This window comes from Shewanella sp. MTB7 (genome assembly GCF_027571385.1).
Classification (GTDB): domain Bacteria; phylum Pseudomonadota; class Gammaproteobacteria; order Enterobacterales; family Shewanellaceae; genus Shewanella.
On the sequence record NZ_CP085636.1, the window covers coordinates 633960 to 749302 of the forward strand.

At 47.2% G+C, this 115343-nt stretch carries 55 protein-coding genes and 4 tRNA genes (2 of these 59 cut by a window edge); 22 read left to right on the forward strand and 37 right to left on the reverse strand.

Annotated elements, in window-relative coordinates; translation table 11 throughout:
- A protein-coding gene (locus HWQ47_RS02805) for an MBL fold metallo-hydrolase (protein WP_269969683.1) crosses the window boundary here: on the reverse strand, positions 1-688 show its 5' portion. It extends 407 nt beyond the left edge of the window; the window shows 688 of its 1095 coding nt (coding positions 1-688); the start codon lies at positions 686-688; the stop codon falls past the left edge of the window.
- Positions 689-854: 166 nt separating this feature from the next.
- Between HWQ47_RS02805 and HWQ47_RS02810 the strand changes: the two genes are divergently transcribed.
- Positions 855-1460, forward strand: a complete 606-nt coding sequence (locus HWQ47_RS02810; RefSeq protein WP_269969684.1) for a TetR/AcrR family transcriptional regulator — start codon at positions 855-857, stop codon at positions 1458-1460.
- 316 nt (positions 1461-1776) lie between these two features.
- Here HWQ47_RS02810 and HWQ47_RS02815 read toward each other — a convergent pair whose 3' ends face one another.
- Positions 1777-3765: a TonB-dependent copper receptor gene (locus HWQ47_RS02815; RefSeq protein ID WP_269969685.1), complete on the reverse strand. Its 1989-nt coding sequence runs from the start codon at positions 3763-3765 to the stop codon at positions 1777-1779.
- Between the two features lie 255 nt (positions 3766-4020).
- Here HWQ47_RS02815 and HWQ47_RS02820 point away from each other — a divergent pair, with 255 nt between their 5' ends.
- The gene (locus HWQ47_RS02820; protein WP_269969686.1) at positions 4021-4674 is read left to right on the forward strand and encodes a 2OG-Fe(II) oxygenase; all 654 of its coding nucleotides are present in this window, start codon (positions 4021-4023) and stop codon (positions 4672-4674) included.
- A gap of 918 nt (positions 4675-5592) precedes the next feature.
- Here HWQ47_RS02820 and HWQ47_RS02825 read toward each other — a convergent pair.
- The 8 genes from HWQ47_RS02825 to HWQ47_RS02860 form a co-directional block, all read right to left on the reverse strand.
- Positions 5593-6948 (reverse strand): sodium-dependent transporter, encoded by a 1356-nt coding sequence (locus HWQ47_RS02825; RefSeq protein ID WP_269969687.1) that lies wholly within the window; start codon positions 6946-6948, stop codon positions 5593-5595.
- Positions 6949-7231: 283 nt separating this feature from the next.
- Complete coding sequence (locus tag HWQ47_RS02830; protein ID WP_269969688.1) at positions 7232-7708, reverse strand: Lrp/AsnC family transcriptional regulator; 477 nt, start codon at positions 7706-7708, stop codon at positions 7232-7234.
- 94 nt (positions 7709-7802) lie between these two features.
- Complete coding sequence (locus tag HWQ47_RS02835; RefSeq protein WP_269969689.1) at positions 7803-8609, reverse strand: phosphatase PAP2 family protein; 807 nt, start codon at positions 8607-8609, stop codon at positions 7803-7805.
- A 311-nt stretch (positions 8610-8920) separates the two neighbouring features.
- The gene (gene creD / locus HWQ47_RS02840; protein WP_269969690.1) at positions 8921-10267 is read right to left on the reverse strand and encodes a cell envelope integrity protein CreD; all 1347 of its coding nucleotides are present in this window, start codon (positions 10265-10267) and stop codon (positions 8921-8923) included.
- Positions 10268-10471: 204 nt separating this feature from the next.
- Entirely contained in the window at positions 10472-10738 is a 267-nt protein-coding gene (gene ubiK, locus HWQ47_RS02845; RefSeq protein ID WP_269969691.1) for a ubiquinone biosynthesis accessory factor UbiK, read from the reverse strand.
- Between the two features lie 181 nt (positions 10739-10919).
- Positions 10920-14000 carry a multidrug efflux RND transporter permease subunit gene (locus tag HWQ47_RS02850; protein ID WP_269969692.1) on the reverse strand — a complete coding sequence of 1027 codons (3081 nt, stop codon included), beginning with the start codon at positions 13998-14000 and terminating at the stop codon, positions 10920-10922.
- A 12-nt stretch (positions 14001-14012) separates the two neighbouring features.
- Positions 14013-15131 carry an efflux RND transporter periplasmic adaptor subunit gene (locus tag HWQ47_RS02855; RefSeq protein ID WP_269969693.1) on the reverse strand — a complete coding sequence of 373 codons (1119 nt, stop codon included), beginning with the start codon at positions 15129-15131 and terminating at the stop codon, positions 14013-14015.
- Positions 15132-15165: 34 nt separating this feature from the next.
- A complete protein-coding gene (locus tag HWQ47_RS02860; RefSeq protein WP_269969694.1) occupies positions 15166-15726 on the reverse strand; it encodes a TetR/AcrR family transcriptional regulator in 561 nt (186 codons plus the stop codon).
- A 211-nt stretch (positions 15727-15937) separates the two neighbouring features.
- On the opposite strand from HWQ47_RS02860, the gene rep reads away from it, so the two are divergent.
- Positions 15938-17950, forward strand: coding sequence for a DNA helicase Rep (gene rep / locus HWQ47_RS02865; protein ID WP_269969695.1), 2013 nt, complete (start codon positions 15938-15940; stop codon positions 17948-17950).
- Between the two features lie 83 nt (positions 17951-18033).
- Here rep and HWQ47_RS02870 read toward each other — a convergent pair whose 3' ends face one another.
- Complete coding sequence (locus tag HWQ47_RS02870; protein WP_269969696.1) at positions 18034-20658, reverse strand: sensor domain-containing diguanylate cyclase; 2625 nt, start codon at positions 20656-20658, stop codon at positions 18034-18036.
- A 247-nt stretch (positions 20659-20905) separates the two neighbouring features.
- On the opposite strand from HWQ47_RS02870, the gene HWQ47_RS02875 reads away from it, so the two are divergent.
- The 4 genes from HWQ47_RS02875 to HWQ47_RS02890 all read left to right on the forward strand — a co-directional run bounded on the left by HWQ47_RS02875 (position 20906) and on the right by HWQ47_RS02890 (position 21475).
- A tRNA-Arg gene (locus HWQ47_RS02875) sits at positions 20906-20982 on the forward strand.
- 59 nt (positions 20983-21041) lie between these two features.
- Positions 21042-21117, forward strand: a tRNA-His gene (locus HWQ47_RS02880).
- A 137-nt stretch (positions 21118-21254) separates the two neighbouring features.
- Positions 21255-21331: transfer RNA gene (locus HWQ47_RS02885), tRNA-Pro, on the forward strand.
- A gap of 67 nt (positions 21332-21398) precedes the next feature.
- Positions 21399-21475 (forward strand) — tRNA-Pro (locus tag HWQ47_RS02890).
- A 214-nt stretch (positions 21476-21689) separates the two neighbouring features.
- On the opposite strand, the gene HWQ47_RS02895 is transcribed toward HWQ47_RS02890, so the two are convergent.
- The 16 genes from HWQ47_RS02895 to hemC all read right to left on the reverse strand — a co-directional run bounded on the left by HWQ47_RS02895 (position 21690) and on the right by hemC (position 85860).
- Positions 21690-23612: a bifunctional diguanylate cyclase/phosphodiesterase gene (locus HWQ47_RS02895; RefSeq protein WP_269969697.1), complete on the reverse strand. Its 1923-nt coding sequence runs from the start codon at positions 23610-23612 to the stop codon at positions 21690-21692.
- A gap of 8 nt (positions 23613-23620) precedes the next feature.
- Positions 23621-24325 (reverse strand): transglutaminase-like cysteine peptidase, encoded by a 705-nt coding sequence (locus HWQ47_RS02900; protein WP_269969698.1) that lies wholly within the window; start codon positions 24323-24325, stop codon positions 23621-23623.
- Between the two features lie 18 nt (positions 24326-24343).
- Positions 24344-24949, reverse strand: a complete 606-nt coding sequence (locus HWQ47_RS02905; protein ID WP_269969699.1) for an OmpA family protein — start codon at positions 24947-24949, stop codon at positions 24344-24346.
- Positions 24949-26367, reverse strand: a complete 1419-nt coding sequence (locus HWQ47_RS02910; RefSeq protein WP_269969700.1) for a TolC family outer membrane protein — start codon at positions 26365-26367, stop codon at positions 24949-24951. The genes HWQ47_RS02905 and HWQ47_RS02910 overlap by 1 nt, the downstream gene beginning before the upstream one ends.
- Before the next feature lie 30 nt (positions 26368-26397).
- Positions 26398-27780, reverse strand: a complete 1383-nt coding sequence (locus HWQ47_RS02915) for an HlyD family type I secretion periplasmic adaptor subunit (RefSeq protein ID WP_269969701.1) — start codon at positions 27778-27780, stop codon at positions 26398-26400.
- Positions 27773-29953 carry a type I secretion system permease/ATPase gene (locus HWQ47_RS02920; protein ID WP_269969702.1) on the reverse strand — a complete coding sequence of 727 codons (2181 nt, stop codon included), beginning with the start codon at positions 29951-29953 and terminating at the stop codon, positions 27773-27775. Before HWQ47_RS02920 ends, HWQ47_RS02915 begins: the two co-directional genes overlap by 8 nt.
- A gap of 104 nt (positions 29954-30057) precedes the next feature.
- Positions 30058-41754: an Ig-like domain-containing protein gene (locus tag HWQ47_RS02925; RefSeq protein WP_269969703.1), complete on the reverse strand. Its 11697-nt coding sequence runs from the start codon at positions 41752-41754 to the stop codon at positions 30058-30060.
- On the reverse strand, positions 41670-46676 hold the full coding sequence (locus tag HWQ47_RS02930; RefSeq protein ID WP_269969704.1) for a beta strand repeat-containing protein: 5007 nt from the start codon (positions 46674-46676) through the stop codon (positions 41670-41672). The genes HWQ47_RS02925 and HWQ47_RS02930 overlap by 85 nt, the downstream gene beginning before the upstream one ends.
- Positions 46592-51754, reverse strand: coding sequence for a beta strand repeat-containing protein (locus HWQ47_RS02935; protein WP_269969705.1), 5163 nt, complete (start codon positions 51752-51754; stop codon positions 46592-46594). Before HWQ47_RS02935 ends, HWQ47_RS02930 begins: the two co-directional genes overlap by 85 nt.
- Before the next feature lie 84 nt (positions 51755-51838).
- Positions 51839-65266 carry a beta strand repeat-containing protein gene (locus tag HWQ47_RS02940; protein ID WP_269969706.1) on the reverse strand — a complete coding sequence of 4476 codons (13428 nt, stop codon included), beginning with the start codon at positions 65264-65266 and terminating at the stop codon, positions 51839-51841.
- Positions 65267-65974: 708 nt separating this feature from the next.
- Positions 65975-75421 carry a type I secretion C-terminal target domain-containing protein gene (locus tag HWQ47_RS02945; protein ID WP_333481917.1) on the reverse strand — a complete coding sequence of 3149 codons (9447 nt, stop codon included), beginning with the start codon at positions 75419-75421 and terminating at the stop codon, positions 65975-65977.
- Between the two features lie 53 nt (positions 75422-75474).
- Complete coding sequence (locus HWQ47_RS27935; RefSeq protein WP_333481914.1) at positions 75475-81276, reverse strand: Ig-like domain-containing protein; 5802 nt, start codon at positions 81274-81276, stop codon at positions 75475-75477.
- Between the two features lie 544 nt (positions 81277-81820).
- On the reverse strand, positions 81821-82990 hold the full coding sequence (locus HWQ47_RS02950; RefSeq protein WP_269969708.1) for a heme biosynthesis HemY N-terminal domain-containing protein: 1170 nt from the start codon (positions 82988-82990) through the stop codon (positions 81821-81823).
- Entirely contained in the window at positions 82987-84132 is a 1146-nt protein-coding gene (locus tag HWQ47_RS02955; protein ID WP_269969709.1) for a uroporphyrinogen-III C-methyltransferase, read from the reverse strand. Before HWQ47_RS02955 ends, HWQ47_RS02950 begins: the two co-directional genes overlap by 4 nt.
- Before the next feature lie 57 nt (positions 84133-84189).
- Positions 84190-84921: a uroporphyrinogen-III synthase gene (locus HWQ47_RS02960; RefSeq protein ID WP_269969710.1), complete on the reverse strand. Its 732-nt coding sequence runs from the start codon at positions 84919-84921 to the stop codon at positions 84190-84192.
- Positions 84922-84930: 9 nt separating this feature from the next.
- Positions 84931-85860 (reverse strand): hydroxymethylbilane synthase, encoded by a 930-nt coding sequence (gene hemC, locus HWQ47_RS02965; protein WP_269969711.1) that lies wholly within the window; start codon positions 85858-85860, stop codon positions 84931-84933.
- 317 nt (positions 85861-86177) lie between these two features.
- Here hemC and HWQ47_RS02970 point away from each other — a divergent pair, with 317 nt between their 5' ends.
- Together HWQ47_RS02970 and HWQ47_RS02975 are read left to right on the forward strand one after the other, a co-directional pair.
- Positions 86178-88601 (forward strand): class I adenylate cyclase, encoded by a 2424-nt coding sequence (locus HWQ47_RS02970; RefSeq protein WP_269969712.1) that lies wholly within the window; start codon positions 86178-86180, stop codon positions 88599-88601.
- A 237-nt stretch (positions 88602-88838) separates the two neighbouring features.
- Positions 88839-90050, forward strand: coding sequence for an MFS transporter (locus HWQ47_RS02975; RefSeq protein ID WP_269969713.1), 1212 nt, complete (start codon positions 88839-88841; stop codon positions 90048-90050).
- A gap of 151 nt (positions 90051-90201) precedes the next feature.
- On the opposite strand, the gene cyaY is transcribed toward HWQ47_RS02975, so the two are convergent.
- Positions 90202-90531, reverse strand: a complete 330-nt coding sequence (gene cyaY / locus HWQ47_RS02980) for an iron donor protein CyaY (RefSeq protein WP_269969714.1) — start codon at positions 90529-90531, stop codon at positions 90202-90204.
- Positions 90532-90809: 278 nt separating this feature from the next.
- Here cyaY and lptM point away from each other — a divergent pair, with 278 nt between their 5' ends.
- The 6 genes from lptM to HWQ47_RS03010 all read left to right on the forward strand — a co-directional run bounded on the left by lptM (position 90810) and on the right by HWQ47_RS03010 (position 95455).
- Positions 90810-90965, forward strand: coding sequence for an LPS translocon maturation chaperone LptM (gene lptM, locus HWQ47_RS02985; RefSeq protein WP_269969715.1), 156 nt, complete (start codon positions 90810-90812; stop codon positions 90963-90965).
- Between the two features lie 4 nt (positions 90966-90969).
- The gene (gene lysA, locus HWQ47_RS02990; protein WP_269969716.1) at positions 90970-92214 is read left to right on the forward strand and encodes a diaminopimelate decarboxylase; all 1245 of its coding nucleotides are present in this window, start codon (positions 90970-90972) and stop codon (positions 92212-92214) included.
- 75 nt (positions 92215-92289) lie between these two features.
- A complete protein-coding gene (gene dapF, locus HWQ47_RS02995; RefSeq protein ID WP_269969717.1) occupies positions 92290-93132 on the forward strand; it encodes a diaminopimelate epimerase in 843 nt (280 codons plus the stop codon).
- A complete protein-coding gene (locus HWQ47_RS03000) occupies positions 93129-93767 on the forward strand; it encodes a DUF484 family protein (protein WP_269969718.1) in 639 nt (212 codons plus the stop codon). Before dapF ends, HWQ47_RS03000 begins: the two co-directional genes overlap by 4 nt.
- A 72-nt stretch (positions 93768-93839) precedes the next feature.
- Positions 93840-94739, forward strand: a complete 900-nt coding sequence (xerC, locus tag HWQ47_RS03005) for a tyrosine recombinase XerC (protein ID WP_269969719.1) — start codon at positions 93840-93842, stop codon at positions 94737-94739.
- A complete protein-coding gene (locus HWQ47_RS03010; RefSeq protein WP_269971645.1) occupies positions 94739-95455 on the forward strand; it encodes an HAD-IA family hydrolase in 717 nt (238 codons plus the stop codon). The genes xerC and HWQ47_RS03010 overlap by 1 nt, the downstream gene beginning before the upstream one ends.
- A gap of 88 nt (positions 95456-95543) precedes the next feature.
- On the opposite strand, the gene HWQ47_RS03015 is transcribed toward HWQ47_RS03010, so the two are convergent.
- The 7 genes from HWQ47_RS03015 to prmA form a co-directional block, all read right to left on the reverse strand.
- Positions 95544-97385: a calcium-binding protein gene (locus HWQ47_RS03015; RefSeq protein ID WP_269969720.1), complete on the reverse strand. Its 1842-nt coding sequence runs from the start codon at positions 97383-97385 to the stop codon at positions 95544-95546.
- Positions 97358-99166 (reverse strand): retention module-containing protein, encoded by a 1809-nt coding sequence (locus HWQ47_RS03020; RefSeq protein ID WP_269969721.1) that lies wholly within the window; start codon positions 99164-99166, stop codon positions 97358-97360. The genes HWQ47_RS03015 and HWQ47_RS03020 overlap by 28 nt, the downstream gene beginning before the upstream one ends.
- A gap of 452 nt (positions 99167-99618) precedes the next feature.
- Positions 99619-100338 (reverse strand): iron-sulfur cluster repair di-iron protein, encoded by a 720-nt coding sequence (gene ric, locus HWQ47_RS03025; RefSeq protein ID WP_269969722.1) that lies wholly within the window; start codon positions 100336-100338, stop codon positions 99619-99621.
- A 105-nt stretch (positions 100339-100443) separates the two neighbouring features.
- Positions 100444-101568 carry a Kelch repeat-containing protein gene (locus HWQ47_RS03030; protein ID WP_269969723.1) on the reverse strand — a complete coding sequence of 375 codons (1125 nt, stop codon included), beginning with the start codon at positions 101566-101568 and terminating at the stop codon, positions 100444-100446.
- A gap of 710 nt (positions 101569-102278) precedes the next feature.
- Entirely contained in the window at positions 102279-102584 is a 306-nt protein-coding gene (gene fis / locus HWQ47_RS03035) for a DNA-binding transcriptional regulator Fis (RefSeq protein WP_005496187.1), read from the reverse strand.
- A gap of 18 nt (positions 102585-102602) precedes the next feature.
- Complete coding sequence (gene dusB, locus HWQ47_RS03040) at positions 102603-103571, reverse strand: tRNA dihydrouridine synthase DusB (protein ID WP_269969724.1); 969 nt, start codon at positions 103569-103571, stop codon at positions 102603-102605.
- Between the two features lie 149 nt (positions 103572-103720).
- Positions 103721-104602, reverse strand: coding sequence for a 50S ribosomal protein L11 methyltransferase (gene prmA, locus HWQ47_RS03045; protein ID WP_269971646.1), 882 nt, complete (start codon positions 104600-104602; stop codon positions 103721-103723).
- Positions 104603-104958: 356 nt separating this feature from the next.
- Between prmA and HWQ47_RS03050 the strand changes: the two genes are divergently transcribed.
- The 4 genes from HWQ47_RS03050 to HWQ47_RS03065 all read left to right on the forward strand — a co-directional run bounded on the left by HWQ47_RS03050 (position 104959) and on the right by HWQ47_RS03065 (position 109599).
- Complete coding sequence (locus HWQ47_RS03050) at positions 104959-105684, forward strand: fumarate reductase cytochrome b subunit (protein ID WP_269969725.1); 726 nt, start codon at positions 104959-104961, stop codon at positions 105682-105684.
- 148 nt (positions 105685-105832) lie between these two features.
- A complete protein-coding gene (locus HWQ47_RS03055) occupies positions 105833-107857 on the forward strand; it encodes a fumarate reductase flavoprotein subunit (RefSeq protein ID WP_269969726.1) in 2025 nt (674 codons plus the stop codon).
- Complete coding sequence (locus tag HWQ47_RS03060; protein ID WP_269969727.1) at positions 107854-108585, forward strand: fumarate reductase iron-sulfur subunit; 732 nt, start codon at positions 107854-107856, stop codon at positions 108583-108585. Before HWQ47_RS03055 ends, HWQ47_RS03060 begins: the two co-directional genes overlap by 4 nt.
- Positions 108586-108696: 111 nt before the next feature.
- Entirely contained in the window at positions 108697-109599 is a 903-nt protein-coding gene (locus HWQ47_RS03065; RefSeq protein WP_269969728.1) for a LysR family transcriptional regulator, read from the forward strand.
- Between the two features lie 125 nt (positions 109600-109724).
- Here the strand turns inward: HWQ47_RS03065 and rho are convergent, their stop codons facing one another.
- Positions 109725-110990, reverse strand: coding sequence for a transcription termination factor Rho (gene rho, locus HWQ47_RS03070; protein ID WP_269969729.1), 1266 nt, complete (start codon positions 110988-110990; stop codon positions 109725-109727).
- 259 nt (positions 110991-111249) lie between these two features.
- Positions 111250-111576 carry a thioredoxin TrxA gene (gene trxA, locus HWQ47_RS03075; protein WP_269969730.1) on the reverse strand — a complete coding sequence of 109 codons (327 nt, stop codon included), beginning with the start codon at positions 111574-111576 and terminating at the stop codon, positions 111250-111252.
- A 175-nt stretch (positions 111577-111751) separates the two neighbouring features.
- Here trxA and rhlB point away from each other — a divergent pair, with 175 nt between their 5' ends.
- From rhlB to HWQ47_RS03090, 3 genes are all read left to right on the forward strand, one after another.
- Entirely contained in the window at positions 111752-113071 is a 1320-nt protein-coding gene (rhlB, locus tag HWQ47_RS03080) for an ATP-dependent RNA helicase RhlB (RefSeq protein ID WP_269969731.1), read from the forward strand.
- Positions 113072-113081: 10 nt separating this feature from the next.
- Positions 113082-114005: a Ppx/GppA phosphatase family protein gene (locus HWQ47_RS03085; RefSeq protein WP_269969732.1), complete on the forward strand. Its 924-nt coding sequence runs from the start codon at positions 113082-113084 to the stop codon at positions 114003-114005.
- Positions 114006-114349: 344 nt separating this feature from the next.
- Positions 114350-115343 carry the beginning of a TonB-dependent receptor gene (locus HWQ47_RS03090; RefSeq protein WP_269969733.1) on the forward strand. Its footprint extends 2006 nt past the window's final position, so only the first 994 of its 3000 coding nucleotides appear in the window; it begins with the start codon at positions 114350-114352; its stop codon lies beyond the right edge, outside the window.

Below are 115343 nucleotides of genomic sequence, written 5' to 3' on the forward strand. Positions count from 1 at the left end.
TCACGTATGAGGCCCAGAGAGTGTTGTTTTTATCAAATAAACCACGACCCGAAAAGTGCTGAGTCGGGGTGGCTGTGATCTTAACGCAGCCAAGATTAAATGAGCTCCACCAATCCAGAGTCTGGATATTATCTGCCGACACGCCCCATTTCAATAGATGCTTATCAACACCCAAAGGCACAATAAATTGAGTAGATGTTGAGGCTAAATGTTTAATGGTCGCCTTATCTAAATGGTCATAGTGATCGTGGCTAATAAGAACGCCATCTATCTCAGGCAGATCTTCAAGTGAGATAGGCGTTGGATGAAAACGCTTAGGGCCAATAAAGCTAAAGGGGGAGGCGCGCTCGCTGAATACCGGATCGATAAGCCATTTTTTACCATCTAACTGCATAAAAATACTTGAGTGTCCCAGACGGATCACCAAATCTTTATCATTGGACAGGTTAGTTAACTGCTCATGTGACAGTGCCATAATAGGCTGCATTTTAGTTGGCTCAGCATCGACTCGCTTCTCGGTTACGTAACGCATCAGCAGCGGCAGCGGCAGCGGCAGCGGCAGCGGCAGGATCGCGGTGTTTTCACTGAAATCAGCAGCCGTATTAACGTAGCCACCCTTATCGTTATGATGGGTACTCCTGTCTTTTTGATGATTAAGTTCATCTGAGGGAGTGATCATAGTTAGCATAGCGCCTCCAAAAATTAGCAGTAAAGTAATAGCAATAAGTCGTTTCATTATTAATACATTTAAGAAAACTACACAGTGTAGTTTACTTAAATGTATGCAAAAGTAAACTGGTCAGTGTAAAATAAATTTGTTTAGTCAAGGTATTTAAAGCAAGAGATTGAAAATTATGGATAAAAAAATATCACGTTCTGAATTGAAGCGTGCTGCGATCATACGTGCCGCTATGTCTGAGTTTCAGGCTAAAGGGTTTAAGGCGACCAGTATGGATGATGTTGCTAAGTGTGCTGAGGTGTCTAAGCGAACGGTTTACAACCATTTTCCAAGTAAAGAGGTGCTATTTAGCGCAATAACATTGGAGATGATGGCACTGTTATGTACATTTGAGTATTTTAGCTTTTCTAATGATATCTCTGTTGAAGAACAGCTACGCAAGCTGGTGGATATAGAGATTGAACATTTAAGATCTCAGGCATTTATCGATATGGCTAGAGTGATTATTGCTGAAGCGGTGCATTCACCAGAACTTATCCAAGGTGCAATGAAGGAGTTCAGTAAGCAGGAAACACCTCTAAACACTTGGTTTCAAAGTGCCATGGATACCGGTGCACTTAACTGTAAAAATACAGAGATTATCGTGACTCAATTCGTTGGGGTTATTAAAGCTTTCTGTTTTTGGCCTCAGATGGTGCAGGGGGCTGAATTCCCCTCTGATGAGGAGATCGTCAGGATTAAGCAGACTGTGGTAAAGATGATATTGAAGCAATATACTTGAGTTCAATTATCAATAGTTTGTGAGCAATAAGCTGGGGAATTTCCCAGCTTATTGATGGTTGATGGATCTTAATTCACAAGTCTTTACTTGGCAGTGATTTAGCTTAAAAAGTGTAATCAAGTTTAATCCATGTGGTGCGGCCGGGTTCGTTAGGCTTTGATTACATGGATTCACTGCCTGTATCCCGCCGCGAGTTAGTTCAAATAGATTTAGAAAGTGTAATCTAGTTTTGTCCAAGCGGTTCGGCCGGGTTCGTTAGGCTTTGACTACCATGAGCTCGCTGCCTGTATCCCGCAGCGAGTTAGTTCAAATTGGTTTAAAAAGTGTAATCCAGTTTTATCCAAGCTGTACGGCCGGGTTCATTAACCTGAAACATGGGTTCACTGCCTGGTACATCATTGCCAGCTCCTGATCGACTGATATGCTCTGCATAGGTGATATCGAATAGGTTTTCGATACCAAGACTGACCAAAATGGCATCACCATGTTTCCAGGTACCGTTGATCGCTAACGTGCCGAAGCCACTGCTTTCCCCCAGATCCTGTCCTGAGATATTGCCCTGCCCAAGTGTGACTCTGTCTTGTGCGGCGACCATGCGCCAGAGTAAACCTGCGGTCAAATCTTGGTATTGATAGTCGAGAGAGATGCGTCCCTCCAATGGTGGGATCTGTCCAAGAGGTGTATCTTGACTGCTGTTTTCACCACGACTATAGCTGAGGGTGGTTTGCGCCGATAAGTTATCGGTAAAGGGATAGCTAATGCCGAACTCTCCGCCCCAGACTGTTGCATCGATATTGTATGCTGAAGCACTCTTGGTATTAGTGTCAATAAGAATGTAGTCATCAATCTTGCCGTAGAAGAGTGAGCTTGAAAGCTCTACATCACCTTGGTAGATCCAGCCTATATCCATCTGAGTGGTTTTTTCCGGCTTTAGCTCAAAGGCTTTTTCAGTACTATTATCAGAGCCTGATTTCATTATCTCCCAATAATCCGGGATCCTTTGAGCATGGCCAGCGCCAAGGTAGTATTGGCTGTTGCCTGTTAGGTATTCATAACGCACAAAACCACTGAATAGCTCATCGGTACGTTTGCCTTGTTGCGCCACAAAAAGCTCAGTCTGCCAATGATCGAATCTAAGGCCTGATAACAAGGTTCCTGCGCGCATCAGGTAACTTGCCTCAATAAACAGACCGCTATTTTCATAACGCATATTGTCTTTAAACGGTTTTGAGAGCAGATCATCGAGACCAAAATCGACGTCGGGGGTGATGGCGCGTCCTTTATGGGTACTCAGCATATAATCGATACCAACAGTGGCTTGCCAGTTATCACTTGGTGTTAGGTCTAACCAAAAATGACCACCAGAGGTACTACGACTAACATTACTGCCTGAATTTATCCCTTGATCGAACTGATCCATAATATGATCGTTTTCATTGGCATAAGCTTGAAATTCAAGTCCGCTAATGAGTTCAAGATCAAAGTCGAATTGAGCCAATAACGTGAGATTTTCATTGCTGATCTCGCGGGCTTTATTGGCTCGATCGGCATACTCTGCTTCACCACTGGATTCACCATAGGCGAGTTCGATAACACTGGTATCTGTCGGCGTCCATCCAAGTGCAATATTATAGTTATTTCGGTCATAACTCGACTGCACGGTATTACCGTCACCGTCTTGGTAGTGATCGCTGCTCGATTGATTAATATCGAGATCAAAGTAGTACTTCTCGTCGCCTGCCTTTAACTCAACCAGATAATCTCTGCGGTCGAAACTTCCCCCTGTGATGCTAGCTCGACCTTCTAGATCTTGTTCGGTAAAGCTGTGACGATCTTTCTCAAATAGCACGGTTCCTGCCGATCCTACGGGACCATACTTCACCGTTTGTGGCCCCTTAATAACAGTAATGCTGTCGTAGGCTTCTGGGTAGATATATGCCGTAGGCGGATCCATTCGTCCGCCACAGGTGCCATAAACATGCTGACCATCATCGACGATACTCAGACGTGATCCACCTAATCCTCGTAGGGAAGGGTCGCCGCCAGCGCCACCTTTACGTCCTATGCTAAAGCCGGGTATGGTTTTGAGAAAACCTGCGCCATCATAGGCGGGCAAAGGCAATCTGGGCTTCTTGGGATCGGTGACCACTTTAGTCGGTTCACGCATCAGCTCTCCCGTCACGACAATATGCTCATCGCACCTACCTTTGTCACACCCCTGAGCTTCTGCTGAGGTGGTGAAGGGAAGTAGCATGCAGCTTGTAGAGGATAAGATTGACGCTAATATCAGGTTGTGCCGGTTCATTGCCAGACTCGGTTCTTAAAATGTGTGCTCTTTTTCGCAGATTTTCAGCTTGTTAACAAAGGTTAAGCCACTGAGTGCGACAATGTGTCACAGCTGATAATGATGGGGCTCACAGTTTTAGAGTCTAGGTTAGAAATTGATGATCAATCTTTAATCTAAAAAGCTTGCTTAAAAATGCTAGTATCACTACTCTCCACGTCCTTTTCGAATTCGTAAGAAGACACTCCGTTTTCTTCTCTTTCATATGAGTAAAACATGGCGCTACATACAGGGCTAGAGATAGATCCTAACGTGGATCAATACACCTCGTTATTTGAATCTATTGCACAGGACATTGCTGTTAACGGTTACAGCATTAAACCTAATGCCTTACCAGTTGAGTTAGCTAGAAAGCTAAGTGCTCGAGCTCAAGCGATAACGGATACTCACTTTAAAGCGGCAGGCATAGGCCGAAGCAGTGAGCTTATGCTGAATAATGAGATCCGCACTGATGCAATCTGTTGGATTGTCGGTGATAGTGAGCTTGGTGCAAGTTGGTTTGATTGGGTAGAAGGGCTAAAGCAGTATGTAAATCGAACTCTCTTTCTTGGGCTCGAAGAATTTGAAAGTCACTTCGCCCACTATAGCGAAGGGGATTTTTATCAAAAGCATAAGGACGCGTTCCACGGTGAATCAAACCGAATTTTAACTCTGGTAGCTTATTTGAATGAGGATTGGAGCGAAGAGTGTGGCGGCGAGCTTCTTGTTTATCCCGATGACTCAGATGAAGTGTTGGTCAAAGTTACTCCACACTTCGGTACTATTGTGGTCTTCATGAGTGAAGAGTTCCCCCATGAAGTGTTACCGGCTAAGTGTGACCGCTACTCTATCGCCACCTGGTTTAGACGCAAGTCAGATAAGCTGAGTTGAGGCTAAGAAGGGCGGCACTTTGTGCCTGCGAGGCTAGGACGCTACGCTTCGAGATCGCTCGCAGGCTCACTTGCTAGGGCGACTCACTTGAGTACGGAACGCTTCGCTTACGGAATAGCCTATGGCTACAGGAACGCGTTGCTTACAGTAAAAGCAACACTGAGCATTTGCCATTGCCGTCATCCCGGGCTTGTTCCGGGATCCATTCTTTTGAACTTAAGCGATGAAGGGCGGGCAGCTATAAATTCAAGAGATAAAGGCTTTAGTTGTTGCTGTTGCACTTCTCCGTGGCCCTTCGTGTTCTCTGTGGTGAATAGATTTTTTTTGAACAAAGGGATCGCGTAGCCAATTGAGCTTAAATCGAAACGGGTAAATACAGGGCGTTAACCATGCTTGTCCTTATATATTTTTAGGTTATTTCAGCGGAAGTGGCAGCGGTCTAAGCTACCTAGACAAAGCTATTTAAGTGGGATATCTTACAGATTACTTAATAAGCAGTTGGTTGGTAAAGTAATCGCTTGAATAAGTAGTCATTCGAGTGAATAATCAATTGAATAAGTATTCACTCGAATAAAATGCCATGTTCATAAGTAGTCACTTGAGTGGGTGGGTGCTTTTTTGCTAATTAAAACAGCTTGATGCGTTTTCGTTCAGGCTTTTTGTTATCTGCAATATGGGATAGGCAAGGCGGGGGATACTGCTTTAATCGGGGAAACATGTGGGGTCAGTGTGAACATGCTTCTTTGTCCCAAATCTGGACGTCAATAAAACCATCAAAACCATCAAAACCATCCAATGAACCCACCTAAGTGATACTTAAACTTGTTCTCCGACAAGTTAGTCAGTTTTGACTTCACAGATAAAAAAATGGCCCTATATCGCTATAGGGCCATTTTTATTTAAGACTATTTAGTCTTACTAAGTAAATAGCTGAATAATGATCAGCGTGATCAATGCTGGACACACGTACTTTACATACAGTGGCCAGATGCGCCAGAACAAGCTGTTACTGTTAACGCCCTCTTGAGCTTGTATGTCCTTGAGTAAGTCATTACGTTGCCATACCCAGCCTAGATAGATAGCAATACCCAGTGCGATAAGAGGTTGAGCTCGCTCCGTGGTCAAGGTGATCATAAAGCTAAACAGCTGATCGAAATTCAATACCACAATCAGAGATAACACGATCACTAGGGCACCAATTAAGTAGGTGGCTTTGTTACGGTTTATCGACTTTCTCTCCATCAGATAACTGGTGGGGACTTCGACAATCGAGATGGCGGAAGTAAGGCCTGCTATGGTCATCAAGACGAAAAATACAAAAGCCAACAGGTATTGTAGTGTGCCGCCTAAGGTATCAAATAGTGCGGGCAGTACGGTAAACACTAAGGTATCGGAATTGAGTAAACTGCCATCCTCAGCAAAAATTTGCACACCATTGTGTTGCGCCACATACATGGCTGGAATGATCATCATGGCAGCGAGGAAAGCAACACTGGTGTCAGTTAACGTGACATAGGCAGTAAGCTTACCAAGGTTTTCGTTCTTATTTAGGTATGCCCCGTAAACCATCATGGCACCTGTGCCGATAGTTAATGAGAAGAAGGTTTGCCCTAGTGCACCAATAAGCACATCGGCATCCCAAATTCGAGAGAAGTCAGGTACTAGCAATGCCTCTAATCCAGTCATCGCCCCTGGTTGAGTTAGGATGTAGATCACGCCCATGACTAGGATAAGTAGCAATAGCGGCATTAACCTTTTTGACCACAGTTCGATACCTTTTTGTACTCCTTGGCGTATTACCCAGATCACCATCAGGATAAACAGTGTCGTGAACACTAAATTACGGGAGAGGGAGAACTCCATCAACCATGCTGATACCTCTGTAAAGCCAAACATTTCAGCTATCGGCGCTAAGGCAAAGCTGACAAACCAACCGGAAAGTATGGTGTAGAAGGTACAGATCAATGTGGCGGTAATAATTGAAATAAAACCGATGGCTTTCCCTATTTTTCTATTGACTTTTCCGGTGCCTATTTTAGCCATTGCATCGGCGGGATTGGTTTGTCCGTGGCGGCCAATCATCAGCTCGGCGACCAACATGGGATAACCCAGAATTAAGATAAGCACCAGATACACAAGCAGGAAAGCGCCGCCACCATGGGTTGCAGCTTGTGTGGGAAAACCCCAGATATTACCGACACCAACGGCTGAGCCTGCGGCTGCCATGATGAAACCTATTCTGGAACTAAAATGGGTGGACTCTGTACTGCTCATGCTTATCTCACTTACTTTCTTTCTCTCTTCAAGAGGGGGCATGATAGAGGTTTACTACGCTAGGTCAATGAGGATTTATAGCTTGAAAGTGTTTGTGCTTAGGCTTTAATCTCGTTAATTCGTGTTTTTGTGATTCATCTTTGCTTCTAGAGTGTTATTTGTGAAACATTCTTGCCTTGGTGGTGGTGTGGTGGAGAACGACGCAAGATTATCGCGTTTCAATTAATTTCATAACCGGGACGTTAACTCACACCGGCAAGCTTTTAAACTTGCCGAAGATAGATTAAGAGGGCAGTGGAATACTGGTTTTGCTCTTTACCTGTTTAAGCACGAAACTGGATTTGACCCCTGAGATATGAGGATTCGTTGTGAGTTTCTCAAGCAGGAAAAACTTAAACTCCTTCATATCGGCAATAAGGACTTTGAGTTGGTAGTCGGCATCACTTCCTGTTAATAGGCAGCACTCCTGAACTTCGTCATACCCTGCAATGGTATTTTCAAAGGATTCTAAAATAGCCTTAGAATGTCTTTCCAATCTGACTTGAACGTAGGCGGTGAGTGATAGATTAAAATGTTCAGCTGACAGTAGAGTCGCATATCCAGCGATATAGCCAGACTCCTCTAGGGCTTTTACACGTCTGGAGCAGGGTGAAGCTGATAATCCCACTCTTTCCGCCAGTTCTTGATTTGATAATTTACCTTGGCTTTGAAGTAACGTTAAAATGGCTAGATCGATTTTATCGAGTTGTAGCTCTGCCATAGCAGTAGATCTCTATTTATTTTAACCTTATACCGATAGGTATTAGTTAAGCATACCGTTAAATTTAAAATGAAGAGAGCTGGCTCTTGTCATTTTATTGAGTGTTTTCCAATTTATTTCTGCTTTTGATCAACTCTGAGTAGAAGATGCTCAAATAGGGAAAGCCTTTATGTACCACGAAGATTGAAAGTAGACCAATCCCACCGCCAAGAATTGTAGAGGCAAGCACATCTTGAGACCAATGCATGCCAAGTAGCATACGGCTAAACCCCATGCCTATGCTCCAGAGAAACAACAAACCAGGCAGAACAAGGTTACCAGCGAGTAGAAGATAGTAGCTGGCGATCATGGTTAAGGTCAGCGCAAATAGTGTGTGGCCAGAGGGGAAAGCAAAACCCACTTCATGTTTCCAATGCTGTTTAACCAAAGGAGAGAGGACATGCTCTGAATGGGCATGTTCGAGTCTATCTAGTGCGTTGCTCATCTCAGCTTTTCGTTGCAACTTAGGTAACGAGTAAAAATTGTCAATATCAAGCTGATATTGTGACGCTAACCAGGCAGCATTGGGCCTAGGTTCATTGAAGTAAGGCTTAAGAAAGCTGTTTAAGGTGAGTGTGGTACACATGCCTAATGAAATAGCGAGAAACAGGCTAATGAATTGCGGTTTAGATAACAGCTGATAGCTTAAGAGTAAGACCAGCAATACTGTGGTAACACCATAGGGGGCAGTGCCTGTTGAGGTTAGCCAAAACAGAAGGTTAGCCAGTGTCGAATTTAAGGGGATCAGCGGAAAGAGTGACGTATTAAGCATCAGTAAAATGGCCGGTATGATAGCGAGAATGGTCCAGCCAAAAATCATAGGGACAATAGGGGAACGAATGATTGCAGAAGGTGCTTTCATCAAAAAGAATGCCTTTTAGTACAGTTTATAAACGCAAGCCGCTTAGGCTAACTTGCAAAAATCATATTGCCAAGCAGATAGCTTGATAAACAAGCAAAGCGAATGAATTAACATCATGGATTTAACTGGTCATTAACACTTGTGTAAATTATTAACGTAAAAATGACTGAGAAAACCCCCTATGACCATATTACGCCATTGGGGCTTCAAAACCGTGTTTTTAAAGATGGGATGTTGCTTATGTTAGTGACTCCTTACATAAACAACATTATAACGGGTGATATTCACAAGCGACGTTGAGGATAAATCATTTACGCTTCAACACTTCGATGACGTGTAATGAACATGAGTGCTAAGAGGACTGTAAGCAGTAGGCCTGTGCCCATTAAGAGTGCGTAATCTTCAAGCTTGAGTATTGAATAAAGTACGCCATAAAGACTCACTAACATGGCGGCCATAATCCTTCCCTTCTTTACACTGGCTGTGGCACTGCCAACATAGGCTGATATTGATAAAATCGGAATGCTGGCGGCAATAGAGTAGGCATAGTTAAAAGCCAAATGCTCAGAGAGCGAGAGAAGCAGTAGATAAAATAGCGTGACAGCACAGCCTACTAAGAGGTATTGAACTAAATTAAGGCGTGTATTCTGGCTTAATTCGAAGATCAGCAGCATGATAAAAGTGAGGGCGATAAATAGCATGCCGTACTTTACAGAGCGTTTAATTTTACCATAGTGAGTGACGGGTTCAAAAAGCTGGCTGCTTGCCTGAACTTCGGTGAGGTCGATATCCTGATCACTACTAAACACTTGAGGATAGTTACGGGTCAGGTGACTGATTTGCCAGTCGGCACTGAAGCCAGTATCGGAGATCTCTCTATTGGTGGGTAAGATCCCGTTGAAACTAGGGTGGGGCCAGTCTGTGGTGATCTTTATATCGGTATGTTCACCTAAAGGTAGTGCACTAATGGACTGCGACCCACGTAGTGCTATGACAAATTCTACTTCAAACTTTTTCTGTGTTAGATCCACTGAGATAGGCTGGTGAAATCCACGCTCTAACCCTTGCAGACGATCCAGTCCTGTGCCGGGCATGATGCCATTATCGACTAGAGTTGATAGCGTCTCACCTTGTGTGTTGAGTAGGGTAAACTGTTCAATTTTTTCAATCGCCTGATTGGCTGAAATACCGAAAACAAGACGGGCATTATCAATTTTGAGTTCAACGAGATTTTCGATGTCCAGCTTAGGTATCACAAATTTAGCCTTGCCAGTGACAGCCGCACCATAAACAAGTGACTGATATATGCCTCTGGAGCGAAAATCGTGTTTAAGATCCATCGCTAAGGTTAAATGTTTAGGGAGTATAACAAGCTCACTTTGGTATTCTGACTTGAACTTTACCGGCTCCCCAGCATCATTCACTTTCTCTTTTATCACTTGATAACGATAAGGGATGACAAGCGCAGGCCCAGAGACTCGTTGTTGTGGTCCCCATGATTGGCCTATTTCATTGATGACGTCATGATAGAGGTATTGGCGGTCAGAGGTCATGTTCATCACGATCCCTAAAGGGATTGCCGATAGCAGTGATATGGCGACCAAGATGATTATTTTGTGGGTGATATTGCTGGCAGCTGTTGTGAATAAGTTGAGCATTGCTGATTACCTTTCCCTTTATTGAGTAATATTTCCTGTCGGTATTGAAACAGAATAGTGCGAGGGGAGGGGGGCAAGGCGATGATCAATAGTGGCAAAAAAGAGGCTTTGTGATGATCATAAAAACAAAAAAGAGCGCGTAAGCACTCTTTTTCTGTTGGGAGTTAGCGAATAAGTTCCCTTACTTTCTCTGAGTTGGACAGATTATTCTGCAGACTCTTCACGTTCGTTAAGCTTCTTCTCAAGCGCATTGACTTGTGCTTGCAGTGCTTCAAGTTTTTCGCGGGTTTTCAATAATACGTGTTGTTGTATTTCAAACTCTTCATGGGAAACCACATCTAACTTCATTAGCTGGTTCTGCAGGATCTGTTTGCTCTTCTCTTCGAATTCACCGGCAAACTGCTTCAAGCCATTTGGTAGGTTTTCGCTCAGTTGCTTAGCAACCTCTTCGATTTTCTTTGGATTGAACATGGTTTATTTCCGCCATTAGCTATGAATGTATATTACTTAAGAGTGTACCTGAGGGTGTCATTTTAAGAAACCTGTGAGATCAGTAACGGGTTAACCTCAATTCAGGATTATAGGTTTAGGTTAGTAACAAAAAGACCCAGTTCAATAACTGAACTGGGTCTTTTTAGATGGGCTATCACTGCTATGCCGTGACTTTTATCTCTTCATCAAACTCAGGAAGAGGCACATGTCTTTCAGCTAGATAGGTGTAGATCACTGGTAGAACAAATAAGGTAAACACTGTGCCTATTGCTAAACCAGAGACGATAACCAGACCAATATTGAATCGAGCCACTGCGCCCGCTCCAACGGCAAATAAGAGAGGGATAAGACCCGCTATCATGGCTGCTGTGGTCATCAAGATAGGACGTAAACGCACTGTGGCTGCAAGCTTAATCGCATCAATCTTACTGAGGCCGTTATGCAGTTGTTCCTCTTTGGCGACTTCACACATCAAAATCCCGTGCTTAGTGATTAACCCCACTAAGGTGATGAGACCGACTTGGGTGTAGATGTTCATCGATGAGAGTCCAAAGACGTGTGTCCAAGCAAGTGCGATTAATGCACCACTGATAGCCAGAGGCACAGAGACCAATATCACTAAGGGATCTCGAATACTCTCGAATTGACTGGCTAAGACTAAGAAGATGATTGCCAGTGCTAAACCAAAGGTGGCAAATAGCGCTGAGCCTTCGGTGACGTACTGGCGAGCTTCACCTAGGAAGTCATAGTCGTACCCTTTAGGCAGGTCGTTATCGCCTATATTCTTGAGGAAGTCGATAGCATCACCTATCGTGACGCCTGGTGTGGCAACTCCGCCTACGGTCAATGCATTCATCTGGTTAAAGTGAGGCAAAGAGCGCGGTTCTGCGACCATCTCTATGTCCACTAAGCTAGATAGCGGGATAGAGCGACCATCGGCAGCCTTAACGTAGAAGCCATTGAGCGCTTCAGGGTTATCTCGGAACTGACGCTCAACTTGTGGGATCACCTCATAAGAACGGCCGTCGAGATTGATTCGATTGACATAACCATCACTCATCATGGTGGTTAGCGTTACACCTATATCTTGCATGGTAATGCCATAACTGCCGGCAAGATCACGTTTGATATGGATTTTCATGGTGCCAGAATCGAACTTGAGGTTGATTTCTGAGTAGACAAATAACGGACTATTCTGCACTTTCTCGAGCACGTTACTGCCTATCTGGAACAGGCTTTCGAAAGAGTTAGATGTGGTGATCACAAACTGGATAGGTAGGCCACCAGATGAACCAGGAAGCTCTGGCATTTGGAAGGTGGTTACTGCTATGCCTGGGATCTGTTTGAGTTCATCACCCAGTATTTTTTGCATCTCTTTCTGGCTATGGTCACGCTCACTCCAAGGCACCAATGGCGAAATACCGAAGGCTTGGTTAGAGTTTGGTATACCCACAAAGGCGAGTGAAGCCTCGCTTTCTGGGTGTGACTTGATGATATCGGTTACTAGCATCATATTCGATTGAATGTAATCTAAGTTTGCTGTCGAGGGCGCTGTGCCCATCATCATGACCACACTCTTATCTTCATTCGGTGCCAGCTCAGAGGGGATGAAACTGAACAACACAGGCAGAGTACCAAACACGATAATAGCAAAAGCTAGCACAACAGGGCGACGTTCCATTACGGCATTGAGCATGCGTTGGTAACGGTTTGTCATCCCAGATAGGAAGTGCTCTACTCCGCGCTCAAAACGGTTAGGTGCTGAGTGAGGCTTTAAGATTTTTGAACACATCATTGGCGACAGCGTCAGCGCGACAATGCCGGAGATAAATACCGCTCCGGCCAAGGTGAGAGCAAACTCTTTAAAGAGTGAACCTGTGATCCCCCCCATCAAAGCAATGGGTGCATACACTGCCGCCAGTGTAATGGTCATGGAGATAACCGGCACCGCAATTTCACGGGTACCAATAATGGCAGCTCTAAAGGGGGTTTCACCTAACTTGATATGTCGGTCGACATTTTCCACCACCACAATGGCATCGTCCACCACTAAGCCGATGGCCAGCACCATCGCCAGTAGTGTCATTAGGTTCAATGTAAAACCGAACATCTGCATGATGACGGTCACGCCGATTAATGAGAGTGGAATCGTTACGATTGGAATAATGACCGCACGCAGTGAACCGAGGAAAAGCGTGATCACGATAATCACAATGATCGACGCTTCACCTATGGTCTTAATCACCTCTTGAATCGACTCATCGATCGCCAATGAGGAATCATAGAGGATACGGGCATTGATTGACACGGGCAGACTACGTTGGATATCAGGCATAAGTGCACGAGCATCGGCAGCCACAATCAGAGGGTTAGCGGTTGGTGTTACATCGAGTGCAACAACGACGGCCTCTTGACCGTCGGCTAGTGCGCGGTAGACATCGTGACTTTTCTCTAGACTCACCTCGGCAATATCACCTAGGCGAACAACCAAGCCATCTTTACTGGCAATAACCAGTTTTTCCAACTCTTCGACGGTGGCCACTTGGGTATCAGCCGTACCATTGAAGAGGGTAAATGTGCCATTTGCCTGACCCACTGCCGACTGGTAGTTGTTGGCTTGTAGAACTTGCATTACTTCAGTTGAAGAGAGATTGAACGCCCCCATACGAGCGGGATCGATCCATATCCTCATGGCGTATTTGATACCGCCATAGAGGTTAACTTTTGCGACACCGTTGACAGTGAAAAGCTGTGGTTTAACGACTCGCTCTAGATAATCGGTTATCTGACTCGAGTTGATTTGAACGCTGGAGAAGGAGATGTAAAGTACCGATGTTTGCGATCCCGTTGACATATCAACAGTGGAATCTTCGGCCTCTTTCGGCAGTTGAGAGCGGACGGAGTTGACCTTGGCAAGTATGTCAGCCAGAGCCCCATTAGGATCAGTATTGAGCTTCATGTAGACCGTGATCTTAGAGGTGCCCAATGAGCTGTCTGAGGTCATAAAGTCGACGTTATCAGCCTGAGCTAAGGCTTGCTCCAAGGGCTGAGTAATAAAGCCCTGAATGAGATTTGCATCGGCACCATAATAGCTGGTGGATACGGTGACCACTGTGTTGGTCATCTCTGGGTATTCACGAACCTGCATACTACTTAGGGAGTTAAAACCTAAGAGCAATAGTAGGAAGCTTATCGAGGCGGCGAGGACCGGCCTGCGAATGAAAATATCAGTAAAGCGCATTGCCAGCTCCTATTATAGTTGTGGCATAGTGGCGGGAGGAGTCAATGCATCATCCTCGGTCACTTTGACTTTGCTTTTGTTACTGAGTCGGACCTGACCTGAAGTCACAATGAGGTCATTGGCGGCGAGTGCTCCGGTGACTAAGGCGTTATTTCCGTTACGCTCCAGTATTTCAACATTGATCTGTTGTACACGCTTTACCGTATTTCCTTGCTCTTGGCTCTCATGGATCAGATAGATAGAGTTACCGTAAAGAGTGAAGTTAATTGCTGTTTGAGGCAGCACAAATTGTTGCGTCATTTCGGGTAATAAAACAGACACTCGCGCAAACATACCACTGCGTAATTTTGCATCTATATTCGGTATTGTTGCTTGTATTTGGATCAAACCACTCTGGTAGAAAACAGCAGGTTCAATGGCTGATATTTTACCTTCAAAGGGATGAGTGGGGTAAGCATCTACATAGACGTGGATCGTTTGTCCGTTAGAAATACGTGGCAGTTGAGTTTGTGGCACAGTAAAGCGGATCTGCATGGTGCTGATATCTTCTAAGCGAACGATATCGGTGCCAGCCTGAAGATATTGACCTAAGTTCACACTGCGAATACCCACTAGGCCTGCAAAGGGTGCATCGATGGATCTACGATTTATGGTGGCAGTAAGACTTTCAATGTCAGCTTTTAAAGCCAAATATTTAGACTCGCTGTTATCCAAATCTTGCTTAGACACTGAGCTGTTCTTATAAAGGCGACTGAGCCTTTGGTAGTCAGCTTCGGCGGCAGGTAACTGAACCATTTTGCTCTTTAAGTTTGCTTTTTCAACCGTTGAATCGAGCAGAATGAGGTTCTGTCCTACTTTGACTTCAGTGCCATTTTCAAAGTTAATGCTATCGATCACACCTGCAAGTTCATTGGCGATGGTCACACCTTGATTAGGCTCGACAAAACCGATTGCATCAATAGTCGGCTGCCAATTTTGTGGTATCAGTGTCATGGCTGTGACAGGGGATTGAGGCTCAGGCATATTGGCAATGGCATCGGCAATTTTGCCTTTAACCATGATGTTAAAACCAATGACCGAGCCGAATGTGAGAAGTGCAATGATGAGCATTATCAGGGTCCATTTTTTCATTTTCCTGATCGTTCCTTTTTTAAGTTTATTTTGGTTATTTGAGTAAGGTTTTCCAGCAGATATCGCAGGCAACTTCTAATTCGTTCTTATCGTATTCTATTTGGCCTCGACGTATGCTTCGACCCAGTGCCATTGACGGCTCTAGTGAAATAGCAAACATGACCTTGTTTTGTAAATTATGAAATATGCCCTCGACTCTTCCCGCTTCGAATAGCTGATGCAGTCCTTGAAAAGTGCTTTTTTCAAAAGCTTGATGTGGGTCTGAATCGATTCCTGGCAGGTGTATATATTGCTCATAGCTCAAGTTTGCTGGCGTGCGTTGTCGGCCAAAATCAACGATATTGAACCAGATCCGTTTAAATCTCTGTTCTAGGTTGCCCTCTTGGCAGTCGACTAAAATATTACTCGCCACTTCGCGGAGCACATGTTTCCTTAATTCAGAGATTAACTCCTCTTTATCTTTGAAATAACGATAAATCGTTCCAGCGGCAACACCGGCTTCATTTGCAATCTGTTGCATCGAAAGCCCCTGCAACCCCTTACTAGCGATAATTTTTTCGGTGGCTCTGAAGATAAGCTCGCGCTTATTATCCATATTATTCTCAGTATAGCGTACGGAATGAATGAATGTTCATTCACTATTCTATGTTACCTGTTTAAAGATGGCAATCATGAAATAGAGGATGTAGGGGAAATTCTGGTATGATCGGCAATCATTCAATATTGTTTATATCCAATGAATCTCCAAATGCAGGACTCTGCATATGGAAGAGGTTTGGATACAGTGTTTTGGTAAAAGTTAACAGATGAAGCTAAATCCCGGACAAAATGACGCCGTTCACTATGTTTCTGGCCCTTGCCTAGTATTGGCGGGTGCAGGTAGTGGTAAAACTCGCGTGATCATTAATAAGATTGCCTATCTGGTGCAGAAGTGTGGCTATAAAGCCAGAACGATTGCAGCGGTCACGTTTACCAATAAAGCGGCGCGTGAGATGAAAGAGCGTGTTGCTCAGTCTATGGGACGCAAAGAAGCGCGTGGTTTGTGGATCTCGACTTTCCACACCTTAGGGTTAGAAATTATTAAGCGTGAGCATAAGGTCATTGGTTTAAAGCCGGGCTTCTCCTTGTTTGACGATCAGGATTCTTTGGCGCTTTTGAAAGAGCTGACCGAAGATGAGTTCGACGGTGATAAAGATCTGTTAAAGAACCTCATGACGGCGATTTCGAACTGGAAGGGGGATCTGATTGTTCCCGAGCAAGCCGATAAGATTGCTGCAGATGAGCAATCAAAATTGTTTGCTCATCTTTATCAACGTTATGCCAAACATATGAAGGCGTACAACGCGCTGGATTTTGACGATCTCATCTTAATTCCTACTCTTTTGCTTAGGCACAATAAAGAGGTAAGGGATAAATGGCAGCAGCGTATTCAATATATGCTGGTGGATGAATATCAAGATACCAACACCAGTCAGTATGAACTTGTTAAGCTGCTTGTGGGTGAACGAGCGCGTTTTACTGTGGTAGGAGATGACGATCAATCAATCTACTCATGGCGTGGCGCTAAACCGCAAAACCTGGTGCTGCTAGGTAAAGATTTTCCTACCCTTAAATTGATCAAACTCGAGCAGAATTATCGCTCGAGTCAACGTATTCTGCGAGCGGCCAATATACTGATTGCCAATAACCCTCATGTTTATGATAAAGCGCTATTTAGTGAGCTTGCCTACGGTGAGCCATTAAGAGTCTTGATTGCGGCGAATGAGGCGCAGGAAGCTGAGCGAGTGATCGCTGAAATGATCCGCCATAAGTTTATGGGGAAAACCCAATTTGGTGATTACGCCATATTGTATCGTGGTAACCATCAGTCTCGTCTGCTCGAACGATCATTAATGACCAACAGAATTCCTTATAAATTAAGTGGTGGTACGTCATTTTTTGGTCGAGCCGAGATTAAAGACATTATGGCTTATTTAAGGCTGGTGGTTAATCCAGATGACGATAATGCATTTTTGCGCGTGGTGAACTTACCTAAACGAGGCATTGGTCCATCCACTCTCGAACGTTTAGGTAATTACGCCAACGGGCGTCATATCTCCATGTTTGAGGCGATTTTTGAGGCTGAGCTTAATCATCATCTGACCCCCGCTGCGATGGGAGCATTGTATAAGTTTGGTCAGTTTGTTATCGATACCGGTGAAAGAGCCACTCGAGGCGATCCGGTTGATGCGGTTAAACATCTTATTCGTAATATCAATTACGAAGACTATCTCTATGAGACCAGTACTAGCGCCAAAGCCGCTGAGATGAGAATGAAGAATATCTCGGAATTATATCGCTGGGTGACTGAGATGCTTCAGGGGGATGAACTAGATGAAGGGATGACCTTGTCTGAAGTGGTGACACGTTTAACGCTAAGAGACATGATGGAGCGAAACAGCGAAGATGAAGGAGGAGATCAGGTGCAATTGATGACCTTGCATGCTTCTAAAGGTCTTGAATTCCCCTATGTGTTTATGGTGGGTGTTGAAGAGAGGATCTTGCCACATCAGAGCAGTATCGATGAAGATAACGTTGAAGAGGAGCGTCGTCTTGCTTATGTTGGCATCACTCGAGCTCAGAAGGAACTTTGGTTTGTATTGTGTCGTGAGCGGCGCCAGTTTGGTGAAACCATGCGTTGTGAGCCTAGTCGTTTTTTGCTTGAGTTACCCCAAGATGATTTGATCTGGGAGAACCGTAAGCAGGTTCAGAGCGAAGATCAACGTCAACAGACGGGAAAGTCGAACATCGCCAACCTAAGAGATATGTTTAAGAAGTAACTTGAGGACTCCTCTTTTATTATAACGGAGGAGTTTATCACCAAACTATTTGAATTCTGCATCTTGACGTGGTTTGAGTATACCTAGGCACAAACGAGCTCAGATATTTCTCTCAGATGAATGACTTCTCCCAAGGCTTGTCCTTGCCCTTGCTCAAATCCTATTTTTTGCATCGCAGTTTTCTGATTTGTCGTACTAATGCCGTCAACGAAAACGTTTAACTCGAGAGCCTGCGCTGCTAAGAAGTGAGCGTTGAGTAGCTTAGTATGTTGTTCACTATCAAGGTGGTTGGCATAACTTGGATCGAGTTTCAAACCTTGAAGAGGTAAGAAGGTTAGGCTACTTAGTGCGCTATGGGCACTTCCATATCCGCTCAGCGCTAAATTAACATCTAATTTAGTGAGTTGTTCAAAAGCACATATATGGTTATCAGTATCGAAGATAAAGCCTTGCTCATCGAAAAATAACCATATTTGCTGGCGATTAAAATGGCTTTGTTTAAGTTTGTTTTTGAGCTGCCTTAAGGCGTGTTTATGCTTTAGGTGTTGTCCGGAGATGTTGAGGTGCAAAGGCAGGTGGTCTAATGTTCTTTTCCGTAACCCTGAATACTCATCATTGAGGCTTTCTAGCAGGAAGATATCAAGCTCTGTGGTTAAATTACAATGCTCGGCGATATTGAATAGTTTGGTTTGTTTAATTTTGCCTAAGCAGGGGTGATTCCAATAGAGGCGGGGTTCTAGTGCTAGTATTTCCCCAGTGGATAGCTCTTGAATTGGCAGGTAACTTATCAACAGTGAGCGGTTCGAGATAGCATTTTGAAGCTCCTGTTCTAGCTCGATATCTTTATCCAGTTGTTTATGAGACTTATCATCGAAAGTAACATAACAACCTTTGCCATTTGATTTTGCTTGATACATAGCAGCGTCAGCATCCCGTAATAGGGACTCACTGGTATCTGCCTTATTATTACTAAAAGCAATACCAATACTTGCACCAGACTTGAATTGTTGATTTGTTAATTTATAAGGCTCTGATAAACCAGTTAATACACGCTCTGCGACCTCTTCAGCATCGTGAGAGCCATTTATTCTATCGAGTAGTATGACAAATTCATCGCCGCCAATTCGACCTAAGGTATCATTATCTCGGATACACAATTTGAGCCGTCTTGAGGTTTCGACTAGAAATCGGTCGCCTTCAAGATGACCTAAGGTGTCATTGATGAGTTTGAATCTGTCTAAATCGATAAACAGGAGAGCAAATCGATCGAGTGTATGTCTACGGGTATGTTTGACTGCTTGAGCAAGTCTCTCCATAAACATAGCGCGACTGGGAAGTCCGGTTAATGAGTCATGATTTGCATCATGGGTGAGCTGTCGCTCTACCTTTCGTCTCTGGGTTATCTCTTTCTCTAAATCTTGATTAAGTAATGCCAGCGCTTGTGTTCGCTCAACGACCTTCTCTTCGAGTTGTTCATAACTTGAGATTAATGATTCGGCTGATAATTTACGTTCAATAGCATTGCCGATATGTTGAGATACGAAGGTGAGAAGATCGAGATCGTTTTCTTGATATTTTCGTGTTTTGCTCGTGCTATAAATAGTTAATGCACCACGAACTTGCTCTCGAATGAACAGAGGGATACCAATCCATTGATGGATATCTTTGGTGTTATCAATCTCTGGCATTTTTGAATATATTTCACCAGCATTGACTAAGGCTTGAATATCACTACGTTGTAGAAGTAATGGTTTACGGTGCTTAATTACGTACTCAGTTAATCCATCACTAATGTTTCTAGTGCTTGGTTCGGGGCCTTTAGCTTGGCTGACATAAAAAGGAAAGTGAATCATGGTGCATTGTTCATTGAGCAAAGCAATGTAACAGTTGCTTACGGGGATCAAATGGCTAATAACTCGGTGAAGCTCGGAATAGAAGGTATGGGTGTCAATGTTCGAGGTTGATAAGTCGGCTATCTCAAATAGCGATTTCTGTAGTTGTTCTGCACGACGTCTTTCATTTACTTCCTGTTTCAGCTTGTCGTAGGCAACACTAAGTTCTTTGGTTCTTTGTGCTATGGCCTGCTCTAGTTGTTCTTGATGTTGAAGCCTCGCCATAATATTGGATATTTGATGGCTAACAAAACTGAGTAACTCGATATCCATCTCAGTGAAACTAATATTTTTAGAATAGCTCTGAATAACGAGTACACCCACTACGCTATGATTTATCTTGATTGGCGTGCCAAGCCATTGGTGACAAGGTGCGCCAAGACTTTCTATTTCTTTATCTAAGATCAGTTGATCAAATTTATCTTGATCGCAAAGGAGGTATTTTCCCGTTTTGAGCACATAGCCAGTAAGGCCGCTAAACAATTTTTCTGAGATGCTTTCTTTGGAGAATAACTTAATGGGGTGGTCATCTTTTTCATCGAGAAAAAATGGCACTTCAAGTACGTTATTTTGTTGATTGAGCAAGGCGACAAAGAAATTATCAGCAGGGAGAAGAATGTTGAGAGATCGATGAACCTGCGAATAAAATTCGCTTGGGGAACTCACCTCCGCTGCTAAGTTGGATAACTCCAGCAACATATTTTGCGTGACTTCAGCTCGCTTATACTTAAGAGCTAGGCTCTTTAAGCGTGTGATCCTTTTTTGCATAAGCTCAAATTCACGGTGTGAATATTGAGTTGATTCATCCCTAAACATAATATCCGCCAATCGCTATTCTTATTTTATGGAGCTAGGATTTGGACTAATTTTTTATTGTGGTATAAATAGCATGAAAAAGCATCACAGCCAAGGTATTTACTCATCAAGCATTGCAGATAAAACAGGCTTAATGCGTAAAAATAAGCACAATGAGTTAAAAGTTGAGCAAACGAGCGAGCTAATTGAATAAATCTGTAGACGGCAGGCTAAATAATCCATATTATATGCCTCGCTAACAAGGCAGGCACCCATAGCTCAGCTGGATAGAGCGCACCCCTCCGGAGGGTGAGGCCGAGGGTTCGAATCCTTCTGGGTGCACCAGCACTCTGAATGTGATGAACGCTAAGTTAGTCGTAAGAATGTTATTGAAATAGTCAGTGGTGATTGTAGCTCAGTTGGTAGAGTCCCGGATTGTGATTCCGGTTGTCGTGGGTTCGAACCCCATCAGTCACCCCATTTCAATTAACATTAGTTCGACGATTTACAGAGGGTGACTTCTTAAAATATCAGTCTCGGTGATTAGCGCAGCTTGGTAGTGTATCCAGATTGTGATAAGAACGGACCAGAGGGTGACCCTCTTTAAATATCAATTTCGGTGATTAGCGCAGCCCGGTAGCGCATCTGGTTTGGGACCAGAGGGTCAGAGGTTCGAATCCTCTATCACCGACCAAATTATATATGTATTGAATTTATTTGATATAGCAAGAACAGAGGGTAACCTCTTTAAATATTAGTTTCGGTGATTAGCGCAGCCCGGTAGCGCATCTGGTTTGGGACCAGAGGGTCAGAGGTTCGAATCCTCTATCACCGACCAAATTTACTAGAAGCCCTTAGAGAAATCTAAGGGCTTTTTAGCTTTAGCTGATGGAAGTCAAAGGTTCGAATCCTGCTCTTTATTAAATCAGCCAATCAAATTCGAAAGCTTTTTGAGCCTTTGAAACCAAAGGTGGAAGCTATTTTCTCGTACATAGAAAGGCCTAGGTAGTACCTAGGCCTTATATCAATGGGAACTCATTACTCTTTAAGAGTTAATCTTCAATTTCAGTTGGCGGGAAGATATAGCCCATAAAGGCATTAGTTTTTAGTGGCGTAAATCGCTCTAATTGACGCATCTCTTCGATACCAGTCACAATGACTTTAATGTCGAGTCCTCGTGCTACATTGATAATTGCTCGACAGAGTTCACCACTGTGCTCACTGTCATCATAGTAGGCGAAAGATTGGTCTAACTTAACGTAGCTAGGTCTGAGTGATTGCAGGTAGGACATAGAGCCAAACTGACGACCGAAGTGATCGATACCAAAATGCGCCCCGTTATCCCGAATGATGCTGCAGATTGAGTGGCAGGCATCAGGATCGCTGTAGACTGCAGCCTCTGGAATATCAAAACAGATACGTTCTGGTAGAGAGGTGGATCGCAAGAAGGCATTGAGCCATTCATGGAACTTAGGATCGCTTAAACTCTGAAACGTTAGGTTTACTGCTATGGGCTCGTGATTTTTACTGAGTAGGTGCTTCTCTTGTATATCTTCGATTAAGCATCTATCGAGTAAAGAGCCTAGAGACAATAACTCCACATAGGGCATAAATTGGCCTGCATGAATTATCTTATCTCCCATATTAAGTTGACAATAAAGTTCTCTTTGTAAGATGTTGTTACTGTTATTGAGATGAACAGGTTGCCATTTAAACTTAAATTGACGTTTTTGAATCGCTGCGCTTAAGTGTTCACGCCACTGTTCTCGAGTGAATAACTGCTTTTCATTGGTTTCAAACCAGTGGAAAACTTTATCCTCTTTAATGGCTTTTTGAAGAGCGTTATCTGTTTGGGCTAAAATATCAGAAACAGACATCTGCCCAATGCGTTCGGCAACACCAATAGCAAAGTTTTCATTTGGTTTACAACCAGCCTTAGACATTTCTTGGTTTATGGTTCGAATCAAGGTCTGTAAATATTTACTGGTCTGATCATGTTCGGAACTGGTAATTAAAAAGGCAAATTCATAGGCCGCGATTCTTGCGATAACTGAACTTGCGACTTCATCTAGCTGCTCTTTCATCTTTTCTGCAAGTAGTTTGATGGTTTCATCTCTAACTTGATAACCATATTTACTATGAACTTCCTCTAGCCAATCGAATTTAGCCATGACTAAGGCACCGCCGGCTGGCTCATTTAACCAACTGTTCAATCGCCCCATCATATATTGTCGATTTGGTAGGCCGGAAGCTTGGTCAACTAAATTCTTCTTTCGAAGTTCACCCACTTCTTCATCGAGAGAGTTAAACAGTTGCTTTAATTGATCTGACATACTGTTAAAGGCTAAAACAACAGATTTAAGCTCAGCAGTTTTGGGGATCTGCATATCAGGTCCAAATTTACGTTGAGCGATCTCTTTTGCATGTTTAGCTATTTCGTTGAGCGGTTTTAATATCCAAGTAAGACCAACCCGAGCCATCACAATGGCGATGAGAAATAGGATTGAGAAGACGATAATAGCGTTCGTCAAAGTTCGCCAGAGTTCATGGTAGCCGAATCCTGGGTGGGCAGTGATCTCTAAATTTGCTAACTGGATCCAACCTGATGTTATTGTGCTTTCTTTCTTTATTGTGTGAAAAAAATCAAGATCAACAAACCACTTGGGAACTCCCTCTATGTGGATGGGGTTATTCCAGATTTGTTGTTTACCATCCACTAACCAAGTCAATTTAACTTGTTGATAGTAGCCACCTTCGAAGATGACATTGATCAGGGTTTCAGCGCCAACAATATCACCAGCCTCGAGATCAGGAACTAACATTATGCCCAGTGAATTACTGGTGTTGTTAAGATCTGATTCCATCTGCTTTGTTAAAAAGCTTTGAGTCTCAGTGAATTGTACATAGCCTAAACTCGCGACCACCAGTAAGAATAGGCCGAACAGTAGTGAGTATATCTGTCGAAACAGTGTCATCTTTCTAGCTACTCCAATCTTAATTTGGGTTTTCTGAGTCTTTCGACACCCAATCTGTGTTTGAGGTCGTTCCATTTAGCAAGCTTCTTAGATGAACCTGCAAGAACCCCTCGTCCTTTTTCTTTGTTAAGCCAAAGCTGTCGACCATTAAAACTGTATACCGGCAGCAGATCTTTTCTCTGAGTTGCAGGTTTTATCTTGCGATCTAAATTATCCAGCACTAGCGGGATAGACCCAGGAGTCTCGTAATAAGCTAACACCATATGGTATTGATTAACCGTGGTTGCTTTTACCATAGTGATCCGCAATTTATCTTCTGCTACACCAAGTTGGAGTAGAGTGAAATATTTGGCAATTGAAAAATCTTCACAATCACCACCGTTAACACCAATAAACTCCATTGGTGTGGCCCAGTAGTTGCTCTCTCCCCAAAGCTTAATATCATCAACGAAACGAAATAGATTAAAGAAGCTATTTACCTTAGTGATCTTCTCTCTTTCGTTTAGGTTTTTTGCTTCATCTAGCACTCTAAACCAAGCTCTAACTCGTTTTCCCGCTCGCTCACCGTAGCGAGACTCAAGCGTTGAGGTAATATGTTCCTTATTGAGCTTTTGTGTAGGGGAAGCATAAAGACAAGAAGTGCCTAACATCACTGCGATTAACAAGAATCGACAGACTTTGATATAAGGTAAATTATTAAGCCTGTCTTTCATGATGTTAGATTTTATTCCTTATTGCACTTCTTCATCTACCGTATAGATATTCCACTTCATATCTGCTGTTGTATCTTCACCTGTGACTTCAGCGATAACACGTCTATTTCGAGTATGGGCTGTTGCGGTCTCACTAAAATCAATTGGACGATCAAAGCTGTAGCCAATAGCAGTTAACCTGTCAGTATCTATTCCAAAGCGTTCACTTAGTGTTGTTGTGACCGCATTAGCTCTGTTTTGGGAGAGAACTAAATTATGATCGTAAGATCCCGTCTTACTAGAATGTCCTTCGATGGTCACTTTAGTATTAGGAAACTGGCGCATAAATGTTGCGATGACTTCAACTTGATCATAGTACATAGGGTCAATGTAAAAAGAGTCATTAGGGAATAAAATCTTAAGTTCCTGACGTTTGTTAATGGGTTTGATCTTTCCGCAGCCATAGTTATCAATGGTTGCGCCAACAAAAGTATCGTTGCAGCGTTCACGGGCAACGATAACACCATCGGTATCATTATCATTGAGATCGTTTACTTGGGTTGTCGCTCCATCCATAGTGACTATGTCTCTCATGGAACAACCGGCAAGTAAAATTATGCTTAATATCAGAATGAAAGCTCTCATTAGTTTACCCCTCCTTCGTAGTTGCGTTCACCTAGCCATACATCAGGGCGAGTGACTCTTAGTGATTCCAGAAGTCTTCCCGTTGCATTTAATACACGATACTCAGAGATGACTTGGTCATATTCCGTTTCTATATAATCTTTACGAGCCTCAAATAGTTCATTTTCGGTATCGAGCAGATCGAGCAATGTTCGTTGGCCTAAGTTAAATTGTTGGCTATAAGCAACTTGTGTATCTTTGGCTGCGATAACATGTTCTTGGATATACATCTTCTGGGGTTCGAGTAGCTCATAAGCGTTCCAAGAAAGAGTGACGCCTTCAACAACTTGACGATGCGCACGCTGACGGATCTCTTTGGCTTCATTTATTTTGTAGGCAGCTTCTTTCTCGCGCGCCAGATCTTTGCCACCAGAAAATAGGTTGTACTTTATTCTGACCATGGCAACGAGATCGTTACTGTAACCAGAAACATTCGAGGTTGGTATCACACTGAAACCATCTTCACCGTCTAAGTTATTGTTCCAATTACCTGCCAAATCTAAAGAGAGTTTAGGGTAATAATTTGATTGTACTGATGATTTTTCATTTTTAGCCGCTTCGATATCACTGCTAGCAGATTTTAATATCGGATGGTTTTCTTGAGCGAGGAGAATACTGGTGCTCAGGTCCTCTGGCAGCATCTCATCATCCGGCACGGGGACGATTAAATATTCAGGCTCTGATGCAACTACTTTTATAAATTGAGCCTTAGCATCAAAAAAATTGTTTTTGGCAGAGATCAGGTTAGCGTTTGCGCGAGCTAAACGACCCGTTATCTGAGATAGATCGGCGATTGAACCTAGACCGGAGTCGGTTCTTTGTTTGATCTGTTCATAGATGTCTTGATGGCTGAGCAAGTTCTTTTCAGCTAGCGTTACGACTTGATCAGTACGAATATAATTAATGTATACCTTGACTACATCGAGAGCCATATCTTCAGCAGCCGAGAAAAGTGCCCATTGATCCGCGCTGGCTTCGAAGCTGTATCTATCAACTTCGCTACTGGTATAGAAGCCATCAAAAAGCATCTGCTTAATGCTAAAGCCTGCTTCACCACGCTCTAGTCCGATGATACCGTCAGAATCAACATCAGGATTACCTTGATTGATTTTCCTACGAGACGAAGGACTATTAGTTTGCTCCCACCCATATCCGCCAGTTAGATCTATGGTTGGCATATAACCAGCGATAGCTTGGTTAACTTGCTCTTCACGGGTTTTAAATCGGTTAAACGCGATACGAATTTCAGGATTCGTATCTAAAGTATGTGCTACAGCTTGTTCCAGTGTCTGGCTATAAGCCGATACTTGAATGAACAGCGCGCTAAATGTCAGTGCTAGAGCACTGCGTTTCAACTGCCGAATTGTACTGGTATTCATTGTTAACCCCTCCAGGTTGAATTTTGAGGCTTATCGCTCTCTAAGGGCGGTATCTTTAGCTCTTAAAATTGGATTAAGTATGTATTCTAGAATGGATCTTTGCCCTGTAATCACATCAACTGAAGTCAACATCCCTGGTATAATTGGCATCTCTGTGCCATCGTCCCTCATTAAACTTGATAGTTCAGTTCGAACTCTAACAAGATAGAAGCTGTTTCCCTCCTCATCTTGTGATGTGTCAGCACTGATATGCTCGACGATCCCATTTAGCCCTCCATAGCGAGTAAAATCATAGGCTGTGACTTTAACCACAGCAGGTAGTCCTGGGTGTAAAAACGCGATATCTTTAGGTAGTATTTTTGTTTCAATCAATAATTGATCTTCAGATGGAACAATCTCAATGATATCAACACCAGGCTGAACAACGCCTCCTAAGGTGTTTATGTGAATGCTCTTAATCGTACCGTTGACCGGAGATGTTATCTCTGCTTTATTGACTTTATCTTGAGCGCCAACTTGCGCTTCACTCATCCGTGAAAGTTTAGTTTGTAAGTCGTTAAGCTCAGTTCGTGTATCGGCTGCAAAGGTAAAAACGGCTTCGCGTCTTTTTAAGATGGCTTCATCCTGTGAAGCTTTTACTTTAGGGCGTAATAATCTCATGGTGGCTAATTCACCTTGGATATCATTGACAGTACGTTCGAGTTTAAGTAGTTCAACTTCAGGAACAATGCCTTTATCTGCTAAGGGACGTGTCAGTGATAACTCTCGGGAAATTAACTGGTAGCTTCTGGTTAAGGTTTTTATTTTCGATGCTAATTCTTGTGTCTCTTGTTGTCTCTGTTGTATCTGTCGAACTAAAATTTCGAGCTGGTTACTGAGGCTGTCTAATCGACCCGAGTACTCTTCCTGTTGGCGTTTGATGAGCTCAGGTTCGAGTTCTGTGAGTTCAACTGAAAATGTCAGAGGTAACTTAGTGATTTTGACCTGTTCACGCCAATCAGATGTCATATCGGTAATGACGATGCTGTTTAATTCAGTTTCTAATCGTTTTACATTGGCTTGTAGGCTATATACTTCTTGCTCCTGCTGTGCAAAGTCAGAACGAAAGCGAGTAGCGTCAATACGAACAAGTGCTTGTCCTTTTTTGACTATCATTCCCTCTTTCACATACATGTCTTGCATTATTCCACCATCAAGACTCTGAATTACTTGTATTTGTGAAGAGGGAATTACTTTTCCCATACCTGTTGTCACTTGATCAAGTTTGGAAAAAAATGCCCAAACAAAAAAACATATAGCCAAGGAGGTAAGGGCCCAGATTATTAATCTATGACTGGTTGGTGCATCTGTCATCATGGCACCATACACATCATCGACCATCTCTAGATCTTGGGTAGTTAAATGCTTACTCATTGGTTTGTCCTCCAGCGAGTAAGCCCTTACTTAGTTTATCGAGTACCTCAGCTTTTGGCCCATCAATAATCACATGTCCTCTGTCTAACACGATAATTCTGTCCACGAGTTTTAACAGATGCATCTTGTGGGTGATCAGTAGTAGTGTTCGATCTCGAGTGACATTTTGCATAGCATGAATGAATTGCTTTTCCGCCCGAGCATCTAAACTGGCACTGGGTTCATCCATTAGCAGAACAGGAGGGTCATTTAACGTTGCTCTTGCCAGTGCTACGGTTTGTCTCTGACCGCGGGATAGGGACTGGCCACCTTCTCCAACCTGCTGATCTAAGCCTTCACTGTCAAGATCAGTAAAGTGATTTATGCCTGAAAGTTGTACAGCCCTAATTAACTGATGCTCAGTTACCTGACGGGTGCCAAAGAGAATATTGTCCCTAATTGTGCCGTGAAAAAGCGTTATATCTTGAGGTAAATAACCAAAGTTACGCCTTAGGTCTGTTGGATGGATCTGAGCAGAGTCGAGTCCATCGTATCTCAGACTTCCTTTTGTGGGCTGATAGAGTCCCACAAGCATCTTAGCCAATGTGCTCTTGCCTGAACCGTTGCGGCCTATGATGGCAATGCGTTCACCTGGCTCGATATTGAGAGACATGGGATGCAAAATAGGTTTTTCTGAACCAGGATAACTGAAGCTAATGTTATCGGCGCTAATCTTTCCCTCTAAGCGTTGTCGGCTAACCAAGTGGCCTTTATTTTCAAACTCATCTTCTTGAGTCATGATCTCGTTGAGCTGACGTAGAGCACTGGCTGTATGATTTCCTCGAGTCATCAAGCCAGCTAGTTGTGCCATAGGCGCTATTGCACGACTTGATAAAATCACCGCGGCAATAATACCGCCCATAGAAATCTCATTGTCTGCGACTCGATATACACCTAAAATCACCACACAGACCACTGAGAGTTGTACGACAAAGTTCGCGAGATTAGTCACTGCGGTGGAAATCTTTTTAGATTTTAGTTGCCAGTTGGCGGTATGACCTATCATCTGTTGCCAGCTTTTCTGCACCAAACCCTCAGCACCGCTTGATTTTATAGACTCTAATGACGCCAGAGATTCAATTAAGTGACCGTGTTTTAAACTAGAAAATTTATTACTCTCCTCAATTGCAGCTTTTAACTTTGGCTGCATGATTAGGGTGTAACCAATGATAATGATGCTTCCTATGAGGGGAATGACAGCAAGATCACCTGCTACTACATAGATAATAATCAAGAAAAATAGAGCAAAAGGTAGATCAACCAGTGTCGTTATCGTTGCTGAGGTTAAAATCTCTCTAATACTGTCAAACTCGCCCAACTGTCTAGCCATACCTCCCACACTTGGTGAGCGTTTTTCGAGTGGTATCCCTATGGCTTTAGCAAACAGTCTTGAGGAGACGATAATGTCGACTTTCTTGCCTGCCACATCGATAAGGTAGGAGCGTAGTTGTCTCAATATTAGGTCGAATATGTAAGCGACGCTGGCACCAATGGCCAGTACCCATAGTGATGAGAAAGCTAAATTTGGTACAACTTTATCATAAACATTCATGATAAAAAGCGGGGAGACCAAGGCAAATAGGTTGACCAAAACTGAAGCCAGTAGTGCATCTCGATAGATAGGGGCTGAATCTTTAAGGGTTTGTAGCAACCAATGAGTTTTATTGTCATGGAGATGAACGTCGAAGCCCATGTCTCCACGGTACTGCTGTTTAACAAGAAATAGATAACCAACATAGATGGCTTCTAAATCCTCAAGTGTTAATACCTGTTCCCCACCGGTCTCAGGTAGTTGGATAACCACTCTATCTTTTTCGACATCTAACTCACGAAGAAGACAGGCTTTTTTATCCTTAAGGAGTAATACACAGGGCAAAAAAATAGGTGAAATCTGGTTTAGACCTTTTTGAGTTAGTTTAGCCGCTAACCCCGCACGAGCAGCGGCCTGAGGCACTAAATCGGGTGTCAGTACACTGCCGGACAAAGGCAGCCCTGCTGCCATAGATTCGCTAGAGCAGGGGCTACCGAAATATTCGGTTAATAGTACTAAACTGTCTAGTAAGGGATCGACAGTTACTCGTTGAGAGGCTGACACCGTCCACTGTTCAGTATTTTTAGGGGCTGTTACGGACACCTAAAAGCTTATCCTTAAAGTTATATCAATATGATTTCATTATATTACACGGATCTTAACAAAAACGCTCATATTTGACGTAAATCATTATTTTGATTTACTTATTAAGGGATCAAATGAGTCACTTGATTCTCCTCTAAAGTCGGATCTGAACCCGGTCCAGTTGGTGATGGGGACGAAGCATCACCGATTGTATTGATAATTAACGGACCATCCCCATTCGCGCCTAGCAGACCATTGATTATCTCACTTTCGGTATCACCGAAGGCATCACTGAGGTCCACCCCATCAAGAACAATATGTTGTTCAAAAGTGCCATTATGGTCTGCATCAATATCTATTGTGGTGGTGTTAGTTGCATCATTGATAGTGAAATGAAGATACAAGAAAAGGTTGTCGGCCGTTTCACTTTGTAATAGATCACTGAGATCTAATTTATCATTTGCAAGGTCGAAATCGACAATATGGTCTGTTCCAGTTTCGTCTTTATTCCAAACAAAGGTATCACTGCCAGAGTCGCCTCTTAATACATCATCACCCTGTCCGCCGATAATAGTGTCATCTCCTGCACCACCTCGGATGGCGTCATTATGTTTGCCTCCATCGAGTGTATCGTTTCCGGTATGACCATAAATAATATCGCTACCAGTCTGTCCATAGACCATGTCGTTACCACTACCTGCATTGATGACATCCGCACTCTCGCTGGTGACATCAGCAGATAACAGCAGACCATCACTGTCTATGATGCTGTCCGAGCCTGTCAATGTTCCGGTCATAATGTGATGACTGAGCAAAGTTGAAGTGCTCAACTCTATATCGTCGTCAGTATTGCCACTTGTAGAATCCCCCGTTGATCCTGCATAAACTATATCGTTGCCACTGCCTGATTCAATGTGATCTTGACCTGCACCTGAACTGACATTTTGACCTGAATGGGTACTGTAGGCTGTGCCGGATGTAACGAGCACATCACTACCAGATTGATTGGTTATCGTACCCTGTAATCCACCACCGAAATTAACATTCATCTGTTCAGGGTTGGCAGCATTCTCGCCATCCACAACAATAATAGAGTCATTGCCGTCGTTACCATCTACGTTGAGATCAATATCAACAGGTACACCATTAAAGTCTGTTGGCGTTACACCAATAATCAGTTTTGTCGTCGACAGATCTCCATCTGCATCCCTGATGGTATAGACAAAGGTATCAGTCGCATTATCAGGTATGACATTGGTTCCTGCGGTCAATTGATATTCATATACTCCATTTGCATTGAGGACTAAATTACCGTAAGTACCTTGGATAATACTGCCCACACCAGTGAAGATGTCAGTACCGTCATCATTAGTAAAGGCGACACCAACAACTGTTAGGCCATCAGAGCCCAAATCATTGTTGAGTACATTACCCTCCTTATTTGGTAGGTGGTAGCCCACTCCTTCAACGACTTTAGCGATTAATTGATAAGTATTACTCTGGCCTTCAAAAGTTCTAACTGTTGTGACTAGATCTCCATTTTCATCAATAAAACCAAGTACTTTAATCGTGTAGAACTCACCTTCATACTCGAAGGTGACTTCAGGTTGACCGATATTGATAATATCTCTATTAAATTCGGCATCACCGTTATTCGGCGTCTCGTTATGGTCAAAGTTAATATCTATCTGTATGTTAGTTACTACACCAAAGGAGTCGGTGATGGTAAAGTTAACCGTCAATGTCGCTTGCGTAATAGATGAATACACAGGGAAGTTAAAGTGAGTAAAGTCACCTAACACTATATCTTGGTTGAGCTCAAGTACTCCATCAAGGCCTGTATCATTATCGATAAAACTGTAGCCGGAAGCAGCATTAACATCCGCAACTCCCCAGCGCATCTGGTCGAGACCTGTATCGTTATCATTTGAATCAAAACGAGTGAGGTGCGGACCACCACCCGTCCAACTACTCCACTCGCCAACAATACCGGAAGCAACAAACCCATCTGTTAGAACATCAACACCATTAGTGTCTAAAGTTGCACTAGCATGATCATCCAGAATTCCAATTTCTAGGGTTGTAGAACTGGTATCGTTGTCAGTGTCGTAAGCGGTAACACCAAAATTATCACTGAGTTCATCATCCGTTAAGCTATGTGTTTGTGCTGTATTGAGTGTATAGCTGTATGTCACTGTGCCGGTGCTGGCATCATAATCAGTGATTCTTAATGTTCCGTGCTCTCCCTCGATGACAATTGCCGCCGCTGGAGTTGCTGCAAGTAGCATGACTAAGGTTACTGTCGTCGTTACACTGCCATTAGTCAGCTCAAGTTTATTTAATCCATCAGGTGCAGAAACAGTAAACTGTTGTGTTTGTACTACAGGGTCAACCTCAGTTCCTGTTCCACCTGATAACTCACTCTCATCCAAGGTTATTTTAGCCGGTGTTGTGATAGATACAGGATCATCTGTGGCCGTTACATTTATGGTTAGCGTTGAATTATCAGTGCTCGAACCATCGGTTAATATATAGGAGAAGATTGGAGCGGTACCACTGAAGTTAAGTACCGGTGTAAAGGTGTAATTACCATTAGCATTGATAACTATGCTGCCTACGCCATTGATGTTTACAATCTGTCCTGCATTGTAAACAGTGCCATCACCTGCAATTGTAAAGCTTTGTACTGTAACTGGTCCATCAACACTGGTTGTGCCGCCGATAACATTTCCGGAAGTTGGGCCGGTATCCTCAACAATAGTGACGACTTCATTTGGATCGGTGAAGTCATCATTGATGGCATTAACAGTGATATTGACTGTACCCGTATCGGTATCTCCATCTATATCAGTCGCTATATAGTTGAAGCTGACGCTACCGTTATAATTGGCTGTGGGGATAAAGGTCATGGTGCTATTGGCGGCAATAACGACAGTACCGTTACTTACCGTAATGTTTTGAGCGCCGCCAGTTAGCGTGATGCCGTTAATGCTAACCAGTGCGAGTCCACCATCATTGGCAACATCATTTCCAAGCAAATTAATTGCAATAGAGTCATCTTCGTTGACCGTGTAACTGTCATCGTTAGCCACAACTGGGTCATCGACGCTGTTGACTGTGATCGTGACGCTACCAGTGTCAGTGTCGCCATCGGCATCAGTCGCCACATAATCAAAGTTAATGGTGCCGTTGAAGTTTGCATTTGGAATAAAGGTCATGGTGCCATTGGCAGCAATAACCACAGTACCGTTGCTCACGGTAATATTTTGCGCGCCGCCAGTTAGGGTGACCGCGTTAATGCTTTGAATTGCTAGACCACCATCATTAGCAACATCGTTGCCAAGCAAGTTAATCGCTATAGAGCCATCTTCGTTGACTGTGTAACTGTCATCGTTAGCCACAACTGGGTCATCGATGCTGTTCACTGTGATAGTGACGCTACCTGTGTCAGTGTCGCCATCTACATCTGTCGCCACATAATCAAAGTTAATGGTACCGTTGAAGTTTGCGTTCGGAACAAAGGTCATGGTGCCATTGGCTGCAATCACCACAGTGCCGTTACTCACGGTAATATTTTGAGCACCGCCAGTCAGTGTGACACCATTAATACTCTGAATTGCTAAGCCACCGTCATTGGCCATATCGTTGCCAAGTAAGTTAATTGCAATAGAGCTATCTTCGTTGACCGTATAGCTGTCATCGTTAGCGATAATTGGGTCATTGACGCTGTTCACTGTGATAGTCACTGAGCCAGTGTCAGTATCTCCATCTGCATCGGTCGCGATATAATCAAAGTTGATATTACCGTTGAAGTTTGTATCTGGCTCAAAGGTCATGGTGCCATTAGCGGCAATAACCACCGTACCGTTGTCTACGGTAATGTTTTGAGCCCCACCAGTTAGGGTGACTCCGTTAATGCTTTGAATTGCTAGGCCACCATCATTAGCGACATCGTTACCCAGCAGATTAATCGCAATTGAGCCATCTTCATTGAGCGTGTAACTGTCATCGTTAGCAACAACGGGGTCATCTACAGGAGTCACTGTTAGAGTTAGAGTCGCTGTGTCACCAGTATTGGTGGTGTAGGTGATTATAGGAGCGATGCCGTTCCAGTTATCATCTGGGATAAAGGTATAAGAACCTGTAGCGTTGATCACAATTGTACCTACGCTTGCAATCGTGGCGGTCTGTCCCGCTGTGAAATTATCCTGATCGCCATCATTATCAATATCTACGCTGAAACTGACGACTGATGTATTACCAGATTCATCATTGGTTAGAACATTTCCAGTTGCAGTAGTGTCTTCAGTAATCGTTTTCGCGTCATTGACAGCATCAAGGTTATCTTCGGTAACCGTAATGGTGAGGGTTGCAGTATCACCAGTGTTAGTTGTGTACGTGATAACAGGTGCTAGGCCATTCCAATTACTGGCAGGTGTAAATGTGTAGGTACCATTACTATTGATTAAAATAGTACCAACTCCAGTAATGGAAGCTGTTTGGCCAGCGGTAAAGCTGTCTTGATCTCCATCCCCATCTATATCGACAGTGAAATTGATTACCGATGTGCTGGTGGATTCATCATTGTCCAGCACGTTTCCTGTAGCTTGAGTATCCTCGGCTATGGCCTGGGCATCATTATCAGTATCAGAATCAACTACAACATCCTGAGTCGCTGTTGAAGTGTTACCGGCCACATCAGTTACGGTGGCTGTGATGGTATAAGTTGCATCTGGCAAGATAGTGCCAGTGAGATCTAACGTCCAGTTGCCGTTGGCGTCAATGGTAAGCACAGTGTCAGCCACAGTGTAGGTTGTGCCATTAAATGCAACTGATAGGGTGTTGTTATCATCCAAGTCTACGGTACCTGAGATGCTCAAGGTGTTGTCACTGGTGATGTAATCGCTGCTTGAGCTACCTGTATCATCGGTGATGCTTTCAATGGTGACGGTATTACTGTCACCATCGTTGTCTGCGGTAGTATCAACCACGACATCTTGTGTTGCAGTTGCAGTATTACCAGCTACATCGGTTACGGTGGCTGTGATGGTATAGGTTGCATCTGGCAAGATGGTACCAGTGAGATCTAACGTCCAGTTGCCGTTGGCGTCGACGGTGAGTTCAGTGTCAGCCAAAGCGTAGGTCGTGCCATTAAATGTAACTGATAGGACGTTGTTATCATCCAAGTCCACGGTACCTGAGATGATCAGGCTGTTGTCACTGGTGATGTAATCGCTGCTTGAGCTCCCCGTGTCATCGGTGATGCTTTCGATAGTGACGGTATTACTGTCACCATCATTGTCTGCGCTGGTATCAACCACTACATCTTGTGTCGCAGTTGCGGTATTACCTGCTACATCGGTTACGGTGGCAGTGATGGTATAGGTTGCATCTGGTAAGGTGGTGTCAGTGAGGTCTAACGTCCAGTTGCCGTTGGTGTCGACGGTGAGTTCAGTATCAGCCAAAGCGTAAGTCGTGCCATTAAATGTAACTGATAGGGTGTTGTTATCATCCAAGTCCACAGTACCTGAAATGCTTAAGGTATTGTCACTGGTGATGTAATCACTGCTTGAGCTCCCTGTATCATTGGTGATGCTTTCGATGGTGACGGTATTACCGTCGCCATCATTGTCTGTAGTCGTGTCGAGCACGGTGGTGTCAGTGACGTTGCCGGTGTTGCCCGCTAAATCAGTGACGTTCATGGTGACGGTCAAGGTGCCATCGGCCAGACTCGATAAATCTTGTCCAGTGACGCTTACCGTGCCGTTAGCAGCTACCGAAATGTCGGCTGCAGCAACAGTGATCGTCGTGGTGCCATCTGAGATGGTGATGTTGTTAACGGTGCTGCCCACGGCCACTTGGCCTGAGAGCGGTACGTTAGTTGATTCTGTATCGCTGACCAGCTCATCGCCGCCATCGAGGAAATTAATTTGGTTTTCACCATCACCCGTGCCTGGTGCCGTCGTGTCGAGCACGGTGGTATCAGTGACATCGCCGGTGTTACCTGCTAAATCAGTCACGTTCATGGTGACGGTCAAGGTGCCATCAGCAAGACCTGATAGATCTTGGCCTGTGACGGTGACTGTGCCATTAGCGGCGACGGTGATGTCGGCTGCAGCCACGGTAATGGTCGTGGTGCCATCAGAAATGGTGATGCTGTTAACTGTGCTGCCGACAGCCACTTGACCAGAGAGCGGGATGTTAGTTGATTCAGCGTCGCTGACCAGCTCATCGCCGCCATCGAGGAAGTTAATCTGGTTCTCACCATCACCAGTACCTGGCGCAGTGGTATCGAGCACTGTGCTATCAACCACATCGCCAGTGTTACCGGCTTCATCGGTCACGTTCATGGTGACGGTCAAGGTGCCATCAGCCAGACTCGACAAATCTTGTCCTGTAACGGTGACCGTGCCGTCGGCAGCAACCGTGATGTCGGCTACAGCAACGGTGATCGTCGTGGTGCCATCTGAGATGGTGATGCTGTTGACGGTGCTGCCCACGGCCACTTGACCTGAGAGTGGCACGCTGGTTGATTCAGCATCGCTGACCAGCTCATCGCCGCCATCGAGGAAGTTAATTGTGTTCTCGCCATCGCCAGTACCTGGCGCGGTGGTATCTAGCACGGTGGTGTCAGTGACATTGCCGGTGTTACCCGCCAAGTCGGTGATGTTCATGGTGACAGTCAAGGTGCCATCAGCAAGACCAGACAAATCTTGTCCTGCAACGGTGACAGAGCCGTCGGCAGCAGCTGCAATGTCGGCAGCTGCAACGGTGATCGTCGTGGTGCCATCTGAGATGGTGATGCTGTTAACGGTGCTGCCCACGGCCACTTGGCCAGAGAGCGGCACGCTACCCGATTCTGCATCGCTGACCAGCTCATCACCGCCATCGAGGAAGTTAATAGTGTTCTCACCATCGCCCGTGCCTGGTGCCGTCGTGTCCAGTACGGTGGTGTCAGTGACATTACCGGTGTTACCTGCTAAATCTGTCACGTTCATGGTGACGGTTAAAGTGCCATCAGCAAGACCAGATAGGTCTTGTCCTGCAACGGTGACCGTGCCATCAGCGGCAACCGAAATGTCGGCAGCGTTAACGGTGATCGTGGTGGTGCCATCGCTGATGGTGATGCTGTTGACGGTACTGCCCACAGCAACTTGACCAGAGAGCTGAACGTTGGTTGATTCTGCATCGCTGACCAGCTCATCGCCGCCATCGAGGAAGTTAATCTGGTTTTCACCATCACCAGTATCTGGCGCAGTGGTATCGAGCACGGTGGTGTCAGTGACATCGCCGGTGTTACCTGCTAAATCAGTCACGTTCATGGTAACGGTTAAAGTACCATCAGCTAGACCAGAAAGGTCTTGGTCCGTCACGGTCACAATGCCATCAGCGGCGACCGTGATGTCGGCTACAGCAACGGTGATCGTCGTGGTGCCATCTGAGATGGTGATGTTGTTAACGGTGCTGCCCACGGCCACTTGACCTGAGAGTGGCACGCTGGTTGATTCTGCATCGCTGACCAGCTCATCACCGCCATCGAGGAAGTTAATAGTGTTCTCACCATCGCCCGTGCCTGGTGCCGTTGTGTCCAGTACGGTGGTGTCAACGACATCGCCGGTGTTGCCCGCTAAATCGGTGACGTTCATGGTGACGGTTAAAGTGCCATCCGCCAGACCAGACAAGTCTTGGCCGGTAACGGTCACAGTGCCATCAGCGGCGACCGTGATGTCGGCTACAGCAACGGTGATCGTCGTGGTGCCATCTGAGATGGTGATGTTGTTAACGGTGCTGCTCACGGCCACTTGACCTGAGAGTGGCACGCTGGTTGATTCTGCATCGCTGACCAGCTCATCACCGCCATCGAGGAAGTTAATAGTGTTCTCACCATCGCCCGTGCCTGGTGCCGTTGTGTCCAGTACGGTGGTGTCAACGACATCGCCGGTGTTGCCCGCTAAATCGGTGACGTTCATGGTGACGGTTAAAGTGCCATCCGCCAGACCAGACAAGTCTTGGCCCACCACGGTCACAGTGCCGTCTGCAGCCACCGTGATGTCGGCAGCGTTGACGGTGATCGTCGTGGTGCCGTCAGAAATGGTGATGCTGTTGACGGTGCTGCCCACAGCGACTTGGCCGGAGAGTGGGACGTTAGTTGATTCAGCATCGCTGACCAATTCATCGCCGCCATCAAGGAAGTTAATTTGGTTCTCACCATCACCGGTGCCCGGTGCAGTCGTGTCGATTATGGCGCTATCACTTCCTTGGTTGATGTTGCCTGCTACATCAGTAACAACTGCAGTAATGACTAGATTAGTACCTTCTGCTGGTGCATCCATGACCAAGCTTAGGTCATTATCAAGCATGGCTTGGGTGACAGGGCCAGTGAAAATAACATTATTGCCTTGGTCGGTGACGACTAAGGTGTCACCGACAGCGGTGCCTTCACCGAGTTTAATCGTGATGTTGATTTGGCCGTCTAGTTCGGCGTCATTAATGAAACCATCATCATTGGTGTCTTCATCGATGGTGACAGTGGGTGACGCGGGGGCGCCGCTGCCAATGCCATAATCGAGTGTTGCAGCATCAGAGCCGGTGGCGGTGTTGCCCGCCGGGTCGGTGACGGTGGCGGTGATCACCAAATTAGTGCCAGTGACGGGGGCATCGATGGCCAAGCTTAAGCCGCTGTCGAGCATGGCTTGAGTCACTGGGCCATTAAACAGCTCGTTGCCTGCTTGGTCGGTGACGACTAAGGTATCGCCGATGGCGGTGCCTGCTTGTAAGGTGACAGTAATATCGACTTGCCCAGAGAGCTCAACATCATTGATGAAGCCATCATCGTTACTGTCTTCAGTGATGTCCACGGCAGGAGAGAGCGGTGCACCGGTGCCCGTGCCGTAGTCGAGCAGTGCATTGTCAGAGGCAGTGGCGGTGTTGCCCGCCGGGTCGGTGACGGTGGCGGTAACCACGACATTAGTGCCGGTAGCGGGGGCATCAAAGCTGACATTAATGCCGTTATCGAGCATGTCTTGGGTGACGGTTTCGTTATGCAGTTCATTTCCGTCTTGGTCGATGATGAGGATGGTATCACCGAGTGCAGTGCCTGGCATTAAGGTGATGGTGGCATTGATTTGGCCATCAAGCTCAGCGTCATTAATGAAGCCGTCATCGTTGAGGTCTTCGGTTATTTCAACCTGAGGCGCAGCAGGTGCGCCCGAGCCCGTGCCGTAATCGAGTGTCGCAGCATCTGCGCCCGTGGCGGTGTTACCGGCGACGTCAGTGACGTTGGCGGTGACCACTAAGTTGGTCCCCGTGGTCGGTGCATCGATGGCCAGAGCGAGGTCATTGTCAATCATCTCTTGGGTGACGGGGCCACTGAAGATGACGTTATTGTCTTGGTCGGTGACGATTAAGGTATCGCCTACGGCAGTACCTGCGCCGAGTGTGACGGTGATGTTGATTTGGCCATCAAGCTCTGCACTGTTGATGAAGCCATCATCGTTGGCATCTTCAGTGATGTCTACCGTTGGGCTAGCGGGTGCGCCCGTGCCTGTGCCGTAATCCAAGGTTGCGCTGTCATTGCCTGCTGCACTGTCACCATTGGCGTTAGTGATGGTAGCTGTAATGGTGATGTCCGTGCCCGTGGCCGGTGGATTTATATTGAGCAGAAGATCGTTATCGAGCATCGCCTGAGTGACGACATCATTAAATATCTCAACCCCACTTTGGTCTGTGACGACTAAGGTGTCGCCAACCGCTGTACTGGCATCAAGCGTGATGGTGATGTTGACTTGACCATCGAGCTCATCACTGTTGATGTAGCCGTCGTCATTAATGTCTTCAGTAATGTCCACACCCGGTGCGATAGGGGCTGGCGCCTCGACGTAATTGAGGGTTGCTGCATCACTGCCGGTGGCGGTGTTGCCCGCGACATCGGTGACCGTGGCGGTGATAACGATATCGGTACCACTTGGTGGGGTATTCATCACCACCGCAAGGTCATTGTCGAGCATGGCTTGGGTGACCACGCCGCTGAACAGCTCGACATTGTTTTGGTCGGTGACGACCAAGGTGTCGCCGACTACTGTGCCTGCGCCAAGCGTGACGGTGATGTCAATTTGACCATCAAGCTCAGTGTCATTGATGGTGCCGTCATCGTTAATGTCTTCCACGATTTCAACGGTCGGGGTGGCGGGAGCGCCGGTGCCCGTGCCGTAATCCAATGTGGCACTGTCGCTACCAGTACTGGTGTTGCCCGCTGGGTCGGTGACCGTGGCGGTAATAACCAAATTGGTGCCAGTTACCGGTGGGTCAATAGTGACATTGATTCCATCGTCTATCATTTCCTGAGTGACAGGGCCACTGAAGATGACGATATTATCTTGGTCGGTGATGGTGACGGTGTCACCCACTGCCGTGCCTGCGCCTAAAGTGACGGTGGCATCGATTTGGCCGTTAAGCTCGGCATCGTTGATGTAACCATCGTCATTGGCGTCTTCGGTTATTTCAACCAGAGGCGCCGCTGGCGCGCCGGTGCCTGTGCCGTAATCAAGCGTGGCATTATCAGATGCGCTGGCGCTGTTACCCGCGGCGTCAGTGACGGTGGCGGTCACCACTAAATTCGTTCCGGTTGCCGGTGCGTCAAACGCAATCGCAAGACCATCGTCTATCATGGTTTGCGTGACAGTGCCGCTAAACAGCTCAACCCCATTTTGGTCAGTGACGACTAAGGTGTCGCCCACGGCGGTGCCTGCAGTTAACGTGACCGTGATGTCGATTTGACCATCAAGCTCAGCATCATTAATAAAGCCGTCGTCATTACTGTCTTCATCAATCTTAATCATCGGCGCAGCAGGCGCGCCTGTGCCGTAATCGAGTGTCGCTGCATCGGTGCCGGTCGCGCTGTTGCCAGCAGGGTCAGTGACCGTGGCGGTCACCACTAAATTAGTGCCGGTAGCCGGTGCATCTATCGCGATATCAAGGCCGTTATCAAGCATCGCTTGGGTGACCACACCACTAAAGAGTTCGTTGTTGTCTTGGTCAGTGACGATTAAGGTGTCACCGACTGCCGTGCCGGCGCTGAGGGTAACGGTGATGTTGATTTGTCCATCAAGCTCAGCATCGTTGATGTAACCATCGCCGTTGCTGTCTTCAGTGATGTCCACCACTGGCGCGGCGGGTGCGCCAGTGCCTGAGCCATAGTCGAGCAGGGCGTTATCTGAGCCTGCGGCTTCATTGCCCAAGGTGTCGGTGACGGTGGCAGTGATAACCAGATTGGTGCCCGTGGCTGGCGGATCCATCATGAGTGCCAGATCGTCATCGATCATGGCTTGAGTGACGACGCCGTTAAACAGTTCGTTACCAGCTTGGTCAGTGACGATTAGGGTGTCGCCGACGACGGTGTTGGCCCCAAGCGCGACGGTGATGTTGATTTGACCGGACAGCTCCGTGTCGTTGATGAAGCCATCATCGTTGGTGTCTTCCACAATCTCCACGGTTGGCGCAGCAGGAACGGTGACACTGTCATCGTAATCTAGTATTGCACTGTCTGAGCCTGTGGCGGTGTTACCGGCAGGGTCTGTGACGGTGGCGGTGATAACGAGGTTGGTGCCATTAGCTGGCGCATCAATCACAAGTGCAATGTCATTATCAATCATGGCTTGTGTGACAGGGCCAGTGTAGAGCACGTTGTTGTCTTGGTCGGTAATGGTGACAGTGTCACCGATTTCAGTGCCTGAACCTAAAGTGACAGCGATGTTGATTTGGCCATCAAGCTCTGCATCGGTGATGGTGCCATCATCGTTGGTGTCTTCAGTAATATCCACCACTGGCGCCGTGGGAGCCCCGTGCCGTAATCCAAGGTGGCATTATCAGAAGCGGTGGCGGTGTTGCCAGCAGGGTCGGTGACCGTGGCGGTGACGATGACATTGGTGCCCGTTGCAGGGGCATCAAAACTGACGTTGATGCCGTTATCGAGCATGTCTTGGGTGACGGTTTCGTTAACGAGCTCGTTACCGTCTTGGTCGGTGATGAGGATGGTATCGCCGAGTGCAGTGCCGGGGGTTAAGGTGATGGTGGCATTGATTTGGCCATCAAGCTCCGCCTCATTAATAAAGCCGTCATCGTTAACATCTTCAGTGAGCTCAACCAGTGGGGCACCGGGGGCATCAGTGCCGTAATCGAGCATGACACTGTCATCGCCTGTGGCGGTGTTGCCTGCTGGGTCGGTGACGGTGGCAGTGATAACCACAGTGGTGCCCGTTGCGGGCGCATCGATAGCTAAGCTTAAGCCACTGTCGATCATCGCTTGGGTGACAAGGCCAGTGAAAATCACATTATTGCCTTGGTCGGTGACGACTAAGGTGTCGCCGACGGCCGTGCCCGCACCGAGCGTGACAGTGATGTCAATCTGACCGTCGAGCTCGGCATCGTTGATGGTGCCATCTAGGTTAGTGTCTTCGGTAATGTCGACAGTCGGTGCTGCTGGAGCGCCCGTGCCCACACCGTAATCAAGGGTTGCAGCATCATTGCCCGTGGCGGTGTTGCCAGCAGGGTCAGTGACGGTGGCAGTCACGACAATGTTTGTGCCGGTGGCTGGTGCATCCATGAGCACAGCTTGACCGCTGTCTATCATGGTCTGGGTGACGGTGCCAGTGAAGAGCACGTTACTGTTTTGGTCGGTGACGATTAAGGTGTCGCCGACAGCAGTGCCAGCGCCGAGGGTGACGGTGATGTTGATTTGGCCATCGAGCTCAGCGCTGTTGATGTAACCATCATCATTAGTGTCTTCATCGATTTCAACGGTTGGGCCGGCAGGTGCGCCGGTGCCGACGCCGTAATCCAGCGTGGCACTGTCGGTGCCTGCGGCGCTGTTGCCAGCGGGATCGGTGACGGTGGCAGTGATGACGAGGTTGGTGCCTGTGGCTGGCGGATCGATGGCCAGTTGAAGGTCGCTGTCGATCATATCTTGGGTCACGGGGCCGCTGAAGATAACATTATTGTCTTGGTCGGTGACGACGATGGTGTCGCCGAGCTCAGTGCCTTCGCCGAGTTTAACGATGATATTGATTTGACCGTCAAGCTCCGCATCGTTGATGAAGCCATCGCCGTTGGCATCTTCCGTGATGTCAACGGTCGGTGCTAATGGCACACTGCTGCCGTAATCCAAGGTTGCATTGTCGTTGTCGGTGGCAGTGTTGCCAGCTGGGTCGGTGACGGTGGCGGTAATGACGAGGTTGGTGCCGGTTGCTGGCGCGTCCATGACCAAGCTTAGGTCATTATCAAGCATGGCTTGGGTGACAGGGCCAGTGAAAATAACATTATTGCCTTGGTCGGTGACGACTAAGGTGTCACCGACAGCGGTGCCTTCACCGAGTTTAATCGTGATGTTGATTTGGCCGTCTAGTTCGGCGTCATTAATGAAACCATCATCATTGGTGTCTTCATCGATGGTGACAGTGGGTGACGCGGGGGCGCCGCTGCCAATGCCATAATCGAGTGTTGCAGCATCAGAGCCGGTGGCGGTGTTGCCCGCCGGGTCGGTGACGGTGGCGGTGATCACCAAATTAGTGCCAGTGACGGGGGCATCGATGGCCAAGCTTAAGCCGCTGTCGAGCATGGCTTGAGTCACTGGGCCATTAAACAGCTCGTTGCCTGCTTGGTCGGTGACGACTAAGGTATCGCCGATGGCGGTGCCTGCTTGTAAGGTGACAGTAATATCGACTTGCCCAGAGAGCTCAACATCATTGATGAAGCCATCATCGTTACTGTCTTCAGTGATGTCCACGGCAGGAGAGAGCGGTGCACCGGTGCCCGTGCCGTAGTCGAGCAGTGCATTGTCAGAGGCAGTGGCGGTGTTGCCCGCCGGGTCGGTGACGGTGGCGGTAACCACGACATTAGTGCCGGTAGCGGGGGCATCAAAGCTGACATTAATGCCGTTATCGAGCATGTCTTGGGTGACGGTTTCGTTATGCAGTTCATTTCCGTCTTGGTCGATGATGAGGATGGTATCACCGAGTGCAGTGCCTGGCATTAAGGTGATGGTGGCATTGATTTGGCCATCAAGCTCAGCGTCATTAATGAAGCCGTCATCGTTGAGGTCTTCGGTTATTTCAACCTGAGGCGCAGCAGGTGCGCCCGAGCCCGTGCCGTAATCGAGTGTCGCAGCATCTGCGCCCGTGGCGGTGTTACCGGCGACGTCAGTGACGTTGGCGGTGACCACTAAGTTGGTCCCCGTGGTCGGTGCATCGATGGCCAGAGCGAGGTCATTGTCAATCATCTCTTGGGTGACGGGGCCACTGAAGATGACGTTATTGTCTTGGTCGGTGACGATTAAGGTATCGCCTACGGCAGTACCTGCGCCGAGTGTGACGGTGATGTTGATTTGGCCATCAAGCTCTGCACTGTTGATGAAGCCATCATCGTTGGCATCTTCAGTGATGTCTACCGTTGGGCTAGCGGGTGCGCCCGTGCCTGTGCCGTAATCCAAGGTTGCGCTGTCATTGCCTGCTGCACTGTCACCATTGGCGTTAGTGATGGTAGCTGTAATGGTGATGTCCGTGCCCGTGGCCGGTGGATTTATATTGAGCAGAAGATCGTTATCGAGCATCGCCTGAGTGACGACATCATTAAATATCTCAACCCCACTTTGGTCTGTGACGACTAAGGTGTCGCCAACCGCTGTACTGGCATCAAGCGTGATGGTGATGTTGACTTGACCATCGAGCTCATCACTGTTGATGTAGCCGTCGTCATTAATGTCTTCAGTAATGTCCACACCCGGTGCGATAGGGGCTGGCGCCTCGACGTAATCGAGGGTTGCTGCATCACTGCCGGTGGCGGTGTTGCCCGCGACATCGGTGACCGTGGCGGTGATAACGATATCGGTACCACTTGGTGGGGTATTCATCACCACCGCAAGGTCATTGTCGAGCATGGCTTGGGTGACCACGCCGCTGAACAGCTCGACATTGTTTTGGTCGGTGACGACCAAGGTGTCGCCGACTACTGTGCCTGCGCCAAGCGTGACGGTGATGTCAATTTGACCATCAAGCTCAGTGTCATTGATGGTGCCGTCATCGTTAATGTCTTCCACGATTTCAACGGTCGGGGTGGCGGGAGCGCCGGTGCCCGTGCCGTAATCCAATGTGGCACTGTCGCTACCAGTACTGGTGTTGCCCGCTGGGTCGGTGACCGTGGCGGTAATAACCAAATTGGTGCCAGTTACCGGTGGGTCAATAGTGACATTGATTCCATCGTCTATCATTTCCTGAGTGACAGGGCCACTGAAGATGACGATATTATCTTGGTCGGTGATGGTGACGGTGTCACCCACTGCCGTGCCTGCGCCTAAAGTGACGGTGGCATCGATTTGGCCGTTAAGCTCGGCATCGTTGATGTAACCATCGTCATTGGCGTCTTCGGTTATTTCAACCAGAGGCGCCGCTGGCGCGCCGGTGCCTGTGCCGTAATCAAGCGTGGCATTATCAGATGCGCTGGCGCTGTTACCCGCGGCGTCAGTGACGGTGGCGGTCACCACTAAATTCGTTCCGGTTGCCGGTGCGTCAAACGCAATCGCAAGACCATCGTCTATCATGGTTTGCGTGACAGTGCCGCTAAACAGCTCAACCCCATTTTGGTCAGTGACGACTAAGGTGTCGCCCACGGCGGTGCCTGCAGTTAACGTGACCGTGATGTCGATTTGACCATCAAGCTCAGCATCATTAATAAAGCCGTCGTCATTACTGTCTTCATCAATCTTAATCATCGGCGCAGCAGGCGCGCCTGTGCCGTAATCGAGTGTCGCTGCATCGGTGCCGGTCGCGCTGTTGCCAGCAGGGTCAGTGACCGTGGCGGTCACCACTAAATTAGTGCCGGTAGCCGGTGCATCTATCGCGATATCAAGGCCGTTATCAAGCATCGCTTGGGTGACCACACCACTAAAGAGTTCGTTGTTGTCTTGGTCAGTGACGATTAAGGTGTCACCGACTGCCGTGCCGGCGCTGAGGGTAACGGTGATGTTGATTTGTCCATCAAGCTCAGCATCGTTGATGTAACCATCGCCGTTGCTGTCTTCAGTGATGTCCACCACTGGCGCGGCGGGTGCGCCAGTGCCTGAGCCATAGTCGAGCAGGGCGTTATCTGAGCCTGCGGCTTCATTGCCCAAGGTGTCGGTGACGGTGGCAGTGATAACCAGATTGGTGCCCGTGGCTGGCGGATCCATCATGAGTGCCAGATCGTCATCGATCATGGCTTGAGTGACGACGCCGTTAAACAGTTCGTTACCAGCTTGGTCAGTGACGATTAGGGTGTCGCCGACGACGGTGTTGGCCCCAAGCGCGACGGTGATGTTGATTTGACCGGACAGCTCCGTGTCGTTGATGAAGCCATCATCGTTGGTGTCTTCCACAATCTCCACGGTTGGCGCAGCAGGAACGGTGACACTGTCATCGTAATCTAGTATTGCACTGTCTGAGCCTGTGGCGGTGTTACCGGCAGGGTCTGTGACGGTGGCGGTGATAACGAGGTTGGTGCCATTAGCTGGCGCATCAATCACAAGTGCAATGTCATTATCAATCATGGCTTGTGTGACAGGGCCAGTGTAGAGCACGTTGTTGTCTTGGTCGGTAATGGTGACAGTGTCACCGATTTCAGTGCCTGAACCTAAAGTGACAGCGATGTTGATTTGGCCATCAAGCTCTGCATCGGTGATGGTGCCATCATCGTTGGTGTCTTCAGTAATATCCACCACTGGCGCCGTGGGAGCCCCGTGCCGTAATCCAAGGTGGCATTATCAGAAGCGGTGGCGGTGTTGCCAGCAGGGTCGGTGACCGTGGCGGTGACGATGACATTGGTGCCCGTTGCAGGGGCATCAAAACTGACGTTGATGCCGTTATCGAGCATGTCTTGGGTGACGGTTTCGTTAACGAGCTCGTTACCGTCTTGGTCGGTGATGAGGATGGTATCGCCGAGTGCAGTGCCGGGGGTTAAGGTGATGGTGGCATTGATTTGGCCATCAAGCTCCGCCTCATTAATAAAGCCGTCATCGTTAACATCTTCAGTGAGCTCAACCAGTGGGGCACCGGGGGCATCAGTGCCGTAATCGAGCATGACACTGTCATCGCCTGTGGCGGTGTTGCCTGCTGGGTCGGTGACGGTGGCAGTGATAACCACAGTGGTGCCCGTTGCGGGCGCATCGATAGCTAAGCTTAAGCCACTGTCGATCATCGCTTGGGTGACAAGGCCAGTGAAAATCACATTATTGCCTTGGTCGGTGACGACTAAGGTGTCGCCGACGGCCGTGCCCGCACCGAGCGTGACAGTGATGTCAATCTGACCGTCGAGCTCGGCATCGTTGATGGTGCCATCTAGGTTAGTGTCTTCGGTAATGTCGACAGTCGGTGCTGCTGGAGCGCCCGTGCCCACACCGTAATCAAGGGTTGCAGCATCATTGCCCGTGGCGGTGTTGCCAGCAGGGTCAGTGACGGTGGCAGTCACGACAATGTTTGTGCCGGTGGCTGGTGCATCCATGAGCACAGCTTGACCGCTGTCTATCATGGTCTGGGTGACGGTGCCAGTGAAGAGCACGTTACTGTTTTGGTCGGTGACGATTAAGGTGTCGCCGACAGCAGTGCCAGCGCCGAGGGTGACGGTGATGTTGATTTGGCCATCGAGCTCAGCGCTGTTGATGTAACCATCATCATTAGTGTCTTCATCGATTTCAACGGTTGGGCCGGCAGGTGCGCCGGTGCCGACGCCGTAATCCAGCGTGGCACTGTCAGTGCCTGCGGCGCTGTTGCCAGCGGGATCGGTGACGGTGGCAGTGATGACGAGGTTGGTGCCTGTGGCTGGCGGATCGATGGCCAGTTGAAGGTCGCTGTCGATCATATCTTGGGTCACGGGGCCGCTGAAGATAACATTATTGTCTTGGTCGGTGACGACGATGGTGTCGCCGAGCTCAGTGCCTTCGCCGAGTTTAACGATGATATTGATTTGACCGTCAAGCTCCGCATCGTTGATGAAGCCATCGCCGTTGGCATCTTCCGTGATGTCAACGGTCGGTGCTAATGGCACACTGCTGCCGTAATCCAAGGTTGCACTGTCGTTGTCGGTGGCAGTGTTGCCAGCTGGGTCGGTGACGGTGGCGGTAATGACGAGGTTGGTGCCGGTTGCTGGCGCGTCCATGACTAAGCTGAGGTCGTCATCAAGCATGGCTTGGGTGACAGGGCCAGTGAAAATAACATTATTGCCTTGGTCGGTGACGACTAAGGTGTCACCGACAGCGGTGCCTTCACCGAGTTTAATCGTGATGTTGATTTGGCCGTCTAGTTCGGCGTCATTAATGAAACCATCATCATTGGTGTCTTCATCGATGGTGACAGTGGGTGACGCGGGGGCGCCGCTGCCAATGCCATAATCGAGTGTTGCAGCATCAGAGCCCGTGACAGTATTGCCGGCAGGGTCTGTGACGGTGGCGGTGATCACCAAATTAGTGCCAGTGACGGGGGCATCGATGGCCAAGCTTAAGCCGCTGTCGAGCATGGCTTGAGTCACTGGGCCATTAAACAGCTCGTTGCCTGCTTGGTCGGTGACGACTAAGGTATCGCCGATGGCGGTGCCTGCTTGTAAGGTGACAGTAATATCGACTTGCCCAGAGAGCTCAACATCATTGATGAAGCCATCATCGTTACTGTCTTCAGTGATGTCCACGACAGGAGAGAGCGGTGCACCGGTGCCCGTGCCGTAGTCGAGCAGTGCATTGTCAGAGGCAGTGGCGGTGTTGCCCGCCGGGTCGGTGACGGTGGCGGTAACCACGACATTAGTGCCGGTAGCGGGGGCATCAAAGCTGACATTAATGCCGTTATCGAGCATGTCTTGGGTGACGGTTTCGTTATGCAGTTCATTTCCGTCTTGGTCGATGATGAGGATGGTATCACCGAGTGCAGTGCCTGGCATTAAGGTGATGGTGGCATTGATTTGGCCATCAAGCTCAGCGTCATTAATGAAGCCGTCATCGTTGAGGTCTTCGGTTATTTCAACCTGAGGCGCAGCAGGTGCGCCCGAGCCCGTGCCGTAATCGAGTGTCGCAGCATCTGCGCCCGTGGCGGTGTTACCGGCGACGTCAGTGACGTTGGCGGTGACCACTAAGTTGGTCCCCGTGGTCGGTGCATCGATGGCCAGAGCGAGGTCATTGTCAATCATCTCTTGGGTGACGGGGCCACTGAAGATGACGTTATTGTCTTGATCTGTGACGATTAAGGTATCGCCTACGGCAGTACCTGCGCCGAGTGTGACGGTGATGTTGATTTGGCCATCAAGCTCTGCACTGTTGATGAAGCCATCATCGTTGGCATCTTCAGTGATGTCTACCGTTGGGCTAGCGGGTGCGCCCGTGCCTGTGCCGTAATCCAAGGTTGCGCTGTCATTGCCTGCTGCACTGTCACCATTGGCGTTAGTGATGGTAGCTGTAATGGTGATGTCCGTGCCCGTGGCCGGTGGATTTATATTGAGCAGAAGATCGTTATCGAGCATCGCCTGAGTGACGACATCATTAAATATCTCAACCCCACTTTGGTCTGTGACGACTAAGGTGTCGCCAACCGCTGTACTGGCATCAAGCGTGATGGTGATGTTGACTTGACCATCGAGCTCATCACTGTTGATGTAGCCGTCGTCATTAATGTCTTCAGTAATGTCCACACCCGGTGCGATAGGGGCTGGCGCCTCGACGTAATCGAGGGTTGCTGCATCACTGCCGGTGGCGGTGTTGCCCGCGACATCGGTGACCGTGGCGGTGATAACGATATCGGTACCACTTGGTGGGGTATTCATCACCACCGCAAGGTCATTGTCGAGCATGGCTTGGGTGACCACGCCGCTGAACAGCTCGACATTGTTTTGGTCGGTGACGACCAAGGTGTCGCCGACTACTGTGCCTGCGCCAAGCGTGACGGTGATGTCAATTTGACCATCAAGCTCAGTGTCATTGATGGTGCCGTCATCGTTAATGTCTTCCACGATTTCAACGGTCGGGGTGGCGGGAGCGCCGGTGCCCGTGCCGTAATCCAATGTGGCACTGTCGCTACCAGTACTGGTGTTGCCCGCTGGGTCGGTGACCGTGGCGGTAATAACCAAATTGGTGCCAGTTACCGGTGGGTCAATAGTGACATTGATTCCATCGTCTATCATTTCCTGAGTGACAGGGCCACTGAAGATGACGATATTATCTTGGTCGGTGATGGTGACGGTGTCACCCACTGCCGTGCCTGCGCCTAAAGTGACGGTGGCATCGATTTGGCCGTTAAGCTCGGCATCGTTGATGTAACCATCGTCATTGGCGTCTTCGGTTATTTCAACCAGAGGCGCCGCTGGCGCGCCGGTGCCTGTGCCGTAATCAAGCGTGGCATTATCAGATGCGCTGGCGCTGTTACCCGCGGCGTCAGTGACGGTGGCGGTCACCACTAAATTCGTTCCGGTTGCCGGTGCGTCAAACGCAATCGCAAGACCATCGTCTATCATGGTTTGCGTGACAGTGCCGCTAAACAGCTCAACCCCATTTTGGTCAGTGACGACTAAGGTGTCGCCCACGGCGGTGCCTGCAGTTAACGTGACCGTGATGTCGATTTGACCATCAAGCTCAGCATCATTAATAAAGCCGTCGTCATTACTGTCTTCATCAATCTTAATCATCGGCGCAGCAGGCGCGCCTGTGCCGTAATCGAGTGTCGCTGCATCGGTGCCGGTCGCGCTGTTGCCAGCAGGGTCAGTGACCGTGGCGGTCACCACTAAATTAGTGCCGGTAGCCGGTGCATCTATCGCGATATCAAGGCCGTTATCAAGCATCGCTTGGGTGACCACACCACTAAAGAGTTCGTTGTTGTCTTGGTCAGTGACGATTAAGGTGTCACCGACTGCCGTGCCGGCGCTGAGGGTAACGGTGATGTTGATTTGTCCATCAAGCTCAGCATCGTTGATGTAACCATCGCCGTTGCTGTCTTCAGTGATGTCCACCACTGGCGCGGCGGGTGCGCCAGTGCCTGAGCCATAGTCGAGCAGGGCGTTATCTGAGCCTGCGGCTTCATTGCCCAAGGTGTCGGTGACGGTGGCAGTGATAACCAGATTGGTGCCCGTGGCTGGCGGATCCATCATGAGTGCCAGATCGTCATCGATCATGGCTTGAGTGACGACGCCGTTAAACAGTTCGTTACCAGCTTGGTCAGTGACGATTAGGGTGTCGCCGACGACGGTGTTGGCCCCAAGCGCGACGGTGATGTTGATTTGACCGGACAGCTCCGTGTCGTTGATGAAGCCATCATCGTTGGTGTCTTCCACAATCTCCACGGTTGGCGCAGCAGGAACGGTGACACTGTCATCGTAATCTAGTATTGCACTGTCTGAGCCTGTGGCGGTGTTACCGGCAGGGTCTGTGACGGTGGCGGTGATAACGAGGTTGGTGCCATTAGCTGGCGCATCAATCACAAGTGCAATGTCATTATCAATCATGGCTTGTGTGACAGGGCCAGTGTAGAGCACGTTGTTGTCTTGGTCGGTAATGGTGACAGTGTCACCGATTTCAGTGCCTGAACCTAAAGTGACAGCGATGTTGATTTGGCCATCAAGCTCTGCATCGGTGATGGTGCCATCATCGTTGGTGTCTTCAGTAATATCTACCACTGGCGCCGTGGGAGCCCCCGTGCCGTAATCCAAGGTGGCATTATCAGAAGCGGTGGCGGTGTTGCCAGCAGGGTCGGTGACCGTGGCGGTGACGATGACATTGGTGCCCGTTGCAGGGGCATCAAAACTGACGTTGATGCCGTTATCGAGCATGTCTTGGGTGACGGTTTCGTTAACGAGCTCGTTACCGTCTTGGTCGGTGATGAGGATGGTATCGCCGAGTGCAGTGCCGGGGGGTTAAGGTGATGGTGGCATTGATTTGGCCATCAAGCTCCGCCTCATTAATAGAGCCGTCATCGTTAACATCTTCAGTGAGCTCAACCAGTGGGGCACCGGGGCATCAGTGCCGTAATCGAGCATGACACTGTCATCGCCTGTGGCGGTGTTGCCTGCTGGGTCGGTGACGGTGGCAGTGATAACCACAGTGGTGCCCGTTGCGGGCGCATCGATAGCTAAGCTTAAGCCACTGTCGATCATCGCTTGGGTGACAAGGCCAGTGAAAATCACATTATTGCCTTGGTCGGTGACGACTAAGGTGTCGCCGACGGCCGTGCCCGCACCGAGCGTGACAGTGATGTCAATCTGACCGTCGAGCTCGGCATCGTTGATGGTGCCATCTAGGTTAGTGTCTTCGGTAATGTCGACAGTCGGTGCTGCTGGAGCGCCCGTGCCCACACCGTAATCAAGGGTTGCAGCATCATTGCCCGTGGCGGTGTTGCCAGCAGGGTCAGTGACGGTGGCAGTCACGACAATGTTTGTGCCGGTGGCTGGTGCATCCATGAGCACAGCTTGACCGCTGTCTATCATGGTCTGGGTGACGGTGCCAGTGAAGAGCACGTTACTGTTTTGGTCGGTGACGATTAAGGTGTCGCCGACAGCAGTGCCAGCGCCGAGGGTGACGGTGATGTTGATTTGGCCATCGAGCTCAGCGCTGTTGATGTAACCATCATCATTAGTGTCTTCATCGATTTCAACGGTTGGGCCGGCAGGTGCGCCGGTGCCGACGCCGTAATCCAGCGTGGCACTGTCAGTGCCTGCGGCGCTGTTGCCAGCGGGATCGGTGACGGTGGCAGTGATGACGAGGTTGGTGCCTGTGGCTGGCGGATCGATGGCCAGTTGAAGGTTGCTGTCGATCATATCTTGGGTCACGGGGCCGCTGAAGATAACATTATTGTCTTGGTCGGTGACGACGATGGTGTCGCCGAGCTCAGTGCCTTCGCCGAGTTTAACGATGATATTGATTTGACCGTCAAGCTCCGCATCGTTGATGAAGCCATCGCCGTTGGCATCTTCCGTGATGTCAACGGTCGGTGCTAATGGCACACTGCTGCCGTAATCCAAGGTTGCACTGTCGTTGTCGGTGGCAGTGTTGCCAGCTGGGTCGGTGACGGTGGCGGTAATGACGAGGTTGGTGCCGGTTGCTGGCGCGTCCATGACTAAGCTGAGGTCGTCATCAAGCATGGCTTGGGTGACAGGGCCAGTGAAAATAACATTATTGCCTTGGTCGGTGACGACTAAGGTGTCACCGACAGCGGTGCCTTCACCGAGTTTAATCGTGATGTTGATTTGGCCGTCTAGTTCGGCGTCATTAATGAAACCATCATCATTGGTGTCTTCATCGATGGTGACGGTGGGTGACGCGGGGGCGCCGCTGCCAATGCCATAATCGAGTGTTGCAGCATCAGAGCCCGTGGCGGTGTTGCCCGCCGGGTCGGTGACGGTGGCGGTGATCACCAGATTAGTGCCAGTGGCGGGGGCATCGATGGCCAAGGTTAAGCCACTGTCGAGCATGGCTTGGGTCACTGGGCCGCTGAACAAGGTATTGCCTGCTTGGTCAGTGACGATGAGCGTGTCGCCGACGGCGGTGCCTGCGCCTAAGCTGACGGTGATGTCGATTTGGCCGGATAGCTCAGTGTCGTTGATGAAGCCATCGTTGTTGGTGTCTTCAGTGATGATGACGGTTGGAGCAGCGGGTGCGCCGGTGCCAGTGCCGTAATCCAAGGTGGCATTGTCTTCGCCCGTGGCGGTGTTGCCTGCTGGGTCAGTGACGGTGGCGGTAACCACGACATTGGTGCCGGTAGCGGGGGCATCAAAGCTGACATTAATGCCGTTATCGAGCATGTCTTGGGTGACGGTTTCGTTATGCAGTTCATTTCCGTCTTGGTCGATGATGAGGATGGTATCACCGAGTGCAGTGCCTGGCATTAAGGTGATGGTGGCATTGATTTGGCCATCAAGCTCAGCATCATTAATGAAGCCGTCATCGTTGAGGTCTTCGGTTATTTCAACCTGAGGCGCAGCCGGTGCGCCCGAGCCCGTGCCGTAATCGAGTGTCGCAGCATCTGCGCCCGTGGCGGTGTTACCGGCGACGTCAGTGACGTTGGCGGTGACCACTAAGTTGGTCCCCGTGGTCGGTGCATCGATGGCCAGAGCGAGGTCATTGTCAATCATCTCTTGGGTGACGGGGCCACTGAAGATGACGTTATTGTCTTGGTCGGTGACGATTAAGGTATCGCCTACGGCAGTACCTGCGCCGAGTGTGACGGTGATGTTGATTTGGCCATCAAGCTCTGCACTGTTGATGAAGCCATCATCGTTGGCATCTTCAGTGATGTCTACCGTTGGGCTAGCGGGTGCGCCCGTGCCTGTGCCGTAATCCAAGGTTGCGCTGTCATTGCCTGCTGCACTGTCACCATTGGCGTTAGTGATGGTAGCTGTAATGGTGATGTCCGTGCCCGTGGCCGGTGGATTTATATTGAGCAGAAGATCGTTATCGAGCATCGCCTGAGTGACGACATCATTAAATATCTCAACCCCATTTTGGTCTGTGACGACTAAGGTGTCGCCAACCGCTGTACTGGCATCAAGCGTGATGGTGATGTTGACTTGACCATCGAGCTCATCACTGTTGATGTAGCCGTCGTCATTAATGTCTTCAGTAATGTCCACACCCGGTGCGATAGGGGCTGGCGCCTCGACGTAATCGAGGGTTGCTGCATCACTGCCGGTGGCGGTGTTGCCCGCGACATCGGTGACCGTGGCGGTGATAACGATATCGGTACCACTTGGTGGGGTATTCATCACCACCGCAAGGTCATTGTCGAGCATGGCTTGGGTGACCACGCCGCTGAACAGCTCGACATTGTTTTGGTCGGTGACGACCAAGGTGTCGCCGACTACTGTGCCTGCGCCAAGCGTGACGGTGATGTCAATTTGACCATCAAGCTCAGTGTCATTGATGGTGCCGTCATCGTTAATGTCTTCCACGATTTCAACGGTCGGGGTGGCGGGAGCGCCGGTGCCCGTGCCGTAATCCAATGTGGCACTGTCGCTACCAGTACTGGTGTTGCCCGCTGGGTCGGTGACCGTGGCGGTAATAACCAAATTGGTGCCAGTTACCGGTGGGTCAATAGTGACATTGATTCCATCGTCTATCATTTCCTGAGTGACAGGGCCACTGAAGATGACGATATTATCTTGGTCGGTGATGGTGACGGTGTCACCCACTGCCGTGCCTGCGCCTAAAGTGACGGTGGCATCGATTTGGCCGTTAAGCTCGGCATCGTTGATGTAACCATCGTCATTGGCGTCTTCGGTTATTTCAACCAGAGGCGCCGCTGGCGCGCCGGTGCCTGTGCCGTAATCAAGCGTGGCATTATCAGATGCGCTGGCGCTGTTACCCGCGGCGTCAGTGACGGTGGCGGTCACCACTAAATTCGTTCCGGTTGCCGGTGCGTCAAACGCAATCGCAAGACCATCGTCTATCATGGTTTGCGTGACAGTGCCGCTAAACAGCTCAACCCCATTTTGGTCAGTGACGACTAAGGTGTCGCCCACGGCGGTGCCTGCAGTTAACGTGACCGTGATGTCGATTTGACCATCAAGCTCAGCATCATTAATAAAGCCGTCGTCATTACTGTCTTCATCAATCTTAATCATCGGCGCAGCAGGCGCGCCTGTGCCGTAATCGAGTGTCGCTGCATCGGTGCCGGTCGCGCTGTTGCCAGCAGGGTCAGTGACCGTGGCGGTCACCACTAAATTAGTGCCGGTAGCCGGTGCATCTATCGCGATATCAAGGCCGTTATCAAGCATCGCTTGGGTGACCACACCACTAAAGAGTTCGTTGTTGTCTTGGTCAGTGACGATTAAGGTGTCACCGACTGCCGTGCCGGCGCTGAGGGTAACGGTGATGTTGATTTGTCCATCAAGCTCAGCATCGTTGATGTAACCATCGCCGTTGCTGTCTTCAGTGATGTCCACCACTGGCGCGGCGGGTGCGCCAGTGCCTGAGCCATAGTCGAGCAGGGCGTTATCTGAGCCTGCGGCTTCATTGCCCAAGGTGTCGGTGACGGTGGCAGTGATAACCAGATTGGTGCCCGTGGCTGGCGGATCCATCATGAGTGCCAGATCGTCATCGATCATGGCTTGAGTGACGACGCCGTTAAACAGTTCGTTACCAGCTTGGTCAGTGACGATTAGGGTGTCGCCGACGACGGTGTTGGCCCCAAGCGCGACGGTGATGTTGATTTGACCGGACAGCTCCGTGTCGTTGATGAAGCCATCATCGTTGGTGTCTTCCACAATCTCCACGGTTGGCGCAGCAGGAACGGTGACACTGTCATCGTAATCTAGTATTGCACTGTCTGAGCCTGTGGCGGTGTTACCGGCAGGGTCTGTGACGGTGGCGGTGATAACGAGGTTGGTGCCATTAGCTGGCGCATCAATCACAAGTGCAATGTCATTATCAATCATGGCTTGTGTGACAGGGCCAGTGTAGAGCACGTTGTTGTCTTGGTCGGTAATGGTGACAGTGTCACCGATTTCAGTGCCTGAACCTAAAGTGACAGCGATGTTGATTTGGCCATCAAGCTCTGCATCGGTGATGGTGCCATCATCGTTGGTGTCTTCAGTAATATCCACCACTGGCGCCGTGGGAGCCCCCGTGCCGTAATCCAAGGTGGCATTATCAGAAGCGGTGGCGGTGTTGCCAGCAGGGTCGGTGACCGTGGCGGTGACGATGACATTGGTGCCCGTTGCAGGGGCATCAAAACTGACGTTGATGCCGTTATCGAGCATGTCTTGGGTGACGGTTTCGTTAACGAGCTCGTTACCGTCTTGGTCGGTGATGAGGATGGTATCGCCGAGTGCAGTGCCGGGGGTTAAGGTGATGGTGGCATTGATTTGGCCATCAAGCTCCGCCTCATTAATAAAGCCGTCATCGTTAACATCTTCAGTGAGCTCAACCAGTGGGGCACCGGGGGCATCAGTGCCGTAATCGAGCATGACACTGTCATCGCCTGTGGCGGTGTTGCCTGCTGGGTCGGTGACGGTGGCAGTGATAACCACAGTGGTGCCCGTTGCGGGTGCATCGATAGCTAAGCTTAAGCCACTGTCGATCATCGCTTGGGTGACAAGGCCAGTGAAAATCACATTATTGCCTTGGTCGGTGACGACTAAGGTGTCGCCGACGGCCGTGCCCGCACCGAGCGTGACAGTGATGTCAATCTGACCGTCGAGCTCGGCATCGTTGATGGTGCCATCTAGGTTAGTGTCTTCGGTAATGTCGACAGTCGGTGCTGCTGGAGCGCCCGTGCCCACACCGTAATCAAGGGTTGCAGCATCATTGCCCGTGGCGGTGTTGCCAGCAGGGTCAGTGACGGTGGCAGTCACGACAATGTTTGTGCCGGTGGCTGGTGCATCCATGAGCACAGCTTGACCGCTGTCTATCATGGTCTGGGTGACGGTGCCAGTGAAGAGCACGTTACTGTTTTGGTCGGTGACGATTAAGGTGTCGCCGACAGCAGTGCCAGCGCCGAGGGTGACGGTGATGTTGATTTGGCCATCGAGCTCAGCGCTGTTGATGTAACCATCATCATTAGTGTCTTCATCGATTTCAACGGTTGGGCCGGCAGGTGCGCCGGTGCCGACGCCGTAATCCAGCGTGGCACTGTCAGTGCCTGCGGCGCTGTTGCCAGCGGGATCGGTGACGGTGGCAGTGATGACGAGGTTGGTGCCTGTGGCTGGCGGATCGATGGCCAGTTGAAGGTTGCTGTCGATCATATCTTGGGTCACGGGGCCGCTGAAGATAACATTATTGTCTTGGTCGGTGACGACGATGGTGTCGCCGAGCTCAGTGCCTTCGCCGAGTTTAACGATGATATTGATTTGACCGTCAAGCTCCGCATCGTTGATGAAGCCATCGCCGTTGGCATCTTCCGTGATGTCAACGGTCGGTGCTAATGGCACACTGCTGCCGTAATCCAAGGTTGCACTGTCGTTGTCGGTGGCAGTGTTGCCAGCTGGGTCGGTGACGGTGGCGGTAATGACGAGGTTGGTGCCGGTTGCTGGCGCGTCCATGACTAAGCTGAGGTCGTCATCAAGCATGGCTTGGGTGACAGGGCCAGTGAAAATAACGTTATTGCCTTGGTCGGTGACGACTAAGGTGTCACCGACAGCGGTGCCTTCACCGAGTTTAATCGTGATGTTGATTTGGCCGTCTAGTTCGGCGTCATTAATGAAACCATCATCATTGGTGTCTTCATCGATGGTGACAGTGGGTGACGCGGGGGCGCCGCTGCCAATGCCATAATCGAGTGTTGCAGCATCAGAGCCCGTGACAGTATTGCCGGCAGGGTCTGTGACGGTGGCGGTGATCACCAGATTAGTGCCAGTGGCGGGGGCATCGATGGCCAAGGTTAAGCCACTGTCGAGCATGGCTTGGGTCACTGGGCCGCTGAACAAGGTATTGCCTGCTTGGTCAGTGACGATGAGCGTGTCGCCGACGGCGGTGCCTGCGCCTAAGCTGACGGTGATGTCGATTTGGCCGGATAGCTCAGTGTCGTTGATGAAGCCATCGTTGTTGGTGTCTTCAGTGATGATGACGGTTGGAGCAGCGGGTGCGCCGGTGCCAGTGCCGTAATCCAAGGTGGCATTGTCTTCGCCCGTGGCGGTGTTGCCTGCTGGGTCAGTGACGGTTGCGGTAACAGAGACGGTGGTGCCGGTGGCCGGTGCATCGAAACTGACATTAATGCCGTTATCGAGCATGGCCTGGGTGACAGGGCCGCTGAACAATTCGTTACCATCTTGGTCGGTGATAGTGACAGTGTCACCTATCGCGGTGCCAGCGCTGAGCGTGACGGTGGCATTGATTTGACCGTCGAGCTCCGCTTCATTGATGAAGCCGTCGTTGTTAGTGTCTTCGGTGATTTCAACACTTGGCGCGGCGGGTGCGCCGGTGCCACTGCCGTAATCAAGTGTTGCACTGTCGTTGCCCGTGGCGGTGTTGCCAGCAGGGTCAGTGACGTTAGCGGTGACGACTAAGTTGGTGCCAGAGACTGGTGCATCAATGGCCAAAGCGAGGTCATTGTCGAGCATGTCCTGGGTAACTGGGCCGCTGAAGATAACGTTATTGTCTTGGTCGGTGACGACTAAGGTGTCGCCCAACTCAGTACCTGCGCCGAGTGTGACGGTGATGTTGATTTGACCATCAAGCTCTGCACTGTTGATGAAGCCATCATCGTTGGCATCTTCAGTGATGTCTACCGTTGGGCTAGCGGGTGCGCCCGTGCCGTAATCAAGGAGTGCGTTGTCGCTACCTGTTACAATGGCTCCCATGAAATTAGTTAAGGTGGCGGTGACGGTAACATTTGTACCTGTAGCAGGTGCGTCCATGGTAACGGCGAGGCCATTATCAAGCATATCTTGGGTGACAGTGCCGTTAAACAGCTCGTTACCAGCCTGATCGGTGACGACTAAGGTTTCGCCGACAGTTGTGACTGGATCCAGCGTGATGGTGATGTTGATTTGACCGTCAAGCTCAACACTGTTGATGTAACCGTCGTCGTTAACATCTTCGTTGATCTCTACTATCGGTGCGACAGGAGGAGTTATTTCCCAATTATGATCCATTGTTGCGGCATCACTGCCTGTGGCGGTGTTACCAGCCAGATCGGTAACCGTGGCAGTGACGGCTATTTCGGTGCCGGTAACAGGTATATTCATCACCACGGCAAGGCCATTATCGAGCATCGCTTGGGTGACTACACCACTGAACAGCTCGATACCATCTTGATCGGTGACGACAAGTGTGTCGCCGACTACTGTGCCCGCGCCAAGGGTGACAGTGATGTCGATTTGGTCAATAAGTTCAAAGTCTGTGATAAAGCCGTCGTTATCAGCATCTTCATCAATGACTACAGTTGGAGCCGCGGGACCACCGCTGCCAGTGCCGTAATCGAGCTGAGCATTGTCACTACCAGAGGCGGTGTTACCCGCTGGATCGGTGATAGTCGCGGTGACAATTAGGTTGGTGCCCGTCGCTGGAGGGTCGATAGTGACCGCTAGACCATTGTCTATCATGTCTTGGGTGACGGGACTGCTGAAGATAACGTTGCCGTCTTGGTCAGTGATGGTGACGGTGTCGCCCACGACCGTGCCTGCGCCTAAGGTGATGGTGGCATCGATTTGGCCGTTAAGCTCCGCATCGTTAATGAAGCCATCATTGTTGCTGTCTTCTGTGATTTGTACGGTTGGCGCCGCCGGTGCGCCAGTGCCATAATCCAGCGTCGCTGCATCACTGCCTGTGGCGGTGTTGCCGGCCACATCAGTGACGGTGGCGGTGACCACCAAATCAGTACCCGTGGCTGGTGCGTCCATGGTGACAGAGACGCCGTTGGTGAGCATGGCTTGGGTGACCACGCCGCTGAGCAACTCATTACCCGCTTGATCGGTGACGACTAAGGTGTCGCCGACTTCAGTGCCAGCACCTAAAGTGACGGTGATATTGATTTGACCATCGAGCTCTGTGTCGTTGATATAGCCATCGTCGTTACTGTCTTCATCAATCTTAATCATCGGCGCAGCAGGCGCGCCTGTGCCAGTGCCGTAATCCAGTGTCGCTGCATCTGTGCCCGTGGCACTGTTGCCTGCAGGATCAGTGATCGTGGCTGTGATAATAAGGTTAGTACCCGTAGATGGGGCATCAATGCCTAGTTGCAGACCGTTGTCTAGCATAGCTTGGGTCACTGGTCCGTTGAACAGTTCGTTGCCGTCTTGGTCGGTAATTGTGACGGTATCGCCCACGACAGTGCCTGTGCCTAAGGTGACGGTGATGTTGATTTGACCATCAAGCTCGGCATCGTTGATATAGCCATCACCGTTACTGTCTTCAGTTATATTAACCACCGGCGCGGCTGGGGCGCCTGTGCCTGAGCCATAGTCGAGTAGGGCATTATCTGAGCCCGAGGCCTCATTGCCCAAGGTATCGGTGATGGTGGCGGTGATGACTAAATTAGTACCAGTCGCTGGAGGATCTAGAGTTAGTGCCAAGTCGTCGTCAAGCATCGCTTGAGTGACTATGCCGTTAAACAGCTCGTTGCCTGCATTGTCGGTGACAACCAAGGTGTCGCCGACTAGCGTGTTAGCCCCTAGTTCGACGGTAATATTGATCTGACCGCTGAGTTCTGCGTCGTTGATAAAGCCGTCGCTGTTGGTGTCTTCAACGAGCGTGACAGTCGGTGCAGCTGGTACGGTGACACTGTCATCGTAATCCATGGTAGCGCTATCGTTGCCAGTGGCAGAGTTGCCAGCTTGGTCGGTGATAGTGGCCGTAATGACTAGGTTAGTGCCATCGGCTGGTGCATCGATGACCACGTCGATACCATTATCGAGCATTTCCTGGGTGACGGGGCCTATGTAGAGCACATTATCATCTTGGTCGGTGATGGTGACAGTGTCACCGACTTCAGTGCCTGAACCTAAAGTGACAGCGATGTTGATTTGACCATCAAGCTCTGCATCGGTGATGGTACCATCGCCGTTGGTGTCCTCAACAATATCCACTGTCGGCGCAGTAGGTGCATCAGTACCATAATCGAGTGTAGCAGCATCACTGCTTATTGCTGTGTTACCTGCTGGATCGGTTACAGTGGCCGTGACAATTATATCAGTGCCCGTTGTTGGAGCATCCATCACAACGGCTTGGCCGTTATCAAGCATCTCTTGTGTCACTGTACCGGTGAAGAGCACATTATTATCTTGATCTGTGACGACTAAGGTGTCGCCGATTTCAGTGCCAGTACCTAATTCAACAGTGATGTTGATTTGACCATCGAGTTCTGCACTATTGATAAAGCCGTCGTTATTGATGTCTTCATCAATACTCAAACTTGGGCTTGCAGGAGCTGAACTGCTGCCATAGTCAAGAGTTGCACTGCCATTGCCAGTGGCTGTATTACCTGCAGGATCAGTGATGTCGGCGGTGATAACTAGATTAGTTCCTGTTGCCGGAGGATCAATCGCTAATGTTAGGCCGTTATCGATAATCTCTTGAGTCACTGGGCCACTGAATAGGGTGTTGCCAGCTTGGTCGGTGATGACTAAAGTGTCGCCTACTTCAGTACCTGTACCTAATTCCACGGTGATATTTATTTGACCATCAAGCTCTGCACCGTTGATGGTACCATCTTGATTAGCATCTTCGTCGATAGTGACAGTAGGGCTAGATGGTGCATCAGTACCAACACCGTAATCGAGGGTCGCAGCGCCATTGCCACTCGCAGTGTTGCCAGCAGGATCTGTGACGGTTGCAGTAACCACAATGTCAGTGCCAGTGACGGGGGCATCCATGAGCACTGCTTGGCCACTATCAAGCATCTCTTGGGTGACGGTGCCAGTGAAGAGCACGTTATCATCTTGGTCTGTGACGATGAGCGTGTCGCCCACCACAGTACCAGCGCCAAGTGTAACGGTGATATTGATTTGCCCATTCAGTTCAGTGTCGTTGATATACCCATCTTCGTTAGTATCTTCATCGATCGTGACACTTGGACCAGCTGGTGCACCAGTGCCTACGCCGTAATCAAGTGTCGAGCTATCACTGCCAGAAACGGTGTTGCCGGATGGATCTGAAGTGGTGGCAGTGACAACCAAATTTGTACCTGTGGCAGGTGGGTCGATGGCTAGTTGCATGCCATTATCAATCATATCTTGGGTCACAGGGCCACTGAATAAAACAGTGCCATCTTGGTCGGTGACGGTGAAAGTATCACCCAACTCAGTACCAACACCTAGAGTGATGGAGACATTTATTTGTCCATCTAATTCAGTGTCGTTGAGAAAACCATCGTTATTACTATCTTCGGTAATGACGACTAATGGTGTGCCAATAGTGATATCTATTTCACCGGTATCGCTTGTAGTACCAGTATTTCCAGCGGGATCTGTAACGGTAGCAACAACGGTGATAGAGCCTTCAGCGATAGGGTCGGTGACATTAAGAGTGTAGGTGCCATCAGGATCGACTGTAGTGGTCACCGTTTGCTCTGTGCCTGTGCTGTCAGTGATGACAACAGTGATGGTGTTACCTGGTTCTGCATCAGTAGTACCAGTGATTGTAGGCGTGGTGTCATTGGTGGTGTCTGGTACATCGACAGTAATTGTAGGGGCTGTGGTATCTATATCACTGGTATCGGTTGCGGTACCTGTGTTGCCCGCTGGATCGGTGACCGAGACTACAACCGTGATAGGGCCTTCAGCAACTGGATCGGTGACATCAACTGTGTAAGTACCATCTGGATTTACTGTTGTGGTAACTGTTTGATCAGTACCAGTGCTATCAGTGATGACAACAGTGATGGTGCTACCAGGCTCGGCATCTGTGGTACCAGTGATTGTAGGTGTGGTGTCATTGGTGGTGTCTGGTACATCGACAGTAATTGTAGGGGCTGTGGTATCTATGTCACCAGTGTCAGTTGCCGTGCCTGTATTACCCGCGGGATCGGTGACCGAGACTACAACCGTGATAGGACCTTCTGCGACAGGATCGGTGACGTCAACAGTGTAAGTACCATCTGGATTAACTGTAGTGGTAACCGTTTGTTCTGTGCCTGTGCTGTCAGTGATGACAACAGTGATGGTGCTACCGGGCTCAGCATCAGTAGTACCAGTGATTGTAGGCGTGGTGTCATTGGTGGTGTCTGGTACATCGACAGTAATTGTTGGCGTTGTAGTATCTATATCACCAGTGTCAGTTGCCGTGCCTGTATTACCAGCGGGATCGGTGACCGAGACTACAACCGTGATAGGACCTTCTGCGACAGGATCGGTAACATCAACTGTGTAAGTACCATCTGGGTTAACCGTTGTGGTAACCGTTTGCTCTGTGCCTGTGCTGTCGGTGATGACAACAGTGATGGTGCTACCAGGCTCAGCATCTGTGGTGCCAGTGATTGTAGGCGTGGTGTCATTGGTGGTGTCAGGTACATCAACAGTAATAGTTGGGGCTGTGGTATCTATATCACTGGTATCGGTTGCGGTACCTGTGTTGCCCGCAGGATCAGTGACCGAGACTACAACCGTGATAGGGCCTTCTGCGATAGGATCGGTAACATCAACAGTGTAAGTACCATCTGGGTTTACTGTTGTGGTAATTGTTTGATCAGTACCAGTGCTATCAGTGATGACAATAGTAATGGTACTACCGGGCTCAGCATCAGTAGTACCAGTGATTGTAGGCGTGGTGTCATTGGTGGTGTCAGGTACATCAACAGTAATAGTTGGGGCTGTGGTATCTATCGTCGCTGAATCTGTTCCTTCGGGAGAGACATTTCCCGCCGAGTCTGTCACTGTCGCTACAACGGTTATTGTCTCGCCTTCGGCTGGTGCCGGTAGGTTTACATTAATTGAACCCGTTGAAATATCGTCAGCCGTTAATACTATCTCAACACCGTTGACGATTAAAACGTCACCTACCATGGCTCCAGTACCTTCAAGACTGATGGTGACACTGATTTCTGTATTGCCATTTAACTCATCGTTACTGATTAATCCATCATTATTGGTGTCAAGATTAATCGTGACCTGAGGAGCGCCATCGGCAACTGGAGTTACCTCTATGGTTAGTGTTGCGGTCGCTCCGGTGTTGGTGGTGTAAGTGATAACAGGGACTGTGCCGTTCCAGTTTTCATTAGGTGTAAAAGTATAGCTACCATCTTGATTGATAACTAAGGTTCCGCCTTCAAGTTCAACGGTCGTACCTGCAGTATAAGTGGTCCCATCGACTTCGAAACTCACTACGGCCAGTACATCATCTACATCAGAGTCATTATCCAGTACATTGCCAACTGCGGTCCCATCTTCATTAATATTTACAAGGTCATTGAGTAAGTTGGATTGGTTTTCTGCTGTAGTTTCATTAAGGATGTTGGTAACAGCAAACTCACTTTGAGGAATTGAATTAGTATTGAAGCCCGTTGATGCTACGGTTTCATTAGCCGTTCTGGCTAAAGATACAAAATCAGAACCTCCTTCATTCCCTGAACTCCCTCCCGCAGCCGTCTCTGGTAGATCTATAGTGGGATCTTCACCGCTAGCAATGGCATCCTGAATGGCTTTAACTTCCTGTGCATCGGCACTATTTGGGTCTGTAACAACAGCCTCTTCTTCTGCTTCTTCTTTGGAGATTTGGTTAGTCGATGCTAGATGTTCAAAGTGAGTGCCATCAGAATATAAAATATTAATTCTAGCACTATCTTCAATAGCTAAAGTCGAACCAACTGGCAGAAGTTGGCCTTGAGAGACACCTTTCGTACTGTTCTCAAGTTCTAGCTTAATATCTCCTTCGGCAAGAAGAATGGTTCCAGGCTGAGTTGTTACTATAGTTTTCATTCAATACTCCGTAAAAATAGCCTGACATTATCTGCCAATGTGAAATTATCTAGCGCCAAATGTTGCTTGTACTATGGTTGTGTAGAGATATATGTTACCCGCAACGCACTTTGGGGTCAATTTTGTTGTCGATATATAAACTGGTAAGACCTTAAAAGTAAGGAATAAGTGCCAATTTTATTCTATTCGTTGGTTTATATAACTTATTATAGGGTTTTGGTAGAGGATTGGTACTTTTTGTAGTAATGAATTTGTTGTAATAGTTGTTATCTATGTGAGTCTATTTTGTCAGATTGTAATAACAAGAGTTCAATAACAAAAAATGTACTATGCATCTGATACAAATATAGCTTAAAGCTAGTTAAGTGCTGTTATTAAAATGGGTTGGCGTCATTAAATAAGGCATGTATTTATTATTGCATGGAGTGATTCGACTGACTTCTATACGCAAGTCTAATCATCTATCAAGAACAAGAGCATGGTTAATTTTGTTCTTGCCTCTGATTATTAGGTAGTAACTGACGACCTTCATCACCGATTTAAGCTCGCTGGATAATAGTCTATCTTTCTCGATATCAATCACGTTGTAGTTTGAGGAACTAGAGATAGTGTTAGTATTACCTGATAAAGATAGTCTTGCTCCTGTCTCCATTGATTCACTAGAGCTGGAACTATCTTTATATTGGGTTATATAAAGTACTAAACTTTCTAAGGTATCAAGTGAGTGACTTGATTTTCCTCTAATGTTGGATTCGAACCTGATCCTGTCGGCGATGGGGATGACACATCACCTATAGTATTGATAATTAATGGGCCATCTCCATTAGTACCTAATAAACCATTGATAATGTCGCTTTCAGTGTCACCGAAGGCATCACTAAGGTCTACACCATCCAAAACAATATGTTGTTCAAATGTGCCGTTATGATCTGCATCAATGTCTATGATGGTTGTATTTGTTGTATCATTAATAGTGAAGTGAAGGTACTGATCCAGATTCTTAGCTGTCTCACCTTGTAATAGATCACTTAGGTCGAGCTTGTCGAGGTTTATATCAAAGTCGACTATATGATCCGTTCCAGCCCCTCCTTTACTCCAGACAAAGGTATCCACTTCCTCGGTCGATTCATGGCTACTGTCAATATTGCTTATTGAGTCATTAGGTGCAGACTTAACATTGATGATGTTATTAGGGCTAATTGAAACCTCGTTTACGTCATTGGTATCAATGTGATAGAGATCAGCATAGTCAATGTTTCCTCCAGCACTGAAGTTGCCGATAATCTCGATTTCATCTCCTAGATTTACATCAAAATCATTTGAGAAAGCCCAATAACTGGTACCACCTGGCATGCCACCTGTGTAGTCTTCCATGATGCGGATTTGATAAATCTTTCCCTCCTCACCTGTGGTGAGGTTGCGCACAAGTTGGAAGGCACGGGAGTGGATATAGGCGCCTGCAGCTAAGCCATCAAAGGAATTTTGTAATGTTTGGAAGCTGCCATCGCGAGATTGACTTCCTTCAACCGGGATGGAGCCATTGTTGTCTTCAAGCAGGCCATCATTATCTTGAACAGTTAAGGTCATGGCACTGTTGTCGAGTGTGAATTTATGACCAATGGGACTACCGTTTTGACCGATACCTGTCACCGAGGTGCTGAATACTTGGTTGATTGAATGGGAGATTATCTGCTCACCATCTTGAGTGAGTATCACCAATGAAAGGGTATCAGAGGCACTTGCTGTATTATTGTTGGATTGTTCGTTGGCTATCGCTGAAATACTTAGTTCAAGGGTGCCATAAACATCATTATCGAGCCTGAGTACCGCACTGGCTAACTGCTGTTGTGTGAGTTCAACACTATTGTCAGAAATCGCCACAGATTGGTTCTCAACTAAAATTGTTGCCCCATCTGGTAGACCTCCAATTTTGAAGGTGAGTACTTCAGAACCATCCGTATCGCTGAGGGAGCCTTGAATATAATCACTCAGTGTGATGTCCGTCTTACTCCCATTTTGCGCATTCCCGGCAATAACACCGTTGTGCTCTTCAAGAATGACATTATCAATGAAAGGCCCTTTTCCGCCAGGGCTAGCTGTACCAGTGTTTTTAATAACAATATTCTGAGAGCTGCCATCACCCACAAACGAAAACTGAACGGTGCGGTATCCTGCGCTATCACTTGTTTCCCATAATCCTATGGAAACGCCGTCAACAAAGACTTCAAACGTGTTGTGTTCGATGCCGTAGCCACCTCTGGGCATGACATCAAGCTTGAGAGTGTATAGTTGATCCGCTTCCGTTGTGATGTCTCTTTGAATACCTGAGTTACTTCCAGAATTAAGCTCAATCATTTGGTTGCCATCAGAGGCTGGGATGACTGCATATCTAACCTCGATTTGCTGTCCATCTACAGCGGGTGTCCAACCTTCCATTTCATCGGTATAGAAAACGATACCTTGTACGGGGGTATCACCAGGTAGTACCTCACGCTCAAAACTGCTCTCTAGTTTCCAATCCGCTTCTTGAACAGTGATGTTTGGTGCGTCAGCTATTGCATTAACATTGATATCTAGTTTGGTTGTTAGCCCAATATTCGTAGTGTAAGTGATATCGGGTATGCTACCGCTCCAATCGGCATCTGGTGTAAAGCTATAACTGCCATCAGCGTAAATGATAAGGCTGCCGCCAGCAACATCAACTGTGATACCGTCAGCATCAGGTTGATACTCTGCGCTATTGCCCGCCAAGGTGAACTTGATGATACTTGTACCGTTACTGCCATCAATCTCAAGCAGTTGACCGTTAATTATTGTGTCCTCATCCCCTGATACCGGCATACTGTTGGGGGTTACAGAAGGTAGCAATGTCGCACTGGTATTACCATCACCGTCGACTAGCCAATAGTTACCATCCGGGGTTTGTACGATAACTGGTGGCGTGTAGTCATTTTCTATTTCTGGGATATGTAACCACTCAGTGAGGTCACCATTGTTGTTCAAAGTAAAGAGGGTGACGCCACCTGATTCTTGAGGGGCTGCGATAACAGGGGTACCGTTTACATAGCCTGCTGATGAGAAGTAGAAGTTCACATCACTCAGACCATCGGTACGTACCAGAGAGCCATTTTCTACGCGGTAAATATCAGCCTGATGGGTACCTTGACTGGAGAAAATGGCATAAACACTTCCATCAGCTGTTGTATAGGTTTCAACCGCATTATTTGAGCTTCCTGCGCCAGGCACCGTCACGCTTTGTTGTAAGGTAAGATCACCAGTTGATGAGTTGATGCTGTAAAGTGATAATCCATTTAAGCTGGATGACAATAGGTAATCTATACCATCAACAGAGACAATATTCACGGAGCTGACTAAGTCGCCTGCTGGAGTCGACGCTGCAGGCTGCTCAGTCAGTTCTCCCGTTACAGAGTCGTAGATAAGGCGGGTGATCATGTCATCTGCCGGACGGGCGACATAGACATATTCAGTACCGTCAGTGGTTTCATAAACTGCATTCTCTCGGATAAAGTGTTGAGAGTTGTCTATATGTTCACCCCCTTGGAAAGTGACAGTACCATTTGAGCCCAAGTGCCAGACGGTAATTGCCGCAGAGTTTTGCGAGGTAACAAATAGGGTTGGCACACCATCAATATAGCTTAGGTTGGATTGTGTTAGTCCGTTACCCAAATCCCCTGCGGACAAACCAGCGGCAGTAAGCTGGGCCGTAATATCGCCATCACTGGTGGTGATAACGGTACCATTCGCACTATTATAGGTAATTCGATCCACTTCAGTTAGTGAGCCATCGTTGTTCAAACGTGAAATAGTGGTTAGCCCATTTACGCCCCAAGCTGTTGCAATGATATACGGGACACCATTTATACTGACAGTCGTCGTGGTCCAGGTCGGAGTATTTTCGCCCTGTACTGTGTGCTGAAGTGTTGTGGTGTCAGTGACATCGCCAGTGTTGCCCGCTAAGTCAGTAACGTTCATGGTAACTGTCAGTACTCCATCATCTAACCCTGATAAGTTTTGAGTATTTATCGTGACAGTCCCATCGGGGGCGACATTTATATTACTGGATGGAATGGTAATGCTGTTGCCATTTACATCAGTAACCATAATAGTATTAATGGTAGAATCGGCCTCTACTGAAGTGGTGAAGTCTACGTTCGTGGATTCTACTCCTAACAATAGCTCATCCCCTCCATCGAGAAAGCTAATGGTGTTCTCACCATCGCCAGTGCTCGGCGCAGTAGTGTCGAGCACGGTGGTATCAACGACACTTCCCGTATTACCGGCTGCATCGGTGACGTTCATGGTGACGGTTAAGGTGCCGTCGATTAAGCCTGATAAGTTCTGTCCCATGACCGTAACAGCACCTGTCACTAAATTGATTGTGATGTTTGCCGCGGGAATGGTGATACTACCACCGGCGCTGTCACTGATGGTGATGCTGTTAACCGTGCTGCCCACGGCCACTTGGCCAGAGAGTGGCACGCTACCTGATTCGGCATCGCTGACCAGCTCATCGCCGCCATCAAGGAAGTTAATTTGGTTCTCACCATCACCCGTGCCTGGCGCGCTGGTATCCAGTACGGTGGTGTCAGTGACATCGCCGGTGTTGCCCGCCAAATCGGTCACGTTCATGGTGACGGTCAAGGTGCCATCAGCAAGACCAGATAAATCTTGTCCTGCAACGGTGACCGTGCCATCTGCGGCGACGCTGATGTCGGCTGCAGTAACGGTGATCGTAGTGGTGCCGTCAGAAATAGTGATGCTGTTAACCGTGCTGCCCACGGCCACTTGGCCAGAGAGTGGCACGCTACCTGATTCGGCGTCACTGACCAGCTCATCGCCGCCATCAAGGAAGTTAATTTGGTTCTCGCCATCACCCGTGCCTGGCGCGCTGGTATCGAGCACTGTGGTGTCAGTGACATCGCCGGTGTTGCCCGCCAAGTCGGTGACGTTCATGGTGACGGTTAAAGTGCCATCAGCCAGACTCGACAAATCTTGACCTGCAACGGTGACCGAGCCATCGGCGGCAACCGTAATATCGGCTGCAGCCACGGTGATCGTAGTGATGCCGTCAGAAATGGTGATGCTGTTAACCGTGCTGCCCACGGCCACTTGGCCAGAGAGTGGCACGCTACCTGATTCGGCATCGCTGACCAGCTCATCGCCGCCATCGAGGAAGTTAATTTGGTTCTCACCATCGCCCGTGCCTGGCGCGCTGGTATCGAGCACGGTGGTGTCAGTGACATCGCCGGTGTTACCTGCTAAATCGGTGACGTTCATGGTGACGGTCAAAGTGCCATCAGCCAGATTCGACAAATCTTGACCTGCAACGGTCACAGTGCCATCTGCGGCGACGCTGATGTCGGCTGCAGTAACGGTGATCGTAGTGGTGCCGTCAGAAATGGTGATGCTGTTAACCGTGCTGCCCACGGCCACTTGGCCAGAGAGCGGCACGCTACCTGATTCGGCATCACTGACCAGCTCATCGCCGCCATCGAGGAAGTTAATTTGGTTCTCACCATCGCCTGTGCCTGGCGCGCTGGTATCGAGCACGGTAGTGTCAGTGACATCGCCGGTGTTACCCGCCAAGTCGGTGACGTTCATGGTGACGGTTAAAGTGCCATCAGCCAGACTCGACAAATCTTGACCTGCAACGGTCACAGTGCCATCTGCGGCGACGCTGATGTCGGCTGCAGCCACGGTGATCGTAGTGATGCCGTCAGAAATGGTGATGCTGTTAACCGTGCTGCCCACGGCCACTTGGCCAGAGAGTGGCACGCTACCTGATTCGGCATCGCTGACCAGCTCATCGCCGCCATCGAGGAAGTTAATTTGGTTCTCACCATCACCCGTGCCTGGCGCGCTGGTATCGAGCACGGTGGTGTCAGTGACATCGCCGGTGTTGCCCGCCAAGTCGGTGACGTTCATGGTGACGGTTAAAGTGCCATCAGCCAGACTCGACAAATCTTGACCTGCAACGGTCACAGTGCCATCGGCGGCAACCGTAATATCGGCTGCAGCCACGGTGATCGTAGTGATGCCGTCAGAAATGGTGATGCTGTTAACCGTGCTGCCCACGGCCACTTGACCAGAGAGCGGCACGCTACCTGATTCGGCATCACTGACCAGCTCATCGCCGCCATCAAGGAAGTTAATTTGGTTCTCACCATCACCCGTGCCTGGCGCGCTGGTATCGAGCACGGTGGTGTCAGTGACATCGCCGGTGTTGCCCGCCAAATCGGTCACGTTCATGGTGACGGTCAAGGTGCCATCAGCAAGACCAGATAAATCTTGTCCTGCAACGGTCACAGTGCCATCTGCGGCGACGCTGATGTCGGCTGCAGTAACGGTGATCGTAGTGGTGCCGTCAGAAATAGTGATGCTGTTAACCGTGCTGCCCACGGCCACTTGGCCAGAGAGTGGCACGCTACCTGATTCGGCGTCACTGACCAGCTCATCGCCGCCATCGAGGAAGTTAATTTGGTTCTCACCATCACCCGTGCCTGGCGCGCTGGTATCGAGCACGGTGGTGTCAGTGACATCGCCGGTGTTGCCCGCCAAGTCGGTGACGTTCATGGTGACGGTCAAAGTGCCATCAGCCAGACTCGACAAATCTTGACCTGCAACGGTGACCGAGCCATCGGCGGCAACCGTAATATCGGCTGCAGCCACGGTGATCGTAGTGATGCCGTCAGAAATGGTGATGCTGTTAACCGTGCTGCCCACGGCCACTTGACCAGAGAGCGGCACGCTACCTGATTCGGCATCACTGACCAGCTCATCGCCGCCATCAAGGAAGTTAATTTGGTTCTCACCATCACCCGTGCCTGGCGCGCTGGTATCCAGTACGGTGGTGTCAGTGACATCGCCGGTGTTGCCCGCCAAATCGGTGACGTTCATGGTGACGGTCAAAGTGCCATCAGCAAGACCAGATAAATCTTGTCCTGCAACGGTCACAGTGCCATCTGCGGCGACGCTGATGTCGGCTGCAGCCACGGTGATCGTAGTGATGCCGTCAGAAATGGTGATGCTGTTAACCGTGCTGCCCACGGCCACTTGACCAGAGAGCGGCACGCTACCTGATTCGGCATCACTGACCAGCTCATCGCCGCCATCAAGGAAGTTAATTTGGTTCTCGCCATCACCCGTGCCTGGCGCGCTGGTATCGAGTACGGTGGTGTCAGTGACATCGCCGGTGTTACCTGCTAAATCGGTGACGTTCATGGTGACGGTTAAAGTGCCATCAGCCAGACTCGACAAATCTTGACCTGCAACGGTCACAGTGCCATCAGCTGCAACCGTGATGTCGACTGCATTGACAGTAATGGTAGTGGTACCATCAGAGATGGTGATGCTGTTGACTGTGCTGCCCACGGCCACTTGACCTGAGAGCGGCACGCTACCTGATTCGGCATCGCTGACCAGCTCATCGCCGCCATCAAGGAAGTTAATTTGGTTCTCACCATCACCCGTGCCTGGCGCGCTGGTATCGAGCACTGTGGTGTCAGTGACATCGCCGGTGTTACCTGCTAAATCGGTGACGTTCATGGTGACGGTCAAGGTGCCATCAGCCAGATTCGACAAATCTTGACCTGCAACGGTGACCGTGCCATCTGCGGCGACGCTGATGTCGGCTGCAGTAACGGTGATAGTAGTGATGCCGTCAGAAATGGTGATGCTGTTAACCGTGCTGCCCACGGCCACTTGGCCAGAGAGTGGCACGCTACCTGATTCGGCATCGCTGACCAGCTCATCGCCGCCATCGAGGAAGTTAATTTGGTTCTCACCATCGCCCGTGCCTGGCGCGCTGGTATCGAGCACGGTGGTGTCAGTGACATCGCCGGTGTTACCTGCTAAATCGGTGACGTTCATGGTGACGGTCAAAGTGCCATCAGCCAGATTCGACAAATCTTGACCTGCAACGGTGACCGTGCCATCTGCGGCGACGCTGATGTCGGCTGCAGTAACGGTGATCGTAGTGGTGCCGTCAGAAATGGTGATGCTGTTAACCGTGCTGCCCACGGCCACTTGGCCAGAGAGTGGCACGCTACCTGATTCGGCATCGCTGACCAGCTCATCGCCGCCATCGAGGAAGTTAATTTGGTTCTCACCATCGCCCGTGCCTGGCGCGCTGGTATCGAGCACTGTGGTGTCAGTGACATCGCCGGTGTTACCCGCCAAATCGGTCACGTTCATGGTGACAGTCAAGGTGCCATCAGCAAGACCAGATAAATCTTGTCCTGCAACGGTCACAGTGCCATCAGCTGCGACGCTGATGTCGGCTGCAGCCACGGTGATCGTAGTGATGCCGTCAGAAATGGTGATGCTGTTAACCGTGCTGCCCACGGCCACTTGGCCAGAGAGCGGCACGCTACCTGATTCGGCATCACTGACCAGCTCATCGCCGCCATCAAGGAAGTTAATTTGGTTCTCGCCATCACCCGTGCCTGGCGCGCTGGTATCGAGCACGGTAGTGTCAGTGACATCGCCGGTGTTACCTGCTAAATCGGTGACGTTCATGGTGACGGTTAAAGTGCCATCAGCCAGACTCGACAAATCTTGACCTGCAACGGTGACCGAGCCATCGGCGGCGACGCTGATGTCGGCTGCAGCCACGGTGATCGTAGTGATGCCGTCAGAAATGGTGATGCTGTTAACCGTGCTGCCCACGGCCACTTGACCTGAGAGCGGCACGCTACCTGATTCGGCATCGCTGACCAGCTCATCGCCGCCATCAAGGAAGTTAATTTGGTTCTCACCATCACCCGTGCCTGGCGCGCTGGTATCGAGCACTGTGGTGTCAGTGACATCGCCGGTGTTACCTGCTAAATCGGTCACGTTCATGGTGACGGTTAAAGTGCCATCAGCCAGATTCGACAAATCTTGACCTGCAACGGTGACCGAGCCATCGGCGGCAACCGTAATATCGGCTGCAGCCACGGTGATCGTAGTGATGCCGTCAGAAATGGTGATGCTGTTAACCGTGCTGCCCACGGCCACTTGGCCAGAGAGCGGCACGCTACCTGATTCGGCATCACTGACCAGCTCATCGCCGCCATCAAGGAAGTTAATTTGGTTCTCGCCATCACCCGTGCCTGGCGCGCTGGTATCGAGCACGGTAGTGTCAGTGACATCGCCGGTGTTACCTGCTAAATCGGTGACGTTCATGGTGACGGTTAAAGTGCCATCAGCCAGACTCGACAAATCTTGACCTGCAACGGTGACCGAGCCATCGGCGACGCTGATGTCGGCTGCAGCCACGGTGATCGTAGTGATGCCGTCAGAAATGGTGATGCTGTTAACCGTGCTGCCCACGGCCACTTGACCTGAGAGCGGCACGCTACCTGATTCGGCATCGCTGACCAGCTCATCGCCGCCATCAAGGAAGTTAATTTGGTTCTCACCATCACCCGTGCCTGGCGCGCTGGTATCGAGCACGGTGGTGTCAGTGACATCGCCGGTGTTACCTGCTAAATCGGTCACGTTCATGGTGACGGTCAAGGTGCCATCAGCCAGACTCGACAAATCTTGTCCTGCAACGGTGACCGTGCCATCTGCGGCGACGCTGATGTCGGCTGCATTGACAGTAATGGTAGTGGTACCATCAGAGATGGTGATGCTGTTAACCGTGCTGCCCACGGCCACTTGGCCGGAGAGTGGCACGCTGGTTGATTCGGCATCACTGACCAGCTCATCGCCGCCATCAAGGAAGTTAATTTGGTTCTCACCATCACCCGTGCCTGGCGCGCTGGTATCGAGCACGGTGGTGTCAGTGACATCGCCGGTGTTGCCCGCCAAATCGGTCACGTTCATGGTGACAGTCAAGGTGCCATCAGCAAGACCAGATAAATCTTGTCCTGCAACGGTGACCGTGCCATCTGCGGCGACGCTGATGTCGGCTGCAGTAACGGTGATCGTAGTGGTGCCGTCAGAAATGGTGATGCTGTTAACCGTGCTGCCCACGGCCACTTGACCAGAGAGCGGCACGCTGGTTGATTCGGCATCACTGACCAGCTCATCGCCGCCATCAAGGAAGTTAATTTGGTTCTCACCATCACCCGTGCCTGGCGCGCTGGTATCCAGTACGGTGGTGTCAGTGACATCGCCGGTGTTGCCCGCCAAATCGGTCACGTTCATGGTGACGGTTAAAGTGCCATCTTCAAGACCCGATAGGTCTTGTCCTGCAACGGTCACAGTGCCATCAGCTGCAACCGTGATGTCGACTGCATTGACAGTAATGGTAGTGGTACCATCAGAAATGGTGATGCTGTTAACCGTGCTGCCCACGGCCACTTGGCCAGAGAGCGGCACGCTACCTGATTCGGCATCACTGACCAGCTCATCGCCGCCATCGAGGAAGTTAATTTGGTTCTCACCATCGCCTGTGCCTGGCGCGCTGGTATCGAGCACGGTAGTGTCAGTGACATCGCCGGTGTTACCCGCCAAGTCGGTGACGTCATGGTGGTGACGGTTAAAGTGCCATCAGCCAGACTCGACAAATCTTGACCTGCAACGGTCACAGTGCCATCTGCGGCGACGCTGATGTCGGCTGCAGCCACGGTGATCGTAGTGATGCCGTCAGAAATGGTGATGCTGTTAACCGTGCTGCCCACGGCCACTTGGCCAGAGAGTGGCACGCTACCTGATTCGGCATCGCTGACCAGCTCATCGCCGCCATCGAGGAAGTTAATTTGGTTCTCACCATCACCCGTGCCTGGCGCGCTGGTATCGAGCACGGTGGTGTCAGTGACATCGCCGGTGTTGCCCGCCAAGTCGGTGACGTTCATGGTGACGGTTAAAGTGCCATCAGCCAGACTCGACAAATCTTGACCTGCAACGGTCACAGTGCCATCGGCGGCAACCGTAATATCGGCTGCAGCCACGGTGATCGTAGTGATGCCGTCAGAAATGGTGATGCTGTTAACCGTGCTGCCCACGGCCACTTGACCAGAGAGCGGCACGCTACCTGATTCGGCATCACTGACCAGCTCATCGCCGCCATCAAGGAAGTTAATTTGGTTCTCACCATCACCCGTGCCTGGCGCGCTGGTATCGAGCACGGTGGTGTCAGTGACATCGCCGGTGTTGCCCGCCAAATCGGTCACGTTCATGGTGACGGTCAAGGTGCCATCAGCAAGACCAGATAAATCTTGTCCTGCAACGGTCACAGTGCCATCTGCGGCGACGCTGATGTCGGCTGCAGTAACGGTGATCGTAGTGGTGCCGTCAGAAATAGTGATGCTGTTAACCGTGCTGCCCACGGCCACTTGGCCAGAGAGTGGCACGCTACCTGATTCGGCGTCACTGACCAGCTCATCGCCGCCATCAAGGAAGTTAATTTGGTTCTCGCCATCGCCTGTGCCCGGCGCCGTCGTGTCCAGCACGGTGGTGTCAGTGACATCGCCGGTGTTGCCCGCCAAGTCGGTGACGTTCATGGTGACGGTTAAAGTGCCATCAGCCAGACTCGACAAATCTTGACCTGCAACGGTGACCGAGCCATCGGCGGCAACCGTAATATCGGCTGCAGCCACGGTGATCGTAGTGGTGCCGTCAGAAATGGTGATGCTGTTAACCGTGCTGCCCACGGCCACTTGACCAGAGAGCGGCACGCTGGTTGATTCGGCATCACTGACCAGCTCATCGCCGCCATCAAGGAAGTTAATTTGGTTCTCACCATCACCCGTGCCTGGCGCGCTGGTATCGAGCACGGTGGTGTCAGTGACATCGCCGGTGTTACCTGCTAAATCGGTGACGTTCATGGTGACAGTCAAGGTGCCATCAGCAAGACCAGATAAATCTTGTCCTGCAACGGTCACAGTGCCATCTGCGGCGACGCTGATGTCGGCTGCAGCCACGGTGATCGTAGTGATGCCGTCAGAAATGGTGATGCTGTTAACCGTGCTGCCCACGGCCACTTGGCCAGAGAGCGGCACGCTACCTGATTCGGCGTCACTGACCAGCTCATCGCCGCCATCGAGGAAGTTAATTTGGTTCTCACCATCGCCTGTGCCTGGCGCGCTGGTATCGAGCACGGTAGTGTCAGTGACATCGCCGGTGTTACCCGCCAAGTCGGTGACGTTCATGGTGACGGTTAAAGTGCCATCAGCCAGACTCGACAAATCTTGACCTGCAACGGTCACAGTGCCATCTGCGGCGACGCTGATGTCGGCTGCAGCCACGGTGATCGTAGTGATGCCGTCAGAAATGGTGATGCTGTTAACCGTGCTGCCCACGGCCACTTGGCCAGAGAGCGGCACGCTGGTTGATTCTGCATCGCTGACCAATTCATCGCCGCCATCGAGGAAGTTAATTTGGTTCTCACCATCGCCCGTGCCTGGCGCGCTGGTATCGAGCACTGTGGTGTCAGTGACATCGCCGGTGTTACCTGCTAAATCGGTGACGTTCATGGTGACAGTCAAGGTGCCATCAGCAAGACCAGATAAATCTTGTCCTGCAACGGTGACCGTGCCATCTGCGGCGACGCTGATGTCGGCTGCAGCCACGGTGATCGTAGTGGTGCCGTCAGAAATAATGATGCTGTTAACCGTGCTGCCCACGGCCACTTGGCCAGAGAGTGGCACGCTACCTGATTCGGCGTCACTGACCAGCTCATCGCCGCCATCGAGGAAGTTAATTTGGTTCTCACCATCACCCGTGCCTGGCGCGCTGGTATCGAGCACGGTGGTGTCAGTGACATCGCCGGTGTTGCCCGCCAAGTCGGTGACGTTCATGGTGACGGTTAAAGTGCCATCAGCCAGACTCGACAAATCTTGACCTGCAACGGTGACCGAGCCATCGGCGGCAACCGTAATATCGGCTGCAGCCACGGTGATCGTAGTGATGCCGTCAGAAATGGTGATGCTGTTAACCGTGCTGCCCACGGCCACTTGACCAGAGAGCGGCACGCTACCTGATTCGGCATCACTGACCAGCTCATCGCCGCCATCAAGGAAGTTAATTTGGTTCTCACCATCACCCGTGCCTGGCGCGCTGGTATCCAGTACGGTGGTGTCAGTGACATCGCCGGTGTTGCCCGCCAAATCGGTCACGTTCATGGTGACGGTCAAGGTGCCATCAGCAAGACCAGATAAATCTTGTCCTGCAACGGTCACAGTGCCATCTGCGGCGACGCTGATGTCGGCTGCAGTAACGGTGATCGTAGTGGTGCCGTCAGAAATAGTGATGCTGTTAACCGTGCTGCCCACGGCCACTTGGCCAGAGAGCGGCACGCTACCTGATTCGGCATCGCTGACCAGCTCATCGCCGCCATCGAGGAAGTTAATCTGGTTCTCACCATCACCCGTGCCTGGCGCGGTGGTATCTAGGGTGGCACTATCACTTCCTTGATTGGTATTACCTGCTGCATCGGTAATAACGGCTGTGATTATTAAGTTAGTGCCTTCTGCAGGTGCGTCCATGACTAAGCTGAGGTCGTTATCAATCATCTCCTGGGTGACGGAGCCACTGAATATGACGTTATTGTCCTGATCGGTGACGATTAAGGTGTCGCCTACAGCAGTACCTGCGCCGAGTGTGATGGTGATGGTGATTTGACCATCAAGCTCGGCGCTGTTGATGAAGCCATCATCGTTAGCATCTTCAGTGATGTCTACAGTTGGGCTAGCGGGTGCACCCGTGCCGTAATCAAGGAGTGCGTTGTCACTACCCGTTACAATCGCGCCCATAAAATTAGTTAGGGTTGCCGTAACAGTGATATTTGTATCAGTTACTGGTGCATTCATACTCAGAAGCAAACCATTGTCTAGTATCTCTTGGGTCACAGTGCCGCTGAACAGCTCGTTACCAGCTTGGTCTGTGACAACTAAGGTTTCGCCGACAACAGTGATTGGATCTAGCGTGATGGTGATGTTGATCTGCCCGTCGAGCTCAGTACTGTTGATGTAACCGTCGTCGTTAACATCTTCGTTGATCTCTACTGTCGGTGCGACAGGAGGAGTTATTTCCCAATTATGATCCATTGTTGCGGCATCACTGCCGGTGGCGGTGTTACCAGCCAGATCGGTAACCGTGGCAGTGACGACTATTTCGGTGCCAGTAACAGGTATATTCATCACCACGGCAAGGCCATTATCGAGCATCGCTTGGGTGACTACACCACTGAACAGCTCGATACCATCTTGATCGGTGACGACAAGTGTGTCGCCGACTACTGTGCCCGCGCCAAGAGTGACAGTGATGTCGATTTGGTCAATAAGTTCAAAGTCTGTGATAAAGCCGTCGTTATCAGCATCTTCATCAATGACTACAGTTGGAGCCGCGGGACCACCGCTGCCAGTGCCGTAATCGAGCTGAACATTGTCACTACCAGAGGCGGTGTTACCCGCTGGATCGGTGATAGTCGCGGTGACAATTAGGTTGGTGCCCGTCGCTGGAGGGTCGATAGTGACCGCTAGACCATTGTCTATCATGTCTTGGGTGACGGGACTGCTGAAGATAACGTTGCCGTCTTGGTCAGTGATGGTGACGGTGTCGCCCACGACCGTGCCTGCGCCTAAGGTGATGTTGGCATCAATCTGTCCATTGAGTTCAGCATCGTTGATGTAGCCATCGTTATTGCTATCTTCTGTAATTATCACTAACGGTGTACCGATAGTGATATCTATTTCACTAGTGCCAGTTGCGGTACCTGTGTTGCCCGCAGGATCGGTGACCGAGACTACAACCGTGATAGGACCTTCTGCGACAGGATCGGTGACATCAACAGTGTAAGTACCATCTGGGTTAACTGTAGTGGTATCCGTTTGTTCTGTGCCTGTGCTGTCAGTGATGACAACAGTGATGGTGCTACCTGGTTCTGCATCAGTAGTACCAGTGATTGTAGGTGTTGTGTCATTGGTGGTGTCTGGTACATCGACAGTAATTGTTGGGGCTGTGGTATCTATCGTCGCTGAATCTGTTCCTTCGGGAGAGACATTTCCCGCCGAGTCTGTCACTGTCGCTACAACGGTTATTGTCTCGCCTTCGGCTGGTGCCGGTAGGTTTACATTAATTGAACCCGTTGAAATATCATCAGCTGTTAATATTATTTCAACACCGTTGACGATTAAAACGTCACCGACCATGGCTCCAGTACCTTCAAGACTGATGGTGACACTGATTTCTGTATTGCCATTTAACTCATCGTTACTGATTAATCCATCATTATTGGTGTCAAGATTAATCGTGATCTGAGGAGCGCCATCTGCAACTGGAGTTACCTCTATCGTTAGTGTTGCGGTCGCTCCGGTGTTGGTGGTGTAAGTGATAACAGGGACTGTGCCGTTCCAGTTTTCATTAGGTGTAAAAGTATAGCTACCATCTTGATTGATAACTAAGGTTCCGCCTTCAAGTTCAACGGTCGTACCTGCAGTATAAGTGGTCCCGTCGACTTCGAAACTCACTACTGCCAGTACATCATCTACATCAGAGTCATTATCCAGTACATTGCCAACTGCGGTCCCATCTTCATTAATATTTACAAGGTCATTGAGTAAGTTGGATTGGTTTTCTGCTGTAGTTTCATTAAGATTGTTGGTAACAGCAAAGTTACTTTGAGAAGTTGAATTAGTATTGAAGCCCGTTGATGCTATGGTTTCGTTAGCCGTTCTGGCTAAAGAGACCAAATCAGAACCTCCTTCATTCCCTGAACTCTCTCCCGCAGCCGTCTCTGGTAGATCTATAGTGGGATCTTCACCGCTAGCAATGGCATCCTGAATGGCTTTAACTTCCTGTGCATCAGTAAGATTAGGTGCTCTAACAGCTGCTTCTTCCTCTTCTTCTTTAGAGATTTGATTGGTCGAAGCTAGATGCTCAAAGTGAGTGTTATCAGAATATAAAATGTTAATGTTAGCAATGTCTTCAAATGTTAAAGTTGAACCAACCGGCAACAGCTGACCTTGAGAGACTGCTTTGGAGCTGTTCTCTAACTTTAGCTTAACGTCTCCTTCGGCAAGAAGAATGGTTCCTGGCTGAGTTGTTACTATAGTTTTCATTCAATGCTCCAGAATAGTCTAACACTACCAGTCTTTGTAAGATTTTTTCGCGTTTAACGTTGTTGAAATGGTTGGCAAACCAAAGCATATGTTAACGTCAATGTTGCAGCTAGTCAATTTATTGACGCTCCATGTGCTAGGTTAACCTTAAAAGTAAGATACAAGTGTTTATTTTGCCTGAGATTCTGGCGTATATAACTTATTACCTTACATATTGTGAAGCTTGATATTTATTTCGTCATCCATGATCAGAGCCTCTGTTGCTATGGCTATCCTGAGCTAGTCGTTTTCTTTTAAATTTGATATGTCTTGGGATTAGATAAGTGCAACTTTTCTCTCTAATCCTTTAAAGTCTGATTCAGATCTGAGAACTGTCAAATTAACGCTGTTTGATGGGGAACGACAATGATATGAGGTTGTAGATGAGGAGAGGAAATAGATTTAGTTATTCAAATGCTTAAGTCAGGTCTTTGCTTTTTGCGTGTAGGTTGAAATAAGAAAACGAGTTTATTACTCGTTTTCTTATTTTAAATGAGTATAAAAATCAGTCTGCTTTTATGGCGTTTCTATAGCTCTGGATAGCTGAGTTTTGTTCACCTAAATGTTCTTGGTTCTCACCAAGTGCTAACCAATGAACTTTGGTTGGTTGTGTTTGACAGATCTTCTTCCAGTACTCCATCGATCTACGATATTCTTTATTTTGTTGGTGAAGTTTGGCCAGTAGAATTTGAAAGTTGATGTCTTCACTGTGCTTCTGCTCCATTGAAAATATCAACTCTCTCTCATCCAAATCACTGGGTAATAGAAGCTCACCTAGGCCAGTTAATATTTCAGCTGAAGGAGAATGCTTGAGTTGCTTCATCAGCAATTTGAGTGCTTCGGCTTTTCTTTCGTATTGGTTTAAACCGGTACAATAGAGAGCCAGATTACTCATCTCTTTACGCTCAGCTCGACTTAACCAATGCCATACTTTTTCAAGTTCTTGTTCACTGTTTTCTGTCGCTGAAATCAATAAGGCATGATTGGTTGAAATTAACAATTCAGTAAAGGCCGAGTCACTGAGCAGTTGTCGTTTTTTAATGATAGGAATAAGTAGTTTCAGCGAACTAAAGTCGGCTTGAGCTTGATAGAGCTCGATAGCAAGTCTAAGTACAGGGAGTTTACTCTTGCTTGATGGAGAGAGCTTATCGAGTTGTTCACGAGCACCTGCTAGATCGCCTTGTTGAAGTAGGTAGCGAGTACGAGTAGTACCAACAGCATTGATGGCCATCGGTTCTTTCTCTGCTTCTAATAGATAGCGATCTCGAGACGTTATATCATTCTGGTGTTGAGCGGCTCTCGCAGCTGCGAGTAAATTAAGAGAAGGGATCTCGCCTTTTTCAGCGCCCTTAGCCATGGCTTTTTCTGCAACAGGCCAATCCTCTTCAGCTAATGCCAGTGCACCGGTTAAAGTATGTTTACGTGCAGCTTTTTTACGCCACTTTTCAGGTAACAAACGGCTACTTAAGATTAGATTGATGAGAAAAACCAAACACCATTCGACCAGTTGTAATAGGCCGTAAAATAGAACCAAGCAGATGATTGCTGTGGCGACTCCCATCTCGATTTCGTAATCCCAGAAAGCGAGATAGAGATAACCATTCATTCCTGCAAAAAATGGACTAATACATAGACCAATTAAAATAATCGCTAGATAAGCAAGGACTCGGATCATATTGAAGGCTCCTCAGATACCATCAAGTTACCGTGGATCACCAACTGTTGTAGCAGAGGTGTGGATGCAAATTGTTGGATCTTTGGCGTTTGGATCTCAAGGGTACTTAGGGCATCTAATGCGGTTAATGTCTCTTGTGTTTGAATGTTCTTAAGATCGAAATATTGAAATATCCACTTTCTTGCTAGTGATAGTGACTGGCGGTAGTTCACCTCATCTTGACGATAGAGTGCGAGTTGAGATTGCAGTAGCTTGTTCTTGATATTTTCAACTAAATACCACAGCTCATCAGGTTTTAACAGTGGAGTAATATCAGTGGTTCTTTTACGTACAACGATAAAGTCTTCGATTAATGCTTGCCATGATTTAGCTAGATTACTCTGCCAGTCATCAATCGATTCCGTCATGTCGGGATTATCAACCTTGTTTGCAGCATTGATTAAATCAGCTCGATTTAATGGCAATTGATCTAGATTTTCAATCATGCTGTCTAGCATAAGTATAGTACCAGCTATATCGGTACTCTTAATGATAGACACTTCGGCAATATCATTGGCTAAGGCTTTTCTTAATGGCGTAAGCGCTGGATCTTTCATTGACTCTATTCTTTGATCTGCCGCTTTTAGCAAACTCGCCGCCGTGCTGGGATCTTTTTCTAGCCATAGCTTACTCCCGGCCATTCTAACGAGGTATTTAGCTTCCTCTGCCATCCAATGATTAGGATTTCGCTGTGCCAGCTTTGCCACACGATCATTGAGCCTTAGCTGATCTACATTGAGGAGCGCTAACTCTTGTATGAGTCTAACTTCTGTTTGACGCTGCTCTTGGTCGAGTCTGGATATCTGTTTTGAAGGTTCTGCGAGGGCAAACTTTACCTCCTGAGCTAGGCTTTGGGCCTGGTCAGTTTGTCTGTTGAGCTCCTGATGCAGGTAGTAGCCCCCACCTAAGGTTGTAAAAGTTAAGAGTAAGATTAAAATTAGATTGAATAAAAAACCCCAAGATACGCCTGAGCTTTTATTTGAATGTCGATTGGTTGATGATTCATCTACATGCTCGGTAGTGCTTGAACCTAGAGTCTTCTCTTTAGAGATAACCTCATTTTTGGGCTCTTGCTGATTCTCATCTAATTCTTTGTTATCCATTAAACAGTCCTTGACGGTATACCGCTACAATAATGACGAGTATAAGACCATGTTGGGCTAAATAGATAAGCCTAAAGCGAAAAGCATGGCCTTGCAATTTGCAGCTTTGGCGTTGGTAACCTTGTTGAGTCCATAAGCTAAAGCTTGCTCCTTAACACGGGAGCTAGGAACTATAATATGACATGCACGCAGCCAAGCAAATAACTCTTTTGGTACAAGTTTGTTTAGACTATGGAGAATCTCTCCACTGGTGATGATAATAGTATCGACTTTAGCATCTCGCCACTGATAGGGAATTAGCTTGTCAATTGCTGGGCAAGTCCTTTGATATGTCTCCCAGTAATCCACTTTACCGCCACGCTGGGTCAATGTTTCTGCTAGTGTTTCTCGTCCGCCAACTCCCCTGACAATCACCACTTTTTTGCTGGAGAGGTCCTGTAGCGTATTGAGTGTGAGTAAGCCTTCGGTTTGTTGGCAATCTGTTGGTGCTTTGAATGCCGAGATCCCTAATGCTTGCAATGCTTGGTATGTGGCATCACCTACGGCATAAAATTGAGTTGAAGTGTGTGTATTAAGCGCGATGGCTTGTGAAGAAAAAACGACGGCATTTGTGCTGATAAAGATGACGATATCGGCTTGGTTAAAATGCGCTATCGCATCTTGATGTTGTGTTTTGTCGGTTGCTTGAACTTCCAGCAGCGGCGTAACTATGTATGAGATCCCGTGTTGTTTCAGGATCTCAATCATTGACTGATTGCGGCCTTCAGGCCGTGTCAGTAAAATATTCATCGATGATATTTACTTAATGTAAACGGCATCAAGAATGGTTTTCGCGCCTTGACTGAGCAGTTCTTCAGCGAGCGCAATACCCAATGCTTTAGCATCCGTTTTAGGTCCCACTTTAGTTGACTTAATAATTTGAGTTCCATCTGGGCTACCGACCAAGCCGCGAAGGGTTAAAGTATCGCCAACGATCTCGGCGTAGGCACCAATAGGCACCTGACAACCACCTTCTAAGTGAGTATTCATGGCGCGTTCTGCGATAACACGGTAGCGAGTTTCTGCATGTTCAAGTGGTGCCAAAAGCGCTTTTACTCGTTCATCATTGATACGGCACTCAATACCAACAGCACCTTGACCATTTGCAGGTAAGGACTCTTCAGCTGACATAAAACTTGCGATGCGCTCTTCTAGTTTTAGACGCTTCAAACCTGCAGCAGCTAAGATGATCGCATCATATGTGCCAGCATCTAATTTACCTAAACGGGTTCCTACATTGCCGCGTAGATCGCGGATCTGTAGATCCGGACGTGCAGCTCTGATCTGACACTGACGACGTAGGCTGGAAGTTCCCACTACGGAACCTTGTGGCAACTCACTAATACTTTTATAGTTATTAGATACAAATGCATCTCGTGGATCTTCACGTTCACAAATGATTTCTAGACCGAGCCCTTCAGGGAAGTCGACCGGGACATCTTTCATTGAATGAACTGCTATGTCGGCTCTATTTTCGAGTATTGCGACTTCTAGTTCTTTTACAAACAGTCCTTTACCGCCAACTTTAGCTAAAGGCGTATCAAGAAGAATGTCACCTTTAGTACTCATTGGTAGAAGCTCTACTGTTAGACCTTGGTGAAATTTCTCCAGCTCGGCTTTAACGAATTCAGCTTGCCAAAGAGCAAGAGGGCTTTTACGTGTTGCGATTCGAATGACGTTTAGGGACATGCTCGGTATTCCATCAGAGGTCTTAGTTACAGTAATGCTAACATTGCTCAGGATCAGATGTAACATATGACGATTGATTCTTTGAAGTCAGCCCATATATCCAGATAGAAAATGATCTACTGCGATGAAACACTTAGCTATACCCTTGAGTGTTAAAAAGAGTTTCTATTTAAAAGTATGTAGAAATAGATAGTTTTAAGGAATTAAGCTGTATTTAAAAGTGTGATCAAGATCTCGTTTTATTCCCATGGGAGAGCAAAAATGGTAAGATTACGCTCTTCATCCCATTCTGCAAGAAACGCTTCGATTAGTGAAATATGGTTATTGGACAAGGTCATTTTGTTGAAACCGCCCAGAGATTGAATCGGATCCGGCTGGCCCGCGCGCTTGCCATTCTGTCACCATTAAAGCGTGATCTATTACGCTTAATTCCACTGCTTTTTCATTATCATAGACTTGACTATCCTGGTTACAATGGACCGCTAACGCCCTCTGGTATATTTAATTATGAGCCCGATGATAATGAGTTATCTGCCTGCAATACATTAGGGTTAGCCAAACCTAACCTTCATGTTGTTAATCATCCTGCTATAGAGGGTATTTATAGCATGGGAAGTATGGCAAGTTTTGGTCAAAACCCCAAAAGCGACGTGGATGTCTGGTTAGTGCATGATCGCTTACTCAGTAAAAATGAGTGTCAGTTGTTAGAGGGAAAGTCTCAATTATTAAGTGCTTGGTTTAATAAATATGGGCTTGAAGTTAATATCTACTTGGTTCATCCCGAGCAATTTGACAAAGATACTGGCTCAGAAGATACCTTTCAAAGTGCCATAGGATTAGAGCATAGCGGTAGCGCCCAACATTGGCTTTTGTTGGAAGAGTTTTATCGGAGCCAGATCTGTTTTGCTGGAAAGAGGGTTGCGTGGTGGCCAAATGCTGAACGTTCAGATGATCTTCTTTTTTTAGGGGATGTGAGCCAAATCCCTGCAAGTGAATATTTTGGTGCCTCGCTTTGGCAGCTATACAAGGGATTAGATAAGCCCCATAAAGCGTTACTAAAAGTTTTGCTTTTAGAGGCTTACGCAAGCCAATACCCTAAAACGTGTCTGGTTACCGATCAGGTGTGGCAGCGAACAGTTGAAGGTGATTTTTCTGCTGCTAATGATGCTTATTTTCTGTTGTATGAATCAATTGAAACTTATCTGCTAAAGCAAGGCGATCTACGTCGGCTTGAGATTGTTAGGCGTTGTTTTTATTTGAAGTGTGGTTTACGTTTAACGGATGAAAATCAGGCAAAAGATTGGCGTTATCATAAACTTGTTACTTTAGTTGAAGATTGGGGCTGGTCGAATAGCTTGCTGCAAACACTCGATCATTGTGAGGAGTGGCATTGTGGGCAACTGCAATGGTTTAATGAGCAGCTAAATGAACTTATGCTGGGTAGTTATCAAACATTACTCCAGTTTGCCTCGACACATAAGTTAAGTAAGAGTTTGAAGTTGTCGGAATTAGGCTTGCTAACCCGTAAACTTCACACCTATTTTAGCTCAGATGTGCAACAGATTATCAGTCTGAATAAGCTATGGAGTGACTCTATCAGTGAAACGGATTTGACGATTATTTTTAGCAAGAATGATGAGGAGTATTGTCTTTATCGGTGTAAACCCGAGCCAAAAAATTTTATAGGAGAAAGGGCTGTATATCGTTCAAAAAGTAAAGCTAAGTTAGTAGCTTGGGCTAGTTTGAATGGGGTTTCCAGTGACATTACTACCTGGTATGAGTTTAGTAAAAGTAAACGTAAATCCACGAGTTTAACGACGGCTTCAAAACGATTAGTGACCTTCTTTGAAGGCGCTAAACTGAAAGTCTCTAAAATGGATTTCTGTCAGCCTTGGCGTTACAAAAAATTGGTTTTCTTACTTAACTTTAATCATGATCCTACTGCAGAATGGCGGGGGCAAGAGATCATGGTGGATTATATGAATGCTAGTATTTTTTCGCTGGGGCGATCTCAAAGAAACATGTTGGAATCAATTGATGTCATTTGCTTAAACTCATGGGGTGAGTGGCATTGTCATCATTATGAGGGGGAGTTTGGTATATTGGACTCGCTCACTTTTATTACTTCAGGAATTAGAAGAGGCGCGGGTAATATTGCCATTGAAGTGATCAGTTGTTCTGTAAAGTTAAAGTCTCAATTTGAACGGACTGTGAGCAATTTAATGCAGCGAGCCGTTCGTTTAAGTTTACAAGTGTCCAGTTCTACGACTTTAGTGTATCCATTGAAAGTAAGTGGAGCTGAGTACGGGTTATTTTTTAACAGTAAAGGGATGGTGTATCAGAACCTTAAAGATACTAAAGCTCTATTTCAACAACTGACTAAGAAGAAACTAATAGAGCTTCCTCGGCCAGATTTAGGCAATGAACCTTTTAGTAAAATTCCAGAGGTTATCCAAGATTTTGCTGCCCGTGGAGCCGTGCAGTATTTCTTAAGGCAAAATGGCAAAGAGTTGGATGTGTTTATTTTAAATGAAAGTAATGAGTTGGATCATTATCAACAGTCTGATATCGATATTGATGAGCTGGTGAGTAAAGTGAGCCATCATCATGCATTTGAAGAGTTTGAAATGTCACAACAGAGATTTAATTTACCACAGTTTTTTCGTTTGATCCGGGTTGATGGCCGCTTAAGGGCGTTACCCTTTGGTATGTCAGTAGATGATATTGATTTTGATTTTTAAAGAGGCTCTTATTTGTACCGACTTATTACTCGATCTTACAATGTTCAGCGATTCTCGGTGAGTATGGCTTCACCTTACGTTTAAAGCCTGGAAGTTTTTTTTAGCTTCGAACTTGACATGCTGTCAGCTAAGCCTTTAGAAAAACAATGTGATGAAAGTTAACTTTATACGGTATAATTATTGTGATAAAATTTATATTAGGTTCTAACATTAAAGCCTAATATATAAAAACTAAACATGACAAAACTACACTCATCAAATAACACCAAAACAGGGGCTAGTGTAAAAATAACACTGGCTACACTTATCGCTATCTACTCTTTGGCAATGGTAACATCTTTACCAGGACTAGCGATATCTCCTATTTTAGACGATTTACAAAAAGCATTTCCTAAAGTATCTGAGTTTGAACTACAAATGCTGGAATCACTACCCTCTTTAATAATAATACCATTCATTTTACTATCTGGTAAACTCTCACTACACACCCCAATACGTAAACTAGTTATCTGGGGTTTAATCATATTTACATTCAGTTCCATAATTTACCTTTTACCAATTGGCATTAACTTGATGCTCATTAACTCTGCACTACTTGGCGTTGGAGCAGGAATGATTATCCCATTCACTACTGGACTCATTGCTCATTACTTTAGTGGTTCAAAACGTACACAACAACTAGGAATTATCTCTGGGATATCAAATTTATCATTGGTTTTAGCAACTGCAATAGCTGGGTATCTTGCTAATATAGAGTGGCATTTATCATTTTTAGTATACTCTATTTCTATTGTTTCTCTTATTTTAACATCTCGAATGGCTAAAACGAATAGAACAAAAAAGGAAGGAAGTAATACACTTATAAATTCTAATAAAACATTCTCTTTAAACACGATAAAAACAGATTGGCCTATATCGTTAATGATATTTTACTTTGTAATTACAATTATCGTCTTGTCTATACCTATGAATCTATCGTTATTCATGGCACATTATAAGATTGGTTCAAATGTCTATAGTGGAGTTTTACTATCACTATTTTTCCTTTCTGTTATGTTACCTGGATTTTTTATCAATAAATTAATCAGTGGGATTAAAGATAAAAACAACCTAATATGGATAGGTATCATTATATTGGGAACAATATGTGTAATGGTTCACTCAATGTGGAGCATTGTTGTAGGAGTTATTCTGATAGGATTAGGCTATGGGGTAATACAACCTTTAATATATGATAGAACATCCGAAAATGCTAGTATATCGAGAGTGACATTTCACCTATCATTGGTTATGGCTATGAATTATTTAGCTATAATACTCTATCCTTTTATTCAGAATGTCATGCAGAAAATAGCAAGTGATGACGTTATGATACCTATGTATATGAGCCTAATTTTAGGGATTAGCTATTGGATATATTACCTCTGGAAAGTCATGCATAAAAATTGATTATAAAACTGGTTGATGAAACTGGCAAAATTGTTGATGGTAATAAGCGTAGTGCAAAATCTTGATAGGGCTGTAATGACATCTGTCAATTTCGGTTACATCCTGAATCCTAAACTGACAGATTGAGTTTAAGCTAATCCACCTAATTGGGCTAAAGTGAAATCTTTATTCCACCTTGGCGTAGAAATGAGTCCAAAATAAACGGCATAAATTCTCCGTCATTTCGTTCATCTATCCATTTATCATCTATAAAAGAAAAGTGGTATCCCCCAAACTTTGTGGCAACCCAAATTTGATGTAAAGGCTCCTGTTTATTGATGACGATTTTAGAGCCGTCTTCAAATGTGATCTGCAGTACATTGCCCGAAGCGTCGATATCGATATCGGCATCTTGTTCATCGATTGCGACTTCAATGGCATTGTCTATCGCCTGAAACATATCATCGGCTAACTGATGAAACTCTGTGTCTGTCATTGCCATCTTGTATTAATCCTTGGTAAGTCTAGCGAACTGTCTATCCCATGATTCTATCAATCAGTCGCTTTATGCTCCAATCAAATTTTTACTCGTTTGCCCATCTTTTATGGGAAAAGGCATGAATTGTATGTATTAGTACTATATGTGCTTGACGTGGAAAGCCTAACTCTGCAACATCGGGAGGTGGGTGGAATTGCACGAGTAAAGTGAACAAAGTCTCTAGACTGTGTTTTTTTAGGCCGCTTAGCTCGAAACCATTTGATAACTAATCGGATAGATAGATGTTGAGAAAAATGAAACTGTATTCACTGGTATTGTTAGTTGGCTTTTTTATCACTGCTTGTGGTCAAAAAGGGCCTTTGTATAAATCGCCAGACAAACAAGATAACCAAAAGCAAAAAGTAGAACAGCCAAAGAAACAAAGCATTAAGGAATAACGGTTTGGATCATTTTCTCTATAAAAATGGTGAGTTGCTAGCTGAGAATTGTCAGGTTGCAGAGCTTGCCCGCACTTACGGTACTCCTCTTTACATCTATTCTCGTGCGACATTAGAGCGACATTGGCATGCTTTCGATCGTGCGGTTGCTAATCATCCCCATCTGATTTGTTACGCTGTTAAGGCTAATTCAAATTTGGCAGTACTCAATGTACTGGCGCGTTTAGGCAGTGGTTTCGATATCGTTTCCGGTGGCGAGCTTTCTCGTGTGATAAAAGCGGGGGGCGATCCTAAGAAAGTCGTTTTTTCTGGCGTCGGCAAAACCGTTGACGAAATGGAGATGGCACTTAATCTGGGGATCCACTGTTTTAATGTAGAATCAGCAGCTGAACTCGAACAATTGAATTTGGTTGCACTCAGGCTCGATAAAATTGCGCCAGTGTCATTACGAATTAATCCCGATGTTGATGCGGGAACCCATCCTTATATTTCAACGGGGTTGAAAGAGAACAAGTTTGGTATCGCGATGGAAGATGCCGAGTTGATATTTGTGCGGGCCCATGAGCTACTAGGTTTGCAGGTGAAAGGCGTAGATTGTCATATTGGTTCTCAGTTAACGGAGATAAAGCCTTTTCTCGATGCCATGGATCGTATGTTGGCGCTTATCGATCGTCTTGCTGAACTTGGTATTTTAATTGAACATTTCGACGTTGGTGGCGGGCTCGGAGTGACTTACGATGATGAGACTCCACCTCAGCCAGATGCTTATGCCAGTGCTTTACTCGCACGTTTAGGTGATAGAAAACTAACATTGATTTTCGAGCCTGGTCGTGCGATTGCGGCTAACGCCGGTATTTTTGTTACTCAGGTACTGTATCTTAAAGGCAATAGCGATAAGCATTTTGCACTGGTTGATGGTGCGATGAATGATCTTATTCGTCCTTCTCTATATAGCGCTTGGCAGAAGATTATTCCTGTGGTGTCGCGTCAGGGAGAAAGCCTAAATTATGATATTGTCGGTCCAGTCTGTGAGACGGGTGACTTTCTTGGGAAAGACAGAGAGTTATGTCTTGAACCTGGAGATTATCTTGCGGTTCGCTCTTCAGGTGCCTATGGTTTTACCATGTCTTCAAATTACAATTCTCGTCCAAGATCTGCTGAAGTTATGGTTGATGGAGAGCAAGCTCACTTAATTCGTAAACGAGAAAAATTGTCACAACTCTGGCAAGGTGAGCAGTTACTGCCGTAGACTATACATATAAGGTTTTGTTTGTGCTGCTAACTGTTAACGAGTGGCACGCTCCGATTTTGAAGGATGTACACTTTGATCCATTTCGCTAAAATGCACGGGTTAGGCAATGACTTTATGGTCGTCGATGGGGTGACACAAAATGTGTTCTTTTCCCCTGAGCAGATCAAGCGTTTGGCTAACCGAAATTTTGGGATAGGTTTCGATCAATTGTTGTTGGTGGAACCTCCTTACGATCCCGAACTTGACTTCCATTACCGTATCTTTAATGCCGATGGCGGAGAAGTTGAACAATGTGGCAATGGTGCTCGTTGTTTTGCCAGGTTTGTTCGAAACAAGGGCTTGACCAATAAGCATAAAATAAAAGTCAGTACTTCCAGTGGCAAAATCACTTTGCGTTTAGAGCGAGATGGAAATGTCACGGTTAACATGGGAACACCTGTGTTGGAACCGAACAAGATCCCTTTTCAGGCTAAAAAGGTTGAGAAAACTTACTTGCTGCAAGCGAGTAGTCCAGAGGTGCCGATGGAAACATTCCTTTGTGGCGCCATCTCTATGGGCAATCCTCATTGTGTGCTAGAAGTTGATGATATTGATAATGCTGAAGTTGAGCGTATTGGTTCATTGCTAACTCAAAATGAACGTTTTCCCAAAGGCGTCAATGTTGGCTTTATGCAGATCATTGATGCCGGACATATCAAACTAAGGGTATATGAGCGTGGAGCCGGGGAAACGCTTGCGTGCGGTACTGGTGCCTGTGCTGCTGCGGCTATAGGTCAGTTACAAGGGAAGTTAAATAAACAAGTTCACGTCGATCTTCCTGGTGGTACACTGACAATAAATTGGGATGGGGAGGGGAGTCCTTTGTGGATGACCGGACCTGCTGAACACGTATATGATGGACAGATAGCGCAATGACCGACGTTTCAAAAGAGAAGAAAACCGCCCCATTCGATGAGATACTCATTCGTGAGTTTCTGCTAGATAATCCAGATTTTTTTAATCGTTACCCTGAGCTTTTATTGGCGATGCGTATTCCTCATACCGAGCGTGGAACCATCTCTTTGGTGGAGCGTAAGCAAGAGATGTATCGCAATAGAGTGCAGCAGCTTGAGGAGGAGATCACCTCTTTATTGGGCATCGCGTCGCGTAATGAGATGATCTATATGTTCAATACGTCTCTGTCGCTTAAATTGCTGCAGTGTGAAGATCTCGGCGAGCTCAGGCAAGAGCTATCGGAAGGATTGAAAACCCAATTCCAATTTAGTCAAGTTCGTTTGATCACCGTCCATGATATCGATAGTGAGCTATCTCAAATATGGAGTAAGCGTCTGAGCCAAGGGTATTACTTTGGACGTCTTACGATTGGAGAATCTAAACGATTATTTGGCAGTGAAGTCGGTTCAGTGGCATTGTCACGGCTGTCAGAGGAGTGTGGTCAAGTGATTTTTGCTATCGCAAGCCAAGACTCTATGCATTTCCATCCAGAGATGGATAACCTACTATTGGATCAACTAAAACAACTTTTGGATCATCTGTTACCTAAACTTTAAGCGTTTTATTACAAATTTCCCAAGTGATCTTTTAGCTGGAAGATCGCGTTCAATCATTTTCATAGGAGCTGTATGGACGTTAACTGGTTCCAACACTTCGAGCGTTATCTCAGTGGTGAGCGTCGGCTATCGAAACATACTGTTCGCAACTACCTTTTTGAACTAAACCGAGTCGATCGGCTGCTGGATGATTCAACAACATGGAAAAACCTTTCCCGAGAGCAACTGCAAAGCGTCCTAAGTAAATTACATCGAAAGGGGCTCAGCCCACGTTCACTCTCATTAACCTTATCTGCCACTAAGCAATTTTGCGAATTTCTAGTTCGCGAAGGCGTGATTCAAGCAAATCCTGCTATTAGTCTAAGTGCGCCTAAGCAACATAAACCTTTGCCTAAGAACATGGATCTGGATTCTGTGACGCATCTGCTAGAGATTGAGGGGGATGATCCCTTGAGTCTACGGGATAAGGCTATCATGGAGTTATTCTATTCATCCGGATTACGATTAGCAGAATTAGCAGCGTTAGATATTAATGATATCGAATTTTCAGAGCGTCTGGTAAAGGTGATGGGTAAGGGCAGCAAGGAGCGCATTATACCCATAGGAAAAGTGGCTATAAGCGCAATTGAAACTTGGCTAGCGTGTCGACAGGTAATTACCTGTGACAGTGATGCACTGTTCGTGACCAATAAAGGTGCTCGCCTGGCCCATAGAAGTATTCAGGCTCGTTTGACCAAATGGGGGCAGCAGCAAGCGTTGAATATGCGGGTTCATCCCCATAAGTTACGCCACTCTTTTGCGACTCATATGTTGGAGTCCAGTGCAGATCTACGTGCGGTGCAAGAGTTACTTGGCCATGCAAACCTGTCAACGACTCAGATATACACCAGCTTGGATTTTCAGCATTTGGCTAAAGTGTATGATGGTGCTCATCCGAGGGCGACACGAGCGAAAAAGGATAAGAGTGAATGATCCGTTGCTACATCAACCCCAACAAGATTGGGGCAATTAGTTTTGATCTCGATGATACGCTTTATGATAATCGGCCTATTATTTTAAGGGCTGAGGCTGAACTAGAGCGTTTTATGCACCATGCATATCCCTTAACGACTCAGTTTAAAAGAGTTGATTGGTTCGCTTTTAAACGAAACTTACTTAAAGGTCGGCCTGAACTTTGTCATGATACAGGGTTAGCTCGCATCGTCGTATTGACACAAGGATTATGTCATTTAGGTTACTCAATAGAAGAGGCTGAAATTGGTGCCCGTAAGGGACTAAATTGTTTTTTAAAACACCGATCTGATTTCACTGTTTCAAAACCTGTTTTAGCGTTACTTCAAGCATTAGCTCAAAAATATCCCTTGGTCGGTATAACCAATGGCAATGTCGATGCTGAGCGTATTGGCTTAGACTCGTTGCTTGATTTTGTACTATCTCCCGGTGACGGCTTACGAATGAAACCTGCGCCAGATATGTTTAATATAGCCATTGATAGACTCAATATATCTGCTACGAACTTACTGCATGTGGGTGACAGTCATAGTTCTGATGTGATGGGGGCTAGGTTAGCCGGATGTCAGTCAGTATGGCTCAATCCAGGTTTTGGCGTGACAGAAGCTGGAGAGGTTAAAGGTAGCCTGCCTCATATAGAGATAAGCAATATCGAAGAGCTTAGACTACTCATTTAATCTGAATTCGGTTTAATTAAAATGAAAAAATAAAATGGCCTATTGAGATAGGCCATTTTATTGCTTACGTTAAACTCGGAATATTTATTTAAGGAATATTGTGTAGATTAGTTAACTCTTCATGCTGTTGACTTGGCTCTGAGGCGTTGGCAAATTGAGTTGGGCTAGCCGATGTGCTTGACGCCGCTGTATCAATGATCAAGGCGCCTTCTCCATTGCTACCCAGCAGACCTTGAATAATAGAACCTTCAACATCAAGTGTCCCCTCTGTAATGCCAAACTCATCCCGCAGATCAACGCAATCTAAGGTGATATATTGTTCAGCTTCGCCATCATTATCCACATCGATAGCAATGGTGGTGCTGTTAGTGGTTGCATCGAAGCTGAAGTCTAAGTGTTGTGCCAACTCTTCAACGCTTATCCCTTGTAGAAGATCGCTTAAGTCTAGCTTGTCATCGGCAACGTTAAAGTCGGTAATATTGTCGGTGCCTGTATCGCCTTGATTCCAAACAAAGGTATCTTCTCCTAATCCGCCAATGAGCGTATCGTCCCCTAAACCACCAATGAGCAGATCGTTGCCTTCGCCTCCGATTAACACATCGTTATCGGCTCCGCTAATAAGGACATCATCACCCTCTCCACCATCTAATATGGTATTTCCAAAGATAAGCGTACCACTCGAGCCATCTACATCGTTAACAACATAAACACCGTTAAGGACACTGCCATCACTTAGAGTAATGGTATATGTGACCCCCGACTCACCGAGGCCTTTACCTGTATTGTTATTGAGACTGTCGGTATCAAATGAGAACCAGAATGCATCGCCACTGGTAAAGTCATTCTGTGAGAAATTAGCGGTTAGCACATGGTTATCGGAGGTCATTGTTGAGAAAATATCAGCGGCAGAGTCACTAATACCCACAGAATCGCTCCCTAGCGAAATATTACTGTCACTGATATCAAACTTAGCATTGTCGTCTGTACCACCACGTAGATTGATTTGGATTTGGCTAATCCATAAACCTGCTGCTAATGTGGTGACCTCAAAGCCAAATTGATTAGCTGTATCATATGTATTCCCTGCTTTCACTGTTGCGTTGATTTGTGTGCCTAATGGAGGCTGTTTACTTGATTTAGCAATGATGATGTCATTATCGTAGGAGCCTTGTAATCTAGAGGCGTTTTGGTAATCAATGACAACGTTGGCGGTATCAGAAGTTCCACTACCTGCGAGCGTGTAATTAAAGCTATCGCCCTCATTTGCGTTAACTATTGTGACAATACCATTTGCTAAAGAGGTATTGTTGGCACTCCCCGATGTGACGGCGGTGATCTCTGCCCCCTCTGGCGCAGCGTCTCCATGAGTTAAATATTGAGTTAAGATGTTCAAATCAGAACCGTTAGCTGAGTTAGTAATAATATTATTGGCATTAGCATCTAACTGAGCATAGTAATCAATATTCATTTCTAGAATAAGTGATGCAGTATCTCCATCATTATCTATCACACTTATTTCAAATGATTCTTTTTCATTGAGCACATTCTGGTCGAGATTGATCGAATAGCTATACTCTCCCGTTTCGAAGTTTAGGCTTAACTTGCCTCCTAATAAGGTGGTGAATACTTGAAGTGGATTGGCTGCGTCATACTGATAGACGATATCATCAATGACAATGCTGCTGATTTTGCCACCATCGGCCCCAATAAGTACGCCATCGATTCCGGTTGTGAGATTTCCTTTGATTGCATTACCATCAAAATAATTCAGAATAGTACTGGTTAGATCGTTGGCATCGTTAACTTTTATGGCGTAATCATCATTACCATTGACCTCTGGATGCGCTATTGGTAGTAGGTAAGTCAGCTGTGCTCCACCGATCCCTATTCCATAAGAGATATCTAGTTGGCGGTGACATAAGTTTCCCATAGGTCTTGTTGCTCGGTGTTTACGTGCTCTCCAGAGTTAGGTTGTCCATCTGAGATGAAGTAGACAAGGCTTTGATCTGCAACTGGTATTGGTCCGCTGTTCATCACCGTATTGATTGCATCTCTATAGTCGGTTCCTCCATTTGCTGACAGCGATTTCAAAGTATCTATCACAGTAGCAATATCATCAACTAACCAGCCTGTGCTTGTCGATGAAGAGGAGAATGTGACTATCTGTACGTTTACATTGCCAGTGGCATCGACCTCATTGACTAAAGCCGTTAACGCTTCTATTGCTGTTTCAAGGTATGTTTTACCATTACCAGCTGAATTATCCATACTGCCAGAGACATCGAGTACTAACGTCAAGTTGGTAGTGACTGGGTCTGCTGTCGTCGTTAGGTTCTTGCTAATATTATGCACGATAGGCGCATCATCCTGAATATTAACGGTGAGATTGGCAGAGCTGGTATCTCCCAAAGCGTTTTCAAGAGAGTAATTAAATGATTCGCTGGCAATATCCCCCTCAGTATTATTAGACGTAAGAGTGTATTGGTAATCACCCACCCTGTTATCACCTGTGTCTTGGGTGTACACAATTAATTCACCAAGTGCAGTCGTGACTGTGATAATACCGTTAATAGCAGTAGTACCTTCTACCTCGGATATCACCGTAGAGCCACTGATTCCTGCATCATTATCCAGAATATTACCTGTGGTGATATGGCTACCATCACCCGCTAGCTCATCAATAGTGTCAGCAACATGTTCCATCGCTAATGTTTCGAAAATATTTTGACCATCATTAGATAGTTCGCTTTCTCGAGTAAACACAATGCCCAGTTCAGCGAGTACAAGCGATAACATCTCTTTACCTGCCGTAGCTAAATTTAAGGGCTGGCCAGTCGTAGGATCGATGTAGTTGCTTAATAATTCATGGATAGCAAAAACAATATTGATATTAGATGCATAACTGGTATCTAAATTAAGGAGTGAGTTAGTTTGCAAGGTGCCATCATCGGTGCCATCACTGAGGTCATTATCAAGCGCTTGCAGAAAGATGGCCATATTTTCAACATAGTTCATGTTGCTATCAGATAGGGATGTACCAGCGATGTCTTGTAGGAATAATATCGTGCCTTGTATTGCATCGGCACTAAAGCTAGCAATAGTCACGTTACCTATAGTGAAAGTAATCGTGTCGCCAGGATGATAGGCAAACGAACCGTCACTACCCATATCACCAGTAAAACCTTTTAAGCCTGAAGAGGTGCTATAGGCGATGCCGTTGACAAAATTATCACTGAATTGTGCGATGCTGAAGTTATTGCTTGATTCTGGTGCTAAATCTGCCAAAGACAAGTTAGTTGTCAGTGGTGTTGAGTTTTCGAATGAAGTATTAAACCCTGAACTTGCTATTGTTTCATCACCACTTCGAGAGACTGAAATATACCCTGATCCTGCTTTATTACCATTGGCTCCGCCAGCAGCTGTTTCTGGTAGATCTAGGGTTGGATCTTCCCCTGAGGCAATTAACGCTTGGAGTGCTTCAATCTCATCGAGGGCACCGCTATCAAATGGCACTTCTGAGTCTGTATTTGAGTATAGGGAATCATCGGCATATAGAATTTTTAGCTCGGCACCGTCTTCAATAGTCAGTGTTGAGGCACTTGGCAAAGACTCGCCTGAAGAGATCGTTTGGGTGATGCCATCTAATGTTGTCGTGACTTTTCCGCTAACAAATACAACTTGTCCATGTTGTGTCGTGACTAGTGATTCCATTCGAAAACTCCAAGCTATTGAGTGTTAGATTCTTGCCTTGTAAAACGGAAAAAATGAAGCGTTACCACAAGGATAAATATAGATCCTCAAATGTCAAGGTATGCAACATAACCTATCAACTAATTGGTTTAACTTAACATTTATGTTTTAACGCTGATTATTTGGCTTCTAGTTGGTAAAACTGAATGGGCTTCTTGGCGTAGTTGGTTGTACTGGTTTTTGCTGGTGATCAGTGTTATATGTTGGTTATTTATTGCTTTGTAGTTTTCCTGTGAATGGTGTTTTTTTGACACTTTTTTTGTAGATTAACAAAATACAACTTTAGTTCACGGCGTTGCTTTATCTTAGTCATCATTTTTGCAGCCACGATGATAGAAATAGATATGTCAGGGGGGATGTTGAGGTGATTAAGCCAGCAATTACTGGCTTTTTATATTGCCTATTTACGAGGCTTATTTATCTGCCAGTGCCAAGGCTTTAGGGAATAGAATATTGTTCTCAAGATGGATATGTTGTTTTAGGTCAGCTTCAAACTCTGCCAATGTGGCATAACAGACTCGCCATGTGGTGCAGGCATGTTCAGGTGGCTGAAAGTCATTGGTTAGCTCATGTAGCTTCTCTAGTATTTTTCCCGCGTCATCATGCTCATGTTGCATCGCATTGATAGGATTGCCTATATGGCCGAAGCAGCCGTTGACTATTTCACCAGCAGCCATGGTGCGAATTGCAGGAAATAAAATCCGCTCCTCTTTCATTAAATGAGGTGTCAGGTCATCGACCAATGCTCTAATCCAACCAGCCAATGGCTTAATCTCTTCATAGCGTTCCCCGTGTGCCCGTACCATCTTTTGGCTGTATTCAATCAAAAGAGGTGCTTTTTCTCTGATATAGCTGTGATGCTTTGCTTCAATATAATCGATGAGTTCAGGAACAGGCAGTAGATTGAGTCTATCCTCTTTTTGACCTTGTTGATCAAGCTTTGTTAGCTCATTTTCAACGATCGATAGTTCGACGTTAGCTTTGTCACAGGCACTGGCTAACGTGCGTCCTCCACCGCAACAAAAATCAATACCAAACTGGCTAAATACATGGGCATAACGAAAATCAGCGGCGACAAGACTGCCGACACCTTGCTCAGATAGAGAAACATTAGATTGATGGTTCTGGCTCATACATACTCCAAAGCTGCTAAATATTTACATGTTTAAATGTATCATATTGGCAGCTTTGATAGGGTGCAATCTATTCCCTACTAAAATACTAGGGTAATCACATTTTCATTGTGCTAGATCATTAATCGGCGTTGTTAAGACAGCATCGGATACCTGTTGCTGTTCCAACATACCGCCCACTCTTAAGAGGTTATTTTGATAAAACATAAGGCCGCGATGATCCATGCTGGCTTGTTTTACATACACAGGAGTCAGCCAAGTGTGACTTTTTAGATCAAAGCGATAAAGTGAATTTGATGGTGAGCTAGGCTGGCCGTTGTAGCCAATGCCATCATAGTTGTATGGATTGTCACTGCCTGCCATGAAGATGAGTTGTTGATTAGGGGCATCGCCGGTTGCTGCCATACGGTAGTGTGCTTTTGGATCAAGCTTAATGGTTGAGTTTCGAACTTGTAAAAAAGGGGCCGTTAGTGAGTAATGGGGCAGAGCCTGCCAGTCGATTTTCAGGTGGTCTTCAGTTTGGATTTTGCCATATAGACAGATAGGAGAGGCCGTGAATGCTCTTGCTTGCTCAAGTCTGGCTTCGACTGTGACGCCATCACAGAGGACTAATTCATTGCTCACTGCTGCAACTGCCTGACCAAAAACGGCGGGTGCCGGAATAGGCGTTGCTTGAGACCAACGGTCAGTTTGTGTGTCATACACCTGCACCAAATTCACATTGCCGTGTTGATGCCAGCCGCCAAAAAGATAGATATACCTCTGTTGATAACTGAAAGCTGCAGTATCGTCGACGGCGACAGGCATGTCGGCAATTCGAGTATAGGTGTTATCTTTGAGTGCGTAGCGGTAGTTGTCTGATGTAGATACCTCGTGATGATCTTTTGACACTGTATAGCCACCAAAGATATATACCTTGTCTTTGATGCCGACAGCTATGCTTGCTAATCTTCCTGGCAATTCTTCAATATGAGGAACGTTCGCGATGGTCTGCCACTGAGTGTTGGGCTCATTGAGTTTAAGTCGCCAAGCTCTGTTGTGTATCGCTTGATGGCCTTTATCTGAATTTAACCCCATAAAGCTAAACAGATAGTGTTCTCCCTCACTTGTGGCCAAGGCTATTGCATTATTGGTCACTGGTTCAGGTAAATTAGGAAGGTTAACATTGGGAGAATTAGCCGATGCCAGCAAGGGAAAAAACAATAAGAGTAAAGCGGAATGTTTGTGCATATGATGAGTGTTCCATGGGCTAAGTAGCTGACTTTACCATCATAGAATGTTTTTGCATCGACTCAAAATTGGTGTTTCATAGAAGAGTTATGACGATTCATACCAATCAGTATAAAGATATGATCGCTCAGCGAGAATTTAGCGCCTCTGAGGCAAGGCGACGAGTAAATAGAACTGGCAGCTATTTTCAGTTCGATGAAAACTATCCCCATTTTACTACATTGTTTACAGCCCCTCGCCAAAGCAAGCACTCAATATACTGGCTGGTCAAGCAGGCTATTCAAGTGATAAGCCATTACGAGAGATGCTTGAAGAGATTTATCAACAGACTAGAAGCTTTGCCCAAGAAGCAAAAAATCTAGGCATCCCCAACCAATTACTGACTAGCATCGATAACCATATGACAGAAAAGTGTGTATTGATGTCTTTTATCTGCACTTACAAGTTTAACTATGATGTCAATTTCAGTCGTGATAGTGGTTCGCTTTACTATTTTTAATGAGTACAGGAATCCTGCTTGAGTCTTGGATTTAAGTTGAAAGAGCCATGCTTGACTACGCCTAGAATAAAAGAGTAGTTGAAGGTGGATTCTGGAAGTTGGTTGTTTAATTGGTCAGTATGAAAGAGAGGATAAAACAAAAACGGGCTTTTCATTGCTGAAAGCCCGTTCTTCTTTATTGCTGAAAATACAACAACCTAAGACGTGAGTCTTAGTTCATGCCGTATTTCTTCAATTTTTTACGCAGAGTACCACGGTTGATACCTAGCATGTTTGCTGCACGAGTTTGGTTACCGCGAGTGTGCTGCATGATGATATCTAGCAGAGGCGCTTCAACTTCGCTTAACACCATTTCATATACTTCTTCAGCTTCTTGTCCGTCCATTTGGGCGAAAAAGTTAGTGACTGCGCGTTTTACTGCATCACGTAATAACTGAGGCTTGATAGTACCGTTAGCGGTTTCAATTTTGCCAACTGTAAGCTGATGAGTTTCTGTGTTAGTAGTCTGATCAAACATTCGTATTCTGCTCTTTAATTAATTCTGTGCAATTTCGTCAAAATAGCGTTCCACCATGGAACCTTGTTCTTCAACAGTTTCCAGCCGATTAAATTCGGCGCGGAATGGACGCTGTTCATCTTGGTCCAAATACCATCCAACATGTTTTCTAGCAAAACGGATCCCCTTATAATCACCGTAAAGCGAGTATAAGTTTTTAAGGTGTTCCAGCATCACACGACGCTTTTCATCCACCTCAACAGGCGCTAGCTTGTTACCCGTTTCCAGGTAATGTTGAATTTCTCGGAAAACCCAAGGCCGTCCTTGGGCGCCTCGTCCTATCATAAGAGCATCAACTCCCGTATGTTCGAGCACAAAAAGTGCCTTCTCAGGGGTGATGATATCTCCGTTCGCTATAACAGGGATCGAGATATTCTTTTTAATAGCCTTAATCGTGTCGTATTCAGCATTACCTTTATACATGCACTGCCTAGTTCGGCCATGTACGGCTAACGCGGCGACACCACAATCTTCAGCTATCTGGGCGATTTGAACACCGTTCCTGTGTTCTGGAGCCCAACCAGTTCGAATTTTCAGTGTTACAGGCACATCAACTGCTGCGACCACGGCTTGTAAAATTGCTTTTACCTGCACAGGGTCTTGTAGTAGTGCTGAACCCGCTAGCTTTCTATTCACTTTCTTTGCAGGGCACCCCATATTGATATCGATGATCTGTGCGCCTTGTTGTACGTTGACAACAGCGGCATTAGCCATCAATTCAGGATCGGCGCCTGCAATTTGTACTGATCGTATCCCATCTTCACCAGCATGAAGCATGCGCTGGCGACTTTTATCTGTGTCCCAAACATCGGGATTTGATGAAAGCATCTCAGACACTGCCATGGCAGCACCGTATCGAAGACAAAGATTTCTAAAGGCTTGGTCTGTAACACCTGCCATTGGTGCCACGATCAGCTGATTTTTCAGGTGATAGGGTCCAATCTGCATTTCCAACATACCTAGAGCTTCAAAGGGGCGCTATAATACGACTTTTTTGGGCTGGTGAAAAGGTCAATAAATGACCTGAGCAAAACTTTTTTGCTTGACTTTTGTAAGGCAAGAAGTCATTGGCAGCACTGGATGTGCTGCCGTTACCGTTATTTACGTATTCCTGTCAAGCGGCTCCACTCCTCTTTGTGAGCAGGCTCATCCATATCGAACCACTCAGTATAAAACTCGGCAACTTCCAGTGCTTGCTCTTTGAGTAGACCAGATAATGCCAACAGACCGCCCGGTTTTACTTTTTCGGCAATCAGTGGTGCTAATTCTCTAAGTGGGCCTGCAAGTATGTTGGCGACTAAGATATCGGCCTTAAGATCGGCTGGCTGATCTTCTGGAAGGTAGAGTGCAAGTTGATCTTCTACGCCATTTCGCTCTGCGTTGGCTTTAGATGCATCGATAGCTTGGTAATCAATATCAATACCCGTCACTTTGGTTGCGCCAAGTTTAAGAGCTGCGACGGCTAAAATGCCTGAACCACAGCCAAAATCTATCACCTCTTTATTTTCGAAGTTCAAGCCGTCTAACCATTCGAGACATAACGCGGTTGTTGGGTGAGTCCCTGTACCGAATGCAAGACCTGGATCGAGAATGATATTGACAGCTGTAGGGTCAGGGATTTCACGCCAACTTGGACAGATCCATAAGCGATCGCCAAATTTAATCGGGTGGAAGTTATCCATCCACTCGCGTTCCCAATCTTTATCTTCTACTTGCTCAATCTTATAGCTGAAGTCTTTGCTTAGGTATGGCAGTAGCTTTAACTCCTCTACGACTAAGTTCAGATCGCGATCAGCGTCGAATAGGGCGGTAAGAACAGTGTGGTTCCACAGTGGTGCTTCGCCTAAAGTCGGCTCATAAATCGGCGTGTCTTTCCCATCTTCTAAGGTAATAGACAGTGATCCTATTTCCATTAATAGATCGCTTAGTGCATCGGCGTGTTCATTGTTGGTATCAATTTTTAACTGGATCCAAGGCATTGGGATCATCTCAAGGTAAGTGCTGCAATGAGCATATTGTACCATGTGACATTTAAAGAGTGAGACAAATAAGAAGTAGGATCTGGAATTTGCTTTTTCTATGAGGTTTACTCGATTAATGTCGATAATTCTCTCTGGTTGTTCTGCGTTAATGATAAATATAAGCTTTTGAATTTTAGTGGTTAATTGGTATTACCTTTGTTTGGGATTATGTCTGTTGTTTGTGATGCAGTTCAAAATTACATCGCTTAATGAGTGAGCTTGATCACGATTTTTTTGAGACGCTTTTGTCAGGAGAACTCTTCTTGTTATGGTGCTTAGATTGTAATAATGGCGACACTAGGCGTGATAATAATATGACAATGAGAACCATACTTCCCGCATCAAGTATTTCAGACTTAGCTGGAAATCCTTGGTCAGCTAGAGCCGATAAAATACAGAGTGCTACCGGATTATTGCTAGGGGGCTTTTTACTGGCTCATCTGCACTTTGAATCGAGTATTCTGTTAGGTAAGGAAGCTTTCTACCAGGTGGTACAGCTTTTAGAAGGGGGGATGTTTAGTGAGTCTGGCCATGGTTTTCCTTGGGTCACTCAGGTTTTCTCTGTCTTTATTCTTCTCGTTGTCATACTGCATGCCGCTATGGCATTGAGGCGTTTCCCTGTGCAACTGGGCCAATGGCGTGCACTGCGTCGCCACATGCATGGTATCAATCATAAAGACACTCATGCTTGGTTCTGGCAGTTGGTTACTGGCTTTATTTTATTCTTCTTAGCCCCTGTTCATATTTTTACCATGATCACTAATCCTGAAATCGGGCCTCATCTCTCTGCAGAGCGAGTTTATCTGGATAACGCGTGGTTACTCTATGCCCTTTTATTACCTGCTGTGGTGATCCACGCCATGATTGGACTCTATCGCGTGGCGATAAAGTGGGGATTGACGAGCAATCGTGCGGGTTTACGTAAAGTGGCGAAGTTTATGATTGTCTACTTGCTCACCATCGGTGTGCTTAGTTTGGTTTCATATCTCTTTATTGGGGCGGATTTATCAACTCCAGTACAACCTTATGTGCCTAGCTAGTGGTTTTTGAGGAATGACACTTATTTGATGTTAATGAAACCATTAAAGATGAGTGTTTAGTTGTTAATTGATAGAAATAATGATGCCCTCAAGCCTATTGCCAAGCCACTTGGAAATGCAGGATTCAGTGGGAATATAAGGAGCAAGTGTGAAACTGATATATACGGATTCTTTGGTGATCGGTGCTGGATTGGCTGGTCTCAGAGTGGCTATCGCGTCGAAAGAGCGTGGCTTGGATGCAGTCGTGCTGTCACTTATTCCAGCTAAGCGTTCGCACTCTGCTGCCGCTCAAGGCGGTATGCAAGCGAGTTTAGGCAACACCGTCAAGGGGATGGGTGATGATGAAGATATCCATTTTCAAGATACGGTTAAAGGGTCTGATTGGGGCTGCGATCAAGAGGTTGCCCGCATGTTTGCCCATTGTGCGCCCAAAGCGGTGCGTGAGCTCACTCACTGGGGTGTTCCCTGGACACGGGTGACTAAGGGGCCGCGTCAGGTGGTGGTTAATGCCGAAAAAGTCACCATCGAAGAGGCCGAAGAGGCTCATGGTCTGATTAATGCCCGTGATTTTGGTGGTACTAAAAAATGGCGCACCTGCTATACCGCTGATGGTACCGGTCACTCTCTTTTATATGCCGTGGACAATAAAGCCATCTCGTTAGGGATCCCTGTGCATGAACGTGTCGAAGCGCTCTCATTGATCCACGATGGCAAGCGTTGCCAAGGTGTGGTTGCCCGTTGTCTGATAACGGGGGAGCTGAGGGCCTATATCGCCAAGTCGACCACCATAGCCACTGGAGGCTATGGGCGTATTTATGAGGTATCTACCAATGCCATTATCTGTGAAGGAACGGGTCAGGCGCTCGCGCTGGAAACTGGTGTGGCTAAGCTAGGTAATATGGAGGCGGTGCAGTTTCATCCGACCGCCATTGTACCTGTGGGTATTTTGACCACTGAAGGTTGCCGTGGTGATGGTGGCTTGCTTAGGGATAAAGATGGTCATCGTTTTATGCCAGATTATGAGCCAGAAAAGAAAGAATTGGCCTCCCGTGACGTAGTATCACGCCGAATGACAGAGCATATGCGTAAAGGCAAGGGCGTTGATAGTCCTTATGGCCCACATCTATGGCTGGATATTACCCTATTGGGCCGTAAGCATGTGGAGACTAACCTGCGTGAAGTGAAAGAGATCTGTGAGAGCTTCTTAGGTATCGACCCTGCTAAAGATTGGATCCCCGTTCGCCCGACACAACATTATTCAATGGGCGGCATACGCACAGATAAAACCGGACAGAGCCCACAACTAAAAGGCCTGTTTAGCGTTGGTGAAGCGGCATGTTGGGACATGCATGGATTCAATCGACTCGGGGGGAACTCGTTGGCGGAAACCGTGGTTGGCGGTATGATCATTGGTAAGTATGTGGCCGATTTTTGTGAAGAAAACAACTTAGAGATTAGTACTGATTTAGCTGAGTCTTTTGTCGATAAGGTGCGTGGTGAGATAGATGAGCTCATCGAGGGCGAGGGCACCGAAAATCCTTTTGTTTTAAGAAAAGAGATGGAACGCATCATGATGGCTTACGTGGGCATTTTCCGTAATGGTCCCGAGCTGGACAAAGCAGTGTCTGAGCTGCAAACCTTGCTTAAACGGGCGAAATCATTAGGCCTGAAATGTAAGAAACGCCATGCCAATCCTGAGCTCGTCGAAGCGCTAAGGGTGAGGCGCATGCTTAAGGTGGCGCTAACGGTGGCCTGTGGTGCGGCAGCTCGCACAGAGAGTCGTGGTGCACACGCTAGAGAAGATTTTCCTCAACGTAATGATAAAGATTGGTTGAACCGTACCTTAGCCTGTTGGCCAGATGAAAACTCGCTTTCACCTGAACTGAGTTATGAGCAGCTTGATGTGATGAAAATGGAGTTACCTCCAGGCTATCGTGGCTATGGCATTAACAATGCGATAGCTCATCCGAATACCGGGAAGCGCGAGCATGAGATCACGCAAATCTTAAGTCGGCTTGGCGATGATGCTGACCGGCATCAACGTCAGCATGCTCTGATGCCATTTAACGTTCCGCAATCACTAATGGCCAAGAATGAACGATTGACTGAAAAATTTGATATGGCTTTACCTCCAGCGATAGGTGAAGAGTCCGTAGGAGAGCAAGCATTATGAGTCAGGGTCGCACATTAACGTTTAATATCTTTCGCTATGATCCGCAAGAGAGCGGCGATAAGCCTAAAATGGTTCAATATCAGATTGAAGAGACGCCAGGAATGTCGGTGTTTATTGCGCTAAATATATTGCGTGAACAACAAGATACTTCATTGCAGTTTGATTTTGTTTGCCGAGCAGGGATCTGCGGCAGTTGCGCCATGGTGATCAATGGTTTTCCCACCTTGGCGTGTCGTACGTTAACCAGCAAGTATCCGCAAGGTGAAATCACCTTGATGCCATTGCCGGGTTTTGAGTTGATTGGCGATCTGTCCGTGAACACAGGTAAGTTTATGCGTGAACTAGCTGAACGTTTAAAGCTGTGGCTGCACCCGAATGTGGATGATATGGATGTGCACCGTCTCGAAGCGCCTATGGCACCAGAGGAGGCCGCTAAACTCTATGAATTAGAGCGCTGTGTCGAATGCGGTGTGTGTGTCTCAGCTTGTGCGACTAAGCAGATGCGGGAAACCTTTGTTGGAGCTGTCGGCATGATGAAGCTGGCTCGTTTTGAACTCGATAGCCGAGATCAGCGAGGCGTCGAGGATTTCTACCATGTGATCGGTAATCAAGACGGGGTCTTTGGTTGTATGACTCTACTGGGTTGTCAGGATAACTGTCCGAAAGACCTGCCTCACATGCAACAGATAGCGTATTTACGCCGCAAGATGGCTGTTGCATTGGTTTAGAACATCAGTTTAGGCCTCTGATTGATTGATTGAAAGTCTGTTTAACGCAGGCTTTCTTTTTTCTTTAATCCCCCATAGCATGACACTCAAGTACTTTTTGGGTTAGACCTGATGCAGATAAATGATCTCAAACTTTTCGTTCGAGTCGCTGATTGCGGCAACATAACGGCTGCAGCAACTGAGTTGGACATCTCTCCAGCGTCAGCCAGTGCAGCGCTTAAGCGCTTGGAGAAGCAGCTTGAAACGAGCCTGTTTATCCGCAGTACCCGCAGTTTGAGACTGACTGATACCGGTGAGCGTTATCTTATTCATTGTCGCAAAGCCCTTACTGACTTAACACTAGGTCAGCAGGCCATTGATGATGTGAAGGAAAAAATATCTGGCGTTGTTAGACTTGCGCTTCCTTCGGATGTGGGCCGAAATGTGTTACAGCCTTGGCTGGATAGTTTTATGGACGAGTATCCTGAGTTAAGACTTAGATTACACATCGGCGATACCTTATCGGACTTTTATCACGACAAGATAGATGTAGCTCTGCGATCTGGCACCCCAAAAGACTCTTCGTTAGTGGCTTTTAAAATTTGTTCGGCTAATCGTGTGTTGTGTGCGTCTCCTGAATATATTGCTAAGCGAGGAAGCGTTGAATCAATTGATCAACTTGCTGAACATGATTGTCTTTTTTTCATGTTAGATGAACGTACTCATGACCAGTGGAGTTTTACTCAACATGGACGTGAATTCAAAGCTCTAGTAACAGGTAAACGTACCTGTAATGATGCTGATATTGCGCGTCGTTGGGCTGTTGCGGGCAAAGGCGTTGTCTATAAGTCATCACTGGACTTAGGTGAAGATATCGCAAGTGGCAGGTTAATATCTATGTTGACCGATTACGAGGGAGAATCGGCTGATCTATATTTAGTGTGCCCAGGAAGAGAGCATGTAACGCCCGTGGTCTTGTTACTGAGAGATATGCTTAGGCAGAGATGTAAGCAGAGGTTGGAAATTAGTAGCTAGAATCTAGGAGTCCTTGGTAAAACTTCATAACTCTTTATTACAAGCAGTCCAGACATAAAAAAGCCGCAACGAGTGCGGCTTTTCTTTATGCTTTTTAGAACCTAGAACCTAGAACCTAGAACTTATTAACTCTTAGCGCGTTTCATCGCGGTGAAGAACTCTTCGTTAGTCTTGGTCATAGCCAATTTGTCGATAAGGAACTCCATACCAGTAACTTCATCCATTGGGTGTAAGATTTTACGTAAAATCCACATTTTCTGAAGTTCATCAGGTGTTGTAAGTTTCTCTTCACGACGAGTACCGCTGCGGTTAAAGTCGATAGCAGGGAAGACTCGCTTTTCAGCCGCTTTACGAGAAAGGTGTAACTCTTGGTTACCAGTACCTTTAAACTCTTCGTAGATGACTTCATCCATTTTAGAGCCGGTATCAACCAGTGCCGTAGCGATAATGGTTAAGCTACCGCCGTTCTCGATGTTACGAGCTGCACCGAAGAAACGCTTAGGACGGTGTAGTGCGTTAGCATCTACACCACCGGTAAGCACTTTACCTGATGATGGGATAACGGTGTTGTAAGCACGTGCAAGACGTGTGATTGAGTCGAGTAAGATAACAACATCTTTCTTGTGCTCTACCAGACGCTTAGCTTTTTCGATAACCATTTCGGCTACCTGTACGTGACGACTTGCTGGCTCATCGAAGGTAGAAGCAATAACTTCACCTTTTACCATACGCTGCATCTCAGTGACTTCTTCCGGACGCTCATCGATAAGTAGAACCATCAATACAACATCTGGATTATTGTAAGCAATGCTTTGGGCAATGTTTTGCAGTAATAATGTTTTACCCGCTTTTGGCGGTGCAACAATCAAACCACGCTGGCCTTTACCAATGGGTGAACATAGGTCGAGAATACGTGAAGTAATATCTTCAGTCGAACCATTACCACGTTCCATACGCATACGTTCTTCTGCATGGAGTGGAGTGAGGTTTTCGAATAAGATTTTTGTGCGGGAGTTTTCTGGCTTGTCAAAGTTGACTTCAGATACTTTCAAAAGTGCGAAATAACGTTCGCCCTCTTTAGGTGGTCTAATTTTACCAAAAACAGAATCACCTGTTCGTAAGCTGAAGCGACGGATCTGGCTTGGAGAGACATAAATGTCATCTGGACCAGCTAAGTAAGAGGCGTCACCACTACGAAGGAAACCGAAACCGTCCTGCAGAATTTCTAAGACACCACCACCGAAAATATCTTCACCGCTTTTGGCGTGGGCTTTAAGGATTGAAAATATAATGTCCTGTTTACGTGCTCGAGCTGGATTTTCAACGTTCATTTCTTGAGCAAGTAATACTAAGTCTGAAATCGGTGTGTCTTTTAGTTCTGATAAATTCATCTTGGAGGGTCTTTTTATGCGAGATAAGGCTATTTAAATTCAATGGTTCATAAAACGATGGGATATTGAACGAATAGCGAGATGTGGTTAATTAGAAATAGGTCTGGTTATTAAAGTAGCACTATAGTCGCTGCGCGTCTAGATATTTAGCTAAACCAGACACAATTTATTGCATAACTTGTGTCTGGCGTCACTTTTAGATACTGAACTTGGTTATGTATTCTTGATATATAAGCTACAGAACCGAATAAGTGCAGTATTAAAGTTGTGCGTCAATGAACTCTTTAAGCTGAGTCTTAGAAAGAGCACCGACTTTAGTGCTGGCAAGCTCACCATTTTTGAAAATAAGTAACGTTGGAATACCACGAACACCATATTTAGCAGGTGAAACCGTGTTTTGATCGACATTCATTTTTGCAATAGTTACTCTGCCTTCATACTCGTCAGCAACGTCATCTAAGATAGGCGCTATCATTTTACATGGTCCGCACCATTCGGCCCAAAAGTCGACGACGACAGGTAGTGTTGAGTTAATTACGTCATTTTCGAAGCTGTCGTCACTTAAATGTACTATTTTGTCGCTCATGATGTTCTCCAGTTAGGTTGCCATTGCTGGTTTGTTAATGGCTTAACCTGTATATTGGGATTGAAAAATAACTTTTCAAGGCATTAATTTTAGCCTTTAAAGCTAGTTTTTATTATTAGTCGCTATTTCAAACGATTGAGTTTCTTATTGCAACCCTAACTGGTATGCTGCCGCTATGAGCGAAACACATTTATCAAATCAAAAGTTTGCCGACTTTTCTCTTCATGAAGGGATAAAAACAGCACTTAACGAGAGCGGTTTTGAATTTTGTACGCCGATTCAAGCCCTATCTATACCTATACTATTACAGAAAAAAGATATTGCTGGCCAAGCCCAGACGGGAACAGGAAAAACATTAGCTTTTCTTGTTGCGACCTTTGAGCATCTTCTTTCTACTCCAATTCCAGAAGGACGTCAGATTAATCAGCCTAGAGCGATGATTATGGCGCCAACACGTGAATTGGCTATCCAAATAGCAAAAGATGCAACATTACTCGCAAAACACACTGGTCTGAAAGTCGGTATTGTTTACGGTGGTGAAAGTTATGATGTTCAGCGCAAAGTGCTGGATAAAGGTATCGATATTTTAATCGGTACTACGGGGCGTATTATCGATTACGTACGTCAAGGCATTATTAATTTAAGTGCTATTCAAGCTGTTGTTTTAGATGAAGCTGATCGTATGTTCGATCTAGGCTTTATTAAAGATATCCGTTTTCTCTTCAGACGTATGCCTGACGCCAAGTCACGCTTGAATATGTTGTTTTCTGCCACTTTATCGATGAAAGTGCAGGAACTGGCTTATGACCATATGAATGAGCCAGAGAAAGTCGTTATCGCACCGAATGAAAAAACCTCTAAAAATATTAGAGAAGAGATCTTCTATCCATCTATGGAAGAGAAGATGAAGTTATTACTGTCGTTGCTCGAGGAAGATTGGCCAGAAAAGGCGATCATATTCTCAAATACTAAGCACAGCTGTGAAAATGTCTGGTCTTGGTTGTCGGGTGATGGTCACCGCGTTGGCTTATTAACGGGTGATGTACCGCAAAAGAAACGTATTCGTATTCTTGAGCAGTTTACTACTGGCGAGTTAGATATCTTAGTTGCTACCGATGTGGCAGCGCGTGGTTTGCATATCTCAGACGTGTCTCACGTATATAACTACGACCTACCGGATGACTGTGAAGATTACGTACACCGTATCGGTCGTACAGGTCGTGCTGGTAAAAAAGGCATATCAGTGAGTTTTGCTTGTGAAGAATATGCGCTAAACCTACCTGCGATTGAAGAGTATATTCTTCATTCTATTCCAGTAGTTAACTATGATAGTGATGCCTTGTTGGATGATATCCCTGCACCAATCCGCATACATAGAAAGCATAATACTCGTCCACAAGGGCGCTCAGGTTCAGGACGTCCACAAGGTGGAAGCCGAAGTGGAAATCGTAATAATGCTCCACGTCGTCACGATACTACTCGTAGACACTCTTAGAGCATAATCGATGTCGACAGCTCGCTATGCTGCGATTACGTTAGGTTCCAATAGCTTTAATATGCTGGTCGCTGAAACCTTGGCAGGCCAGCCAAAAGTCATTGCTAAATACAAACGTAAAGTTCGTCTTGCCGAAGGGATCCAAACTGATGGTTCCCTAAGTGAAGAGATGTTACTACGTGGTCTCGATTGTTTAGCCATGTTTAGCGAGATGCTGGATAAAGAGGGAGTCACTGCCGATAATATTGCTGTTATTGCGACTGCCACTTTTAGAAATATTGTTAATTCAGATGACTTCTGTCGACGCGCCCTCCCCATCTTAGATCACCCTATCGAAATTATCTCCGGCATGCGTGAAGCTGAGCTTATCTATCAAGGTATGGTTGCAACGACTGCGGGCGAGGGACGACGATTGGTTATCGATATTGGTGGTGCGAGTACCGAGTTTATTATCGGAGATGGAGATAAAGTCTTACTTAAAACCAGCTTAGCCGTAGGTTGTGTCACTTTTAACGATAAATTCTTTAGCTCCTTTCCTTTTCAGCAGTTAGATTTTGATGAAGCAAAAAAGGACGTTAAATCTGTGCTGGGTGATTATCTAAGTGAGCTTAAGTTGTTAGGTTGGCATTGTGTTGTAGGCGCCTCAGGTAGCGTTCAGTCTGTGGTAGAGCTGCTTAATCATAGGAAGCAGTCGACGATCATTACCTTGGATGTGTTGCTTGCACTTCAAAAAGAGGTGTTATTACAGACAGATCCTTCGATGTTAGCCATCTCAGGTCTTCATTTGGAAAGAGCACCAACGTTTGTAGCCGGAGTCTCAATTCTATTGGCTCTGTTTGAGTTACTGGATATTAAGAGTTTGAATTTATCCGGTGGAGCGCTCAGAGAGGGTGTATTACAGATGTTATCTCAACAACAATTAGACAATCTCTGATACAGCAATATCATTTTTAGCTATTAGTTCCCCCCCCTCTATTGTTCAATATTTATATGATAAGTCTTTGTGTTCTATCTAACATGAATACTTTTCATCGTAATAATAGATTTAACCTATTTTCCATTCTTTTTAGCTGTCCTCAAGTTACCGACTCATTCGTAGCTTTTTTGTCACTCTAATCTCTCTTTGTTTAGATAGTATACATTTTTTGGATATTGAAGATTGTATATAATATGTGGTTCGTGTTATGTTTTTGTTGCACTTGGTGTTTGGTACACCAAAATCAACTAATAATATTTTGCCAAGTGCTTACTTAGATAAAGTTTAAGGGAGACTAAATCATGTCTAGAAGTAATGCGCTTATACGATTTTCGCCGAAAAAGACGTTAGCGGCTCTTGCCGTAGGTTCAGTGTTATTTATATCTGCCCCAGCGGCTATGGCTGCCGATACGAGTATTGTAAAAGGTCATATTGTAAACGCTTCAGGTAGTAGCCTATCTAATGCGACTATCACGCTTAAACATAAGACCAAGGGTCTTGTTTTTAAAATAGAAACTAATGATAAAGGTGATTATCTTTTACGTAATGTGCCTATCGGTGATTACGATATTACGATTAGTAAAGATGGTTACGAGCAGAACCAAGAAAATGGTGTTCAAGTTAGTATCGGGCAATCAGTTATTCTTGATAGTCAGTTATATTCGGCTGGTGCCGACAATGTTGAACGCATTGCTGTAATGGGCAGCATGATCCGTCGTGTAGACATGGCATCATCGACCTCAGGCTTAACTTTTAGTCAAGATGAGCTACAAACTATGCCTGTTAATACAGGGTTTGAAAGCATTGCGTTGCTTGCACCGGGTACTGCAGCTCCTGGTGGTTCAAATTTTGATGGTGCATCTAGTTTTGGTGGTTCATCTGCGGCTGAAAATGCTTACTATTTTAATGGGCTGAATGTAACAAGTATTCGTACGGGTTTAGGCTCAATTCGCCTACCTTGGGAGGCGATATCCCAGACACAGATAAAAACAGGTGGTGTTAGTCCTGATTTCGGTGGCGCATTGGGCGGTATTGTAAATGCTGTTTCTAAATCAGGTGAAAATGAATTCAAATTTGGTGCTGAAGCACGATGGGATCCAAGTTCTTTACGTTCATCTCATAGTAATATTTATCAATCAAATGGTGAAGTCGATACTAATACTCAACAAGATGGCTATGACTTTAAAGAGCTACAGTTATGGGCAAGTGGTGCAATTATTGAAGATTCTCTATTTTTCTATGGTTTGTTTGCGCCAAGACGAGAAGCTCAAGATTGGGCTGGACAAACAACTAAAG

Excerpts from the sequence above, each read along its gene's own strand:
- HWQ47_RS02870 (WP_269969696.1), bottom strand. The coding sequence starts at position 20,658 with ATGTTTAGGGATGAATCAACTCAATATTCACACCGTGAATTTGAGCTT.
- HWQ47_RS02895 (WP_269969697.1), bottom strand. The coding sequence starts at position 23,612 with ATGACACTGTTTCGACAGATATACTCACTACTGTTCGGCCTATTCTTA.
- hemC (WP_269969711.1), bottom strand. The coding sequence starts at position 85,860 with ATGTCCCTAAACGTCATTCGAATCGCAACACGTAAAAGCCCTCTTGCT.
- HWQ47_RS02825 (WP_269969687.1), bottom strand. The coding sequence starts at position 6,948 with ATGAGCAGTACAGAGTCCACCCATTTTAGTTCCAGAATAGGTTTCATC.
- HWQ47_RS02960 (WP_269969710.1), bottom strand. The coding sequence starts at position 84,921 with ATGAATATTTTACTGACACGGCCTGAAGGCCGCAATCAGTCAATGATT.
- HWQ47_RS03000 (WP_269969718.1), top strand. The coding sequence starts at position 93,129 with ATGACCGACGTTTCAAAAGAGAAGAAAACCGCCCCATTCGATGAGATA.
- HWQ47_RS02830 (WP_269969688.1), bottom strand. The coding sequence starts at position 7,708 with ATGGCAGAGCTACAACTCGATAAAATCGATCTAGCCATTTTAACGTTA.
- HWQ47_RS02820 (WP_269969686.1), top strand. The coding sequence starts at position 4,021 with ATGGCGCTACATACAGGGCTAGAGATAGATCCTAACGTGGATCAATAC.
- HWQ47_RS03085 (WP_269969732.1), top strand. The coding sequence starts at position 113,082 with ATGTCGACAGCTCGCTATGCTGCGATTACGTTAGGTTCCAATAGCTTT.
- HWQ47_RS02970 (WP_269969712.1), top strand. The coding sequence starts at position 86,178 with ATGGTTATTGGACAAGGTCATTTTGTTGAAACCGCCCAGAGATTGAAT.
- HWQ47_RS02905 (WP_269969699.1), bottom strand. The coding sequence starts at position 24,949 with ATGAGAGCTTTCATTCTGATATTAAGCATAATTTTACTTGCCGGTTGT.
- HWQ47_RS27935 (WP_333481914.1), bottom strand. The coding sequence starts at position 81,276 with ATGAAAACTATAGTAACAACTCAGCCAGGAACCATTCTTCTTGCCGAA.
- HWQ47_RS02940 (WP_269969706.1), bottom strand. The coding sequence starts at position 65,266 with ATGAAAACTATAGTAACAACTCAGCCTGGAACCATTCTTCTTGCCGAA.
- rho (WP_269969729.1), bottom strand. The coding sequence starts at position 110,990 with ATGAATTTATCAGAACTAAAAGACACACCGATTTCAGACTTAGTATTA.
- HWQ47_RS03015 (WP_269969720.1), bottom strand. The coding sequence starts at position 97,385 with ATGGGAAACTTATGTCACCGCCAACTAGATATCTCTTATGGAATAGGG.
- ubiK (WP_269969691.1), bottom strand. The coding sequence starts at position 10,738 with ATGTTCAATCCAAAGAAAATCGAAGAGGTTGCTAAGCAACTGAGCGAA.
- rep (WP_269969695.1), top strand. The coding sequence starts at position 15,938 with ATGAAGCTAAATCCCGGACAAAATGACGCCGTTCACTATGTTTCTGGC.
- HWQ47_RS03065 (WP_269969728.1), top strand. The coding sequence starts at position 108,697 with ATGCAGATAAATGATCTCAAACTTTTCGTTCGAGTCGCTGATTGCGGC.
- lptM (WP_269969715.1), top strand. The coding sequence starts at position 90,810 with ATGTTGAGAAAAATGAAACTGTATTCACTGGTATTGTTAGTTGGCTTT.
- HWQ47_RS03050 (WP_269969725.1), top strand. The coding sequence starts at position 104,959 with ATGACAATGAGAACCATACTTCCCGCATCAAGTATTTCAGACTTAGCT.
- HWQ47_RS02910 (WP_269969700.1), bottom strand. The coding sequence starts at position 26,367 with ATGAATACCAGTACAATTCGGCAGTTGAAACGCAGTGCTCTAGCACTG.
- trxA (WP_269969730.1), bottom strand. The coding sequence starts at position 111,576 with ATGAGCGACAAAATAGTACATTTAAGTGACGACAGCTTCGAAAATGAC.
- HWQ47_RS02915 (WP_269969701.1), bottom strand. The coding sequence starts at position 27,780 with ATGAGTAAGCATTTAACTACCCAAGATCTAGAGATGGTCGATGATGTG.
- HWQ47_RS02945 (WP_333481917.1), bottom strand. The coding sequence starts at position 75,421 with ATGAACGTGACCGATTTGGCGGGCAACACCGGCGATGTCACTGACACC.
- HWQ47_RS03060 (WP_269969727.1), top strand. The coding sequence starts at position 107,854 with ATGAGTCAGGGTCGCACATTAACGTTTAATATCTTTCGCTATGATCCG.
- HWQ47_RS02815 (WP_269969685.1), bottom strand. The coding sequence starts at position 3,765 with ATGAACCGGCACAACCTGATATTAGCGTCAATCTTATCCTCTACAAGC.
- HWQ47_RS02950 (WP_269969708.1), bottom strand. The coding sequence starts at position 82,990 with ATGATCCGAGTCCTTGCTTATCTAGCGATTATTTTAATTGGTCTATGT.
- HWQ47_RS03030 (WP_269969723.1), bottom strand. The coding sequence starts at position 101,568 with ATGCACAAACATTCCGCTTTACTCTTATTGTTTTTTCCCTTGCTGGCA.
- dusB (WP_269969724.1), bottom strand. The coding sequence starts at position 103,571 with ATGCAGATTGGACCCTATCACCTGAAAAATCAGCTGATCGTGGCACCA.
- prmA (WP_269971646.1), bottom strand. The coding sequence starts at position 104,602 with ATGCCTTGGATCCAGTTAAAAATTGATACCAACAATGAACACGCCGAT.
- HWQ47_RS02975 (WP_269969713.1), top strand. The coding sequence starts at position 88,839 with ATGACAAAACTACACTCATCAAATAACACCAAAACAGGGGCTAGTGTA.
- cyaY (WP_269969714.1), bottom strand. The coding sequence starts at position 90,531 with ATGGCAATGACAGACACAGAGTTTCATCAGTTAGCCGATGATATGTTT.
- HWQ47_RS02935 (WP_269969705.1), bottom strand. The coding sequence starts at position 51,754 with ATGCTCGATAACGGCATCAACGTCAGTTTTGATGCCCCTGCAACGGGC.
- ric (WP_269969722.1), bottom strand. The coding sequence starts at position 100,338 with ATGAGCCAGAACCATCAATCTAATGTTTCTCTATCTGAGCAAGGTGTC.
- HWQ47_RS02860 (WP_269969694.1), bottom strand. The coding sequence starts at position 15,726 with ATGGATAATAAGCGCGAGCTTATCTTCAGAGCCACCGAAAAAATTATC.
- HWQ47_RS03020 (WP_269969721.1), bottom strand. The coding sequence starts at position 99,166 with ATGGAATCACTAGTCACGACACAACATGGACAAGTTGTATTTGTTAGC.
- HWQ47_RS02850 (WP_269969692.1), bottom strand. The coding sequence starts at position 14,000 with ATGCGCTTTACTGATATTTTCATTCGCAGGCCGGTCCTCGCCGCCTCG.
- HWQ47_RS02835 (WP_269969689.1), bottom strand. The coding sequence starts at position 8,609 with ATGAAAGCACCTTCTGCAATCATTCGTTCCCCTATTGTCCCTATGATT.
- HWQ47_RS02810 (WP_269969684.1), top strand. The coding sequence starts at position 855 with ATGGATAAAAAAATATCACGTTCTGAATTGAAGCGTGCTGCGATCATA.
- xerC (WP_269969719.1), top strand. The coding sequence starts at position 93,840 with ATGGACGTTAACTGGTTCCAACACTTCGAGCGTTATCTCAGTGGTGAG.
- creD (WP_269969690.1), bottom strand. The coding sequence starts at position 10,267 with ATGCTCAACTTATTCACAACAGCTGCCAGCAATATCACCCACAAAATA.
- fis (WP_005496187.1), bottom strand. The coding sequence starts at position 102,584 with ATGTTTGATCAGACTACTAACACAGAAACTCATCAGCTTACAGTTGGC.
- HWQ47_RS02855 (WP_269969693.1), bottom strand. The coding sequence starts at position 15,131 with ATGAAAAAATGGACCCTGATAATGCTCATCATTGCACTTCTCACATTC.
- HWQ47_RS02955 (WP_269969709.1), bottom strand. The coding sequence starts at position 84,132 with ATGGATAACAAAGAATTAGATGAGAATCAGCAAGAGCCCAAAAATGAG.
- HWQ47_RS02900 (WP_269969698.1), bottom strand. The coding sequence starts at position 24,325 with ATGAAAGACAGGCTTAATAATTTACCTTATATCAAAGTCTGTCGATTC.
- rhlB (WP_269969731.1), top strand. The coding sequence starts at position 111,752 with ATGAGCGAAACACATTTATCAAATCAAAAGTTTGCCGACTTTTCTCTT.